A 112,075-nucleotide genomic window follows, 5' to 3' on the forward strand; every position below is an offset into this window, starting at 1 on the left:
TGGAACGTGCGCGCGATGCCTGCGGCGGCGAGCCGCTCCGGCGAGAAACCCGTGATGTCCTGACCTTCGAAGCGAACTATCCCGGCGTCCGGCCGATCAAGCCCGGTCACGAGATTGAACAGCGTCGTCTTGCCGGCCCCGTTCGGGCCGATGATGCTGATCAGCTCGCCCCTGGCGAGATCGAGATCGATGGCATCGACGGCGGTGAGGCCGCCGAAGCGCCGCGTCAGCCCGCGCAGGGACAGCATGGTCGTATGCTGCTCCGCCATCAGATCGTCCCCAACAGGCCCTGCGGCCTGAACCGCACGAGCAGCAGCAGCACGATGCCGTAGATCAGGATGCGATACTCCGCCGCGATCCGGAAGACTTCCGGCAGGCCGACCAGCGCGACTGCCCCAAGAATCGCGCCGACGACATTGCCGAGCCCGCCGAGGATCACGACCGTCAGCGCCAAAATGGATTGCTGCGTGTTGAAGGTCTCATGGTTGATGTAGGAATAGAGATGCGCGGCGATGCCGCCGCTGACGCCAGCCGCAAAGCCGCCGAAGATGAAAGCCAGCGATTTGTAGCGGTTCAAGCTAAGTCCATAGGCGCGCGCGGCGACATCGTCGTCGCGGATGGCGCGAAAGCTGCGGCCGAGATGCGAGCCGAGCAGGCGTCCCTGCAGCAGCGCCAGCACGACCATCACGATGAAGCTGAACCAGTAGATCGAGATCGGGCTGATCAATTCATAGCCAAACAGCGATAGCGGCGGGATGCCGGAGATGCCGATCGGCCCTCGCGTGACGCTCTCCCAATTCAGGATCACCAGCGAGACGATCTCGCCGATCGCCAGCGTTGCGATCGACACGTAGTGCCCGCGTAGCCGGAACGACGGTGAGATCAGCGCCGTGCCGAGCGCGGCGCTCATCAGGCCGCCGCCGATGATGGCCAAGCCAACCGGGGCGGAGAAGGTCAGCGACAGCAGCGCGGAGGTGTAGGCGCCGATCGCGAGCAGCGCTGCGTGTCCGAGCGAGACCTGGCCGATTGTACCTGCAACCAGCGTGAGGCTCAGCGCGAGCATGCCGAGCAGCCAGGCGTTGATCAGGGTCTGGAGCACGTAGAAGGACACCGGGAAAAACGGCAAGACCGCGAAGAGGCCCGCAGCGACAAGCAGTGCCCAGCGCGGGATGCGAACAGGGCGGCTCGGCGCAATGAATGTGCCGGTGAGCGGCTCGGGCGGCGCCTGCCGTGCGCTCGCGAACAGGCCGTTCGGGCGCAGCACGAGCACCACGACCAGCAGCAGGAACGCGAACAGATTACGATAGCTGGTGCCGAACACGGCGACGCCGTAGCTCTCGACCAGTCCGAGCAGCAGGCTGCCGATCACCGCGCCGGGCACATTGCCGGCGCCGCCCACGACTTCGGCAACGACGCCCTTGAGCGTCGCCTGCAGGCTCATCGCGGTGTCGATCTGGTTGTAGTACATGCCGACCAGCAGGCCGGAGACGCCGCCGAGCGCAGCCGCAATGCCGAACACGGCCTGATTGACGCGGTTGACGTCGACGCCCATCTGCATCGCGGCGTCGCGGTCCTGCGCGGTGGCACGCACCGCCCAGCCCAGCTTGCTGTAGCGCAGAAACACGAACAGCAGCAGCGCGCTGGCGAGACCGACACCGGCGATGAGCAGATCGAGCGGACCGATCGTGCCGCCGCCGATCTGGAAACGGATATCCGGCAACTGGCTCGGCAGCGCGCGCGGATTGGGCGAGACGGTCAGCATCACGAGCTGATCGAGCACGAAGCTGATCCCGATCGTCGCCAGCAGCGGCGCGATGCGCACCGAGTTCTGCAGCGGGCGCAGGCCGAACCGCTCGATGATCAAGCCGACCAGCGCCGAGGCCACGGCGACGACGATGATGGTGACCGGCAGCGGCGTATGCAGCTGCACCACCGCGACCCAGCCGATATAGGCGCCGACGAGGTAGATCGAGCCTTGGGCAAAGTTGATCAGTCGGCTGACGCCGAAGATCAGCGCGAGCCCGACCGCAACCAAGGCGTAGACGTTACCGACGATCAGCCCGTTGATCGTGTAGTCGAGCCAGGAAGACACGCAGGAGATCCCTTCAGGTCGGTTTGCCGTCCCACAGCGCGAACTGGCCCTTGCGCACCACGAGTTCGGCGTTCATGGCGCCCTTGACGCGGCGGCTCTCGACGTCGAACGTCGCCTGCCCGAAGATCACGCTCGAGACGTCCTTCACTTTCGCGAAGGCGTCGCGAATGGCGCGCCGGTCGGTGCCGCCGATTCTCACGACGGCCGCTGCCATGTTCATCGCGTCATAGGAATAGGCGTTGAACGCGTCGGGCTCCTGCCCGTTGTATTTCTTCTTGAAGCCGGCGATGAATTTCTGCACCTCGGGGCGCGGGTCTTCGGGGAAGTAGCGCGTGCCGAGATGCACGTCCTCGACCGCTTCGCCGCCCAGTTCCAGGAATTTTGGCGAGTAGACCGAGCTTGCGGCGCAGATCGTCTGTTTCAAGCCGACCTGGCGCGCCTGGCGCGCGATCAGCGCACCGTCGGAATAGTATGAGATCAGGATCAGCCCGTCCGGACTGGCGTCACGCACGCGCACCAGGGTAGAGCGGAAATCACGCTCCTCGGCGATGTAGCCCTCGGTCACCGCGACCTCGGCGCCGTACTCCTTCGCGGCCTTGACGAAATGATCGCGGCTGGTGCGGCCCCAATCGGTGTTGAGGTGCAGCACCGCGAGCTTCTTCAGGCCGAGACGCTTCACGGCATAGGCCGCCAGCAGCGGCTGCTCGTCCGCCTGGCTGACCGAGGTGCTCCACATGAAGTCGCCGCCCTTGGTGAAGTCGGGATGCGAATTGGTGAAGCCGAACTGCACCAGCCCGCCGCGCTGATAGATCGGCGAGGCCGCCATCGAGGCGGGACTCGAGAAGTCGCCGAGCTCCATGACGATCCGGGGATCGGAGACGAATTTCTGTGCGATCGCCACCGACTGGCGCGGGTCGCTCTGGCTGTCTTCGAATTGGTAGGCGAGCTTGCGGCCGTTGATGCCGCCCGCGGCCTGGATCTCGTCGAGCGCGAGATCAAAGCCCTGCTTCCACTGCGTGCCATATTGCGCGTTCGGCCCGGTCAGCGGACCGCTGACGCCAAGCAGGATCGGCTCTGATGATTGCGCAAACGCAGCGCGCGAGAAGGCTGCTCCCGCCATCATGGCGGAAAGCGAGGCCTTGACCAGGGTGCGACGATCGATGTTGCTCATGCACGGCTCCATCCACTTAATGTTGAAAAAACCAGCAATTTCCATGCCGGTGAGATTGCCTATTTCGAGGGCTCGCCGAGCGACAGCATCAGCCGGTTCGCCCAGTTGAAGAACGACGCGCCGTTGATGACGTCGACGATCTCGGCGTCGTCGAGACCGGCACGGCGCAGCTCATCAATATTGTCAGGGCCGAACGCGATCGGCGTCGCGGCGAGTGCCACCGAGGCCTTGACGACCGCATTCCAGCGCTCGCCGAGATCGGCGCCAACGCCTTCATCGAGCAGGCGCTGCACGTCGTCGCGGCGCTTGGAATAGGTGCTGGCGAAACGCGCGTGTACGGAGGCGCAGTAAATACAGCCGTTGTAGCGTGAGGTCGCAGCCGCCGCGAGTTCGCGCTCGGCGCGCGGCAGGCCGTCGGCGACGTTGTAGAAGATGTCCTTGTCGGTCTTGGTGCGGGCTTCCAGCACCTCGGGGTCGCGCACCAGCAGGCGGAAATATTCGGACTTGGAACGGGAACGATCGACGAGGCCGGCGAAATGCCGCTCGGTCAGCTCGGCTTCGGGCAGCGGATCGATCCAGGACACCCAGCCCAGTTCGTCCTGGGTGAAGACGACGGGCGGATTGACATTGCTTGCAGCGCTCATGATGCAGCCCTCCTTACGTGCCGGCCGCGGCGTTCGCGGTGCGCCCGAGCGAGGCTCCGAGCACGCGCAGTCCGGTGACGGTGCGCACCTGGAACGACAGGAACGCGACGAGCTGAGAGAACGTGACGATGCCGGTGTTCGACCAGCCTGCGGCCAGCAGCGCCTTCATGTCGGCCGCTGCCGCATCGCGCGGGCGGAAGACAAGCAGATGCGCATGCTCGAGCGCCGCCACGAGCCGGTCCCCGAGATCGGGCTTGCGCTCCGCGCTGACGCGATAGATCAGGCCGGCCTTGTTCTCGACCGACAGGGGGCCGGCTGGAAAGGCACCGTAGGGGCCTGAGGTCTCGCCGCGCGCGATCTCGGCATCGACCGCTTCGACCAGGCGCGCGCCGTCGGCGGTCGCCGCGAGCTTCGCCCGATAGAAGCCCGCCATTGTGGGCTCGCGGTGAAGACCGATCACGAAGAGCGCGACGGCCGCGCGCTCCGCCAGCGCGAAATCACCGGCGTCGATCGGCTCGAACAGCGAGAGATAGCTCTTCTGCGCGTTGTCGCGCGCCTGCAGGCGGCGCCCGCGAATGGCGTCCAAGGATGAGCCCGGTTCGATCCCGGCCAGCGTGTCGATGATATCCTTCGTATCCATCATTTAGCCTCTTGCAGCCTCGTGCAACGCGATTCCGTTCGTTCCGATTAGCCCGCCAGCGCCACATCGGGCGCCGTCCGCGTCCAGCCCAGCGCCGGCGCCACCTTCTCCGCGACCAGCTCGATCGAACGCAGGATATGGGGATGCGGGGCATCGACCGAATGCGCCTGGAAAACGAGATCCGTCACCCGCTCCAGCGTGGCGTCGCTGCGCAGTGAAGCGATGACGTCATCGGCCGCGCCGACATGGGTATCGAACGCCGCAATCATCGCCTCGAGCGTCTCCCCCGGCTTGGCATGGCCGCCCTTGAGGAATTGCGGCAGCGCGCGCCGCAGCCCGATATCGGCGAGGCGCATCGCTTCAGCCCTGTCGTCGGCGACGAAGACGGTGCGCGAGGCCATGATGCGGGGCTCGCGTCCCGGCGGCAGCGCTTCGAGATAGGCATCGATGACCGGATTCTGAATCTCGGCCAGCGTTGCCTTCGGGGCTTCCTTGGTCCGAGGCTGGGTGCGCGACAGCAACAGGCCATCGCCCGCCTTGCCGGCACGCGCGCCGCCCGCGACAGAGAACGTCGCCTGCCAGATCCGGTTGTCCAATTGGGGGCGCTGCGGATAGAGCGTATCGCCGCCGTCAAGCGGCTTGCCGACCAGCGCCGTGCGGACGACGGCCAGATTGCGCGCAAAGATCTCGTTGCGCTGGGCGCTGTCGAGGCCGAAGGCGGCAAAGGCCGAGGGATTGCCGCCGGTGCCGACACCGAGCTCGAAGCGGCCGTTGCAGAGCAGATCGAGCACCGCAGCGTCCTCCGCCACCCGCACCGCGTTCTCCAGCGGCAAGGTGACGATGCCGGTGCCGAGCCTGATGCGCGAGGTTTGGGCTGCGACGTAACCGAGGAAGGTGAAGGGCGACGGCAGGCCGCCTTCACGCTCGTGGAAATGATGCTGCGCGATCCACGCGGAGTCGAGGCCCGCCTTCTCGGCGCGCACGATCTGCTCGGCCGCGAAGCGATATCGATCGGCGGGCGGCGCCTCGTCGAGAAGCCGCGTGAAAAACCCCAGGCGTTTCAGGTTTGCTAAGCGTTTCATACGACCCCTGTCGGGCGAGGATGGGCCCCGATGATGTCGATTGGCGCAGCTCCAGACAAGCGGCCATTGCGCAAGGCTGCTCGCCGGGATCGCCCCGGAGCTGGACTTTGGCTGGGCTCTGGCGGGGCAGACTGCCTACCAGCTCGGCAGCACCGCGCCCTTGAACTTGGTCAGGACGAAATCCTTGACCTCCGCGGCGTGGTAGCTGTCCACAAGGATCTTGACCCAGGGCTTGTCCTTGTCGGCCGTGCGGACGGCGATCAGGTTGACGTAGGGGCCCTTCGGGTCCTCGCGCAGGATCGGATCCTTGACCGGATCGAGGCCCGCCTGGGTTGCATAATTGGTGTTGATCGCGGCCGCATCGACATCGTCGAGTGCGCGCGGCGCCTGTGCCGCGTCGACCTCGATGAACTTCAGCTTCTTGGGATTCTCGGTGATATCAAGCACCGTCGGCTTGAAGCCCGTGCCGTCCTTCAGCTTGATCACGCCCTTGTCGCGCAGCAGCAGCAACACGCGACCGCCATTGGTTGGATCGTTCGGAATCGAGACCTTGCCGCCCTCGGGGATGTCGGCGAAGGCCTTGTGCTTCTTGGAATAGACGCCGATCGGGAAATTCACGGTCAGCCCGACCGCCTCGATCTTGTAGCCACGGTCGGCCTTCTGGTTGTCCAGATAAGGCTGGTTCTGGAACGAATTCGCCTGGATCTCGCCGGCATCGAGCGCGGCGTTCGGCACGACGTAATCGGAGAATTCGATGAGCTGGATGTCGAGGCCCTGCTTGGCGGCGATCGGCTTCACGGCCTCGAAGATCTGGGCGTGCGGCCCCGGCGTCACGCCGATCTTGATGGTCTCGCCTGAAGCGGCGGCCGACCAGGCGGCGAGCACGGTCGCGAGGATCAGGGTAGAAGGAAACGACATCTTGGTCTCCATACTCGGCGGCAATGACTGGAACCGTATTCGCTTCTCTGCGGGGCGAAATCAATGAAATGGAAATCCATATTGGCCGGCTAACGCGGACGACGCTTCTCCGTTCGACCTCAGGGGAGAAACGAATGCACCTGCGCAAGCGTGAGGCGCATCACGGCAAAACGACACGCATCGTTGCCCGTAGCCCGATGGAGCGACGCGCAATCCGGGGGCGCTGCCTGCGCGCCAGGACTTATGCGGTTGCGCTCCGCGCCATCCGGGCTCAAACCGCTCCTGGAACGTTCGTTATTTCGCCGCAGGGTTTTCTGACCCTGCCGGCATTGCCGCCTCGCCCTTGATGAAACATGATGGGTGTTGGCCGGCGACGACTTGTTTTGAAGTGGGGATCATCCGATGAACGAAAACGAAATCCGCAAGTCCATCGCGGAAGTGAAGCAAGGCACACTGTCGCGACGCTCGTTCATGCAGACGATGGCTGCGATGGGGATCGCAGCGCCGGTCGCGAGCCAAATCCTGGTCTGGAACGGCGTGGCAATGGCGGACGCCACCCTACAATACAAGCCGACCAAGGCCGGCGGCGGCGGCCCGCTCAAGATCCTGCTCTGGCAGGCCCCGACGCTGCTCAATCCGCATTTCGCGCTAGGCACCAAGGACCAGATCGCCTCGCGCGTCTTCTTCGAGCCGCTCGCCGGCTGGGACAGGGACGGGAACCTCGTCCCCTGCCTCGCGGCCGAGGCACCGTCCAAGCAGAACGGCGGCCTTTCGCCGGACGGCCTCAGCGTGACCTGGAAACTGAAGCAGGGTGTGAGATGGCACGACGGCAAGCCCTTCACCGCCGACGACGTCGTTTTCACTTGGCAATACGCCTCGGATCTCGCCACAGCGGCGTACACCACGGGTTCCTACAAGGACATCACGGTCGAGAAGATCGACGACCACACCGTCAGAGTAATCTTCAAGGCCCCGACCCCATTCTGGGCCGACCCCTTCGTCGGCTCGGTCGGCCCGATCCTGCCGAAACATCATTTCGGCGACTATGTCGGCGCGAAGTCGCGCGAAGCGCCCGGTAATCTGCAGCCAGTCGGCACCGGACCCTACAAATTCGTTGAGTTCAAGCCCGGTGACCTGATCCGGGCCGAACGCAATCCCGACTATCACGTCAAGAACCAGCCGCATTTCGATACGCTCGAAATCAAAGGCGGCGGCGATGCGGTGTCCGCGGCGCGCGCCGTGCTCCAGACTGGCGAATACGACTATGCTTGGAACATGCAGGTGGAGGAGGAGGTCCTCAAACGCATGGAGGCCAGCGGCAAGGGCAAGCTCGACGTGACGCCCTCCGGCAACGTCGAGTTCATCATCCTCAACACGACGGATCCGTGGACCGAGGTGGACGGCGAGCGCTCCAGCCCCAAGACCAAGCACCCGACGCTGTCCGATCCCGCCGTTCGCCGCGCGATCAACCTGCTGATCGACCGTGAGTCGATCCAAAAGTTCATTTACGGGCGCGGCGGCGTCGCCACGGCGAGCTTCGTCAACGCACCCAAACAGTTCAAGTCGACCAAGCTGAAATACGAATTCGACGTCGACAAGGCCAACAAGGTTCTCGATGAGGCCGGGTGGGTGAAGGGCACGGACGGCATCCGCGAGAAGGACGGCAAGAAGCTCAAATACGTCTTCCAGACCTCGACCAACGCCCCGCGCCAGAAGACCCAGGCCATCATCAAGCAGGCCTGCCAGAAGGCCGGGATCGAGATCGAGCTCAAGTCGGTCACCCCCTCGGTGTTCTTCTCGTCGGACGTCGGCAACCCCGACACCTACTCGAAGTTCTATGCCGACATGGAGATGTACAACACCACGCAGCCACAGCCCGACCCGGAGCGATTCCTGAACCAGTGCGTCTCCTGGGAGATCTCGAACAAGGACAACAAATGGCTGGGCCGCAACGTCTCGCGCTGGTCCGATCCGGAGGCCGACAAGGCCTACAAGGCCGCCCAGAACGAACTCGACCCGGTCAAGCGCGCCGCGCTGCTGATCAAGGTCGACGAGACCTTCTGCGAAGCCAACGTGTTCCTGCCGCTGCTGTCGCGCAACATCGTCAATGCCGGCGTTAGCAATTTGATGGTGGATATGTCCGGGTGGGATGTCACGACTTGGAATCTGGCGAGTTGGTACCGCGTCTGACGCCGGACAGGCTGAAGGCTCATCCCATATCGGCCCCGCCAGCTCAATCCCTGCCGGCAAATTGACGGTCGAGGCTTGACGCTGTGTCGGCGCTTCTCAGCCGTTTCAAGAGTTCATCCCTCTCCTTGCCTTCCGGCAAAGATTCCGCCTTTTGGCGGATTGCCCTGGTGAACTCTGCAAGTCGCTCCTGAAGACTCGTGGTTTGCTGAACGCGACGCCGCCTGAGCACGATCGACTCTCCCTGTCGTGGCACTCCACGAACGTGGTTCGTGGAGGGACGACGATAGGGATAAGCGCGGAGGTGTCTTTATCAAATGATAGAGCATCAAATGATAGAGCGCGCGACGTTCGCAGCCGGCATGTCGCGACACTTCTGTTCACGAGTGAACAGATCCGGCATGCTTTCGCGTTGAGGCAAAAGTGACCCATCGGCGTGGCATCAACCACCTGCGCAGCAATCGACCAACAGGTCCCAGATCCGCTGTACCTCACCCGTCTTGCGGGTGTCGAGCCCCTTCTCCGCGTCCGCGCCGCGCTGCGAAGAGGCTTCCACCGGAGGCGCTTCGCGAGGCACGATCCATCGCTGCGAGATCGGGTCGTACCATTTTCCGATAATCAGCTCAGTCACGCCAGTCGACTCACAATTTGATCCAAGGCGGGCGCTACAGCTCGCAGGCTCCTCCGAATCCGCTCGCCGCCCAATTGACCAATCGGCTTCTCGCGCGATCGTTCCCGCCGCGGCGTCAGCCCGGTCGAGCCGGATGAAGCGTACGGGGATGCCGCTCGTGCAGCAGCCGCGCGAGTTCTTCCCGCTCCGCGGGCCGTCCCTTCATAGCGGTCTCGAACAGCGCTTCCTGGATATCGCGAGGCATGTCGCCCCACACGTCCATCGCCGCTCGTCCGAGCAGGCCCGCAAGATGATCCGCTCCATCGCTCATTCGGCTCTCCTGATCTGGTTATGGGAGTGGAACAGTCGTGGCTTTGTAGCGTTCCAGTTCCATCATTGTGAAAGGAGACGTCGTTTATGGGTTTCTTCACCAAGGACATCAAATCGATGGAAGACCTGCTGCTGCACGGGCTGCAGGATATCTATTACGCGGAACAACAGATCCTGAAGGCGCTGCCGAAGATGATCGACAAGGCCACCAACAGGGATCTCGTCGCCGGGCTGAAGGCCCATCTGGAGGAGACCAACAAGCAGGTCGACAGGCTAGGCAAGGTGTTCGCCAAGCTCGGCAAGGAGCCCAGCGGAACACAATGTCCTGCCATCGACGGCATCATCAAGGAGGCCGACGAGACCGCCGGCGAGATCGAAGACAAGGCCGTGCTCGACGCCGCGATCGTGGCCAACGCACAGGCGGTCGAGCATTATGAAATGTGCCGCTACGGTACGCTCATCGCCTGGGCGGAGGAACTCGGGCACGACGACATCGTGCGCTTCCTCACGACCAATTTGAACGAAGAGAAGGCTGCCAATACCAAGCTGAACACGGTGGCGCTTCGCAAGGGCGTCAACGCAAAGGCGTCCACCGCCGCGTGATCGATACGGCGCCGTCCTAGAACGTGCTAATCAAGGACGTGGCGACCCGGCTCGCGGCCGCCACGTCCTCATTGCGCGCTCTCATGGCTCTTCGGTCAGATGAACGGTTTCCCACCGGTGACAGCCAGGGTCGCTCCCGATGTGTAGCTTGAGAGCGGATCGGCAAGCATGACATAGGCTGTCGCAAGCTCGGCCGGCTGGCCGGCCCGCTGCATCGGCACCTGCTTGCCAAAGTTCTTGACCTTGTCCTCCGGCATGGTCGACGGAATGAGCGGCGTCCAGATCGGACCCGGGGCGACCGCGTTGACGCGAATGCCCTTCGTCGCCAGCATCTGGGCGAGTCCTCCAGTAAAGTTCTGGATGGCGCCCTTGGTCGTGGCATAAGCCAGCAGGGTCGGATTCGGCATGTCGGAGTTCACCGACGCGGTGTTGATGATTGCCGCTCCCGGGCGCATGTGGGGGACCGCAGCCTTGGTGAGATAGAACATGGCGTGGATGTTGGTCTCGAACGTCAGCTGCCATTCCTGGTCGCTGATATCGGCGATCTCCTTGAACGTGTCCTGATGGGCCGCGTTGTTGACGAGGACGTCTATTGCGCCGAACTCTTCGACTGTGCGGGCGATGATTGCGCGGCAATGATTGGGATTGCGGACGTCGCCGGGGATCAGGACGATCTTGCGTCCCTCGCGCTCCACCAGCGCCTTGACCTCGGCGGCATCCTCGTCCTCGCTCAAATAGGATATGACGATATCGGCGCCTTCCCGGGCATAGGCGATCGCGACCGCGCGGCCAATGCCACTATCGCCTCCCGTGATGATCGCCTTCTTTCCGGCCAGGCGCCCGGCGCCCCGGTAACTCTCCTCGCCGTGATCCGGTCGGGGATTCATCGCGCGCGTCGAACCGGGCGTCGATTGCTGCTGCGCAGGATAAGGCGGCTTGGGATATTCGGTCATGAAGCGGCTCCAGGGATTTGCTCCGCTAACGGAAAGCCGTCAGAAGCGTTCCTCGCCGTCCCATCACGTCTCCTGACCGAGCCGCACGATGATCTCGCCCGGCAACAGGGCTTGCGTCTCGGCCGGGCGCAATCGCCATAGGCACTCGCCGGCAACCAGCGCCGGCAGGGGCAGCTCGCGGTCGGCGAAATTGGCGACGATCTGTAACATGTCGCCTTTCTCCGTCCGCCAACGGGCATCCAGGCCGCCCGTCCGAGGGTCCTCGCCCAGCAATCTGTATTGAGCCGAAACGAAACCCAGTTTGATCAGCGGTACGATCTTCTCGCGGCGTATCTGCAGCAATTGGGCTGTCAGGCCGCGAAACCTGACGCTGGCGGGAGAGCGCTCGATGGCGGTCCAGTCGAGCTTCGATGCCACGAAGGTTTTTTCGTCGCACGGGTCCGGAATCCTGGCGCGCATGTCGGGCGTCGAGAACGCCTTGAAGTGCGCGAACTCCCTGCGTCGCCCTTCCCGGGTCAGTTCGGCAGCTTGGCCCGACCAGTCTGCGAAGAACAGGAACGGCGTGTCGGCCCCGGCTTCCTCACCCATGAACAGCATCGGAATGTGCGGATTCAAGAGAACCAGCGCCAGGGCCTGGTCAAGTTTCTCCGGACTGACCAGCCTGGAAAGCCGCTCGCCGAGGGCGCGATTGCCGATCTGGTCGTGGTTCTGGGCGAAGAAGATGGTGGCCTCAGGCGGCAGATGCGCGCTCGGCTCGCCGCGCGGTGCGTCGTGCAGGGGAAAGACTTCGCCTTGATAGGCGAAGCCCTCGGTGAGCGATCGCGCGAGGTGTTCAAGCGGCCGGTCCGCGAAGGCGCGATAATAGCCTTCGTCTTCGCCCGTCAGCAGGACGTGGAGCGCGTTGTGAAAATCATCGCCCCATTGCGCGTCATAGAGTTTGGCTTCTCCTTGCGCACGTTCGAGCAGGTGGGCCTGATTGGCCTCGTTCTCCAGCATCAGATGCACGCGCCGGCCCGCCAACTGACTGCGCACGGTCTCGGCAAGCTCGATCAGGAAATGGCGTTCGGAATCGTCCTTCAGGGCATGGACCGCGTCGAACCGCAAGCCGTCGAACCCGTAGTCGCGCAGCCACATCAACGAGTTCTCGATCAGGAACTCGCGTACGAACGCGCCGTCTTGTCCCTCGAGATTGACGGCAGGCCCCCAGCCGGTGCTGTGGCGCGTGGTGAAGAAACTTTCCGCGTAGAGATGCAGGTAGTTCAGCTGCGGCCCGAAATGGTTATAGACGACGTCGAGATAAACCATGATGTCGAGCGCATGGGCGGCCCGTAACAGCCGCTTGAGATCCTCCGGCCTGCCGTAGCGAGCATTTGGCGCGTTCAGCAAGACGCCGTCATAGCCCCAATTGTGCCGGCCGGGGACGTCGTTGAGCGGCATCAGCTCGATCGCGGTGATGCCGAGATCGCGGAGATAAGGCAGCTTCTTCTCGAGGCCGGCATAGGTGCCTTCCTCGCTGAAGGTGCCGACATGCAGCTCGTAGATCACGGCCTCCGCCCAGGGACGGCCGGGATAGAGCACCGGGTCCCGGAACGCCGCGGTGTCGATCACCTCGCTCGGCGCGCCGACGTCGTCCGGCTGGAAGAACGAGGCGGGATCGGGGACGACCAGATCTTCGTTGATCCTGAACTGATAGCGCGTGCCGACATGCGCGGTCGGGCTCAACCATTGGTACCAGCCATCATCGTCGCCGATCATCCGCTGTGGCGGCCGGCCGGCCTCGAGCAATTCGACCGATTGCGCCGTCGGCGCCCAAAGATTGAAGCAGACCCCGTGATCGACGCGTCGATCACCGTGTTGTCGAGCTTGCCCAGCCGTTCCCAATCTGTGACCCAAAACCTAGTCGCCTTTGCCTGAATGGCTGGAAGTTTCGACATGCTTCGCTAGGCTCGATCCGACGGCCCGCCCAAGCACGCTTCAGGACGAGAGAAGCTGAGATGAAGGCATTCGTTCCTCAGACCGGCGTCACACCCGATGCGCATGCGCGTTGTGTGCACTTTTGGGCCAAGGTGCGGCGCGGGATTCCGGATTTGCGCTCCAATGGCGAAGCATTTGGCATTTCGAAGGTGGTTGGTGAAGATCCCTGTTGCAGGCAGGGAACGGAATCGCCTGAGGGACGGTTGCAATTCTTCACAGGAGTTGTTTGCCATGCGCCGCTCGAAGCCACCGCCGATCCGCAACAAACTCGACTTGGCCGACCGTACTCAGGTGCGCCTCGTCAGAAAGCGTCTCGGACTGTCCGACGCGGAGCTGACCAGTATCGTCGAGCGGATCGGCAACTCGATTGCGGCCATCAGCAAGGAGGCGGCGCTGCAAAGGGCAACCACGCTGCCCAAGCCGGACGATGTGCCTCCTGCCCCCGTGATCGCTTCGGCCGCCGTCGGCGAGCAGGCGACCGCCGAAGTGACAGCGGCTGCACCAGTTTCTTGAAGGGCTGTTCGGGGACAATGATGGATCAACCAATCCATTTCGACGACGCCCTGACGCGGGCTGCCTCGCGCCTGCGCCGCTCGCGGGTCGCCGAAGGCAAGCCATTTCCGCTCGGCGCCACCTGGGACGGGCTCGGCGTCAATTTCGCGCTGTTCTCGGCCCACGCGACCAAGGTCGAACTCTGCCTGTTCGACGACAGCGGCGAAACCGAACTGGAGCGGATCGAGCTTCCCGAATATACCGACGAAGTCTGGCACGGCTATTTGCCCTCGGCCCGCCCCGGCACCGTCTACGGCTATCGCGTCCACGGCCCCTACGAACCCGACGCGGGACACCGCTTCAATCCCAACAAGCTCGTGCTCGATCCCTACGCCAAGCAGCTGGTCGGCCGGTTGCGGTGGGGACCGGAGCTGTTTGGTTACCGGCTCAACCACTCCGACAAGGATCTCTCCTACGACGAACGCGACAGCGCGCCCTTGATGCAGAAGTGCCGCGTCATCGACCCGGCCTTCACCTGGGGCGCCGCGCGCAAGCCGGAAGTGGCGTGGGAGCGGACGATCGTCTACGAGATGCACGTCAAGGGCTTTACCCAGCAGCATCCGCTGGTGCCTGACGCAGACCGCGGCACGTTCTCGGGCCTCGCGCATTCGGAGGTCCCGGCCTATTTGCGATCGCTCGGCATCACCAGTGCGGAGCTGCTGCCGATCCATGCCTTCGTCGACGACAGCTATCTGGTCGAGAAAGGCTTGCGCAATTACTGGGGCTACAACTCGCTCGCCTTCTTCGCGCCGGAGCCGCGTTACCTCAAGACGCCGTTCGCGAACGAATTCAAAGCCATGGTCAACCAGTTTCACGCCCATGGCATCGAGGTGATCCTCGACGTCGTCTACAATCACACCGCGGAAGGAAACGAGCTCGGCCCTACCCTGTCGTTCAAGGGCATCGACAATGCGAGCTATTACCGCCTGCTGCCGGACCAGCAACGCTATTACATCAACGACACCGGCACCGGGAACACGGTGAACCTGTCTCATCCGCGCGTGCTCCAACTCGTCGCGGATTCCCTGCGCTACTGGGCGACCGAGATGCGGGTCGACGGCTTCCGTTTCGATCTCGCCACCATCCTGGCACGGGAGCCCTACGGTTTCGACGAAGGCGGCGGCTTCCTCGATGCCTGCCGCCAGGACCCCGTGCTCTCCAGCGTCAAGCTGATCGCCGAGCCCTGGGACATCGGCCCGGGCGGCTATCAGGTCGGCCAGTTTCCGCCGGGATGGGCGGAGTGGAACGACAAGTTCAGGGACACCGTGCGCGCCTTCTGGAAGGGCGACGAGGGATCGATCGCGGACTTTGCCAAGCGCGTCTCTGGATCCGGCGATCTCTTCAACAAGCGCGGACGCCGGCCATGGGCCAGCGTCAACTTCGTCACCGCCCATGACGGTTTCAATCTCAATGATCTGGTCTCGTACAACGACAAGCACAACGAAGCCAATGGCGAGGACAATCGCGACGGCCACAGCAACAATCACTCCTGGAACTGCGGCGCCGAGGGACCGACGGACGATCCGGAAATCACGGCGTTGCGCGAGCGCCAGAAGCGCAATCTGCTGGCCACCATGCTGTTGTCTCACGGCACGCCCATGCTGCTTGCCGGCGACGAATTCGGACACACCCAGTACGGCAACAACAACGCGTACGCCCAGGACAACGAGACCACATGGCTGGACTGGCTCCGCATCACCGCGAACGGCCGGAGCCTTCGCGAGTTTGCGCGCAAGCTGATCGCCACGCGCAAGGCGTTTCCGATCCTCTATCGCAGCCGCTTCCTGGTCGGCTCCCACAACGAAGAGCTGGACGTGAAGGACGTGACGTGGCTCGCGCCGTCCGGAGAGGAGATGACGACGGAGCAGTGGCAGGACGGCAACGCCAAATGTTTCGGTTTGCTGCTCGACGGCCGCGCCCAGGAGACCGGGATCAAGCGCCGCGGCTCGGACGCAACCATGCTGCTGATCTACAACGCCCATTATGACGTCGTGAATTTCACCTTGCCCGCCGTCGCCGAGGGACGCAGCTGGCTCGGCTTGATCGACACCAATCAACCGGAGGGGCAGATGCCCGCGTTCGACTTCGGGCACGCTTATGCGATGACCGGACACTCCCTCGTGGTGTTCGGTCTCGCCACCGAGACGATCGCCACGCGCCGCCTGCGGCAAGGTCTCGGAGCGCTGCTGGACGTCGTGGAAGCGCCGCTGCCGGGATAGTTCGCGATGATGCGCTGAGAGCCTAGCTTTGAGTTGACGACAACAAGGAACGCACGCAGGTCGCCGGCGTTCGAGTAGATGGGGCATCAGTCGGAGAACACCGAGATGAAGTTCACAGGTGCCGTTATCCTGGCTGCCCTCGTGCTGCCTGGAGCAGCTTTGGCGCAGGCCAGCAAACCTGACGTTTCGTCCGCGCCGAGCGCGCAGAATTCGGGAGCCGGCATTGCCGGACAGCCCGGCAACAAGAACGGTCCGGCCGCCAAGCCCGGTGAAACCGTCGGATCGAGTTCGACGAACGCCTCCGGCAACACCGCCGTGCAATCGCAGGACCCGGCGAATATTCAGGGCGCACCGGGCAATAAGAGCGGGCCGCCCGCCAAGCGTCCGGACCAACGCTGAGCGGACACGCACGCAGTCCTGCCGGACGACATTAGATGATCTGCGCAGGCCATGCTTGGCGCAGATCATCTCGTTAGGAACAAACCATTAGCGCGGCCTGTTCGACACGCATCTTCCTCCTCATTCCTCCAAACCGAGAGTCCCGCCATGTATCACCACGTCAAGAAGCTGATGTTCACCGTCCGCGTCGATGAGCCGGATCCTCGCTTTGGCAACATGCTGCTGGAGCAGTTCGGCGGCGCTAATGGCGAACTCGCGGCCGCGATGCAGTACTCGATACAGGGGTTGAACTGCGAGGATCCCGATCGCAAGGACCTCCTGATGGACATCGGCACCGAAGAGCTCAGCCACCTGGAAGTGGTCGGGACACTGGCGCGGATGCACCTCAAGCCGTCGAAGTTCGACCGCCAGGCGGCCGAAGCCGATCCCCTCATCGCGATCGCCGGCGGCGGCGGGGTCAATCTCTTCAACTCCCAGGGAAATGCCTGGACCGCCGACTACCTCAAGATCACCGGCGAGCTCGACGTCGATCTGCGCAGCAACATCGCCGCCGAGGCGCGGGCCAAGATCGTCTATGAGCGGCTGATCAATTTCTGCGACGACGCCGGCAGCAAGGACGCGCTGCAATTCCTGATGACCCGCGAGATCACGCACATGAAGGCGTTCGCTCTCGCGCTCGAGAGCATGAGCAAGCCGGCGTTCAGCGTCGGACGCATCGCCCCGACGCCCGGCCTGGTCGACCAGTTCTTCAACGATTCCACCGGCACCGGCGACCATGGCGAGATCGACACGCGTGGCCCCTGGAACGAGGGCGGCGACTGGGTCTTCACAGAGTCGCCGGCGATCCAGGCAGGCGAACCGGGGCCGGCCACAGCCATCGTCACGGAGAGTTCGCCGCCGGCGGACGAAGCGGGTCTCGGCGATCTGCTCATCAACGAGCTGCGCGACATCCTGCATGCCGAGAAGCAATTGACCAAGGCTCTTCCCAAGATGGCCGAGGCCGCCCGTTTCGACCAACTGCGCGAGCTGTTCGAGCAGCACCTGGCGGAGACGGAAGCGCAGGTCGAGCGCATCAACGAATGCTTCGAGATGCTCGGCAAATCCGCCCGCGCCAAGCCCTGCAAGGGCATGATGGGCCTCGTCGAGGAAGGCCAGGAGATCATGGCCGAGGGCGAGGACAAGGAGGACGCCGCGGCCGATCTCGCTCTGATCGGCGCGGCACAGCGCGTCGAGCATTACGAGATCGCGGGCTACACCACGGCGCGCAACCTCGCCCAGCAGCTTCGGCACAGTGCCATCGTCAGCCTCTTGTCGAAATCGCTCGCCGAGGAGGAGAACGCCGATCAGCTCCTCAACCAGGTCGCCCGCTCGCTGATGTCGGTGGCGAAAATGCCGGCAGCGGTCGAGCAGACCGAATGATCGCTAGGCGTCCAGCAGGTCGAGGAACTCCTCGACCCGGCTGAACGGATCCGCGTCACGGCGGCCGGCGTAAACGACGCGGTCGCCGTCCCGCTGCAGCGATCGCGCCTCGGATTTTGCCCTGAATTTCCGCAGCCGCCCCGGCAGGAATGTCGCGGCGACGGCCTCGGGCCCGACATCGAGCCGGACGATGCCGCGCCGCTTGCAGTCGATCCGGAGCCTGGCGGATGCGAAGAAGTCGCGCGCCTCCGGCGGCAGCCTGCCGAACCGACGCGAGATCTCCTCCTCCAGATCTTCCAGATCGTCGTCGCTTCGGCACCTGGCAGCACGCCCGTAGATTTCAAGTCGGACCGCCTCGGATTGCACATAGCCTTCGGGCAGCATGTCGGCCAGCGGCATGTTGAGATCGGGCACCCACAGATCGGCGCCGGTGTCGCTGGTGCGCTCGGAGGCGCGCTTGAGAAGGTGACTGTAGAGCACGGGTCCGAACACCTGGACGTGCCCAGACTGCTGCTCCGAGAACAGATCACCGGCGCCCCTGAGGTCGAGGTCGCGCTCGCTGATCGCAAAGCCGGCACCCGGCTTGCTGAACTCCTCCAGCACCGCGAGACGCTTCTCGGACTGCTCCGAGGTCGATTCCGTCAGCAGATGGGCAAACGCGCGCGTGCCGCCGCGTCCGACCCGACCTCTGAGCTGATGCAGCTGCGCAAGTCCGAATTTTTCCGGCCAGCACACCACGATGGTGTTGGCGCGCGGAATATCGAGGCCGCTTTCCACAATGTTGGTCGCCAGCAGCACATCCGCCTCGCCATCGACGAAACTCATCATGCGGTCGTCGATCTCGTCCACGGGCAATCTGCCGTGAAGGCAGACGATGCGCAGCTCCGGCGCGACCGATTGCACACGGGCCAGCATCGGTTCCAGATCCTGGATGCGCGGACAGATCAGGAAGCTCTGACCGTGCCGCCTGCGCTCACGCAGCAGCGCTGCGGCAATGGCAGCGTCGGACAGCGGCGCGATCCTGGTCACGATGGGAAGGCGATGAACCGGCGGCGAAGCGATCACGCTGAGATCCCTGAATCCTGCAAGACCCGCCGCGAGCGTGCGCGGGATCGGCGTGGCGCTCATCCACAGCGAATGGGCCCCCTTGGCGAGACCCGAAAGCTTCGCTTTCTCCGCCGCCCCGAAATGCTGCTCTTCGTCGATGATGACGAGGCCGAGGTCGGCGAACTTCACGTCCTTTGCCGCAAGAGCCTGCGTGCCGACCACGACTTTCAGCGTGCCGCGCCGCAGCCCCTCCTTGGTCTCTCGCGTCTCCGGGCCTGAACTGGCCCGCGACAGGCTTCCCACCTCGATCCCGAGGGGGCCGAACCGTTTGCGGAAGGTTTCGACATGCTGCCGCGCCAGGACGGTCGTCGGCGCCGCGATCGCCACCTGCTTGCCGGACAGCGCCGCCGCGGCCGCCGCCCGCAGCGCGACCTCGGTCTTGCCGAAACCGACGTCACCGCAGATCACCCTGTCCATGGGATGGCCCGACGCCAGATCGTCGAGCACGTCCTGGATCGCCTGGGCCTGGTCGACGGTCGTGAAATAGGGGAAGCGCGCCACGAATTTCTCGTAAGCAGGCCCCGGCGGCACCAATTTGGGTGCACGGCGGCGGCGACGCTGGCTGATGTGTTTGGCGAGCGCCTTGGCGGCCATCTGGATTTCCGCTTCCGCCGCGGTGCGCCGCGCCCACCAGCTGCTGCCGTCCGCCTTGTCCAGCGTCAGCTTGCCGGGCTCGCCGGCATAGGGCCAGATCACCGCAAGATCGGCCGGCGGAACGAGCACGGCATTGTCGCCCGCGAATTTGAGCCTGATCATCTCGCGTCGCGATCCCCTGCCCATGTCGAGGGTCTGCAAGCCGTCGAGCACGGCGAGCCCGCGTTGCAGATGGACGATGGCGGCGCCCTTTTCCGGCACGTCGGGATGGTCGAAAGCCGGATTCCAGGCGCGCGCCATGGGCTGGGGATGATGGGCCCGGCTGCCGAGCACGTCGGACGCGGTCACGACGACGAGCGGCTTGCGGCCGGCGGCAATGAACCCCGCGTCGAAATCGGCCAGCAGCGCGGCTTCGCGGCTCCGTCCCTTCGTCACCTCGCTCCAATCGGCCAGGCGATCCGCCTTGATGCCGCTCATGCGCTCCATCGCGCGAAGGTCGTCCTCGACGGCCGCGACAAACAGCAGCCGCGATCCGCCGCGCTGCATGTCGGCGATGAAGGCGCGAAGCGCCTTGCGCGGCGAGGCCAGCTTCGAGAACTCCGGCGTCGAGAGGAAGGCGGCCTTGCGCGGCAGCACGCTGATGCGCTTCTTCAGCTGCTTCCAGTCCGCCTGCCCCATATACTCACGCGCCGCATCCCTGCGGCCTGCGGCGTCCTCGATCGTACCCAGCCAGCTTTCGGCGTGGGCCGACACCCCGGCATCCGCGATCCATCGCGCGCCGCTGCAATAATCCGGCAGCGTCGCCCGCTGTCCACGCGTAGCTCCCAGCGCGACCCGCTCCGACATGGGGTCGATGATCAATTCCCTGGTCTCGTAGACGACCTCGTGCTCGATCGGATCGACCGCGACGATCTTGCGGATCGTGTCGCCGGAATGCTCGATCCGGAATGGAGCGAGCGCACCGGCGGGAAATACTTCGAACGTCTTGCCGTGGAACAGGACGCCGCCGGGATACTCCGCCTCTTCGTCGAGATCGTAGCCGAGAGCTTCCAGCCGCGTCTCCAGCTCGGGCTCGGAATAGGCCGCGCCCACCTTCAGCGTCAGGCTCGATCGCGACCAGCTCGCTGGCAGCGGCAGCCGTTCCATGATGGCTTCCGCGGTCGACACCAGGAAGACGGGCTTCTTTGCCTTGGCGAGACGTCGCAGCACCGAGCTGCGCCGGCCCGCGATCTCGCGGGATGGCTCGAGGCCGTCGAAGGGCAGCGTGTTCAGGCGCGGAAACACCAGCACCTCGACGGAGGGATCGAGGGCGTGGATCACGCCGCCCAGCCGCTCCGCCCTGCTCTCGTCGTCGCAGAGAAACACGAGGCCGTCGTGCCCGGACTTCTCCCACTGCTCCAGCAGATGCAGCGCCAGCATGCCGAGCGGCGATGAGGACGCGACCGCGGAACGCGAGGGGCTCTGGTTCGCGTGCTTGCTCTTGGAGCTCGTGCGTCTCGAGACGCGGCTTTTTGAGCTCCTGGTTGTTGAGCTCTTGCTTTTTGTCTTTATCGCGCCGGTCGTGGCCCGGGCTTTCCTGGTGGGCGCCAATGTGTATCCAACTTTGTTTCGCAAATAGAGACGAGCGACGACGAGCCCTGCCGTCGAGCTCCGTCGATAACGCGCCTCGGGCCTGAGCGCCCAATGACGTCATTACAATTTTGCAATTGCGATGAAAAGCAGAGACACGGGGCCAAGGCAAGCGCCCTGAACGGGCTATTGCAGGACCTTCGGCAGCACCACGACCACGTCCACGCTCTGCGCGAGGATATGCGTTGCGACCACCGCAAGCTGGTGCGAGAACTCGTCCTCGATCTCGGCCGCGCAGTCTTCGTTGCAGGCGATGGCAAACAGCAGATTGCCGTCGATCTCGTCAAACCGGATGCCGGCGAAGAGGCGATCGAAAATCTCGGCGCCCGCGATGTACGCGATTCGCGCCTGGATGGCCTGGTCCTCGACGAGTGACAACTTCCTCATGAACGCAACATATGGCCGCAGCACCCGAATGCAAGAGCAGGACAGCGCTGGCGCGGCGTGCCCCGCGAACTATATTGGTGGCATCATCCCGCCCGATCACCGTTCGCCCTTGAGAAAATTCTTGATCCTGTTCCTGCTGCTGATCTTCCTGCCGCTCGGCGTGTCGGCCGGCCGCTATTATCTGCGCGGCGACGGCCGCGGCAATTGGCAGACGGCGGATCGCTCCAGCGCCGGCCTGCTGCCGCCCGCGTCCAGCAATCCGGACGCGCTGATCCGCGTGTTCGCCGCGCGCACGGTGCGCTGGCGGAGCATTTTTGCCGTCCACACCTGGATCGTCGTCAAGGACAAGGGCGCCGCCACCTACAGCCGCTACGACTACACGGCGTGGGGCGACCCGATTCGCAGCAACGGCTTTGCGCCCGACGGCCGCTGGTTCGGCGCCCTGCCTGAAACGGTCGTCGCGGTCGACGGCGCGCGGGCTGAAGCGTTGATTCCGAAGATCCGTGACGTCATCGAGAATTACAGGTTCCGCGCCTATGGCGACTACAGCGCATGGCCGGGACCGAATTCCAACACTTTCGTGCAGGCGGCGCTGGACGCCGTTCCCGAGCTGCGCGCCGTGCTGCCACCGACCGCGATCGGCAAGGACTTTCCCTACAGCGGACGCTGGGCCGGCATCACGGCCTCCGGCACCGGGCTCTACGCCTCGCTGTCGGGCTATCTCGGCATGACCATCGGCTGGGTCGAGGGAGTCGAGATCAATTTCCTCGGCGCGGTGCTCGGCCTCGATATCCGCCGCCCGGCGCTGAAGCTTCCTGGCATTGGCCGCCTGGGTGTCGCCGCCGGCGCGTAGCGACATTGTCCTTCCAATGTGTGCTTCAGATCACAGCGGAATTGTGCGCCTTGGCCTAGGATGAACTTGCATGGCCGCAAACAAGGTAACGGCGGTACGCACGAGGCTGGAGAGACCACCAACAGCTACGGACTGTTGAAGCCGCTGGGGTGAAGAACTCGGCGGCTTTTTCTCCGCGTATCGCTTCGCTTCTATCGTCTTTCTTCTATTGCTTCTCTTGGGGATCGGACAGCCTCCGCTGCTCGCGTTCTTCTTCGATCTGCCGTTCCGCTTCGAGCCAGAACTCCACGTCGCGATCGGCCGGGCGACCGGCCTCCTCCCAGAGTTCATAGGCGCGCGCGCGCACCTTGCCGCGCCGCATCATGCGAAGCAGCTTTTGCTTCAGCTCCTCCGCGAAGCTCCTGAATCGCTGGACCGTGCTTTCGTCTTTGACAAGCGAAGCCGCTCGCGTTGCGAGTTCGATCTGGTGCTCTATCTTTTGCTGCTCGTCCACCGCAAATACCGCCGTCGCCACGGGCCTGCGTCGCAGCCCGTGCTGCCCAAAACCTCAATTCCCGCTGGAAGGCTCTGTTCCGCCCTCAATGCCACGTCGTGTCCGCTTCGACGATCACCACTCTTGTTTCGGGATCTTCCGTGGTGTTGCAGGTGCAGGGCATGCCCTCACCGCAGCGGCAGCCGCCCAATTTCTCACTCCAGGCGCGGAGCGGATGGTTTTCGCAGACCCATCCCAGACCGTAGCAGAATGGGCATCTCTTGTCGGTCACAGCGTATCCGGCGTCCGCATGGGGTTCGACTTGTCCTCGTTGCGCAACTCCTGCTCGGCCGCCTGCCAGAATTCTTGCTCGCGACCTTCCGGCTTGCCGGCTTGCTCCCACAAGCGGTGCGCGCGTTCTCTGATGTCCTGCTCGGTCGGCTCGGCCATGGCATCTCCTGGCGATGAGCACGGCCCCACCTTGGGGGGTATGGGGGCTTGGAGGCGGGGCCGTGCAGGCCAGCAATCGGCGGCGACGCTGGCCCGCTGAGTCAAGCCTCGATGGTGCGCAAGAGTTCCTATGTCGCAGGGCGATCACGCCAGTTCGAACGAAGCGTAGTCGTTCAAAATGCCGGTGACGTGTCCGGCGCGGACCGCTTAGATCTGGGCAACGATGCTGCCGCATTCGTGGCGGCCGGACATCGGCCGGCCGAGAACGGTGGCATAGTCGAGCGCCCGGCTGTAGGCGAAATCCTCGATATGCACGATCAACGCGGCGAGCGAGAACGCTGCGATCAGCTGAAATCCGCGATGCGGGCGTCGAGCGCAAACATGCTTTGATAAACTTCCGGCTCGCTCGCCCCGGCCATGACGTCGGGCGCAATTTCCGCGGCGTTCCGCAAGGCCGCTTGCAGCGAGGCGATGTCGAGCGCCTCGATCAGCAAAAGCCCCGCGAAAAAGCCCTCGTTCTTCCGCATGCCCTTCTCAGCGGTCCGCACCGATGTCCGCGCCTCGTCGGTCGCGCCGATCTGCATGGCGGCAATCCCGTCGCACGCAACGAGCGCCCGAGCCAAACCTTGGGGATCTCTCGGCAACGTCTCGATCCGCAGCGCCACGATCGATGCGCCCTCGCCCCGGCCTTCCCGCGCGATCATGACACCGCCGCCCCGCATGAAATTGCCGAGCTTCGGCATGATGCGCTGTGACCACGGCGTCGGTGCGTTGAGGCGCGCCAGATAGGCCTCGCCGTCGAGGACCTCCGGCGTTTCCAGCTCATAGAGAATGAAGAAGCGGTCGATGTCGTCCCTTGCCGCACGGAATATACGCGATGCCAGGAAGCCCTTCGTCGTCACGCGCTCGGTCGTGTGCTCACGCGTCAGCCAGTGCCGGTAGTCGGTCAGGTCGTGAGCCTCGACGTCGCTCCAGATCGCGAGAAATCCCGTGCCGCGCATTCCGCCCTCCATGCCTACGCTTTGCCGCCGGCCGCAAGCCCGCGCAGAGCCGGCGCAATGGTCTCGGGCAATTCCCCCAGCCGTTGGACGGCCGCGAGCATCGCGGCGAGATAGCCATATGGACCCAGGCCGCAAATGACCGCCGTGCAGGCACTCGAGGTGATCGAGTGGCGGTGCAGTTCGTCCCGCGCGTGAATGTTCGAGATATGCACCTCGATCTTCACGCCCTCGAATATCTTCAGCGCGTCGATCAGCGCGATCGAGGTGAATGAATAGGCTGCGGGATTCATGATGATGGCATCCGTGGTGCCATGGGCGGACTGGATCAGGCCGACGAGTTCGCCCTCCATGTTCGATTGATGGAACGACACCGAAACACCGAGCTGATCGGCCATCGCCCGGCAGCTCGCCTCGATCTGCTTCAGCGTCGTCGAGCCGTAGATGTGGGGCTCGCGGATGCCGAGGAAATTGAGATTGGGTCCGTTGAGGATCATGATCCTTGCGGCCATTTTCGCTTCCTTCGTTTGTTGCCGACGCGTCTAGCCGGCGAACCATTTGGCAGGGACTGTTACGAGCCCCGGGAACAGAACCATCAGTAACAGGACCACGAGCTGCGCGATCAAGAAGGGCCAGACGCCCTTGATGATGTCCTCCATGCTGATCCTGGAAACACCGCAAACCACATTGAGCACGATACCGACCGGCGGCGTGATCAGGCCGATCGCATTATTGATGATGAAGAGGACGCCAAAGTAAACGGGATCGATGCCCGCCGCCTTGACGATCGGCATCAGGATCGGCGTGAGGATGAGGATGGTCGGCGTCATGTCGAGCGCCGTTCCCACGATCACCACCACGACCATGATCGCCAGCATCAGGAGCGTGTTGTTGCCCATGAAAGGCTTCAGCAGGGTGACGATCTGTGCCGAAATCTCGGACACCGTAATCAGCCAGGACGACACCAGAGCTGCGGCCACCAGAAACATCACGATGCTCGTCGTCAGGCCCGAGGAGACGAACACCTCGTAAAGCTGCGACAGCTTCAATTCCCGATAGATGCAGGTCGCAACCAACAGGGAATAGACGGCGACGACCACCGCGGCTTCCGTCGGCGTGAAGATGCCGAAGCGCAGGCCGACCACGATGATGACCGGCAGCATCAGCGCCCAGAAGCCGTCGACCACCGCTTTCACCATTTCCGAGAACGATGCTCTCGGCGGGGGCGTCAGGTTCTCCTGGCGCACCACCCACCACCAGGCCAGGCAGAGTCCTGCCCCGAGCAACAGCCCGGGGACGATCCCGGCCAGAAACAGTTTTGAGATCGACACGCCCGCGGCAACACCGAAGATGACGAACCCGATGCTGGGCGGAATGACGGGCGCGATGATGCCGCCGGCCGCCACCAGACCCGCCGCATAGGACTTCTTGTGGCCCGCCGCCACCATCATCGGCACCAGCAAGGCGGCCAGCGCCGCGGCATCGGCCGCCGCAGAGCCCGAAAGCGACGCCAAGATGCAGGACGCGAGGATCGTGACATAACCAAGTCCGCCGCGAAAATGACCGACTGCGACGAGCGCAACGTTGACGATTCGCTTGGCGAGACCGCCCTTGTTCATGACTTCGCCGGCCAGCATGAAGAAGGGAATGGCCATCAGCGGAAAGCTGTCCGCGCCGTTGATGACGTTCTGCGCCACGATCTGGGCGTCGAACATGTCGATCGTGCTCATCAGGGCCACGCCGCAGACGATCAGCGCAAAGGCGATCGGCATGCCCAGCGCCATGGCGCCGAGCAGCGAGAAGGTGAACACGGCAATCGTCATGGCGTGATCCCGGTGATTTTCAGGATGTGAGCGCCGGGCGCCACCATACGGGGAGACGACATCAGTGCTCCTCCGATTCCCTGACGGCCACCATGTCGGCTTCGCTCGCCTGTCCGGAGATGACGCGGAACAGGTCGTAGAGAAGGATCACTCCGGCCGAAACGCCGAAGATCACGCCCACGCCATAGAAGATGCCAAGCGACAGGCCGGTCGCCGGCGCGCGGTCGTCGATATTGATGATGGTCTGACGCCAGCTTCCCGAGAGCAGAAGCCAGTCGGCGAACAGCATCAGGCAGTAATTGACGATGAAGCAGACGCGCTTGCCGACGGCCGGCAGCATCCGCACGATGGTATCGACGCCGAGATGGGCGTGCTCGCGCATCGCCACGATCGCACCGAGAAAGGTCAGCCAGACCAGAAACCAGCGCGACAGCTCCTCCGAGATCGCGATGCCGGAGTTGAAGCCGTAGCGCAGCACCACGTTGCCGAACACCAGCACCACCATCACCGCGAGAAATGCGGCAATGATGCCCTTCAGCAGGGTGCAATAGAGGTCGAGAATCCGTGCCATGCGGGCCGTCCGGGCAAAGTCAGGTTCAGAGCCGGCCGACCGGCCGGCTCCGCCGCTTGCATGCTGACGAGGTCGACTATTTCACGTCCTTGCGGATCCGGTCGAGCTCGTCGTTGAACAGCTTGACCGCGTCCGGCTTGAGATTGGCCGCAATCTTGTCGACGACCGGCTGCGCCGTCTTGCGCATGCGATCGAGCTCTTCCGGCGCGACGGTGTTGTACTGCATGCCCTTGGCCTGCAATTCCGACAGCGCCTTTTCGGTCTGAATCCGCGTCTGGTCCTTCTGATAGCCTCGGCTTTCCTCATACGCCTCGCGCATCAGGCGCTGCTCGGTCGGGGAGAGCTTGTCCCAGAACGCCTTGCTCACCAGGATGATGTTCAGGGTGAAGGTGTGGTTGGTGGCGGAGACGTATTTCTGCACTTCGTAGAACTTGTTGGAGAGAATGACCGTGAACGGGTTCTCCTCGCCGTCGACGGTGCGGGTCTCGAGCGCCGAATAGAGTTCGCCGAAAGCCATCGGAACGGGATTGGCCTTGAAGGACCCGAAGGTCTCGAGGTAGACCGGGTTCGGAATGACGCGAAGCTTGAGGCCGTTGAAATCCTCGACCTTGGTGATCGGCCGCGTGCTGTTGGTGACGTTGCGGAAGCCAAGGCCCCAATATCCGAGACCGATCAGCCCCTTCGACGGCAGCGTATCGAGCATTGACGTGCCGAACTTTCCGGTCCCGAGAGCGTCGGCCTGCTCGACGGTCTTCACGATGAACGGGAAGTCGATGAGGCCGAACTCCGGCACGACCGTCGCGAGCGACGTGGTCGAGGCCGACAGCATTTCCTGCGTGCCGCCGCGCAGCGCCGATTGCTGCTGCAGCTCGTTGCCGAGCTGCGAGGCCGCGAACTCGCGGATCTTCATCTTGCCCCCGCTCTTCGCCAGCAGGATCTCGGCAAATTTCTGCACCCCCGCGCTGACGGGGTGATCGGTGTTGTTCAGATGTCCCCACCTGATCGTCCGCTCCTGAATCTCCTGAGCGGATGCGCCGACCGTCAGCGCCACGCAAATCGCCGTCGCAGACAGCGCCCGGACCAACAAGCTCATTTTGACCTCCCTGTTCGATCGGGGCACGACGGCGGCTTGAGCCATTCTTTTCTGCACCCTCAGGTCGATCAACAAACATAAGTATATTTGGCGGTCAAATGATAAATCGATGTTCATCTGACGTTTTTGAATATCTCCGTCGTTAGGCGTCTGCTATATTGCTGGTAACATTGATGGTTCGGCCGCCCGCCACGGGGCGCCGCGCGCATATTTGCGGGATCGGAGAGCATGACGTCACTCGAGGGGCGCCCTTTGTCGGCGGGCGACAGCGGATATCAGCGGATACGATCCGACATCATTTTCGGCGTGCTGACGCCGTCCGGGCGTCTGAAGCTCGACGCCATGAAGGAGGACTACGGCGTCAGCATCTCCACGCTGCGCGAGATCCTCAACCGGCTGACGTCCGAGGGTTTTGTGGTTGCCGAGGGCCAGCGCGGCTTCGAGGTGGCGCCGATCTCGATCCAGAACCTGCGTGAGCTCGCTGGTCTGCGTATCCTGCTGGAGCATCATGCGATGGCCGAGTCGTTCCGCGCCGGCGACGTCGAGTGGGAAGGCCGGGTGGTGTCGGCGCATCACAAGCTGGCGGCGACCGAACGCACCGTGCTCAAGGAGGGCGACGATCCCGAGCTGCGCAAACGCTACGACGGCGAATTCCACCAGGCGCTGATCTCGAGTTGCGGTTCGCGCGAGCTGATGCAGACCCACGCGGTCGTGTTCGACAAATATTTCCGCTATGCGCTGCGCTACCGCGGCGCGGAGACGATCAATCAGCACAAGGCGCTGCTGGAATGCGCCCTCAAGCGCGACATCAAGAGCGCGAAAACCGTGCTCACCGAGCACATCAACGGCTGCGTCGCGCACGCCCTCGCCTCCTGGAACGAGGGCTGATCGCCCGCGGCCTGATGTCTTTTGGAGACAGCGCTCGTGGCTGGGATCGGATTTTGAGATGGCTCCCCACATGATCGGCGCGCATCGGGTCGAGACCGCGGTCGCTGCCGGCGATATCCTCGGCGAGACGCCGTTGTGGTGCGACCGCTCCCGCAAGCTGTGGTGGGTCGACATCGACCGTCGGCTGCATCAATCGTTCGATCCGGCGAGCGGCGCTCATGAGGTCTTTCCGTACGCGTGCAACTTCCTCGGCAGTCAGGCCTTGACGGCGGATGGCTCCCACCTGCTCGCGCAGGATCTGGGCCTTTATCGCCGCTCGGCCAGTGACGATCCTCCAAGCCAGCTTTGCGAGGTCGATCGCGGCCCCGACAACCGCCTGAACGACGGGCGCGTCGACGCGCGGGGCCGGCTATGGATCGGCACCATGGACAACCAGCTGCATCGGCCGAACGGAGCACTGTATCGTGTGGACCCGGACGGCCGGACAACGCACATGTTCGGCGATGTCATCGTGACCAACGGAATCGCGTTCTCGCCCGACAATCGCACGCACTATTTCACGGATACGAGGCGATACCGCACCTGGCAGTTCGACTTCGATCTCGATGACGGCGCGATCCGCAACAGACGGCTGTTCGCGGACTACAGCGCCTCCGGGGACAGACCTGACGGCGCGTGCGTCGACGTCGCCGGCGGACTGTGGACCGCATTCTTCTCCGGCGGCCGGGTGGTGCGCTATCGACCGGACGGCCGGATCGACACCGTCATTGCGCTGCCGGCGACCAATCCGACCTGCGTGTGCTTCGGAGGCACCGATCTGAAGACGCTGTTCGTGACGACGGCGCGCAAGTTTCTTGATCGTCAGCAATTGAGCCGAGAACCCCAGGCGGGTCATGTTCTGGCCATTGACGGGATCGCACAGGGGCTTCCGGAGCACCGCTTCGGCAGATCATCCTGAACGCTTGCCGTCGATTCATTCCCGGTGACGCGGCGATCTCGCCTTTCAAACAGCGGACATGAGCTCTCGTTCTCGCGACCGCTTTCGCCCGAGCTTTGCCTGGTCGCTTCGCCCTCTTTTCCAAGAGGGTGCAGGGAAGGCCGGGTGCCGGCTGGCACCCGCGGTCCGCTGCGCGAATGGAGCGCAAAGGAGACCGCACAGCAGCATACAGGTGTAGCCAATCACTCGGCCTTCCCTGCGCAGTGGTTGGACGGCTTATGCCGTGCTCTCCCGGGAGCCGAGTTCCTTCTGGCCTCCCTCGCCCCGGCGAAAGTCGCCGACACCGCGCCGGTTGACGCAAATGCCGCATTCGCCAAGGCTTGACCGTAGCAACGACGGCCAGGACCACACGGTTTTGCCGTACGCACGGCCCGCCATTTCACCACCGGTTTCGACGACTTTGTGCACGTTGCCGTCGACCTGGTGACGAGACGAACCTGACAGCATCGCTCGTCGGCACGAAGCCTTGGGCTCACGGAGAGCAATCCGCCCTGCCCACGCCTCTCGCGCCCAACGCTGCCGCGTCCACCGCAAGCCCGGCTCGCGAACAAGACGACACGAGATCGCCCCTCTTGGTTGAGCCGGGATGGCCGACACATACGACAAAACCGAATTTCGGTAAAGTGGAATATCTTTGTGGGGAGGGGTTGACTGGTGTTTTGCCCGACGGGCAATCCAGCGCCCTAGAAACTCTAACTGCCAAACGGTCCCAATAGGCAGAAGACCTGTTTACGCGGAGAGCCGCAGCATGATCATTTCCTGTTCGGCCGCTTAGACTTATAGAGATCACCTTGGCGCTCTCCTCCATCCCGATCTAACATCATTCGCCGAGCGCGACTCGCTAGATAAGACAGCTCGTCCAACGTTCGCAGCAAAGCCTCGCGCTGTTCTGCGCTGCCAACCGAATCGTCACCTTGATTCGAAAGCATTCGAGTAACAACGTTGGGCAGGATCTCTACTTCGATAGAATTTCGTGCATACGCTCCCAGTTGACCCATGTCCGCGTTACCGCCTCCGATAAATCGCAGTTCGGTCGAGGCAATATCTGCTCGTGGCACGTCGAAAGGATCATCCTCTCGCAACAGATCGCGAACGATCCGCCTGCCGACGGAATTAGCATACGCGAGTACATTGCTTTCCTCGAACAGTGAAGCGCAAATTCCAAACCACGTTGCTGCACCATCCAACCAGCCGCCAAACTCTCGTGCGGATCGAATAAGTTCAAATGAGCCATTACCAGCGATCGCCAACATCAGACCTGCCAAAAATTGTGATCGGAAGTCAGTTTCGCCACGACGTTTGAGATCAGCAAGTGCTGCATTAAAGCGATTAATTCGCTCCTCCCTAGAGGCAGCAAGCATCTTCTCCAAATCGAGCTCGGGGCCCGCAATCTCGGAAAGCGAGCGAAGCATTTCCGGCCGAATTGCTCCTGCCTCAACCGCATCCCTGATGAACGACGCAATTGGACCGCCGTACTCCTGAAGAGACCGCCGCGGGAGAATCCTTGTTGTCGCGATATTGACCAGCCGCCATGCAATGCTAGTGCCCTCGACACTCCTACCGGTCGCCGCATCGCTCTGACTCGCGCGTGTCATCATCCATTCCTGCAGAACCCATTGGAATGCTGCCTCGCTGTAACCTGCAAGAACGCTTTGACCAAGCACCACGGACAGCGAAGACTGCAGCAGCGGAAGCACGTTACTTGGCCTCTCTGCTTGTCGCGCGGCCGCCATCCAAACGTCCGCGATACTTGCTCCAGCGACCATTCTCGCGATCTGCATCTGATTGCCACGTTCGCGATCTGCATTTTCCAGAATTTCAATCAGCTCGAGTGGCATTACCCTGAAGTACGCCGTGAACGGACGAACGGTCGTGCTGTAGGTAGAAACAAATGCGAAGAATTCTTGGAGGTCGCGCTCCGCGACGCAAACAATCGGGCGTGCATTAGATTTAAGATCCGGCCACGCCAAGGTTACCTCGTTAGGCTTCCGTCCGTGAGCACCTGCATCGCGCGGTAGCGTAGGATCTCCTGCGACAGCTTGAGCCATCCAGTTGACAAAATTCTCCCGACTTAAGCGGCGCGCCGTAATAGCGATCATAGGAAAAGGTCCTTTAGATTTGGCTCTCCCGGCTTCGTGATTTCGCAGGCATTAAGTCCCTTTTCAAAGTAGCCCGCCAAATCCTCCTCATGATACACTACCAGGGTGGTCTTGGCTCTCGTCACTGCCGTGTAAGTCAAGTTTCGCTGTGTAGCGAATTTTTTCAGCTTATCGGCCGCCATCAGGTGAACGGCTCTAAATTCGAGACCCTTTGCACCTTGTACCGTGGTCACAACCACCGGTCGACCGGAGATAATAGCGGTATACGCACCAGCACGCTGGACCTGTACTTCTGCCTCGATTTCGCTTGCAGAGATCTGCTCCGCTACGGCCTTTAGGTCCTCCCCTCGTGGGCACAGCACGCCGATCATCTCTCCTGGATAGGCCTGCAGCTGCGTCTTTATCCGCTTCACGGCTTCTACCACCTGAGTCTCAATTTTAAGCTGTCCAAGCACTTCGACTGTCGAGGGGTATGCGGCCTCGTCGTAGTTCGAGGTCGCCTCCATGCTGCTAGAGTGGTCTATAACGTTCTTAATCCCGTCCGCCACCCTGCAAATCTTAATGCCGTTGCGATAGTGGTGATGAAGCGTTGCGGTCTCTGAACCAAGCTCCGCCAACTTCTCTAACGCTCCGGTTTTCTTAGTGATGCGCTGGTTGTTGTCACCGACGGCAAAAACTCGCTCGCCGAACGAGCGAATTATGCTGACTTCGTCGGCGGAATAATCTTGCGCCTCATCGAGAAGGATCACGTCGTAGACGTCTTCTGCCTTTTGTATAGCGGCGATTTCACCGAGTCTCGCAAACATCTGGTCGCGGATCTTGTCGAAATCATCGTCTTCATCGATTGAAACCCCGTTGGCGCCCAAAATCTCGTAAGCCCAACGCATAAATGTCTGCACTTTGTCAGCTGAAAACGGATAATGCGCCGTGCCTGACGCAATGAATTCTTTAAGTACACGCCCAAAGGCTAGCACCTTGATGTTCGTTGTGCCTTTCTTGTGAAGATAACTTGCGCGCAAGAGCAGAAGGTTCGTTTTACCGCAACCTGGCGGGCCCACCACAAGGTGATCAACATCATCGCTAAGCGAAATCACCTTCTTCTGCTCGTCGTCAAGCTGACTAAGATCCTTCCACCAAGAAGACTCCATCAAACAACTCCCAAGCCTTCAAGGTTTAGCGGGCCTTCCCCGCCCTGCTGCACTTGATCCAAGCACAAAAAAAGCGCAGCCCCGATCCGGTCGCCGATCGCATTCGAACTATACGGACCCTTGAATACCTCGACCAAATTATCGGAATCGATCAACGTCCCGGAACTCGAAGAAGAAGCTGCGAGCATCACCGCGATAGCCTGCGCATCAACGTCGATCACATCAACCGCAATCTTTAACTGTATCTCTCTTGAAAGCTGAAGGCTTTCAGACGGTTTAAGGCGGATCGAGAGCATTGGAGAATTCCGACCGAGCCTTGTAACTTCGACAGGGGGAATCATCGAGGCGTTGGCCTGCCTAATTCTTCGGACTTCGATCTTCAATCCATCAATAACAGTATCAAGAAGTTCACCGGCAGCAGCAGCATCTTGCGCTGGCACTGCCGTCTCAGCCGTCGCAAGAAGAATTCGTTGACCAACACGTTTGCGAGCTTCTTCGGCCGCTGGCATCGTTTGTGGCGGCCGAAATGAATCCCACCTCACGAGGTCGAGCCGTTTGGCCGGATCCTTAACCAACGACATGCGACAGGCATCAACAAGATACGATGGCGCAGTTTCGCTCGCGACGTTGGGGAGTTCGTGCTGAACGGCGTTCACCAGAGCCGCATATGGGTTGATGAACTCTTCAAATATTGGCCGCCGCATAATCAAATCATGCAGTACCGCGCCAACCTGATAGATCGCTAGCGCGCGCCAGCCGTCAACGTCATTCGCTTCATCTCGCAGCAGAAACTCCGGCGAGCTGTACTGCAAAGTTCCGACGAACAGACGTTGACCATCAACGTCGGTGACGCCGGCTTCTCCGATCGGCTTTAAGACCCCGAAATCTAGCAGTACCAGTCTACTCAGGTTTTCAAGGAGAACTATATTGGCGGGCTTGATGTCTCGATGAGCTAGATTCAAAGACTCTAAAAACTCGCACGCCGAAACAAGCTGTTCTATCAGGCTCGGAATGTTAGCATCCGGCACCTGCGTTAAGCACTTACTGAGGCTGGGACCAGCCAAAAATTCCATAACGATAAAATGGTTCTTACTTTCCTTGTCCACCCCGCCACCAAGAAGGCGAACCAAATTCGGATGCTCCTTTCCGAGAAGCGTCAACTCGCGTTTGATGCGACCGAGTTGGGTTTCATCTCCATACCGTTGAATGATCTCATCATCGAATATCTTCAGAGCGACCAAGCCGTCCTTCCCAGCTGCTCGAAAGACTGCTGCCGACTTTCCGTGGTCGATTAAAGATTCGATAGTCCAAGATTCTATTGTCTTCCCTCGAAATCGATCTTCCCATTCTCTTGCTTTGGCAGAATCCACGCCCCCGACCTCCAGTGAACACCAACGCATTGCTCTAGCAAAATAGAAACATGGTATCTCCACTACCTTAGGTCAATAAGGCGGTTGCGCAAGCTTTGTTGCAGCGGCTCCCAGCGAACATCCAGTTCGCTAATTAACCGGTGCACTTGCAGCGAGAACAAGGACTCAATATTGCAAAGCTGCGAGCTCGGATTAGCAAGAATGCAGCGTAAGCGCATTCGCGTTGTCCTCATGATACCGTCGCCGACCGTGCGCGCTCGGTCACAATCTACCAACGCGGGAAAGATTAGCCCGGCATTCCATTCTCCTGCTCTAGCTCACCTGCGCTACCCGTCCACGGGACCATAGCGGGCGCAACGGCCGATCTCCCGGGGTTCGGAGCCCCGCCTCATCATAAAAACCGTTTATCTTTCCAATCTGAACTATAAATTTTGCAAAATAGTGCAGTGCACCTAGACTGGCCTTGCCGGACTGCCGCAGCAAGGACACCCATGTACTCCACATCTCGCCGAGGCCTCCTGCGCCTCGCGGCTTCCGCGGTCGCGCTGTCCAGCACCAGCCTGAACGCCATGGCCGCCGACCGCACCATCAAGGTCGGAACGCTGAAGCTGATCCACGGCATCACGCCTTATTTCTACGAGAAATTCGTGCCCGCCGGCCTCACGATCGAGGTGGTGCCGTTCGAAAGCCCGACCGACGGCAAGAACGCCGTTGTCACCGGCACCGTCGATTTCGGCATCTACGGCCTGGCTGCCGCCACTCTGGGCGGCGCCAACGGCGAGCCGGTTGTGGTCGTCGCCGCCGCCTGCAATCGCGGCATGGCCGTGGTGTCCGGCATCAACTCCGACATCAACGGGATCAAGGATCTCAGGGGCAAGCGGGTCGCGATCTGGCCCGGCTCGACCCAGGAGGTCGTGATCCTCGACCGCCTCACCGCCGAAGGCATGACCATCAACGACGTCACCGCCGTGCGCGTGCCGTTCTCCGACATGGCGCCGGCGCTCGAGCGCGGCGATATCGACGCCTATGTCGGAGCCGAACCCGCCGCCGGCATCAGTCTTGCCAAGGGGATCGGCAAGATCGTCGAATATCCCTATTCGACGCCGACCGGCTCGCTCAACATGGTGCTGACGACCCGCCGCGAACTGACGCAAAAGGAGCCGGACTTCATCAAGACGTTCCTCAAGGTGCACCGCGCCGCAAGCGAATTTGCCATGAGCGACCAGAACGCGTTCACGGACATGGCGATGAAGAAGCTCGGCCAGTTGCGGCCATCGATCGAGAAAGCCGCGCCGAACGTCGAACTGACCTGGAATATCGACGACACCTTCATGAAGCAGGCGAACTATTACGGCACCCAGATGCTGGCGAAGAAGCAAATCCGTCAATTGCCTGACTACGCCAGCTTCATCGACGCCAGCTTCGTGAAAGCGATCGCGGCCTCCTGAGAGGCTGGCGAAACATGCAGCCGATGACATGGCGCTTCCGCAAGGGCTCGTCATGTGGCGTTGCGCCAACCGTCCACGCCTGCGGCGGAACGGCCGGCGCGTTCAAATCCGTTCGACACATCTGGGACACATGAGCGTATTCCGGTCAGGCTCTGAGGACAGCATGAGCAGAGACACCTCGGTCGCGGCGCCCACAACAGGCGCGGCGACCGGCAGCATTGCAACAGTCGCAGCCGGGACTTCGGTGCAGCTCTGGCGGCGACGCCTGCAAGCCGTCGCACTCGCCGCGATCGTGCCACTGTGCCTGTTGGCTCTCTGGCACGTGATGGTGCGCTGGAGCGGCACGCGCTTGATCCCGACGCCCTACGGCGTCGCCGTCATGATGTGGGATTTCGCCTTTGGCGGCATCTATGACGACGCCTATAGCGGTTCGCTGCCGATCCATTTCTGGAAATCGGTGCAGCGGGTCTATGGCGGATTCTTTCTCGCCGCTGCGACCGGCATTCCGCTCGGCCTGATGCTCGGGCGCATTCCGCTGTTGCGCGCCATGCTCGATCCGATGCTGTCGCTGCTGCGTCCGGTGCCGGTCACGGCATGGCTGCCGCTGTCCATGATCTTTTTCGGACTGGGGCCGAAATCGGCGATCTTCCTGGTGTTTCTCGGCGCGTTCTTTCCGATCATGTTGAACACCGTGTTCGGCGTCAAATCGGTGGATGCCCGCCTGTTCGAAGCCGCCGAAATGCTCGGCTGTTCCGGCTCGCAAATGTTTCGCGCCGTGGTCCTGCCGGCTGCCCTGCCCAGCATCTTCAACGGCCTGCGGCTCGGCGCCGGCTTTGCCTGGATCCTGATCGTGGTCGGCGAAATGACCGGCGTGCCGGAAGGCCTCGGCGCCGTCATCATGGACGGCCGCACGCTTTCGCGCACCGACCTGATCATCACAGGCATGATCATCATCGGCATCACCGGCTATCTCTCCGACCGGATCCTGGTCGTCATCTCCAAACATTTCCTCCGGTGGAGCCCGCAGCACAATGCTTGATACGCCCGGTCAAAAAACAGCGGCGGTCCCCATATTGCGCGTCTCCGGCCTGCACAAGGAATTCGCCGCCCTCAATGGCACGGTCGAGGCGCTGCGCGATGTCGAGATCACCATCAACAAAGGGGAATTCATCTGCTTGCTGGGCGCATCCGGCTGCGGAAAATCGACCCTGCTGCGGATCATCGCCGGCTTTGAAAAAGCCACGCGCGGTTCGGTCACGGTCTACGGCACCGAGGTCACCGGACCCGGTGCCGACCGCGGCATGGTGTTCCAGGACTATGCGTTGTTTCCCTGGCTCACGGTGCTCGACAATATCAGCTTCGGCCCGCGCCAGCGCGGCGTACCGAAACCGACAATCGTCAAGGAGACCAAACGGTTTCTCGACATGGTCGGCCTGACTGCTTTCGCCGACCGCTTTCCGCATCAATTGTCCGGGGGCATGAAGCAGCGGGTCGCGATCGCCCGCGTGCTCGCCAACGACACCGACATCTTGCTGATGGACGAACCGTTCGGCGCGCTCGATGCGCTGACCCGCAGCAAGCTGCAGGAAGAATTGATCGAGATCTGGAAGGCCACCAAGCTGACGGTGATCTTCGTCACCCATTCGGTCGAGGAAGCGGTGGTGCTGGCCGACCGGATCGTCGTCATGACTGCCGGTCCCGGCCGCATCGACTGCCAGATGAACATCGACCTGCCGCGCCCGCGCGACGTTTCCTCGCCGGAATTCAACGCGCTCCGCCGCGATGTGACGCGCCGCCTGACCAGCCACATCGGCAGCGCCGGGCCTGTGACCGCGACGGCGGATTCCTGAGCAATGACCGATACCGCCAAGCGCGCGCCGCGCGCCACGCCGATCTATCTGGACATGGACCGCGCCGCGCTCGACGCCGCCTACAACAACAGCGCCGCCGTCACCGACAGCAGCGAGTGGCTGGCCGAGTGGCGCGCGCGCAGCGCTACTTCGCGTGCCATACGCGGCGCCCAACTCGACGTGCCCTATGGCGACGGCCAGCGTGCCCGCCTCGACTATTTCCCTTGCGGCGAGATCGATGCGCCGCTGTTCGTGTTCATTCACGGCGGCTATTGGCAGCGCAACGCCAAGGAAATATTTTCCTTCATCTCGGAAGGCCCCCGCGCCCATGGCATCGACGTCGCCGTGCTCGGCTATACGCTGGCGCCCGCGGCAAGGCTGTCCGGCATCGTCGAAGAGGTCCGCGAAGCCATCGCCCTCCTGGGTGCTCAGGCTGGTCGGTTTGGCTACGATCCGAACCGGATCTATGTCGGCGGCTGGTCCGCCGGCGGCCATCTGGCTGCCGTCGCCAGCGGCTGGCCGAACGTGCGTGGTGCGCTGGTGATCAGCGGCATTTTCGATCTCGAGCCGATCGCGCTGACCTACATCAACGACCCGCTTCAACTCGATCGGCACGAGATCGAAAGGTTCAGCCCGCTGCGCCTGTTGCGCCAAGGCGCCTCGCCGCAATGCCTGAGCGTCGGCGGCAACGAACTGAGCGAATTGCAGCGGCAGTCGCGCGCCTATGCGGAGGCGGCCGACAAACTCGGCCTGCCCGTCACGTTACGAATTCTTCCCGGCCACCACCATTTCTCGATCCTCGACGAGCTTGGAAAGGCCGACGGCGAACTGACCCTCGCCCTGTCGCGGCTCATTCGCGACGCGGAATTCTTCGGCCGTTGAATCCGGGCCGGTGCGGCTGTGGCCAGCTCAAGCAACGGCGCGCGCGGTCGTAGTCGCGACGGCGCCGTCAAGGAAGCCCGTCAGCCGCTGCCGGATGATCTGCTCGGCCTCATTCATGATGCGATCGATCAGTTCCTTCACCGTCGGGATGTCCTTGATCAGCCCAACCACCATGCCGCAGCTCCAAGCGCCGGCGTCCATCTCGCCATCGACCATCACCCTCGGATAGACACCCGCCACCTGCTCGTGGATGTCCTCGATCTTGAGGCTCGCGCCCTTCTCGCGCTCGACTTCGAGCAACTGAGTGACGCCCTTGTTCTTCAGCACGCGCTCGGTGTTGCGCAGCGCGCGCATCACCAGCACCGTGTCGAGCTCGGTGGCCTCGACCAGGGCCCGCTTCACGTTGGCGTGGACCGGCGCTTCCTTGGTCGCGACGAAGCGGGTCCCCATGTTCATGCCGGCGGCGCCCATCGACAACGCGGCAACGAGGCTGCGCGCATCCGCCATGCCGCCCGAGGCCACGAACGGGATCTTGAGCTCATCCGCCGCGCGCGGCAGCAGGATCATGTTCGGGATATCGTCCTCACCGGGATGGCCGCCGCATTCGAAGCCGTCGACGCTGACGGCGTCGCAGCCGATTCTCTCGGCCTTGAGCGAATGCCGCACCGAGGTGCATTTGTGGATCACCTTGATGCCCGCCGCCTTCAGCGCAGGCATGTACGCTTCCGGGCTGCGGCCGGCGGTCTCCACCGCCTTGACGCCGCCTTCCTTGATGGCGGCGATGTATTCCGGATAGGGCGGCGAAGTGAAGCTCGGCAGGAACGTCAGGTTCACACCGATCGGCTTGTCGGTCATGTCGCGGCAGCGCACGATTTCCTTTGCCAGCAACTCCGGCGTCCTCTGCGTGAGGCCGGTGATGATGCCGAGACCGCCGGCGTTCGACACCGCAGCTGCCAGCTCGGCGAAGCCGACATAGTGCATGCCGCCCTGGATGATCGGATGCTGGATCCCGAACAGTTCAGTAATCGCTGTCTTCACGTGTGCTTCTCCGCTTTCCGATCAGTTGACGATTTCAAACAGGCCGGCCGCGCCCATGCCGCCGCCGATGCACATGGTCACCACGCCGTACTTCGCCTTGCGCCGCCGCCCCTCGATCAGGATGTGCCCCGCAAGCCGCGCGCCGGTCATGCCATAGGGATGGCCGATCGCAATCGAGCCGCCGTTGACGTTGAGCTTGTCCGGATCGATGCCGAGCTTGTCGCGGCAGTAGATCACCTGGACGGCATAGGCTTCGTTCAGCTCCCAGAGATCGATGTCGTCGATCTTCAGACCGTGCCGCTTCAGCAGGCGCGGGATCGCAGCCACCGGGCCGATACCCATTTCGTCCGGCTCGACACCGGCCGCGACGAAGCCGCGGAAGATGCCGAGCGGCTTCAGGCCCTTCTTCGCGGCGATCCTGTCGCTCATGATCACGCAGGCCGATGCGCCGTCGGAAAGCTGGCTTGCATTGCCCGCCGTGATGGTCTTGCCTTCGAACACCGGCTTGATCTTCGCAAGGCCCTCCGCCGTGGTCTCGGGGCGCGGCCCTTCGTCCTTCGACAAGGTCACCTGCTGATAGGTGACTTCCTTGGTGTCCTTGTTGACGACGGCCATCCTGGTCGTGATCGGGACGATCTCGTCATTGAAGCGGCCGGCCTGCACCGCGGCACCGATACGGCGCTGGCATTCGAGACTGTATTCGTCCTGCCGGTCGCGGCCGATCTTGTAACGCTCGGCGACAATCTCGGCCGTGTCGAGCATCGACATGTACATGCCCGGCTTCATCGCCATCAACTCGTCGTCGACGGCGTGGAATCTGTTCATGTGCTCGTTCTGCACCAGGCTGATCGACTCGATACCGCCTCCGATCGCGATCTCGACCCCGTCCAGCATGATCGAGCGTGCCGCGACCGCTATCGCCTGCAAGCCGGACGCGCACTGCCGATCGATCGTGGTCCCGGCAACGGTGACCGGCAGGCCGGCGCGGATCGCGCCCTTGCGTGCGACGTTCATCACCATGGTGCCTTGTTGCATCGCGCAACCCATCACCACGTCCTCGACCTCGCCGGGCTCGATGCCCGCGCGCCTGACCGCTTCGGCCATCACATGGCCGGCCATGGTCGGACCTTCGGTGTTGTTCAGCGCACCGCGATAGGCCTTACCGACGCCGGTACGCGCGGTGGAAACGATAACTGCCTCTGTCGTCATATTGGCCTCTTTGTCACGCGGCCGCATCGAGCTGCACATAGCGCAGCAGATGGTGGGCGGGATCGCCGAACTGGATGTTGATGGAAGAGATTCGCTTGAAGTAATGGCCGACATTCAATTCGTCGGTCATGCCCATGCCGCCATGGAGTTGCACCGCCTGATCGGCGATGAATTTTCCGGCATAGCCGATCTTCGACTTGGCGCCGGAAGCGAGGCGCGAGATACCGGCCTCGCTAGCGCCGAGGCTCAGATTGAGATGCTGCATCAGCGAGAGCGCCTCCTGATGGGCGATGAACATGTCGACCATCCGGTGTTGCAGCACCTGGAAGCTGCCGATCGTGACGCCGAACTGCTTTCGGGTCTTGGAGAATTCCAGCGTCGCGGAGTTCAATTCGGCCATCGCTCCGACTGCTTCGGCGCAGAGCGCGCCGATGGCCCGGTCGCGGCAGGTTTCCAGCAGCGCGACGCCCTCGCCTTCGCTGCCGAGCAACTCGCCGCGCACTTCCCGAAACGTAACCTCCGCGGCGCGGCGGCCGTCGATGGTCTTGAAGCTCCGCAGATCGAGATTGGCCGCCCGGGCATCGACGACGAACAGGCTGATGCCGCTGCGATCATCGCGCTTGCCGGCGGTACGCGCGGAGACGATGAGAGAGTCCGCCCAGGGCGCCGCGATGACGGCGGTCTTCTCACCACTGAGGATGTAGTCCTTGCCATCGGCCCGCGCCGTGGTCGCGACATCAGCAAGGTCGAAGCGCGAGCCTCTTTCGGTCCAGGCCAGCGCCCAGATCTTCTGTCCGGCCACGATATCGGGAATGAAGGCCTGCTTCTGCTCGTCCGTCCCTGCATGCTCGATCAGGCTCCCAGCCAGCACGACGGTCTCCATGAACGGCTCCACGACGAGATGACGGCCGAACTCCTGGGCGATGATCATGGTCGATAGCGGACCGCCACCGAGTCCGCCGCTCTCCTCCGAGAACGGCGCGGCCAGCAGGCCGAGCTCGGCAAAGGCCGCCCACTGCTTGCGGCTCCAGCCCTCTTCACTGGAAACACTCTTGCGCCGCGCCTCGAAACTGTACTGGTCGCGGAGCATGCGCTGTACGCTGGAGCGCAACAATTCCTGCTCTTCCGTGAACTGGATATCCATCCGATCCTCTTGTGCGCTGTTGCTAGAGACCGAGCACCGCTTTGGCGATGATGTTGCGCTGGATCTCGTTCGATCCGCCGTAGATGCTGAGCTTGCGCGAATTCAGGTACTTTTCCGACGCGGTGTGGCCGTAGTCGGGGCCCGGCATGAAGCGGTTTGCGCTCAACGGCTGCTCGCGAAGTGCAAGTCCGTCATTGCCGATTGCGCGATGTGTCAGTTCGGTGATTCCCTGGAATATCTCGGTGCCGCGAATCTTGAACAGCGAGGCCGCAGGACCCGGATCGATGCCGCGGGCCATCTGGGCAATGACGCGCAACTCGGTGGCCTCGAGCGCAAGCACGTCGAGCTCGATCCGGCCGATCTCCTTGCTGAAATCGAGACGCGCCGGATCGTCCGCTGCGATCTCCGCCTTAACGATCTTCTTCAACCGGTCGAGATAGCGCGTCGACCGGCCGATCCCGGCCATGCTGGTGCGCTCATTGCCCAGCAGAAATTTGGCGTAGGTCCAGCCCTTGTTCTCCTCGCCGATCAGGTTCTCGACGGGGACGCGGACGTCCTCGAGGAAGACATCGTTGACCTCGTGCGATCCGTCGATCGTGACGATCGGACGCACGGTGACGCCGGGCGATTTCATGTCTATCAGGAGGAACGAGATGCCGGCCTGAGGCTTGGCGCCCGGATCCGTACGCACCAGGCAGAAGATCCAATCGGCGTGCTGCGCCAACGTCGTCCAGGTCTTGTGGCCGTTGACGATGTAGTGGTCGCCGTCGCGCACCGCCTTGGTCCGAACGGTCGCCAGGTCCGACCCTGAGCCCGGCTCGGAATAGCCCTGGCACCACCAATCGTCACCCGAGAGGATCCGCGGCAAGAACTTCTGTTTTTGCGCGTCGTTGCCGAACGTGTAGATGACGGGACCAACCATGGTGACGCTGAACGCCAGCGGCGGCAGCGTCCCGGCCCGGCTTGTTTCCTGCTCGAAGATGAAACGCCGGGTGATCGACCAGCCGGGGCCGCCATATTCCTTGGGCCAGAGCGGCGCGACCCAGCCCTTCCTGTAGAGGATGCGGTGCCAGAGCAACGATTGCTCTTTCGTCAGGTCGGTCTCCGGATTGGGGACGCGCATTTCCTGCGGATAGTTTTCGGCGATGAAGGCGCGCACCTCATCACGGAAGGCCGCGTCTTCGGGAGACAGTGCGAGCTCCATCGGGCGTTTCCTACCACTTCTCACCGAAGGGGCGGATTTCCAGCTCGAAGGTCCAGGCGCTCCTCGGCTGCTGATAGAGCTGCCAATAGGACGTCGCGACCGAGGCCGGCGGCATGAGCAAATCCGGATCGTCGAGCGCATTGGGGCCGAGCGCCTCCAGGCGTCGCTGCCTGACCCATTCGGTATCGACACCGGAATCGATAACGAGGTGGGCGACGTGGATATTCTTCGGGCCGAGCTCGCGTGCCATCGCCTGCGCCACCGCGCGCAGCCCGAATTTGGCGCTGGCAAAGGCTGCATAGCCGCTGCCGCCGCGCAAAGACGCGGTCGCGCCGGTGAAGAAAATGTTGCCCTGGCCGCGCGGCAGCATCAGCCTGGCTGCCTCGCGCCCGGCGAGGAAGCCGGAGTAGCAGGCCATTTCCCAGACCTTGCGGAACACGCGCTCGGTCGTGTCGAGGATCGGGAAGTTGACGTTTGCACCGATGTTGAAAATGCAGACCTCCAGAGGCGCGTGCTTGTCTGCGTCATTCAGGAAGGAGATGATCTCGTCCTCCTTGCGCGCATCGAGCGAACGTGCCTGGATCTCGCCGCCGGCGGCCTCGATCTCCTTGACCAGCGGCGCGAGCTTGTCGCCGTTGCGGCGGCCAGCGAAGACGGTAAAGCCTTCAGACGCAAACTTCTTGGCAATCTCTCCGCCGATGAAATCGCCCGCGCCGATCACGGCGACGGTTGCATTTCTCGTTTTCAAGGGTCTTCTCCCGGTTATGTTAGGCCCGCTATGCGCGAAGCTGTTCTGTCGCCCTGGAACGTGGAGCGCAATTTTCGCGATCGATGACGGGGCGCTCGTCCGCTCTCACCCCGCCCATACGCTGCCCGAGGTTACCACGGTCGGAGTCGCAGTCCTCAACGGGCGTGGTTCGCCCCAAGGCTCTGGAAGACTGACGGCGGGTCGATTGATCGATATGGCTCGGCAACCCGGCAGCAGTCTCGTCTCGACCGAGCGCTTGGGACAGCTTCGCCACGACCAACCGCCTCCCGCCTGAAGAACATCGACGCTTTTCATCATTGCGCCTGCGACGAAACATGCGTTCTTTTTTAGAACTCGTCAATCGGTATTTTGCTGGGACGACCGGATCAGAAAGTGGCAGGCTCGCTGCCATACTCGCGGACTTGCGAAAACTCCATTTACAACGCGGCTAGCAGCCGATAACGATAAGTATCAAATAAGAACTTGCGAGGAGGCGAGCGTGGGAGAAAGTCGGGGAGTCGCGATGTTGGTCGGCGCGGGTGATGCCATCGGCGCAGCCGTTGCGCGCCGGTTTGCCAGCGGCGGCTACACAGTTTGCATCTGCAGACGCGATGCGGCCAAATCCCAGGCGCTTGTCGATGAGCTCAGGGCGAAAGGCCACGGCATCCACGCCTTCAGCGTCGACGCCCGCCAGGAAGCGGAGGTCCAGAAGCTCTTCGCGGATGTCGAACGCCAGATCGGACCGATCGAGATATGCCTGTTCAATGCCGGATCGAACGTCAACAAGCCTCTGTTGGAGACCACCGACAAGCTCTTCTTCAAGGCCTGGGAGCTGGCCTGCTACGCCGGATTCCTGGTCGGGCGCGAAGCCGCGCGCGTCATGCTGACGCGCGGGCGCGGCACCATCTTTTTTACCGGTGCAACCGCAAGCATCCGCGGCGGCAAGGGCTTTGCCGCGTTCTCATCGGCAAAATTCGGTCTTCGCGCGCTGGCCCAGGCCATGGCGCGCGAGCTCGGGCCCAAGAACATTCATGTCGTCCATCTGATCATCGATGCCGGCGTCGATAGCGAAGCCATTCATCAGCGTATGAAAGCGGCGAAGGGGATCGATGCAAGCGAGATCCCGCCCGACAGCCTGACCAAGACCTCCTCGATTGCCGAAGCGTATTGGTTTGCCCATCAGCAAAGCCGCGACGGCTGGACCCACGAACTCGATCTTCGCCCCGCCGCAGAGAAATGGTGACATGACCGACGATCCAGACCTCACCCTGTGGGGAGTCGGGACAAGCCGCACCGTTCGACCACACTGGGCGATGCACGAGCTGGCCTTGACCTACAAGATCAAACCGATCGGCCCGCGGACGGGTGAGACCAAGACCGCCGAATATACCAGGCTCAATCCGCGCCAGAAGATTCCGCTGCTGCAGGATGGTGACTTCCGCATCGGCGAAAGTGCCGCGATCATCGCATATTTGTCGCGCATGTATTCCACGCCGGAGCGTGCGTTGATTCCGGAATCGACCCGCGACTATGCAGCGTGGCTGGAATGGTGCTTCTTTATCGTCACCGAGCTCGACTCCACCAGCCTGTATGTAATGCGTCGTCACAGCGCCGATGCTCTCGGCCCGATTTACGGGGTTGCGCCGGAGGTCGTCGCTCAAGCCGCGGAATATTTTCGGGCGCAATTGCGCCATGTGGAGGTCGCGCTGGCGGACGGCCGACAATTCCTCATGGGGGACTGCTTCAGCAGCGCCGATATTCTGCTGACGACGTGCCTGGACTGGGCGGTCGCATACGGGGTCGGCATCTGCGACAACGCACAGCCCTATCTCGCGCGTATGCGAAGTCGGGACGCCTACCAGCGCGCGGCTGCGGCGAATGTTCCGCTAGCGCCAATTGTACCGACGCCTGCCAACGCTTGAGAGCCGGTGGCGAGAGCCGGTGGCGCGAGCGCTTCGGCCTACACGGCCACGCGCAATGTGCGCGCGGCGACCATGCTGTCTATCGCGTCATCGTCGTAACCCAGCTCGCGCAGCACCTCGCGCGAGTGCTCGCCGACGCGAGGGGCCGGGCCGCCGATCGCAGACTGGTTGACCTCGAAGCGGGCTGCGGGCTTCGGCTGCCGCACCTGGCCGACCTTCGGCTGATCGAATTCCGCGATGATCCCGCGCGCCACCACCTGTTCATTGTGAATGATTTCGCCGCGCCGCAGGATTGGCGCACAGGGGACGTCCGCAGCGTCCAGCCGCTCCAGCCATTCGGCGGTCGTGTGCTGGCCGATATACTCCGCCATCTTGTTGATGCGTGCCGTGGCATTGACCGAACGCGCCGACGGGGTCGCGAACCGGGGATCATTGGCAAGCTCGGGATCGCCGGATGCCCGGCAAAATCCCTGCCATTCGGAATCGGAGATAGTGCCGGCCGTGATGTAGCCGTCGCTGGTCTTGAACACGAGGTCCGGCCGGTCGTTGGGATCGGCGGCGCCGGCCTCGGCTCCGACCACCGTGTATTGCATCATGCCTTCCGGCCAGAGATAGGAAATCATGGCATCCAGCATCGCGACCTGGATATGATCTCCGTGCCCGGTCTTCTCACGCGCATAGAGAGCCGCAGCCACGGCCTGGGCCGTAAACACGGCAGTCGTCTTGTCACACACGATCGTGCGGATCATCTGCGGGCGATTGGTGACCGGCTGCGACTGGATGTCGGCGAAACCCGACAAGCCCTGAATGATCGGATCGTAAACGCGCTTCTTGACATACGGTCCGGTCTCGCCGACGCCGCTGATCGAGACGTAGATCAGGCGCGGATGCCGCCTGCGCAGTTCTTCGACACCGAGACCGAGGCGCTCCATGGTGCCGGGCCGGAAGTTCTGCACCAGGACATCGGCCTGCGCGACCAGCTTGGCCAGCACCTCGTGACCGTCCGTGCTCTTGACGTCGATCGAGAGCGAACGCTTGCCGCGGTTTGACGAGATGAACAGCGCGGAGAATTCGCCATCCTTGTCGATTGTGGCACGGCTGCGACGGGTGATATCGCCGCCGATCGGCTCGATCTTGAGCACGTCGGCGCCCTGATCCGCCAGAAACATGGTCGCAAACGGGCCAGACACCACGCCGGTCAGATCGAGGACGCGAACGCCGTTAAGCGGACCAGCCATTGCACTCTCCCTGGAACTTCTTCTGGCAACGGGCCGCGGACAGAAGTACATCTGCGCGCATGCCCTCTTCGCGACACTCCCGGACCGCAATTCCGGATCAAGCGGTTTTTGGAACGGGCTGCCGGGTCTGTTCGACGATCGATTCCTCGACGTCCCTGAGTTGATCCTTGCCGAAGAACATCTCCTTGCCGACGAAGAAGGTCGGTGAACCGAAGGCGCCGCGGCTGACAGCATCATTAGTCAGGTCGATGAGCTTCTTCTTGACGTCATCCTGCTGTGCGCGCGCGACCAGCCTGTCGATGTCGATTCCCGAGGAGGCAAATGCGCTCCGGAACACTTCGGGATCGTCCATCTTCTTGGGGTCTTCCCACATGTGATGATAGGCCGCGCGGAAATAGGGTTCGAACACGCCTTCGAACTGGGCTGCCACGGCGCCACGCATCAGCATCAGCGTGTTGACCGGAAAGAAGGAATTCTGGCGAAATTTCGTGATGTTGTGGCGCCGGATAAACCGCTGGGTCTCGAGCGCCTGGTATTCCGGTTTGTTCTTGATCCCGCGCAGCGAGTCGAACGGCGACATGTTGCCCGTCGCCTTGTAGATTCCGCCAAGCAGGACCGGGACATACTCGACTTTCACGCCGGTCCGGCGCTCGATCCCGGGAATGGCGACTTCCGCGAGATAAGCGTTCGGGCTGCCGAAATCGAACTGGAATTCAACCTTGGGGGTCATGACCGCTTCTCCGGGAGAGCGCATTGGATGGTCAGGGACCGATGATCCAATCGCATGCTTTGGCTGGGTGTATTCTTACAGTTCTAAAATTGAACTGTCAAATTGCGCCGGTTTTGTGCTGATTTGGCCTACTCGACCGGGTATTGTTTGGAATTCAGTACCTATCTAGAATGCAAGGGAATGCGGCGGCCTCGGTACGATTCGAGACGACCATGCCGGGATGATTGGAGAGTATGGATGAAATGGAAGGAACTTGAGGAAGAGCCGTGTTCAATGGCTCGAACCATTGGCGTGATCGGCGACCGTTGGACCCTTCTGATCCTGCGCGAATGTTTTCTGCGCACGCGACGCTTCGAAGGCTTTCAGTCGGCGCTCGGAATTACACGCCATCTGCTCGCCGAGCGGCTGAAGAAGCTGGTCCGGCAGGGCATCCTGCGCCGCATTCCATACCAGGACGCGCCCAAGCGTCACGAATATATCCTGACCCAGAAGGGACTCGATCTTTATCCGATCATGATGGCGCTCGTGCATTGGGGCGATACTCACATGGTCGACGAGCGCGGCCGGCCGCTGCTGCACGAGCACCGCAAGTGCGGAAAGAACTTCGACCCGGTCATGGTGTGCTCCGAATGCGGCGAGCCGCTCCTGGCCAGGGAGGTTCATACCCATCCGGGCCCGGGTGCCCGAAGCCCGCTGGCGATCAAGGCGCCCGACAAGCCAAAGGCAAAGGTGCGCCGCAGCGCCGCTTGAGCCGGCCATGATTACTACCAACTGAACGCGTCGTCAGACCCGAACCACGGCGGCGTCGGGCTCGTTCAGGTAGAGACGTTCCGCTTGTTCGGCCCGGTGTTTGAGCACGGCACGTTGATTGACGTAGGCCTTGTCCGTGATTTCTCCTGCGGCCAGTGAGGGCGGATCCCTCAGCAGGGTAAACGAGCAGATTTTTTCGCTGCTTCCCACAGCCTCATTGTATTCCCGCAAACGATGTCTCAGGAATTCGATGACCTGGGAGTCGCAGGTCAAATCCGAGGCCGGCGCGTTCGCAATCCGCGCCGCCTCGGTCGGATTGAGCCAGCACAGCAGCGCGCAGGCTTCGCGGTTTTCTCCGGCAACGACGATGTCCAGCAAGACGCCGCGTGTTGCAGCCAGAATGGCGGCGCGCATATTGCCGATCGCAACCCAGGTGCCGTTCGCGAGCTTGAAGTTCTCGGAAATTCTGCCGGTGAAACGAAGGCCGAGCTCCGGCTTCTCGGGATCGAGAAACGACACGGTATCGCCGATGCGGTAGAAACCCTCCTCGTCGAAGGCCTTCTCCGTCAAATCGGCCCTTCCGAGGTAACCCGGGGTAACGTTGGGGCCCTTGACCCTCGCCTCGTACGTATCGGAAACAGGGATCAGCTTCAGCTGTACGCCCGGCGCGGGCAGACCGATCTCCCCCGGCCGATCCGTTGCCCAGTGGGTCGTACTGATCGTCGGCGCCGTTTCGGTCGTCCCATAGCCCGACATCACCGGAATTCGCCGGCCGGTGATCGATGATGTCAACCGGTAGAGCTTCTCGAGCGTGCCCTGCGAGATTGCGGCTCCAGCATAGCTCAATCTATCCATCCGCTCGAAGATGCGAGCGCCAGCGGAGGCGTCATTCTCGATGGCGTCACACAACAGATTATAACCGGCAGGAACGTTGAACATGGCCGTCGGCGAAATCTCTTTGAGGTTCGCGACCGACTTATGGAAGAGCTGAGGCAGCGGCCGGCCGTCATCGATATAGAGCGTTCCGCCGTTCTTGAGGATGCCGTGAAGAATGACGTTGCTGCCCATCGTATGGTGCCAGGGCAGCCACTCCACCTGGATCGGCGCATCCGGAGGCGACACGAGCAGACTTCCCATTTGCAGGGAGCTCGCCATCATGCGGTGCGTGTTCAGCACGCCCTTCGGTAGACCGGTCGAACCGGACGTGAAGAGAACTTTCGCAACGGCGTCGCAGGGGACCGCACCCGAAGCCTGCGCGAATCCTTCGCACTCCGTTCGATCCGTCAGGACACGGAAAGGCGTCGTGTCCGGCGCACCATCGACGCTGATCCAGACAGCGTCTGCCAACTCGGGAATGGAGCGAGCCGCGGAAAAGTCGCGTCCACTCTGAACGAAAACGAAATTGGGCCGCAGCACCCGCGCGATGTCCTTGAGGCGCGCAAGACCGCCGGGCATCAGTGTATAGTTCGGCGATATGGGCGCCAGAATGACCCCGATCGACATCGCCGCAAAGGAGATCACCGCGTTCTCGATGGAGTTGCCAGAAAGCACGGCCAGCCTGTCAGCCGGCTTTGCACCCATATCGATCAGGCTCTGGCCGACCGCCTGGACCTGCGACCATGTCTCGCTATAGGTGATCTCGTCCCAACCCCCTTTGGCATTGCGTTGCGCGAGGAATATTCTATCCGGGGCCGCACTTGCCCAGCGCGGGAGAAAGTCGGTGACGCGCCAGTCGCATGGCCCCAATTCAAGCGGCGACCTCAATATGAGCGTACCGTCCGTCCGGCGTTCGACAGAGAGCTCTCTTGGCGCAAACGTCAGTGGCTTCGTCGACATCGAAAACGGTCTCCTGAATGATCGCGTGTGGATCGAGCGAGCGCGTTACGCCAGGTCACTCGGACCTGGCGTCCAGGACTTCTCCGAAGGCTTGCCACGTCGTGCCGCTCCAGCGCTGCAGCCGCATCTGGGTCCAGATCATGTTCTCGGTCTCGCTGGTATTGACCTTGATTCCAGGCAGTGCAGTCGGAACGACGACGTTTTTCAGGTTCTTTGCCTGCGCGAGAATATTCTTCCGCGACAGATCATCACCGCATTGCTTGAGGATCTGCTCGAGCAGCACGCCTTGCTGATAGCCGGTCAGATAGCTGCCGTTGGTGATATCGGCACCCGTCAGATACTTGTCGAAAAACGCCCGGTAGGCCTGCATGCCCGGGTCGTCTTTCCATGTCTCGTCGAGGATATCCTTGTTGGTTGTCCCGACCATCACACCGATGGATTTGTCGAGGCCAGCGGGCGCAAGCGTGCCTCCGACCGAGGCGGAGGGGAAATTGATGATCACGGTGGCCTTCCAGCCGATCACCGAGGCTTGCCTGATGGCTTGGGCTGCGAATTTCGGCGTCCCGGCGATCACCAGGGCTTCCGCACCCGAACTCCTCAGATTGGTAATCTGCGAATCGATCGTCGGTTCGGTGACCTCGTAGGACGCGCTGACGACCTTCCGGTCGAAATCCTTGCCGAGAAACGCCTTGAAGGCACCGACGTAATCTTTGCCGAGATCGTCGTTCTGATAGAGGATGGCATATTTGGCGTTCGGCAAGGTCTTCGTTAGGTATTTGGCGTAGATTTTTCCTTCGGTGTCATAGCTGACAAGTCCCGTGGTCGTCAGCGGGTGGTTGGCGACGTCGGTGAACTTGGACGAGCCGCTGACAATCGCGACACTCGGGACCCCCTTGGCCTTCAGGTATTTTGCAGTGGCCGAGATGCCGGGTGTGCCGAGCTGGCCGAACATGAATGACACCTCGTCGCTTTCAACGAGCTTGCGGACGTGCTCCACTGCCTTTGGAGGACTATATCCGTCGTCATAGGCGATGTAGTTGATCTTGCGTCCGTTGATGCCGCCGCGATCGTTCAAGGCCTGAATGTAGGCCATGAGTCCCTTGCCAACGAGGCCGATCGATGACGCCGGTCCGCTGAAGGGAAACACCCCGCCGATCTTGATCTCGGTGGCAGAGATTCCCGGCTCCTCGGCACCGAATGCGGAGCCGCTCAAGAACAGAGTCAGGGCCGCAACGATCTTCCATCTCACCAACATTGCTCGTCCTCCCAAACGTGCACCCTTTGCGGGTACGTGGCTTTGTTTTGCTGCGCCGGCGGCTGCTCGGCGCGCGTCGTCGCGAAGACGCATCGCGCTGAACGGGTCCAGCCGTAATCCGACACTTAGCGGCCGTTGCGCCCGGCCATCTTATCCCTGCAGCCTACAGTTCTTTTTTTGAACTCGTCAAGCGATTAGATGGTCCTGTGCCAGACAGGGAGCGGCTGGCCTGCTCTGGCGCGGCAAGTCACGGAATCTAGATCCTGCGCACGAGAAAGATCTCAAAGGCATTCTCGCGCGGGGCCGTTGGAGCCCCTGCGCGCAAGGAAGAGACGCTTTAGTTAATTCTATTTTTGAACTCTTAATTGCTCAAACGCAAGCGGGTGAGCGACGCATCGCCGCACTCAAGCAGACGTTTGCCACAAGTCAGTGAGAGGATCCTGGACGCCGTGGCTCAAGCGGCAGATCGCGCAGCCGGTCCACGGCTAAGGACGTACCGAGCGGGCGAAAACTTCAAACGTCCTCTCCTCCAAGAGGGCCTTACTCGGCAGCCAATGCTGGTCGCAATTCCGGCTTCTCGCGCGAAACCTCATGCATGTCATCTGCGGTCGGCTTGATCCGAAACCACGCGGCATAAAGCGCGGGAAGGAACAGCAGAATCAGAACCGTTCCGACCGCGGTGCCGCCGATCAACGTATACGCCATCGATCCCCAGAAAACGGAATGCGTAAGAGGGATGAAGGCCAGCACGGCAGCAAGCGCAGTCAGGATCACGGGCCTCGTGCGTTGCACCGTGGCCTCGATGACTGCGTGATATTCATCGAGGCCGGCGGCAAGGTTCTCCTTGATTTGGTCGGTCAAGATAAGTGTGTTGCGCATCAGGATGCCCGCCAGGCCTATCAGGCCGAGAATGGCGTTGAATCCGAAGGGCTGGTGAAAGATCAGCAACATCGGCACGACGCCGGCGAGGCCAAGTGGTCCGGTCAGCACGACCATGGCCATCATCGAGAACGATCGCACTTGCAGCATGATAACGATCAGCATTGCGGCAATCATGACCGGAAAGATTGTCGCCAACGCGTCGTTGGCTTTGGTTGCCTCCTCGATCGATCCGCCCAACTCGATGCGATAACCGGCCGGAAGGGATGCGATCAGCGGCTGAAGGGCCATCTTGATATCCTTGGAGACCTCCGGAGGCTGAGTCGCCTCATTGATGTCCGACCGGATCATGACGACGGGGGTGCGATCGCGACGCTTCATGATTGGTTCTTCGAGCTGGACTTCCGAATGGCCGACCTGGTCTAGCGGAACGGCGCGGCCGTCTCGGCTCATCAATGAGAAATCCGCCAGTCGCGTCGGATCCAGCCGCTCGCCGCCGGCGCTGCGCGCCACGATGGGGACATTGCGAATGTCCTCGCGGACTTGTGTCACGGCGATGCCAGTGAGAAGGAACTGGAGTTGCCGGCCCACCTCCGCGGGGGAAAGGCCGATGAGGTTCAGCCGATCCTGATCCGGGATGAAGCGGAGCACGGGCGTGCGATCACCCCAATCGCGATTCGCCTGGCGCACATCAGGAACGCCACGCATGATACCGAGCGCCTTTTCAGAGATCGCGTATAGTTGCGCGGGGTCAGGCCCCATGATCCGAAACTCGACGGGGAATGGCGTATAGGGTCCGAACACAAGCTGCGTGACGCGCACATTCGCCTCAGGCGCAAGCCCATCCGACACCGCCTGTCGGAGCCGATGCTTCAAGACCTCGCGGGCTTCCGCGTCCGGTGTCAGCACGACGATCTTTGCGAAGGCCGGATCGGGCAGCTCCGGCGCCATGGCGAAGAAGAAGCGCGGCGCACCCTGACCGACATAGCTCGTGACGATCTTGGCCTCCGACTGGCCTTCCAGCCAGCGCTCAAGCTTTGCGACGGTGGCGGTCGTCGTCCCGATGCTGGTGCCTTCCGGCAGACGAACTTCCACCAGCACTTCAGGGCGGTCGGACGTCGGGAAGAACTGCTGTTTGAGGCCACCCATGCCGGCGACGGAAAGCGCGAAAGCGACGGCGACGATGCCGCAGGTCACGAACTTGTGGCGCACGACGAAGGTAATGAGAGCGCGCAAGCGCCGATAGTTGGGCGTACCGTAAATAGCGTGGTGACCGCCTTCGATCGGTTTGATCGCGGGCAGCATCTTGACGCCGAGATAGGGCGTGAAGACCACCGCGACGATCCAGGAGACGATGAGAGCGAACCCCACGACCCAGAAAATGTTGCCGGCGTATTCCCCGGCCGTCGAGCGGGCGAAGCCCACCGGCAGGAAGCCTGCGATCGTCACGAGTGTTCCGGACAGCATCGGTGCCGCAGTGTGGCTCCAGGCATAGGCTGCCGCCGAGATGCGGTCCATGCCCTCTTCCATTTTCACCACCATCACCTCGATGGCGATGATGGCGTCGTCCACGAGAAGGCCAAGCGCCAGGATGAGGGCGCCGAGCGTGATGCGGTCGAAGAACCGGCCGGTCTCGAGCATGATGAGGAACACGACAGCAAGCGTCAAAGGGACGGCAGCCGCAACCACGATGCCGACGCGCCAGCCGAGACTGAGCAGGCTCACGAGGAGCACCACGCCGAGCGCCATCGCGAACTTCATCATGAATTCGTCGACCGATGAGGAGATGTTGACGGCCTGGTCGCTGACCTTGGCCAGCGTCATCCCGAGTGGCAGTGTCCGGGAGATCGCTGCGGACCTCTCCTCCAGCGCCTTGCCGAGCGCGAGACCATTCCAGCCCTCCTGCATGACCGCCGCGAGCATGATGGTGGGCTCGCCCTGGTGCCGGATGAGGTAGGTGGGAGGATCCTCGTAACCGCGACGGACTTCGGCGATGTCGGAAAGCTTCAGCGTTCGCCCGGCAGCGACGATCGGAGTGTCGGCGATCGCCTGGACGCTGTCATAGGCCCCCTCGACCCGGATGAACACCTGCGGCCCCTTGGTGTCGATCGAGCCTGCCGGTGTAACCGTGTTCTGCCGCTGCAAGGCGGCAACGATATCCGTTGCCGATACGCCGAGAGTCGCCAGCTTGGCATAGGAGAACTCGACGAATATCTGCTCGGGGCGTTCACCGAGGATGTTGATCTTCTTGACGCCGGGCACGTGCAGGAGATCCTGGCGAATGGTCTCGGCCTGCCTGGCGAGCTCCCGCATCGGCATGCCCTTGGCCTTGAGGGCATAAAGGGCGAAGCTGACGTCCGAATATTCGTCATTGATGAAGGGGCCGAGCACACCGGGGGGCAGCTTGCGCGCTTCATCGCCCAGCTTCTTGCGGGCCTGATAGAATTCCTCTTGCACGCTCGATGGCGGTGTGTTGTCCTTCAGCGTCACGGTCATGTACGCATAACCCGGCCGTGTGGTCGTCTCCACCCGGTCGTACCAAGTCAGCTCCTGGATCCGCTTTTCCAGCGGTTCGGCGACCTGGTCCTGCATCTCGCGTGCGGTCGCACCCGGCCACACGGTCGTGACCGTCAGGGTCTTGATGGTGAAGGAGGGATCCTCGGCCCGTCCGAGCATGAAGAAGGCGTAGGCGCCCGCGGCTGCCAGCAAAAGCAAGAAGAACAGCGTTGCGGCCCGTTCACGGACTGCGATCGCCGAAAGATTGAAGCTCATCAGTTGCTCCTGTCTTGAGAGGCTGTCCTGACGTGAGCGTCCTCCTGCAGGAGGTGTGCGCCCAGAGAGACAACCCGATCACCGGAGCTCAGACCGGAGATAACGGCATTTTCGCTGGTCACACGCACAAGCTTGATGGTCTGAAAGCGGACCGTCGAGGTGCCGCCGTCGAACACCCAAACGCCGGTCTTTCTGCCGTCGTCGAGCACGGCTCCCAGCGGCACCTGAACTTCCGGCTGGCTCCCATGGCTTGCAAGCCGAATGGTGATCGTCGCGCCAAGCGGTGCCGCCGCGGCCTCACCGCCGAGCACGTAGCGGGCCTCATAGGTGCGGGTCTGAGGATCGGCGGAATCCGACAACTGCCGCAGATGCGCAGTAAAGCGCCCATCGCTCCCATACAGGCTCGCCTCAGCGAGCGACCCGATCGCCGGCCGGATCGTTTCGGGAAGCGCCACCACAGCTTCGCGAGGACCGGACTGTGCCAGCCGAACGACCGCTTGGCCGGCGGAGACAACTTGTCCCGGCTCGCCCAGCGTCTGGGTGACCGTTCCGTCCGCGTCGGCCACCAGGACGGAATAGGTCGCCTGGTTCTCGGCAACCCCGGCGTCCGCTTCCGCCGCGGCAAGCTGCGCTTTGGCTGTATCCGAGGCGGCCTTTGCCTGCTCGTAGCGCTGTTTGGAAGTCCATCCGTCGCTGACCAGATTGGCGTATCGCCGCTCATCGGCGTCGGTCTGAACGACAGCTGCACGCGCAGCGGCGACGGCATTGCGCTTCGCTGCGAGCGCCAGGCGGAGGTCGGTTTCGTCGATCCGCATCAGCGGCTGCCCGGATTTGACCTGCTCACCGACACTGACGAGCCGCTCGACGATCTTACCGGCGACGCGAAAACCGAGATTGCTTTCCACCCTCGCGCCGATGGTGCCGGTGAAGCCGCGGTCGGATCCGCTGACCGGCGCGGCCATCACGAGACGGACCATTGGGGGCTCTTGCCTGGGGTCACCGACCGCGGAGGCCTCCCGGGGCGGGATCCCGAGGGCAACGAAGGTCGCCACCCCGGCCGAGATCAAAATACCAGCCAAAACCGCAAAGCCCCGCATCCTCATGTCAATCTCCCAATTTTAGATTTCGTCCGAACTCTGTATTCCGTTTAGCTTTCGAACGCAATCTAAAAAAGAAGGGAGGCGGCGAAAACGTGATTTGGGCCCCTCACAAGGGTTTAGGGCGGCGGGCAGAAGCGCTCCCACCCTAGAGAACTGGCTTTGGGCCTCTTGATAGATTGCGTTCGGCCTCTATTTGTCGTAATAGAGTTCGAGTGAAATCTAATTTGGGAGACTGCCGATGCGCGTAAGTCGCGTTCAGGCCGCGGAGAACCGCCAAACCGTGATCAATGTGGCAAGTCGCCTCTTCAGGGAGCGCGGCTTCGATGGCATCGGGCTCAAGGATCTGATGGAGGGAGCAGGGCTAACCCAAGGCGCCTTCTACAAGCAATTCGCGTCAAAAGAGGATTTGGCTGTCGCGGCGTCCAAGCGAGCATTGGAGAGCGCGTCGGGCCGATGGTCGGACGCGGCCGCTCAGAATCCCGATGATCCGCTTGGCACGGTGATCGCGTTTTACCTCAGTGACGACCATCGCGGAGAAAAGATGGACGGCTGCCCGATTGTGGCACTCGGCGCAGACGCCGCCCGACAGGGCCCCGGCGTGAAGGCGGAATTCGAAGCGGGAATCAAAGCGCATCTTGACGTGCTCGGCCGGTTCGTCGCCGGGACCGGCGACGAGGCCTCCCGCGGCAAGGCCATGGCCATTCTCGCGACGATGGTCGGCGCGGTGACGCTGTCGCGCGTCGTCAACGACCCTGATCTGGCGCAGGCGCTTTTGGATGCCGCGGCCGAACAGGTTCGCGACACCGCTGCCGCTTGAAAGCGCGCCCCCTCGAACACGGAGAGATCGAATGCTCAGCCTGACCGACGCCAAACCAAGTCTGCTGAAGATATCGGATAAGCTGAGCGTACGATTTCAAAAGACCGGCAGCGGGCCTCCGCTGCTGCTCATACATACGATCCGGACGCAGCTCGAATATTTCCGCGCTCTTGCGCCCCTCCTCGCCCGATCGCACACGGTGTACGCCATTGACCTTCCGGGCCACGGCCACTCGCCAATCGACCCAAGCGCGAGCTTCGACGAACGCTACTTCAGGCAGGCCGTCATCCGCTTCATCGAGGAGCTCAATCTCTCGGACCTCACGATCGTCGGCGAGTCGATCGGCGGCGCATTGGCGCTCACAGTGGCGGCGTCGCTCCCACAGACCGCGAAGCGGGTCTACGCGATCAATCCCTACGACTACGAGACCCGCTATGGAGATGGTATTCGACGCGGCAATTGGTTTGCCAATCTCATCATCGGAAGCTTGCAGATCCCGGTACTCGGCGCGATCAATGCATCGCTCGAAAACAAGACCATTCTCGGCAAGATCATGGGTGGCGGATATCACGATCCGCGCAAGCTGCCGGCGGATTTGCTTGCCGAGTTCGACGAAGTTGCCCACCGCCCGGGATACAAGCGGGTCGCACGCAAGGTGCTGGCAGGTTGGCGCTCATGGAGCAAGGCTCGCGACTATTATCGGCAGATCTCGGCACCGGTGACGCTCATTTACGGCGACAGCGATTGGTCTCGGCCAAGTGAGCGCGAACGTACAAGCTCGCTGATTCCTGCCGCGCAGAACGTGACACTCAAGAACACTGGTCACTTCTCGGCAGTCGAGAATCCGTCGGAGCTGGCTCGCATTATATTGCCGGCGGATCCGGCCAAGGCGACTGTCGCGATTTAAGTTTCAGCATTCCAAGGAGCACCAACGTGCCGAGATGCTGAGCCGAACCTGCATGATGATCACCATATAACGCCCGATAATCGGGCTTCTCGTGGGAGGAAGAAATGCGCAACGCTGGTGTACATAACTTTCCGGCAATTGATCGTGTTATCTATGGCAAAGCCGCCTCGGAAGCTGTCCGGGAAGAAGCGGAGCGACTTAACGCAAAGCGCGTCTTCCTGATCGCCAGTCGAACCCTAAACTCGAAGACCGACGAGATCGAGAAGATCAGGCATTCCCTTGCCGACAAGCATGCAGCGACCTTCGATGGAATTGCACAGCATACGACGCGCAAGCAGGCGGCCGAGGTTGCCCTTCATGCAAAAGAGGCGCGAGCCGATCTCGTCGTGGCTGTCGGCGGAGGTTCCGCGGTCGATCTCGCCAAGATCGTCATCATGGCGATGGAGCACGACATTCGCGATGAAGCGGGCTTCGATCCCTTTCCGATGGGGCCGGGCGTGAGTCATTCTCCCTTCCGCTCGCCGAAAGTTCGGCAGATCGCCGTGCCGTCGACGCTGAATGGCGGCGAATACAATGCCGCAGCACTCGTCACCGACGAGCGCCAGAAGCTGAAGCAGATTTTCTTTCACCCCCAAATGATGCCGGTGGCGATCATTCTAGACCCGGCCCTCACGCTTCATACGCCAACAAAGCTGTGGATGGGATCGGGCACACGCTCGATGGATCACGGCATCGAAGCATTGTGCTCGCCGGCCGGCACTCCCTTGGCCGACGAAGTCGTTCTGGCCGGCATCCGCACGTTGCGGGAGGGAATGCTCCAGACTTTGCAACAACCTGGCGATCTCGAGGCGCGCAGATTGTCACAGTATGGCTCATGGCTCGCGTCGTTTGGGTTGCAGGCCCGCGTCCCCATGGGCGCAAGTCACGGCATCGGCCATGTGCTTGGCGGGACGTTCGACGTCCCTCACTACTATTGCACGCCTGTCATCATGCCGAGCCTTCTTCGCTACAACAAGCCGTTCACCGAAGATGCCCAGAAGCGTTTGGCGCTGGCCCTTGGCGAGCCGGGTATGGAAGCCGCTGCCGCCTTTGCCGCGTTCACCACGCGACTCGGATTACCTGGCCGCCTTGCCGATGTCGGTATCGGCGAAGACAAGTTTGATCAGATCAGCAAGATTGCGATCAATCATCGCTTCGTCCAGGCCAATCCGCGGCCTTTCAAAAGCGAGGCTGACATCGTCGATCTGCTGCGAATGGCCGCTTAGCCGAATTCGAATGATAGCGATACTTATCACCCAAGCCGCGTGACCATATCCGCAAGCGGACGCACAAAATCGTAGTTCGGCGTGCAAAATCGCGGTCTTGGTAGCGGGAGAGGGACTCGAACCCCCGACCCCAGGATTATGATTCCCGTGCTCTAACCAGCTGAGCTACCCCGCCACAGGGTCGCGAGGGCCCGACAAGGCCGATCTCGCGAACGCGCGGCATATAAGGAAGGGGGCGGCGGGCTGTCAAGCAAAGTGCTCCGCCTTCGTTGTGGCCGGGCTTGTCCCGGCCATCCACGCCTTGCTCCGGTACCCTAGAGACGTGGATGCCCGGGACAAGCCCGGGCATGACGACAATCTGGGATTCGGAACGGCGCCTATTTCGGCCTTACCGTCGGGTCGCCGCCGGGGCTGCCGGGGGGCGGAATCACCGGGGTGTTGACGCCGGTGTCGGGGGCCGGCGCGTGCATCTCAGGATCGACGCCGGAGGGCGGGCAGAGCACGCCGTCCGATTTGGCGAGCTTGTCGCCGAGCGGTTCCCGGGACTGGCCGGTGGTGGTGCCGTCGGCCTGGCGGTTCGGGCGATCCTGCGGCGTGCAACTGGTGGCGTGCTGCGGGGATGGCGGCGCGGTCGCTTGCGGCGGCGTCGCCGGGGCGGGCGGGGCCTGCGCGATCGCGCTGCCGGAGGCGGCGATCAGGAGGCTGGCCAGAATGATGTTTGATGTCGTGCGCATGGGAGGGAAACGCGCGGGGCGTGCGCACTGTTCCCACCCCCGAACATTACGATTTGAGATAGCGGATCAGCGAAAAGTGCCCCATCGGCGGCATCGGGCGGCGCTCCGCCAGCGTGACGCCGCCGTGTTTTGCGGCCCAGTCGACGAGGCGGGCCCACGGGAATTCCGGGCGCCAGCCGAGGCGGCGGGCCAGGGGCGCAAACGCAAGCTCGGAGAGTTTGCGAAAACCCGTTTCCGCGCCGATGTGGTTGACGAGGATCAGCTCGCCGCCGGGCTTCAGGACGCGCACGAACTCGTCGAGTGTGCCCTCGGGATCGGGCACAGCGGTGATGACATATTGCGCGACCACCGCATCGAAGAAGTTTTCGGGGAAGGCGAGGTTTTTCGCGTCCATCACCGAGAGCACCTCGACATTGCTCAAGCGCAGCGCACGCACGCGCGATTGCGCCTTGCGCAGCATCGGCTCGGAAATGTCCACGCCGCAGATCTTGGTCGTGCGCGCATAGTCCGAGAGCGAAAGCCCGGTGCCGACGCCGACGTCGAGGATGCGGCCGCCGATCCGGTCGGCCTCGATGATGGTCGACTGGCGGCCGGCGTCAAACACCTTGCCGAACACGAGATCATAGACCGGCGCCCAGCGGCCATAGGCCTTCTCGACCCCGGCCCGCGAGATGTCTGCTGCCATGCCCCTGCCCCGTATATTTTTTAGCCGCGGACCGCTTCTGCGAGCGGCCTCGCCGTGCTGCTTGCGGCCTTCGCGGCGGCGCTTTGAATGAAGCCACCGCCGAGCACGCGGGCCTGGCCGGACGGCGCGTCGTAGAACACGCAGGCTTGTCCCGGAGAGACACCCTCTTCGCCGGCGACGAGCTCGACCTCGTAATGGCCGTTCGCGCCGCGCAGCCACGCGTGCTGGGGGCTGCGGGTCGAGCGCACGCGCACGAACATCTCGAGGCCGGCGCCGATGGCGCGGTCGATGTCGCCGTCGCCGATCCAGTTGACGTCGCGCAGCACGATGCGGTGCATCTTCAACGCCTCGCGCGGGCCGACGACGACGCGGCGATTGGCGGCCTCCAGCCGCACCACGAACAGCGGCGCGGCGGCTGCGATGCCGAGGCCGCGGCGCTGACCGATGGTGAAATTGGCGATGCCGTTGTGCCGGCCAAGCACGCGGCCGTGGAGATCGACGATCTCGCCGGGGTCCATCGCGTTCGGCCGCAGGCGGGTGATGATGTCGGTGTAGCGCCCCGTGGGCACGAAGCAGATGTCCTGGCTGTCGTGCTTGTCGGCCACCGCGAGACCGAAGCGCCGCGCCAGCTCGCGCGTCTCGGGCTTGGTCATGTCGCCGAGCGGAAAGCGCAGGAAGTCGAGCTGCTCGCGCGTGGTCGCGAACAGGAAATAGCTCTGGTCGCGATCGCTGTCGGCCGCGCACACCAGCGCGCGCGAGCCATCATTGAGGCGGCGCGAGGCGACGTAATGGCCGGTGGCGAGCGCGGTCGCACCGAGCTCGCGCGCGGTCTTCAGCAGGTCGCGGAACTTGACCGAGCGGTTGCACTCGATGCACGGCACCGGCGTCTCGCCGAGCGCGTAGCTGTCGGCGAAATTGTCGATGACGGACTCGCGAAAACGGTCCTCGTAGTCGAGCACGTAATGGGGAATGCCAAGCTTCGCCGCGACGTCGCGGGCGTCGTGGATGTCCTGGCCGGCGCAGCAGGCGCCCTTGCGATGGGTCGCGGCGCCGTGGTCGTAGAGCTGTAGCGTAATGCCGACGACGTCGTAGCCTTCCGCCTTGAGCAGCGCAGCCGTCGTCGATGAATCGACGCCGCCCGACATGGCAACGACGACCCTGGTATCCTCAGGACGGCCTTCGAGATCCAGACTGTTGAGCATGGGCCTTAAAGCATTGTGGCGGCGGCGTTGGGCGATCCGCTGGGTGCTTCCGGCGGGACACCGACGATCCCCGGGGGAACTGAGAGTTCCCGAAGGGCGCGGCCTGCCCGGTCGAAAGCGGCTGAGAGCTGTCTCTTTAATATAGGCGGCCTTCGGGTGAAGCAATCACGGGGGCGGCCAGGTTAGGGCAATTCTTGCCGGGGAGGCAGAAATGGCGGGGCTTCGAATTGCGTCGCGGAGGGAGCGCGAATTGACCAAGTAGCTGATTTTATTCGATAATATGAGAATGCGCGGGGCTGGCCCGCTCCTTGCTACCTCTTATGCCGAAGATGTTCCGAGGGGTCGCCTGTGGTTGGTCGTACGTCAGATGTAGCGGCAAGCGCGCAAGTCCAGAGCGCGCAGCAAAAGCCTGCCCGGTCGCAGGCGCCGAAAGACACGTCCAACGACTCCTTCGGTTCGCTGGTCGACAGCAACACCCAGGCGATCAGCGACAGCACGGCGTCCTCCGTGCAGGACACCCCGCGCCGGACCGATTCGTCGTCGTCCTCGGACAAGAGCCCGCGCGATCATTCGGCGACCGACCAACCCTCGCAGAGCAAGGCCAGCGACGACCCCGACAATTCCGCGCCGGCCAAGAACGAGACCAAGAACGACGCCAAGAATAACGCCAAGAGCGACACCACGGCCGATCCGGCCAAGGCGGACGGCAAGACCAAGGACAAGCCGGAGACCTCCGACGCCAGATCGGCGGACAAGTCCGACGAGACCAAGGGGGACAAGGCTGACAGCACCGATGGCCTCGCCGCCGCCGTCGATGCCGCCGCAACCGCGCAAATTGACGCGACGCGGGCCGCCGTGCCCGATCCCAACGCGATCGTGGTGGCCGCGCCGGTCGTACCGCTCGATCCGAACGCGGCCGCGAACCAGGCCGCCAGCTCCGCCTCCTCGCCGCTGACGATCGCCGCCGCCGGCATCGCCGCCAGCGCGTCCACCGCGGCGCAGATCACCGGCGCCAAGACCGATACCGCGACGCCGGGCGACAAGAGCGCCAAGACCGCGGCAGCCAAGGTCGATGCCGACACCACGGCGACGCTGGCCGATGCCGCGACCGGGACGACTGATTCGAGCGCGACCGATGCGAAAACCAGTGGCGGCCTGATCGCCGCCGTGGAGCAGGGCACGCCAAAAACCTCCTTCAAGGCCGTCGCGACCGCGCAAGGCGCGAGCGACGTCTCCAATATCGGCCAGGACACCGGCAAGGCGAACGCCGCGCAGACCTCGGCGACGACCACGTCCGCCAATGCGGCGCATCCGCAAGCCGACAAGCCAGCAACCGACGCGAACGTGGCCGACGCCAAGGCTGCTGCCGCCGATCGCACGGCCGATGCGACACAAGGCGCGCCGGCCGCTCACGTTCACGCGGGCGCGCAGGCCGTCGCGGCCCAAACCGACACCAGCACGCAGGCGGCCTCCGCCGTGCAGGCGCCGATGACCAATACGACCTCGACCGCGACCGCATCGACCGCGACGCTCACCGCGACCGCGGCCACCAATACGGCCATTCCGATCAGCGGCGTCCCGATCGAGATCGCGGCGGCCGCGCGTGCTGGCAAGACCCGGTTCGATATCAGCCTCGATCCGCTCGACCTCGGCCGCATCGACGTCCGCATCAATGTCGACCGCAACGGCCAGGTCACCTCGCATCTCACGGTTGAGAAACCGGAGACGCTGCAGATGCTGCGGCAGGACGCGCCGCAATTGCAGCGCGCACTCGACGATGCCGGCCTCAAGACCGGCAGCAACGGATTGTCCTTCAGCCTGCGCGACCAGAATTCGTCGGGCCAGAACTCCGGCCAGAACAACGACAATGGCGGCAATGCCCGCCGGCTGATCATCAGCGACGAGGAAGCAGTTTCCACAGCCCCGGTCGGGCGCAGCTACGGCCGCATGCTCGGATCGAGCAGCGGCGTCGACATCAGAGTGTGAGGAGTATCGAGACATGACCACCACGACTGGCGCCACCGCTCCCTCGGTCGTCTCGGGCACGACCGACCTCCCGAAATCCTCGTCGAGCTCGAGCCTGGGCTCGACCACCGGCGCGACGCTGGCCGGCAACTTCCAGACCTTCCTGACGCTGCTGACGACGCAGCTGCAGAACCAGAACCCGCTCGATCCGCTCGACACCAACCAGTTCACCCAGCAGCTGGTGCAGTTCGCCGGCGTCGAGCAGCAGCTCAAGACCAACGACTCGCTGTCGCAGCTCGTCACCCTGCAACAGACCACGCAGGCGACCCAGGCGCTCGGCTTCGTCGGCAAGACCGCCCTGGTCGACGGCACGACCGCAAGCATGACGAGTTCGTCGGCAACCTGGCATCTCAACGTGCCCAGCGACGCGACCGTCGACATTACCGTCGCCAATGCCAGCGGCCAGACGGTCTTTACCGGCAAATATACCGCCGGCGCCGGCACCGACGTTCCGTTCACCTGGAACGGCCAGGGCAATGACGGCACGCAATGGCCTGACGGCAAGTACACGATCTCGGCCACTGGCAAAGATGTTTCGGGCAAGAATGTCGGCATCGCCGCGCAGGTGCAGGGCACGGTGTCGTCCGTCGACCTGACCCAGTCGCCGCCGCTGCTGACCATCGACGGCGCCAGCTACACCCTGAGCCAAGTCAAGAGCATCATCGCCACAGCCAGCAATTGATAATGGATCCCGGCCCCACGTGCGCAATTGCGCACCGGGCCGGGACGACAATTCGAGGCCTTGCGACACCCGCGCAGGCCTTTTTTCGTTCGTAAAGTATTTACGAACACCCCCTCGGCCCGCCTGGACACACCGTCCCGCCGGTCAAGACGGCTGCGTTCCAGCCATTTTCAACGAGAATTGTATTGAAGCCTTAGGCTTAGCGGATTTTTAAGCCGGCATGCGTACGGTTACTGAGTGAGTTCAGTGGTTGAGAGTTTGTGAGTACGCCATGACAGAACCCCATCGCCCGAGGGTAAAATACGTCATCGGGCCGGACGGTAGTCCGTTGACGATTGCGGATCTGCCTGCACCCGGCACCAAACGCTGGGTCATCCGCCGCAAGGCCGAGGTCGTCGCCGCAGTCCGTGGCGGTCTTCTCTCCCTCGAGGAGGCCTGTAGCCGTTATACCCTGACGGTTGACGAATTCCTCTCCTGGCAGTTTTCGATCGACCAGCACGGTCTGGCGGGACTTCGCACCACCCGTATCCAGCAATATCGCCAGTAGGCAATCCGGAAATCTGCGGCTTTTGACGAAAATCGGCCTCGCCTTGCGAGGCCGATTTTTTTCATGACGCGACTTTTGTCGCAGCTCTTAACCTTCGTTAACCATATCGAAACCATCACCTAGGCAATAATTGCCCAGTCGGCCTTTCCTGTGAAAGCAGCCGAATCTGTCGGGGCGGTTGCTTGCAAGGTCTTGCGGACTTTCTGAAGGGTATCGGAGCCGCCCGGTTCGGGGCGATGATCGCGGTCACCGCCGCGCTCGTCGGCTTTTTCGCGTTCGTCATCATGCGCGTCACCACGCCGCAGATGACGACGCTGTTCACGGACCTCAGCGTCGAGGATTCCTCGGGCATCATCAAGGACCTGGAGCGCCAGGGCATCCAGTTCGAGCTGCGCAACGAAGGCAGCATCATCATGGTGCCCAAGGATAAGGTCACCCGCCTGCGGATGAAGCTCGCCGAGGGTGGCCTGCCCAAGGGCGGCGGCATCGGCTACGAGGTGTTCGACAAGTCGGATGCGCTCGGCACCACCTCTTTCGTCCAGAACATCAACCACCTGCGTGCGCTGGAAGGCGAACTCGCCCGCACCATCCGGGCCATCGATCGCATCCAGGCCGCCCGCGTCCATCTGGTGCTGCCCGAGCGCCCGCTGTTCTCGCGCGAGGCGCCGGAGCCGTCGGCCTCGATCGTGGTGCGGGTCCGCGGCGCGCTCGAAGCCCAGCAGATCCGCGCCGTCCGCCACCTCGTTGCCTCCGCCGTGAACGGGCTGAAGCCGCAGCGGGTCTCGATCGTCGACGAGACCGGCCAGCTGCTGGCCGACGGCGCCCAGACCGATCCGGACCAGCAGATCGGCGACGAGCGCCGCACCGCCTTCGAGAAACGGATGCGCAAGCAGGTCGAGGACATCGTCTCCTCCGTGGTGGGGACGGGACGCGCCCGGGTCCAGCTCTCCGCCGATTTCGACTTCAACAAGATCACCCAGACCTCCGACAAGTTCGATCCCGAAGGCCGCGTGCTGCGCTCGAGCCAGACCCGCGAAGAGCAGAGCATGACCGCCGACAACAACGGCCAGGTCACCGTCAACAACGAATTGCCGGGCAACCAGCAGAACAGCGCCGTCGCGGCCAAGGACCAGAGCAAGAAGAGCGAAGAGACCAACAATTACGAGATCTCCCGCACCACCAAGACCGAGGTGACCGAGGCCGGCCGGGTCAACCGCATCTCGGTCGCGGTGCTGGTCGACGGCATCTATTCCAAGAACGAGAAGGGCGATCTGGCCTACCAGGACCGCACCAAGGAGCAGCTCGACCGCATCGCCACGCTGGTTCGCTCGGCGATCGGCTTCGACCAGAAGCGCGGCGACCAGGTCGAGGTCGTCAATCTGCGCTTTGCCGATGCCCCCTCCACCACCCCGATCGCCGAGCCCTCCGGCTTGCTCGGCATGCTCCAGTTCACCAAGGACGACGTCATGTACTTCGTCGAGCTCGGCATGATGATGCTGCTCGGCCTGGTCGTGCTGTTCCTGGTGATCCGGCCGCTGGTCAAGCGCATCCTGGCATCCGACGAAGTCGCAGCCGCCATCTCCGGCGTCCTCACCGGCCCCGCCGCCTCGGAAGATGCCGCTCCGGCCGGCCAGCCGCTTCTGCCGAGCGGCGCTGCCAGCGCGATCGACGTCGCCACTGTCCAGGGCCAGGTCCATGCCCAATCCGTCCACCGCGTCGGCGAGCTCGCCGAGCGCAATCCCAACGAGACCGTCGCCATCATCCGTCAATGGCTGACCGAACCCGCGAAATAATCGAGAAGTGACCTGACATGGCCGCCGCCCTGCAAAACGCCAATTCCAACGACATCACCAGCGTGATCTCCACGCTCGGTCAGCGTGCCGGCAGCCGCGGGGGCGCGAAGGTCGAAGCGGTGGCGGGGCCGAAGCGCGCCGCAATCCTGATGCTCGCGCTCGGCGAGCAATATGGCGGCAAGATCTGGGGCCTGCTCGATGACGACGAGGTGCGCCAGCTCTCGCTGGAGATGTCGACGCTCGGCACCGTCGAGGTCGACACCGTGGAGGACATGCTGCTCGAATTCGTCTCGCGCATGTCGGCCTCCGGCGCGCTGATGGGCAATTTCGACGCCACCGAGCGGCTGCTCCAGCAATATCTGGCCCCCGAGCGCGTCAACGGCATCATGGACGAAATCCGCGGCCCGGCCGGCCGCAACATGTGGGAGAAGCTCTCCAACGTGCAGGAAGAGGTGCTCGCCAACTATCTCAAGAACGAATACCCGCAGACCATCGCGGTCGTGCTCTCGAAACTGAAGCCGGAACACGCCGCGCGCGTGCTCGGCATCTTTCCCGAGGATCTGGCGCTCGACGTCGTCAACCGCATGCTGAAGATGGAGGCGGTGCAGAAGGAGGTGATCGAGAGCGTGGAGAAGACGCTTCGCACCGAATTCATGTCCAACCTGTCCCAGACCCGCCGCCGCGACGCCCACGAGGTGATGGCGGAAATCTTCAACAATTTCGACCGCCAGACCGAAACCCGCTTCATCACCTCGCTGGAAGAGGACAACCGCGAATCGGCCGAGCGCATTAAGGCGCTGATGTTCACCTTCGACGATCTCGTCAAGCTGGATTCCGGCTCCGCCCAGACCTTGATGCGCAACGTCGACAAGGACAAGCTCGGCGTCGCGCTCAAGAGCGCCAACGAGGACGTCCGCAACTTCTTCTTCGGCAACATGTCCTCGCGTGCGGCCAAGATGCTTCAGGACGACATGGCGGCGATGGGCCCGGTCCGCCTGCGCGACGTCGACGAGGCCCAGGCGCTGCTGGTCAACCTGGCCAAGGACCTCGCCGCCAAGGGCGAGATCATGCTGACCAAGAACCGCGCCGACGACGAGCTGGTGTATTGATGGCCGCTCCGGCAAAATTCCTGTTCGACAACGACTTCGCCGCGCCCGACCGGACGCGCGAGAAGGCCGCGACTGCGGCCGAGATCGCCCACAAGGTCGCGGACGCCGAGGCGCGCGCCTATCAGGACGGCTTTGCCGCTGGCCAGCGCGAGGCCAAGGCCGAGAGCGACCGCCGCGTCGCGCTCGCCATGGAAGAGATCAACATCGGAATCCGGGGCATCGCCTCGGGCATCGGCAACATCGAATCCAAGATGGAAACCGAGGCGGTCGATGTCGCGGTGGCGGTGGCGCGCAAGCTGTGCGCCGATCTGGTCGCCGCCGAGCCGCTCGGCGAGATCGTCGCGCTGGTCAAGGACTGCTTCTCGCATCTGGTCGCGACGCCGCATCTCGTCGTCCGCATCAACGACGCGCTCTACGACGCCGCGCGCGAGAACATCGAGCGGCTGGCCAGGCAGAACGGCTTCGAAGGCCGGCTGGTGATTCTGGCCGAGCCGGAGATTGCCACCGGCGACTGCCGGATCGAATGGGCCGATGGCGGCGTCGTGCTGGAGCGCGGCGCCATCGCGGCCAAGATCGACGAAATGGTGGGACGCTATGTTGCGTCCCGCAGGGGAGCTAAGCCATGAGCGACACCGACGGACAGGTCCCGCTGCCCGATCTCAACGGCCCGATGCCGCCCGCCGGCACCGACGTCGGCTATAGCGAGGACGAATACGCGACGCGCGCCGCCGCCGACCTCGAGGCCGTGTTCGACGTACCGGTGCAGGTCTCGGCCGTGCTCGGCCGCTCCAAGATGGACGTCAGCGAGCTGTTGAAGCTCGGGCCCGGGACCGTGCTCGAGCTCGACCGGCGCGTCGGCGAGGCCATCGACATCTACGTCAACAACAAGCTGGTCGCCCGCGGGGAAGTCGTCCTGGTCGAGGACAAGCTCGGCGTGACCATGACCGAAATCATCAAGACCGAACGCGCTTAAAGCGATGACGCGCGGCAGCGCGACCAGACGGACAGGAGACTGATATGCGGCTTCTCATCGTTGGCACATTGAAAGGCCAGCTCACCACCGCCACCAAGATCGCGATGGCGAACGGCGCCACCGTGACCCACGCCGAGGATCACGATCAGGCGATGCGCGTGCTGCGCGGCGGCAAGGGCGCCGACCTGCTGCTGGTCGACGTCGCCCTCGACATCCGCGATCTTGTGATGCGGCTGGAGGCCGAGCACATCCACGCTCCGATCGTCGCCTGCGGCATCACCAACGACGCCCGCGCCGCGGTCGCCGCGATCCATGCCGGCGCCAAGGAATACATCCCGCTGCCGCCGGACCCGGAGCTGATCGCAGCGGTGCTGGCCGCGGTCGCCAACGATTCCCGCGAGCTGGTCTATCGCGACGAGGCGATGGCCAGGGTGATCAAGCTCGCCCAGCAGATCGCGGGGTCGGATGCTTCCGTGATGATCACCGGCGAATCCGGTACGGGCAAGGAAGTGCTGGCCCGCTACGTCCACACCCGCTCAGGCCGCGCCAAGCGCCCGTTCATCTCGATCAACTGCGCCGCGATCCCCGAGCATCTGCTGGAGTCCGAGCTGTTCGGTCACGAGAAGGGCGCCTTCACCGGCGCGATCGCCCGCCGCATCGGCAAGTTCGAGGAGGCAACCGGCGGCACACTGCTGCTCGACGAAATCTCGGAGATGGACGTCCGCCTGCAATCGAAACTGCTCCGCGCCATCCAGGAGCGCGTGATCGACCGTGTCGGCGGCACCAAGCCTGTCCCGGTGGACATCCGCATCATCGCGACCTCGAACCGCAATCTGGTCGACGCCGTGCGCGAAGGCACGTTCCGCGAAGATCTCTTGTTCCGGCTCAACGTCGTGAACTTGAAGATCCCGCCGCTGCGCGAGCGCCCCGCCGACATTCTCGAGCTCGCCCAGCACTTCGTGAAGAAATACGCCGAAGCCAACGGCGTGCCGATGCGGCCGATCTCGGCGGAAGCGCGGCGCGTGCTTTCCACCAACCGCTGGCAGGGCAACGTACGCGAACTCGAAAACACCATGCACCGTTCGGTTCTGATGGCGCAGGGCGACGAGATCGGGGCCGATGCGATCCTGACGCCCGACGGCGACCGCCTCGACCTCGCCAAGACCGCGCCGGCCGTGGCGCATGCCACCATGGCCGCCGAGCAGGTGACACGGGCGCTGGTCGGCCGCACCGTCGCCGATGTCGAGCGCGACCTGATCCTGGAGACGCTGAAGCACTGCCTCGGCAACCGTACCCATGCCGCCAACATCCTGGGCATCTCGATCCGCACGCTGCGCAACAAGCTCAACGAATATTCCGACGGCGGCATTCCGATCACCCCCGCCGGCACGCCCGGCGAATATCCGCGGATGCCAATGGTGGGAGCGTAGACGGCTAAAGCCAACATCGAGAAATGCCCGGTCCCGGGCATTTTCTTTGAGAAGAACGCAAAACAGTCACCACAATCGGTGTCGTCCGGCGAAAGTCAGGACCCATCACTCAGTGCGAACGGTCAGCCACGCCGACCCATTCGGGGCTACTCTTCCGCCACGTGAAGCAGTTCACAATCAAACCACAACAAGATGGTTAGAGTCCTCGAGCCGCGCGACGTGATGTCGGGCAGAGCCGCATCGGTCCCGCGAAACGTCCTTCACATCGAAAGGGCATCCCATGAAGAGCTCGTCGTGGACCATCTTCCGCCTCTCTCTGATTGTAACGCTGATCGCAGCCTCGGCGCCGCTTGCACGCGCCGACGTGATCATGGATTGGAATGCAAAGGCCGACGCGATCGCCACCGAGAAGCAAATCCTTCCAGCGCCCCACAGCCGTGCCTTGTCCATGATGCACGTCGCGATGTTCGAGGCGGTCAACGCGATCGATCGCCGGTACGCGCCCTACAAACTCGCCTTGTCCGCGGACCGTTCGACCTCGCGGGAAGCGGCGGCCGCAGTTGCGGCTCACGACGTGCTGCTGTCTCTCTATCCGGACCTCAAGCCGGAGCTGGATGCGGCGCTGACGAATTCTCTGGTGCCGATCGCCGACGGCGAGTCCAAGATCGCGGGCATCGGCCTCGGCAAGGATGCCGCGATGCAGATCATCGCACTTCGTGCGGACGATGGCAGCGCCGCCCCGGAAACCTATCGGCCCCTGACGACGCCGGGTGCTTACGTTCCGACCACCGTCCCACTGTTCTCGACTGGGGGCGCGACGACGCCCTGGGTCATGACGTCCGGATCGCAGTATCGCCCCGGCCCGCCGCCGGCGCTTGGTTCAGAGGTGTGGACCCGGGACGTCAGCGAAATCCGCGAGATCGGCAGCCGAAGCAGTCGGAGCCGGACGCCCGAGCAAACCACAATCGGTCGATTCTGGTTCTTTGTCGGTGCCCGCACCTACAATCCAATGGTGAGGCAGGCGGCAACGGCCAAGGGTATGGATCTCGTCGACTGCGCCCGACTGTACGCATTGACGTCAATTGCCGGCAACGACGCCTTCGTCGCCGTGTTCGACGCGAAGTACCATTACAATTTCTGGCGGCCGATTACGGCCATACGCAATGCCGACCTGACGTCGAACGCAGCCACGCCTCGCGACGCATCCTGGCTGCCGCTGGGGGACACGCCGATGCATCCGGAATATCCCTGTGCTCACTGCATCACGTCGGCAGCGATTTCGACCGTGCTCCAGACCGTCGTTGGAGATTTCGGCGAGTTCTCTGTGACCAGCCCCACGGCACCAGGCGTCACTCGCAAATGGACGCGACTCCAGGACTATAGCGACGAAGTCTCCAATGCCCGCATGTGGGCTGGCTTTCACTATCGGTTCTCGACCGAGATCGGCAAAGATATGGGCCGGAAGATCGGCGCGCTGACCGTCGCCACGCAGCTCCGCGGCGTAGAAGCGATGGCGGAACCGAGGCGTTAACCGGTTGCCACACCGTCAAATTCATTCTGGCGAAAGCCGGGGTGACGATGGGGAGGCACGGTGCGTCCAATCCCGTGGACCCGCGACATGGCCGCACCGCATTCTCCGACTAGGTCACACCCGCACCAGGCCCTATAACCCCGCGTGAGAACCACGCGAGGGTAAACATGTCTCAAGCTCAAATCACGGACTGGCTGGCGACGCAGGGGCAGGCGATGATCGACCTGCTGCGCGATGTCGTGAATATCGATTCCGGATCCTATGACAAGGAAGGCGTCGATGCGGTCGGGGCGCGGTTCGAGCGGCATTTTGCCGAGCACGGCATTCCGTTCCGGCGCGAAAACAACGCCACATTCGGCGATGCGATCCATGCCGAAGTCACAAAGCCCGGCAGCAACGAGAAGCCGGTGCTGTTGATGGGGCATCGCGACACCGTATTCGGCAAGGGCGAGGCCGGGCGGCGTCCGTTCACGATCCAGGGCACGCGTGCCTACGGTCCGGGCGTCGCCGACATGAAGTCCGGCGTCGTCATGAACATATTCGTGGCAACCGCCTTCCACAAATTCGGCGGCAGCCCGCATCCGATCAAGGTGCTGATCACCTCGGACGAGGAGATCGGCTCGCCCTCCTCGCGGCCGGTGATCGAGCGTGAAGGACGCGCCGCGCGCGCCGTGTTCAATTCCGAGCCGGGCCGCCCGACCGGCAATATCGTCACCGGGCGCAAGGGCGGCATCTTCATGCATGTCGCCATCACCGGCAAAGCCGCGCATTCCGGCGCCAATTTCGCCGCGGGCGTCAGCGCGATCGGCGAGCTCGCGCACAAGATCGTGCATATCCACGCGCTGACCGATCTGGATAAGGGCATCACGCTCAATGTCGGCCTCGTCTCGGGCGGGCAGTCCGTCAACACGACGGCGCCTTACGCGGAAGGGCAGATCGACCTACGCTACGTCGATCCGGCGGATCGCGCGAGGGTGATGGCCGCGATCGAGACAATCATCGCGACGTCCTATGTGCCTGGCACCAGCGCGACGCTGACGATCAAGGGCGAGTTCGTCCCGGTGGTGCAGAGTGCCGACTCAAAGGCGCTGTTCGAAAATTATCAGGCCGCCGCAAAGCAGGCCGGCCTCACCACGCTCCAGGGCGAGTTCTCCGGCGGCTGCGCCGATTCCGGCTTCACCGCCGCGGTCGGAACGCCGACCATCTGCGGCCTCGGCCCCGTCGGCGGGCTCGCGCACACGACAGAGGAATATCTCGAGCTCGACAGCATCGTACCGCGCGCGCAGGCGCTGGCGCTGGCGATTTTGCGGGCGTAGTCGCCACGCGCTCTGTCGTCCTGCCCGGGCTTGACCCGGGCATCCACGTCTTCCCAAATTCGCGGTGACACGTGGATGGCCGGGTCAAGCCCGGCCATGACGAGTTGAGAGAGCGGCGCGTCACGTTAACCGCGTACGCATTCGCCCTACGAATAACTCGGCGCATCCGGCTTACGAAAGATGCGGATGGGGTCGCCGGGCACGATCGGATGACCACTGAACATCGCATAGGCATAGAGCGCGAGATAGGCGATCGCGAGCGCGCCGACCGCGTAGAAGGTCCACGTCGCGACCCGTTTCATCATTGCGCTCCATAGCCGTCCCGGCGGGGGGCTCAGGCAGCGCTTCTAGAGCGATGACGGGAAAAAGGCCAGCCTGTGCGCCCCTCGGCCGGTGGCGATCAAATGCCGCGCCGGAGGTGGGTGGGGACGCTGACATCCGCGAGCCTGGCCGCGTCTTCGTCCTGATCGACCGCTACGTACTGGCCGTGCCAATAGGCCAGCGCAGCGTTGCGGGTCGAATTCTTGACGTCTCGCACCCGACCGATGACGATGGCGTGCGAATGGCGCTCGACGATCTCCTCGACCTCGCAATCGACGGCGGACAATGCGCCAACCAGCAGCGGAACACCCGAGACCGCCGTCACCCATCTGGCGCCCGCAAAACGATCGGCACCCTTGAGCCCGCCCTTGCCGGCAAAGCGCTCGGCGATTTCGAGCTGATCGGCTGCGAGGATGTTCACGCCGAAGGCACCGTGGCGGCGGATCAGCGGGAAGGACGAGGCGTCGCGGTTGATGCTGACGATCAGCGTCGGCGGATCGACCGAGAGCGAGGCGACGGAGGTGACCGTCATGCCGGTGATGTCCTTGCCCCGTCCGGCGGTGATGACGCTGACCCCGCCGGTGAGGTGGCGCATGGCGCCGCGAAAATCGGCGGAGGAGACGGCATTTTCGGTCATGAGATCGCGGGGCACTACATTCATGGCATCGTCCCCAAGCCGGGGTCCCTCTCTATTTAGGTACGATCATCCGCCGACAAAAGGTGGCTCAGGATCGAGCCTTCGAGACCCGCGAGCTCGGCCGAGCCGCGTTCGCGGGGCCGGGCCGTGTTAACCACGACGTCGTGGGCGATCCGCCCTTCCTCGATCACCAGCACCCGGTCCGCCAGCGCGACCGCCTCGGCGACATCGTGGGTCACCAGGATCGCGGTGAAGCCCTGGTCGCGCCAGACGCGCTCCAGCAGCCGCTGCATCGAGATGCGGGTCAGCGCGTCCAGCGCGCCGAGCGGCTCGTCGAAGGCGAGCACCCGCGGCCGCGAGACCAGCGCGCGGGCGAGCGCAACGCGCTGCTTCTGGCCGCCCGACAGCACCGAGGGCCACTGGTCGCGCTTGTCGGTCAGCCCGACCTCGGTCAGCGCCTTCTCCGCGCGTGAATGCGCGTCGGAGGAAGCACGATCGCGACCGAGACCGACCTCGACATTGGAGAGAACGCTCGCCCAGGGCAACAATCGAGGCTCCTGGAACATCACGCGGATATCCTCGGGCTTCACGGCTTCGCCGAGCGAAATGGTACCGGCGTCGATTTTCTCCAGGCCGGCGATGAGGCGCAGCAGCGTGCTCTTGCCGCAGCCGCTCTTGCCCACGATGGCGACGAACTGGCCAGCGGGGATGTGCAAATCGATGCCGCGCAGCACCTCGTTATCGCCGTAGGATTTGCGCAAGCCGCGGATGCTGAGCGGCAGGCCGCTCGTTTGCACCGGTCGCTCCTCGCGCAGCACACGGGCGTGCGGCGCGAAATTGGCGCGGCTGGCGAGTTCAGTTTCCGGAAGGGAGGTACGAAGGGCTGTCTGCATGTGATCCCTGTATTTCTGCTCAACGTTTCTGGAAGGCGGGGTGCCAGGAGAGCGTCAGGCGCTCCAGCATACGGGAGGCGCTGTCGGCGAGCTTGCCGAGCAGCGCGTAGATCAGGATCGAGAGCACGACGACGTCGATCAGCATGAACTCGCGTGCCTGCATCGCCATGTAGCCGAGGCCCGAGGATGCTGCGATGGTCTCCGCCACAATCAGCGTCAGCCACATGATGCCAAGCGCGAAGCGGATGCCGACGAAGATCGAGGGTAGCGCGCCCGGAAAGATCACCCGGCGGAACAGCTCGCCGTCGGTCATGCCGTAGATCCGGCCCATCTCGATCAGCTGCGGGTCGACGGTGCGGATGCCGTGCAGCGTGTTGAGGTAGATCGGGAAAAACACCCCGAGCGCTACCAGGAACAGCTTTGCGCTCTCGTCGATGCCGAACCACAAGATGACCAGTGGGATCAGCGCCAGATGCGGCACGTTGCGCACCATCTGCAGCGTTGTGTCGGTGAGCTTTGCCGACAACTGCGACAGGCCGTTGGCGAGACCGAAGGCAAAGCCGATGCTGCCGCCGATCAGGAAACCGATCGAGGCGCGCCAGAACGAGACCCAGATGTTGCGGACGAGCTCGCCGGAGAGCAGCAGCTTCCAGCCTGCAAGCACGACGTCGCTCGGTGCCGGCAACACCCTCGTCGGCACGAAACCGGTGACGCTGGCGACCTGCCAGATCGCGATGATGGCGAGCGGCACGATCCACTGGATCAGGCCGTCGACGCGCGGCAGACGCAAGCCGCGCGGAAGCGAAACGCTGTCGATCAGGCTCATGACTGCGACACCTTGTGCTGCGGACGGAAGTCGCTGCCGACCGTCTCACCAAAAGGACCGCCGTTGAAGTGCAGCTTGGTCACGTTGCTGGACTGCTCCAGCGAGAGGAGCGGAAACACCAGCTCGGCGAAACGATAGGCTTCCTCCAGATGCGGGTAGCCCGACATGATGAAGGTATCGATGCCGATGTCCTGGTACTCCTTGATGCGGGCCGCGACCGTCTGGGCGTCGCCGACCAGTGCCGTGCCGGCGCCGCCACGCACGAGGCCGACGCCGGCCCACAGGTTCGGGGCGATCTCGAGCTTGTCGCGCTTGCCGCCATGGAGCTGCGCCATGCGCTGCTGGCCGACCGAATCCATCCGCGCAAAGTTCTTCTGCGCGGTCGCGATGGTCTCGTCGCTGACATGCTTGATCAGCTCATTGGCCGCACGCCAGGCCGCGTCATTGGTCTCGCGGACAATCACGTGGAGCCGGATGCCGAAGGAAAGCTTTCGTCCGCGGGCGCTCGCGACCTCCCTCACCTTCGCGATCTTCTCCGCGACCAGCGCCGGCGGCTCGCCCCAGGTGAGATATTTGTCGACGGTGTCGACGGCGACGTCGATGCCGGCATCGGACGAGCCGCCGAAATAGAGCGGCGGACGCGGCGACTGAACCGGAGGAAACAGCAGCTTGCCGCCCTCGACGTGGATGTGCTTGCCCTCGACACTGACGGTCTTGCCGGCGAGCAGCTCGCCATAGACGCTGAGGAATTCGCGGGTGACCTCGTATCGCTCGTCATGGGCGAGGAAGATGCCGTCACCCTTGTTCTCGACGGGATCGCCGCCGGTGACGACGTTGACCAGGAGCCGGCCGCTGGTGATGCGGTCGAGCGTCGCGGTCATGCGCGCGGCCACGCTCGGCGATTGCAGGCCGGGCCTGACGGCCACGAGATAGCGCAGCCGCTCGGTGAACGGCGCGACCGAGGAGGCGACGATCCAGGAATCCTCACAACTCCGCCCGGTCGGCAGCAGCACGCCGAAATAGCCGAGCTGATCGGCGGCTTGCGCGATCTGGCGCAGATAGTTGAAATTGACCTCGCGGCCGCCGATGCCGGTGCCGAGATAGCGGCCGTCACCATGGGTCGGCAGGAACCAGAGGATGTGGGCGTTCGCTTGCTTGCTCATATGCTTGCTCATGATCCTGGCTTGCGCGCCACGTCGGAAATATTGATGGATTTGGGAATCAGGTTGAGCGCGAGGAACGCGTCGGCAACCCGCTGCTGATCGGCGATGACGGCATCGGTCAGCGGCTTGATGCCGTAGGACTGCCGCTTCAGCGCTACCTCGACCACGGGGACCGAAAGGCCGATCGACGGCGCCAGCTGCTCGGCAACCGCGTGGATATCGCCCTTGGCCCAATCGTCGACCGCGCTCAGCTCAGCCAGCACGGCGTCGATGACCGCGGGATTGGCTTCGACGAATTTCTTCGAGGAGAAATAGAACTGGTAGTTGGCCACGATGTCGGTGCCATCGGCGAGCGTGCGTGCTTCGGTGGCGGCTTCCGCGGCGGCCTGGAACGGATCCCAGATCACCCAGGCATCGACCGCGCCGCGCTCGAAGGCGGCACGCGCGTCGGCCGGCGCCAGGAACACCGGCTCGATCTCGGAATATTTGACGCCGGCTTTCTCGAGCGCCTTGACCAGGAGATAATGGACATTGGAGCCCTTGTTGAGTGCGACCTTCTTGCCCTTGAGATCGGCGACCGATTTCAGCGGGCTGTCTTTCGGCACCAGGATCGCCTCGCCCTTCGGGGCCGGCGGCTCGTAGGCGACATACTGGATCGGGGCGCCCGCGGCCTGCGCGAAGATCGGCGGGGCTTCGCCGGTGTTGCCGAAATCGATCGCGCCGACATTGAGCGCTTCGAGCAGCGGCGGGCCGGAGGGGAATTCGGTCCACACCACCTTGTAGCCGACGGCGGCGAGCTTCGGCTCCAGCGTGCCCTTGCTCTTGAGCAGCACCAGCTTGCCGTATTTCTGATAGCCGATGCGGACCACCTTGTCCTGACCGTAGGAGGTGCCGACCGCGGCGGCGACGATGCCGATCGACAGCACGATGGCCGCGATCAGACGCTGGATGATACGCCTCATGTTCAAACCTTTTGAAATGGGGAGATTGGTGGGCACGATCACGCTGCCGGGTTGCGCCAGACGATGTCGCGGATGACGACCGGCTTCGGGATCAGCCCGAGCTTGTGGAAGCGGTCGGCGACGCCCTGCTGGGTCGTGACGATGTCGTCGGTGACGGGACCGACCACGAAATTCGCGCGATTGGCGGCGACGGTCTGGATGTCCAGCGGGACACCAGTGACCGCGGCGAGCGATTTGGCGACCTCGTCGCGGTGCTGTTCGGCCCATTTGCCAGCCGCGGTCGTCACATCGACGATCTGCTGCAGGATCGCGCCGTGATTCCTGGCGAACTCGCGGTTGGCGATGTAGAAGGAATTGGTCTTGGTGACTTCGCGCGCATTGATCAGGATGCGCCCGCCCTGCTTGGTCTCGCCGATCGCAAAATACGGATCCCAGATCGCCCAAGCCTCGATGCTGCCATTGGCAAAGGCAGGCCCGGCATCCGGCGGCGTCAGGTAGACCGGCGTGATGTCGGCATAGGTGAGGCCCGCTTTCTCCAGCGTCTGCACCACGATATTGTGCGCGCTGGAGCCCTTGGTGAAGCCGATGCGCTTGCCCTTCAAGTCAGCGATGGCGCGGATCGGCGAATCCTTGGGCACCAGGATGCCCTGACCGTTGGTGATCGGCTGGCCGGCGGCATAGACGATCGCGGCACCCGCGGCCTGGGCGAACACGGGCGGGGAATCGCCGACCGAGCCGAAATCGACGCTGCCGACATTCATCGCCTCCATCATCGGAGGCCCCGAGGAAAACTCGACCCATTTCACCTCGATACCCAAAGGAGCGAAATGTTTTTCCAGGGCAGACTGCTGGCTCGCGATAACCAGCACGCCGGTCTTTTGGTAGCCGATACGAATTTCCTTCAGCGCGGCTTGCGCTGTGGCGCGTGTGGCAAACGCTGCAGCGATTGCGCTTCCAGCGGACAATTTCAGAAAGTTCCGACGCTGCATTCCACTCTCCCGGCCAGACGCGGCCGTCATCATTCAGGTCTCGTGAATGATGGTGCGGGTTGGCGGAGGTGTCGAGACAGGCGGAGAAATAGCGATGCGAGCACTGCGCTTGCGACAAGCGCATGATTAATCTTTCAATCCACAGAGTGAATGAGGATGGAATTTTTCCGCACGCGGATGTGAATGCCGGCCGCGTGGGTCTCAAGACTCGCGGCCGGAACCAAAACCCGCGAAAACAACCCCATGCACAGTAGCCGGGGCGTGCAAAAACAATGGCTTACGTATTATCCGAAGCGAATTTGACTCGTCGGGCAAAACAGGGGCATGATGGTATCGTTGCGGCGTTCGGGTGGAGCAGCCTGCAGCGGGCTAATGCTGCCACCTCACGGGCAGATTCTGCAGCCCGCGGAACGCCCAGCCGCCGATCCGCACCGGCTCGTCGTCGGCAAGCTCGAGCTTCTGGGCGCGCGCGAACAATGTCGGCAGCGCGACGTCAGCGATCATGGCGCGCGAGGCCCAGGCGCCGGCGCAGAAATGCGGACCGGCGCCGAACGCGACGCTCTTGGCCGTATCGCGCCGCACGTCGAACTGGTCGGCGCGCTCAAAATGCTTTTCGTCGCGGTTGGCCGAGCCGAACATCAGGAACACCCGCTCGTCCGTCTCGAACGAAACGTCGCGGATCGACCAGGGCTTTGCGATGCGCCGCGGCGACATGCCGATCGGCGAGATCCAGCGGGCATATTCCTCGAAGGCCTGAAGCCAGGTCACCTTGCCGCTGCGCACGAGATCGAGCTGCTCGGGATGGCTCAGCAGCGCCCACACCGTGCCGGCGATCGCCTTGCGCGGTTCGTTCTGGCCGCCGGATATCGCGAGTTTGACATTCGCGCGCATGCCCTCCATCGACATGCCCGAAGCGAGGAGCACGCCGAGGATGCTCTGGTCGGGATGCTTGCGCATCACCGGCAGGATGTCGTCGATCGCCGCATCGATGCCTGATGTCGCCGCATGGCAACGCGCCTCGACCTCGGGGTCGCCGCTGTAGTTGGCGATACCCTCGATCATGCCCTGCGACCAGGCATCCATATCCCCAAAGCCGATATTGGTGAGGCCGGTGATCGACTTCAGGCATTCGCCGGAGAACGGCAGCGCGAAGTCGCGCATGAAATCGATCCGCCCCGGCGCGATCGCGTCGATGATGCGGTCGGCGTGGGCCTGGAACAGCGCGGTCCAGTGCGCCTTCACCGTCTTCGGCGACACCGTCGGAAACATCGCGCGGCGCTCGAGCTGGTGCGCCTCGCCGTCCTTGCGCATCATGTTGTGGCCCATCAGCCGGTTCATCAGGCCGGCAGGCTGGTGCGAGGAGAACACGTCGATCTGCTTCTCGGAGATCGAGATGTCGTCGCGGCTCGTCAGCAGGGTCGAGCCGAGCTGCGGCACGAAGGCGATCGGCGCCTCCTTGCGCATTGTCGCGAGCATCGGGTAGGGGTCGGCCCAGAATGCAACCGGGTCGATGTCGATGCGCGGCGCGGTGCTCAAGCTTCGCTCCCTTGCTGTTCACCGCCAAGGCTAGCGGCTTCAGGAGGCGCCGTCTGTCCCCAGCGATTGGGACAGCTTCAGTTCAGGCGGCCCGGCCCCGCGAGCAGACCCAACACAATTCCAAACAATTCGTTCTGCGCGGAGATGCCGAGCCGCTCATAGGCGCGCTTGCGGTAGGTCAGTGTCGAATGCAGGCTGATGCCGAGGGCCTGCGAGATCGCCTCGGAACTGAATCCAGAGAGAATACGACGACAAACGTCCCGCTCGCGCGGCGTCAGATCGGCGAGCGGCGCGCGCGTCGCAAACAGCGCGGCGAGAGTCTGGTCGGTCGTCGCCGCCGGGCCGTGCTGGAAATGGCGTGCCACGCTTGCACTGATGGCGGGTGCGATGGCCTGAAGCCGCGCACGCTGGGAATCGCCGAAGCGGCCCTGCGCGGCGACGCGATAGAAATTGACGTAGAAGCAGGTGTCGTCGACCCAGATCGCGGTCGCGCATTTGTCGACGATGCCGGAATCGACAAAGAACATCTTGCGGTAGCGTGCGCCGTACATGTGGGGCGCGAAGGCCGGCAGCAGTAGCGGCGCGCGGCCCTCGCCTTCGAACAGCGCATCGCGGTTGGGGTCGGACTCGTGGAACTGCCCGGCATAGGCCGCACCGAGATCGCCGCCGATCGGGATGTTGCCGGCATCGAGCAGGCAGCGCGCCGCGCCCGCGCGGCTTAGTGCGAAAACCATGCAATGGCCGACGCCGGCCTGCCGGCGCAGCGTATCGATCAGGATATCAGGGAAATCCGGGCGACCGATGGCGAGCACCGCTGGCGTGACATCGCCAGCTGCCGGATTTGCGGGCCTCCCGTGAGGGCGCATCCTGTTCTCCCTATCGCCTTTTGACGAAATTTATCAGCAATGGCCGCGCGGTGGAAGGAGGGTATCGCCGGATATCTCCCGCAACGTCGCCGAGCCGGGCGGACGAGGGTGGCGGCTCAAGAAGCAGCTTTCCGCAAAATCTTGTCCATTGCTTTTCCCTTGGCCAGCTCATCGATCAGCTTATCCAGGTAGCGGATCTCCCGCATCGTCGGGTCTTTGACATCCTCCACCCGGACACCGCAAACCACGCCTTTGATCAGGTCGCGCGAAGGATTGATTGCAGGGGCTTTCGCAAAGAAGGTCTCAAAGTCCGTCCCCTGTTCCAGTTGAGTTTCCAGCTCCTTCTCACCATAGCCTGTCAACCATGAGATGACCTGGTCGACCTCTGCCTTGGTGCGTCCTTTCTTCTCCGCCTTCGCAACGTAGAGCGGGTAAACGCTTGCGAAGCTCGTCGTATAGATGCGGTGTTTTGGCATGACCACTCCAGGGGATCACTCGTTAGGGGCGGGGAGAGTTGAGAGTTGAAACTATACCGCAAATTCTCGCACCGGTCCGTCCGGTTTCCGAAGCGCTCGTTAGTCAAGAGCATCGGGTTCGTGAGCTCAGGATCGATCGACGTTTGCGTCGCAATGGTCAAAAACCACGCGGATAACCAAACGAGACATCCGAGTAGTCGCCGCCCTTCTTAAGCTGCAATTTGCCCAATTCATACGTTGCGGCATCTTGTGCATATGCCGGGGTGAGGTCGGCAGGTCATTGCATCGAGGTAGACATGAGCAATCCGATCTTCACTAGAAGCGACGGTGTGTGGCTGAATGAACCGGAACAATGGACCGCGCAGGGCGACACGCTTCAGATCGTGACCGACAAGGCCACCGATTTCTGGCGGGAAACTCATTACGGCTTTACCCGAGACAGCGGGCATTTCCTGGGCTTTCCGACCGCCGAGGCATTCACCGCCGAGTTGCGCGTCCACGGCGATTTCCAGGCGCTCTACGATCAGGCAGGCATCATGGTCCGCGTTGACGCGCAACATTGGGTCAAGGCCGGGATCGAGCTCTCGGACGGACGCGCCATGCTTTCGAGCGTCCTCACCAGTGAGCGGTCGGACTGGGCGACTGCTCCGTACGAGCACAATGCCGGCGACTTCCGGATGCGTGCGACGGTCGCAAACGGCGTCCTTCGTCTGCAGACCTCGGCTGATGGCAAGCTCTGGCCGCTGGTGCGACTTGCGCCATTCCCTGAGGCAGACCGTTACCTCGTGGGGCCAATGGCCTGCACGCCCGAACGGGCCGGATTGAAAGTCGAGTTCTCGAGCTTTCGGCTGACGCCGCCGCTCGGCAAGGGTCTGCACGATCTCGGCTGACGGCAGACTGTCGCGGGCCGCGACTGGTCGCTCTGGCCCGGGGTCCATGACCCGCAACGCAATGCGCTGCACCGGCGACAGCAAATCCGCGTCAACTCCAATTGCAGTGCCCGTGACGGGCCTCACTGAAGCTGCCCAGCACTTGCGGCACTCTGCATCGTGGCTGCAACCCGCCGCCCAAACAGGAGGACCTCACATGAAAACCGCTCGCCTTGCTCTCTTCGCTGGCCTCATTGGGCTCGGCTCTCTCCTCGGATCCGGACACTATTCACCTGCCGCAGCAGGCTTCGGTTCGCAATATGGGTGGATGGGAAACAAGCCCTACATGGACTGCCTGAAATACGTGGGGGCCTTCGGTGCCGACTACCCGAACCGAAGCAAGAACATTGAAACTTGCAAGCACAATTACCTTCCGGGCGGCCGCTGAAGTGACTAGCGTCCGCTGCTGGTGCGTCGAATCCGCCCCCGGCATCCGCACTCGCTCAGGTTTCAAGCGTATTGGAAGGCAAAGGAGCAGTTATGCTCAAGGCAGAACCGACGTTTGAAGCTCTGGCATCGCATATCCAGCGCCAGGACCGATCCCTGAAGGCCATGGGATGGAGCGTTCTGGGCGCTACAATCATGGCGGCTACGGCGATCCTTGCCTCGCAGTGGCACTCGACCGTCAGTGCCGGCACAGTCAAAGCCAAGACCTTGTCCGTGGAAACCATCGCCTTGCGTAATGACACCGGCAAAATCGTCGCCTTGATCTCGTCCACGTCCGACGGAATGCCGCATATTTCGCTATTCGATAGCCGCCAGAAGGTGCGACTCAGTATCGGGCTTCGCCAGGACGGCGCACCTTCGGTGTCGCTGTTGGATACAGAGCAGGGCTCCCGGGCCGTGCTGTCCTTGAATGATCATCAGAACGCGTCCTTGACGATGTTCAATGCTGCAAAAGTTCCTCGTGCCACGCTCGCCGTCGACGCCGTCAGCTCGGGTCACGTCGTTCTCTACGGGACCGGCGGTGGCCTAAACCTGTCCGCTTCCGATGGTCGGATGCAGTGGAATCCGGTGGACGGAGCCGTTCAGAACGTCCAAACGCGAAATAAGACCCAGTAAATTCCAGCCATAAAGTTCATGTCGGCTTCAGCCAAAGCTCTGGTCCGATTCGAGGCTGATGTTGTCGGGTGACGTAGGTGGGAAAGTTGGACCAGCGCATGTCCTCATCTAGCGGCTGGCCGCCTGATGTCCGGTTTACTGCCAACAGCGGCCGAAGTCGCAGATGGGCCAACAGGCGACATGGGATCATATCGGCAAATGAAAGAGGCTGCCAACTGAGCTGGTCTCTTCGAGAGCTAAGAGGCACTGGTCTTTCTAATAAGCCGAATAGCGTTGATGCCTATCGTGACGAGAAAGATGATGGTAACGCCAGCCAAAATCATCCACTCACCGTCCTTGCGCAGGGCTCTCTCAAACGCCACAATGGCGAGCGCACCGGAGGCGAACGACATAAAGAGCAGCGCAAAGAGCTGTGTGCCTGGTCCGTTCAAAATGCTTTTCATCTCCAGCGTTCCCCGTCCCTTTTCAACTCGAAATAAGGGCCGCCAACTGAGGCAGCCTCTAGCGAACTAAGCTGGATCTTGTGCGGTGGCCCCTTCTGTTAGACCGGAACGGGGCAGTCATGGCTATTGCTTCCACTGGGGGCGCGAACGGTCGTGCAGGTCATCGGCCCTTTGGGCGCGTCCGTTGTGGTGGCTGATGCTAAACCCGCAGATCTTGAAATGAACCCTCCTATCTTGGCCGCCCGAAACAGCTACAAGATCGTTTTCCGTCAGCATGGAGCGTTGCTCATTGAAGGTCTCCTGATCGTTTTCCGCGGCGAGACCATTCCCGCCAGCCGTGATCAGGGGATACGCGGTCCTGTTGTGAGACGCTGTGCTGCACGTCACACAGACATCACGCTCAAATCAGACCACAGCATTTTTCAAGCTACGCCACTTTGGTCGAATAGGCCAGCACCCCTCCACTGGCCGCAAGCCCGCTATGGGTCTTGGCTGTGTGAAAATGCGAAGACGCTCAATGACGATAGAAGAAATACTCGTCCAAGATAATTTTAGACTTCGAACTCGCAGTCCCATTCGACTTAAGAATTGAACTAAAGAATGCCATTCTCGTCGCGTTTCGATGTTGTGCGTTTTTACGCAGCAGGGGCCAGCAGCGGACGCTAGGGGCGTTGAGGCTGCTCGGAGTCAGCGCTCGCGCCGATAGTGCATAGCAACCGCGCCGCTGCGGAGCGGCTTCGCCGAGACCAGCTTGAGCCGCCGTGCACTGGGCAGCCCACCCTGGTACAGAGTCGGGCCGTGGCCGGCAATCCTGGGGTGGACGAGGAGCTGATATTCGTCGATCAGATCCAGCCGGTCCAACTCGGTTGCGAGTTTGCCGCTACCGAGGAGCACGCCGGCCGGAGTCGCGTCCTTGAGCCTCTGTACGCCTGTTCGCAGGTCGTCGGCGATGTGGTGGCTGTTGGCCCACGGGAAGTCCGTTCGCATCGACGACACCACGTACTTCGGTTTGGCGTCCAGCTTGACCGCCCACTCGCGTATCGCCGGCGGCGCCTCCACGTCGCCGCGAACGACCGCCGGCCAGTAGCTCTCCATCATCTCGTAGGTGATGCGGCCCCACAGCATCGCCCCGCCCTCGTCCATAAGGCGGGTGAAGAACGCGTGGGTCTCGTTGTCAGCGATTCCCTCCTCATGGTCGACGCAGCCGTCCAGGGTGACGTTTATGCTGAAGGTCAATAGTCCCATGCGACCAGCCTAGGCCATCCGCTCGAAAAAAGATGCAGGGCTAATACTCGCGGTTCATGTTCAGCTTCCGCTGTGGGGTCACAACCCGCCGAACTGGGGGCCCGCTGCGAACTTCCGGTCTGCCCTTGTGAGCTGATATGCAGCGACGCCGCTCAAACGGAAGCGATGGGCCACAAGCAGTTGTCGTGTGAACGGATCAACCTGACAGCAATCATAACAAATTGCGCGAGCGGCACCGTTTAGACAAGCATAGATTGCCTCTTCGCCTCGCGATATGTTTGGCCGGTTTCTTGGAAGGCGCAAAGCATGCTACCCGCAGATTACGTCTTTGGCTTCGCTGTTGCGTTAGTCCTCGCATTCAACCTTTATTTTGGTCCTCGGATCGAACGCGACCGCGTTGCAATTCAATGGGGACCAAATGGCGAGCCAACATGGTACGCTCCAAAATGGTTGGCCATGTGGGGAATTATTATCTTCATGGCGGCCGTGCGGCTCTTTATTTGGTTGGCTTCGACATACGCGCCGCAGCATGTGCACGGTGCTGAATTGGGAATAGTTATTTTCTCAATGATCGCCGCTGGCTCTCACCTATTTGTTTTGATGAAGGCAAGAGCGAACGTCTGACTTATTGGCGCAGGTCAGCTATGGGTCAATCGCGTCGGTGCAGACCTCTACCTGTCACTTCCAGTCCAGCCTCAACAGCGGACATAATGGAACCGGCCCAGTTGGTCCGAGACGGGCCAGAAGCGGGCATGGTACGTAGCCAACTTCTTGCATTCGAGAAGTATCAAACAACCAGACGATTTCAGAGCCAAGGCAGACTTCACGTCAAGTCAGGCCAGCTCGCCTCTAGGATGCGAGTAGCACCGGCACACCCCTTGATTTTGCAATCTCCGTGGTAACTACGCTTCATGATCAAAACGTCGTGCGCATCGTCGTCCCGTAAAAACGTAACCCGCTCTCGCTGGGCCGTGGAAGGAGTCGTGCGCTAGGAATTTGACGACGCGATCCTTTCACCAGGCCCCGCCCGCATCGGACGGGGCCTTTTGTTTGGTCACGCTTCCTGCCGGCACAACAGCAGGAGCATCCGATGCCACCCCAACAGACGACATCCGAGACCGGGCGCGATGCCGCAGGGCTCCGCCTCGACCTCGCCATTGCTTTGGTGAAAGACTCCCTGGGCAATGCTTTGGCCGAGGCGGGCCCCGATGCCTCCATGGCGCCGCTGAGAGACGCTTCCTCTGAAAAGGAAGCGGCTGGACCACCAGTCGCATCGACCCGGAGCGTCTTGAGTTTGCTCCAGGGATATTGGCGTGCGTTCAGAAAACGGCGCCGAGCCGAGAGTTTGCACAACCTGAGTGACAGAGAGTTGGCGGATATCGGCCTGACACCCAGTGACATCGACCACCTCGTCGCTCGCCGAGATATTGAAAGGCTCAGAGATGGCACGACGTATCTATGGCTGTCTCGTGGTGTGTGATGGTAAGTCACCGCCTGTTCTGCACTTTTATTGGCAGGCAGTCTGGCGGATCAGCGAAGCGTGATCCGCCACCTTTCTTCGATCGCCGTGACATGGTGGATTACACTAACGCCGATCCGCCATCGAGCTGCGATCGCGACCAACACCAGTTGCAGATAGTGCCATCTTCTTCGTCCGCTAAGGGTCTTGGCTGTGTGAAAACGCGAAGAGGCTCAATCGCGATAGAAGAACTAAAATTATTTTGGTCGTCAAACGCGCAAGCGGCTTCAGCTTAGAGATCAACGGAAGAATATCATTCTTCGTCGCCGTTCGCTTTTGGAGTTTTTACACAGCCACGGTCACAAGCCGACGACTGGCGCTCGGCTGCAAACTTCCGGTCTGCTCCTGTGAGCCGACATGCAGCGACACCCCTCGAACGGAAGCGATGGGCCAGGAGCGGACGTCGCCCGCCTCTCTCGATCAGCTCCTCGCCTCTGAGCTAACCTTGTTGATGGCTGTGGCATTTGAGGCCGATTCTTGCTAACATTTCAAAAGGTGCCAGTTCAGACCGGTGATGCTTCACGGCGGGAGAATCCCTTGAGCCGCGAACACCTCTTGCGACGGCTAACAGCCATATTCGCGGCCGATGTCGCCGGTTATAGTCGTTTAACGGGCATGGACGAGGAAGGCACGCACGTCCGGCTGAGGGAGCATTTGCGGCTCTTGATTGATCCGACGATTGCCGCCTATCGCGGGCACATCGTCAAGAACACCGGCGATGGCCTTTTGGCCGAGTTCAATAGCGTTGTGGACGCAATGCGCTGTGCGGTCGATGTTCAGCGTGGCATGGCGGAACGCAATTCAGACGTACCAGCGAACAATCGAATTGAGTTCCGGATCGGTATCAATGTTGGCGATGTTATCCAGGATAATGGGGACATATTCGGCGACGGTGTCAACGTGGCAGCGCGTCTCGAAGCGATTGCGGAGCCCGGTGGCATTTGTGTGTCGGATGATGCCCACCGACAACTCCGCGATAAACTTGATGTTGTGTTTGATGATGCCGGCGAGCAGAACCTCAAGAATATTGGACGTCCGGTCCGCGTTTTCAGAGTGAGAGATCGTGGCGCGGCAGCAAACCAAAGGCCCACGTTGGCGCTCCCTGACAAACCCTCGATCGCCGTACTATCTTTCCAGAACCTGAGTGCAGATCCAGAGCAGGAGTATTTCGCAGATGGCGTCGTGGAGGATATCACGATGGCGCTCTCTGCCCTTCGTTGGCTGTTTGTGATCGCGCGCAATTCGAGTTTCACGTACAAGGGCCGGCATGTGGACGTGAAGCAGGTCGGGAGGGAGCTAGGAGTGCGCTACGTGCTCGAAGGCAGCGTGCGCAAAGCTGGAAACCGCATTCGTATCGCGGGTCAGCTGATCGATGCCGAAAATGGAGCACATCTCTGGACGGACCGTTTCGAGGGTGCGCTCGAAGATATGTTCGATCTACAGGACCATGTAACGGCCAGCGTCATTAGCGCTATCGCCCCGAAGCTGCAGGTTGAGGAGATCAGACGTGCCAACCGCAAACCAACCGAAAATCTGACTGCGTACGACTATTACCTGCGCGGACTGGTGCAACTTCGCCGCACGACAATGGAAGCGAACCGCGAGGCGCTTGCGCTGTTTTGCAGGGCGATCGAGCTCGACCATGGCTTGGCGTGCGCCTATGGCATGGCCGCGTGGTGCTACGTGCAGCGCAAGGCGCGTGGCTGGATGATCGAGCCTGAGCAAGAGAGTGCCGAAGCTACGCGGCTGGCCCGGAAAGCCGTGCGCCTCGGTGGAGATGACCCTGTCGCGCTGTCTAGGGGTGGGTATGCACTCGCCTTTGTAGCCCAGGAGTTCGACGACGCCGCGGCGCTCATGGATCGGGGACTGGCGGTCAGTCCTAACTTAGCCGAAGCTTGGACGCTTAGTGCTTGGCTGAGAGTTTGGAGAGGTGAGTCGGACCTGGCACTTGAGCATGTTGCGCGTGCCATGCGCCTGAGTCCGCTCGATCCGTCCATGTATGGCATGCAGGGAGCCATGGCATATGCTCATTTTCTCGCGAGCCGATGTGACGTGGCATCGTTATGCGCCGAACAGGCAATGCGCGACAATCCCAAATTTCTGCTGACGATCTGCATTTCCGCTGCCAGCAAGGCGCTTGCCGGACAGCTTGAGCCAGCACAGAAAGCCATGGCACGGGCGCTCGAACTTAACCCTGACTTGCGAGCCTCCACTCTCAGAGATCTAGCGCCATTCCGCCGAGCAGAGGACTTCGCCATGTTCGCCAAGGGTCTTCGCAAAGCAGGCCTTCCGGAATGATGTTGCTGCCTCGACTGCGAACGAAACGGCCACCGAAACGGATCACAAGCCGCCGAATTGGCGCCGGGCTGCAAACTTCCGATCTGCCCTTGTGAGCTGACATGCAGCGACACCGCTCAAACGGAAGCGATGGGCCAGCAGCGGACGCTAGGGACGTTGAGGCTGCTCGGAGTCAGCGCTCGCGCCGATAGTGCATAGCAACCGCGCCGCTGCGGAGCGGCTTCGCCGAGACCAGCTTGAGCCGCCGTGCACTGGGCAGCCCACCCTGGTACAGAGTCGGGCCGTGGCCGGCAATCCTGGGGTGGACGAGGAGCTGATATTCGTCGATTAGATCCAGCCGGTCCAACTCGGTTGCGAGTTTGCCGCTACCGAGGAGCACGCCGGCCGGAGTCGCGTCCTTGAGCCTCTGTACGCCTGTTCGCAGGTCGTCGGCGATATGGTGGCTGTTGGCCCACGGGAAGTCCGTTCGCGTCGACGACACCACGTACTTCGGTTTGGCGTCCAGCTTGACCGCCCACTCGCGTATCGCCGGCGGCGCCTCCACGTCGCCGCGAGCGACCGCCGGCCAGTAGCTCTCCATCATCTCGTAGGTGATGCGGCCCCACAGCATCGCCCCGCCCTCGTCCATAAGGCGGGTGAAGAACGCGTGGGTCTCGTTGTCAGCGATTCCCTCCTCATGGTCGACGCAGCCGTCCAGGGTGACGTTTATGCTGAAGGTCAATAGTCCCATGCGACCAGCCTAGGCCATCCGCTCGAAAAAAGATGTAGGGCTAATGCTCGCGGTTCATGTTCAACTTCCGCTGTGGGGTCACAAGCCGCCGATCACGCCCAAGATGAGAGACTTCCGGTTTGCGTTGGTAAGCCGACGTTTTATGAGTACACGTCCTGGCGCTCCGTTTGTAGAAGCAAGTCAAACCGCCCAAAGCTTTGGGATTCCCGACCGCACCGGCGGATGATGTCCTACCCCGCCGCTTTCACCGGCGCGACGCTGACCGCGAGCTTGCCGTAACGGTCGGTGAAGGCTTCCGTGTCGATCTCCTCGAGCTTGATCTCGCCGCTCATGACGCCTTGCTTCCAGGCCGCCTGCGCCGGATCGTTCTGGAATTCCGGCATCACCTCGCGGCCGAACAGCTCGAGCGATTCGCAGATTTGCTCATGGCTGTTCTTGCCCGCTTGGTTCAGGAGGATGACCTGGTCGATGTGCGAACCCTGGAAACGCTTCAGCTTCCTGCGGATCGTCTCCGGAGAACCGATCAGGCCGCCGCGCAGCGCGGCCTCCTGCGCCTCGGGATTGTCGCGCTTCCACTTGTTGTACTCGTCCCACATGTTGACGGTGTAGGGCGCGGGCCGCTGGCGATTCTGCGACGCGCCGTAGAACCGCAGCGCGAACTGGAAGAAGGTGGCGCCGTCGGCGCGGGCGCGGGCCTCCTCGTCCGTCTTCGCGCACATGAAGAACGACACCAGCGCCATGTTCGGGTTGATCTCGTAGTCGGCGAGCTTGGCGAGACGCTTGGTCATGGCGTTGTAATAGGCGTGCACCCAGGCATGGGCGGCGTCGGCGCTGACGAACTGGAAACCGAGCGCGCCGAAGCCGTGGCGGCCGGCGCGTTCGATGGTCGGCAGTTGCGAGCAAGCCATCCACAGCGGCGGATGCGGCTTCTGCACCGGTTTCGGCACGACATTGCGCAGCGGGATGTCGAAATATTTGCCGTGATGCTCGCTCCCTGCGTCCTTGAACATCGGGAAGATCGCGGCGACGGCTTCCTCGAACACTTCCTTCTTGGTCTCCATGTCGCGGCCGAACGGCGTGAGCTCGGTGATGGACGCGCTCTCGCCCATGCCGAATTCGCAGCGGCCATTGGAGAGCAGGTCGAGCACCGCGACGCGCTCGGCGACACGCGCGGGGTGGTTGGTGGTGAGCTGGAGGATGCCGTGGCCGAGCCGGATGTTCCTGGTGCGCTGGCTCGCCGCCGCGAGGAACGATTCCGGCGAGGGCGAATGCGAGTATTCTTCGAGGAAGTGATGCTCGACAACCCAGGCATGGTCGTAGCCGAGCCCGTCGGCGAGCTCCATCTGCGAGAGCGCATTCTGGTAGAGGCTGAGCTCGTCACCGGCCACCCAGGGACGTGGCAGTTGCAGCTCATAGAAGATGCCGAACTTCATGACGCCTCTCTCCCAAGTTTTCTCGCCCGCTTATTTTTGTTGCGCTCATCTTAATGCGCGAGGCGGCGCTGTCCACGGAGCAGCAATTCCGCCTTGCGGGAGATCGAACCTTCAGTCGCGCGGGGCAGTCGCTGCCAGCGCTGAATCGCAGGCGCCGATGGTCTCGATCACCCACTTCATGGACCGCGACGGCCACTTCCTGGCTTTGATCTCGCCGCGCCGCTTCTTCTGTACGGGATGCCACGTGCCGCAGAATACCGCCAATCCGCCCGTCAGCAACGACTTCATCAATATCGACACGCTGCTGTCGCGCGCAAGCCCGGTGGCCGCCGATGACGGCGACCGCTGACGAGCCCGGCGAAGGGATGAAGGCCAGGCGCGGCTTCGTCGCGCAAGGCTGGGACTTCGCGCGCGAACTCTGGCAGGTGCTGATCCGGCCGAGTTCGGTGTTCGGGCTCGGCGCGCTGGTGCTGGCGACGACCGCTTCGCGGTCTCCTCAGGATGAGGCTCAGCAACATCTTTGCCTGCGGAAATTGCGGCTGCGCATTCCGTCCTCATCCTGAGGGCCCGCCAAAGGCGGGCGTCTCGAAGGATGGTCGCTGAGAAACGGCCTTACATGCGATTACCCTGCGCTTGAACCGGCGGTGCGAATGGTTAGTTTTGGGGATGGCGAATCGCTTCGTTTCGCCCTTTCTCAAAGCAGACATGGCCACATTCACCCCGCATCAGGACGCCGCACTCAAAGCCGTTGGCGATTGGCTCAAGGCAAAACCCGGCCGCAACGGCACGCCGCCGGTGTTCCGCCTGTTCGGCTTTGCCGGCACCGGCAAGACCACGCTGGCGCGGCACATCGCAGACGGCGTCGACGGCGAGGTGAAGTTCGCCGCCTTCACCGGCAAGGCGGCGCTGGTCATGCGCAACAAGGGTTGCGACGAGGCCTCCACCATCCATTCGCTGATCTACCGCACCCGCGAATCCGGCGACGAGCAGCCCAGCTTCGAGCTGTGGGACGACGCCCCGGCCTCCAAAGCCAAGCTGATCGTGATCGACGAATGCTCGATGGTCGATGCCGAATTGGGTCGCGACCTGATGTCGTTCGACTGCCCGCTGCTCGTGCTCGGCGATCCTGCCCAGTTGCCCCCGATCCAGGGCGGCGGCTTCTTCACCAATACCGAGCCGGACGCGATGCTGACCGAGGTGCACCGCCAGGCCCAGGACGACCCGATCGTGCGGATGTCGATGGACGTCCGCGAGGGACGCGAGCTCGACATCGGCCGCTACGGCGAGAGCGAGGTGGTGTCGCGCAAGGAGCTCGATCCCGATCGCGTCATGGCCGCCGATCAGGTCCTGGTCGGCCGCAACAACACGCGGCGCGCGTACAATATGCGGGTGCGCCAGCGCCAGAACATCGAGGACACCTTTCCGGTCGCCGGCGACAAGCTGGTCTGCCTGCGCAACAATCGCAAGAAGGGCCTGTTCAACGGCGGGCTGTGGCGCGTGAAGTCGCGCAACACCACGCGCTCGAAATCGCGCATCCTCAGCATGAGGCTGTCGCCGGACGAGGATCTTGGCCACAAGGTGACGAAGGTCTCGGTGCGCGCCGATTGCTTCGAGGGCGGCGTCGAGGCGATCGCCTGGGAGCAGCGCAAGCCCTATGACGAGTTCGACTACGGCTATGTGCTGACGGTGCACAAGTCGCAGGGCTCGCAATGGGACGACGTCGTGCTGTTCGACGAGAGTTTTGCGTTCCAGGAGAGCCGCGCGCGGTGGCTCTATACGGGAATTACGCGGGCGGCGAAGCGGCTGAGCATTGTGGTCTAACCGTCGTCCCGGCGAAGGCCGAGACCCATGCGTCGCGTCACATTGGCAGCCCTTACTTCCCCGCGACGAAATAGAAATCCTCGCGGCCCGGCGGCGAGCCGTAGGAAAACGGCTGCTGCGCGTGCTTGGTCACAAGCCAGACGTCGTCGCGGACGATGTCGAACAGCTTTCGGATCTCGACGCGTGGCGTCTTGATTTCGCGGGCGAGCGCGGCGGCGAAGGGGCTGTCGGCGTCGCCGTCCATCGCGGTCTCGCCGTGCTTGGCGGCGTAGACCACCATGAAGCCGGCGCCGGGCTCGATGTTGGAAAAGCCCTTGTCCACCAGCTTGAGCGACAGCGTGCGCTGCATGGTCGGCGCGAACGGATTGTCGCGGCAGGCATCCAGCATGACCAGACGCACCTTTCGCGCGGCGCCGGCGGCGGCGATCACCTGCTCCAGTGCAACCGCCTGGGTCTCGGCGTCCCTGTCCGCGGCGAGCTTGGCGTCGACGGGAACGAGATAGTTGACGCCGCCGATCTCGAAACCGTGGCCGGCGTAATAGACCACCGCCCAATCCGCCTTCTCCGCCTCGGCAGCAAACGTCTGCAACGCTTCGAAGAACTTGTCGCGGGTCAGGTCGCTGACGGATATCACGGTCTGGAAGCCGACATCGCGCAGCACGCCTGCGATCATTTTCGAGTCGCGGGGCGGGTTAGGCAAGGCGTGGACGTTCTTGTAGGCGCCGTTGCCGATCACAAGCGCCACACGGCGCCCCGTTGATCCGGCCGGCGCCTGCGGTGTCAGCGCGACCAATCGCTCCTGCGCGATCGCGCGGGCGCGCGCGACGTCGAGATCGTCGAACTTCGTCAGCGAATAGGCTGCCGCACGATAGTCGGCACGAGCCTGCGCGCGGTCTTTCCTGCGCTCGTAGATCTGGCCGCGGCCCGAATGTGCCCGCACATTGTTCGGGTTGATCTGGATCGCCGCGTTATAATCCTTCAGCGCGGCGTCGAGGTCGCCCTTCATCATGTTGACGTCCGCGCGATTGTTGATCGCGAACAGGTTTTTCGGCTGCTTCTCGATCAAACCGTCGCAGTCGGCGAAGGCCTGATCGTACTTGCCCATCATGCCGTAGGTGATGCAGCGATGCCGGCGATCTGCTGTGCATTCGGATCGATCTTCCCGGCTTCGGTGAAATCGGCAATCGCGCCGTCAAAATCCTTCATCAGCGTGCGCACCCGGGCGCGGTTGGTGTAGCCGAGCAGGAACTTCGGCGCGTATTTGATCGACAGGTTGAAATCGTCGAGCGCACTTTGCAGCGCACCCCGGCGCAACTGGATGATGCCGCGGTTGTTGTAGGGGACACCGTAGGTCGGGCGCTTCTGGAGCGCGAGGTTGTAGTCTGCCATCGCATGATCGTCCTCGCCCGTCCGCTCATAGGCGAGGCCGCGCAAATTGAGCGCGACGACGTTGTCGGGATCGAGGTCGACGGCCATGGACAAGGTCTCGATCGCGTGGACGTAGTCACGCTTGTTGATCAGCGTATTGCCGCGCACCGAGAGCGCGATGGCCTTGTCCCTGCCGGTGACACGGTCGGCGTTGAGCAAATTGTCGCAGGCCTGCGCCCTCGCCTGCGCATCCGCCTGGCGGTCGCGGCAAATGGCGAGGTCGTCGCCGGATTGCGGATCGGCCGCCGCAATCGAACACCACGCAGCCAGGACGGCGAGCACGGCGAAGGGGGTCAGGGATACGACGCGCAGCATGTTGTCAGGTCAGCTCCAGCCGCCATTCTCTAAGTCGATCACCGATCGCGCCGGTTCATCTAGCGCGGAGTTCCGGTCCTCGCCAAGCCGGGCTGCTTCAGGCCGCGTGTTTCACAGACTCGTGTCCGTCCGGCCGTAACAATCGCCCGGCCGGCCCGTATCTGGAATGTCTGAAAATGCCGGGCAGGCTGTTCGCCCGGCTCCAACCGCCCTAGACTGTGAGACCTTCCGAAAGAGGATCGCCATGCGCCGCCCCGCCCTCGCCTCGCTGCTCGCCGCAACCACCGCCCTGACGCTGGCTTTTGCCGCGCCGACCCGGGCCGCAGAGGACGCGGTCGTGATCCCCGCTCCCGCCGTTGATGCGGCACCCGCAAGCGGGATCCAGACCGCCGTGATCGCCGGCGGCTGCTTCTGGGGCGTGCAGGGCGTATTCCAGCACACCGCGGGCGTCGTCAACGCGGTCTCCGGCTATGCCGGCGGCACCAAGGCGACGGCGGACTATCAGTCCGTCTCGAGCGGTCGGACCGGCCACGCGGAATCGGTCGAGATCAAATACGACCCGAAGAAGATCTCCTACGGCAAGATCCTCCAGATCTACTTCTCGGTGGCGCACGACCCGACCCAGCTCAACCGGCAGGGCCCCGACACCGGCACGCAATATCGCTCGGCGATCTTCACCACCTCCGACGAGCAGAAGAAGGTGGCCGAGGCCTATATCGCCCAACTCAACGGCGCGAAGGTGTTCAGCAAGCCGATCGCGACCAAGGTCGGCGCGCTGGAGGCGTTCTATCCGGCGGAGGCCTATCATCAGGACTATCTGACGCTGCACCCGAACCAGCCCTATATCGCCTACAACGACCTCCCGAAGGTCGAGAACCTGAAAAAGCTGTTCGCGGATAACTATATTGAGAAGCCGACGCTGGTGAGCACCAGCAAGGCCACCAACTGATCGCGAGATCACAAAAAACGGGAGACCCATGCCCGACACCAAGACGAAAACCACGGACGACAAGGTCATCAAGAGCGAAGAGCAATGGCGCAGCGAGTTGTCGCCGATGCAATACGCGGTGCTGCGCGAGAAGGCGACCGAGCGTCCCTTCTCCGGCGAATATGAACACGACCACCGCGCCGGCACCTACACCTGCGCGGGCTGCGGCAATGTGCTGTTCGAGTCCGACGCCAAGTTCGATTCCGGCTGCGGCTGGCCGAGCTTCACCCAGCCCGCCGTCGAAGGCCATATCGAGGAGGAGCGGGACGTCAGCCACGGCATGATCCGCACCGAGGTGCTGTGCGCCAAATGCAGCGGCCATCTCGGCCATGTCTTCCCCGACGGCCCTGGGCCGACGGGTCTGCGCTACTGCATCAATTCCGCAGCGCTGAAGCTCGAGCCCAAATAAACCTTGCGCGTCGCCGGGTTCCGTCATGGAACCCGGCGACGCGATGTGCTTTTCTACCCTGGTGGTGCGGCCGACCATGGCATTGCGGCGGCCGCCAGGGAGGATGCCATGACGCTTGGGACCATCCTGATCATCCTGGTGATCATTTATCTGGTCGGCGGCCTGTCGGGCCGCATCGGTGGCTACGGCTACGGAATGGGCCATTCCGGCATGGGGATCGGCGGCCTCGTCCTCGTGGTGCTGCTGGTGCTACTGCTCCTCGGCAAGCTTTAAATCATTCAAGGCACTGATATTATTACGGCTTTCCAAGTTGCGGAGCTGCCATGCGCGGATTCATCATCTCGCATCGCGGGGGTCGCAATTTTGTCAAAACGGGCTATATTAGAGGACGAAAATGACATGTGCGGCGCGCCACTCAATCGTGGCCTCTGCCCGTCCAAACCCCACGCGCTTAAAGCCCCAGAGAGATCACGAGGTCTTTGACCATGCGTCCACTGCGTCCGTTCAACTTCAACACCTCCGCCGAACTCTTCCCCGCCGCGATCCGCAAGAAGAAGCGCGCGGGCTTCACCTATCGGCGGTTCGGTACTGCGGCCGAAGCCGTCCAGTTCGCGATGGAGCAGTTGCCGACGGATTCGCTGAACGGCGCCTATCTTCAGGTCGAGGAAGCGCGCTTCGACCAGAACGGCATCCGCTCGCTCTACGAGAGCGAAGCCTTCCCGCTGCCTCGTCACCGCAAGCCGGTGGAGGCCAGCGCCGACGCCGCCGACGCGGCCTAAGTTTTCGTAAAGCACTGCGATGTGCGCCGAAAGCGCGATGGCCGAAAGGCCGTCGCGCTTTTTGCGTTTGGGGGAGCGTCAGATGCGCGGCTGCTTGTCGAGCCAGCGGCGGAGCAGGCGCATGTTGCGCATGTTGGCACGGAACATGACGTCGAAGGCGTCGCCCGCGAACGGCACCATGCCGACGACGCCGTCGACCGCGACATTGCCGAGCATGCGCGCGGTGATGTACCAGGGCGCCCCGAGCGCCCTCGCCTCGCGCACCAGCCAGAGCGAGATCGCGGTGGTGATGATGTCGCCGACGACGGGGATCAGTCCGATCAACCCGTCGATGCCGTAGCGGATATTGGTGCCGGGGAGGACGAAGGCGACGTCGAGCAGCTTTGCGATGGCCTCGATCCGCGCGATCCGCTGCTCGCGCGTCAGATTGCCAAACGGATTATCTTTGCCGAACTCGAAGCGAAACTCGCGAAAGCCTTGCTCCAGCGTTTCGGGCCGGATCTCGTGACCCTCCTGGTCGATGATCGGGCCACGCGCCTCGGCGCTCGAAGAGGCCGCGCCCGGGCGGCTTCCGGGGCGGGATGGACGCGGAGCAAGAATATCGTCATCGGACATGGTCATGGCCTGTAGGGAACGCGCCAGCGCGGCGGAGGTTGCTGCGGCGTGATCGAAGGTCGCGCCCTCAGGTCGATGCTGTCGCCGGCTGCGGCTCCGCAACATATCTATGCACGAGCCATGACGAAATCACCGCCGGCACGAAGCCGACGAGGCCGTACAGGATGAACTGCACTGCGCCCGAATCTGGCCCGCGCGAGCTGTAGGTCAGCGAGGCCAGGATGAAGGCGAACACGCCGACCAGAAGCATCCGCAGCACCGGGCCGATCCGGCGGACGTGGACCAGGATGTCGTCGACCGCGCCGATCATCAGTGAGGGCAGGAAGCCGAACAGATAGCTGTATTGCAGGGTCTTGAAGAACACCGCGAACAGCTTGCCGACCTCGCCGAGACTGGTCTGGGTCCAGTAGCCGGACTGATAGGTTGTCGTCAGCAGCAACAGAAACCCGCCCACGAACGGGCCAACCAGCGCGAACACGAAATAGCGTTTCATCAAGCACCCTCATCCTTCGCCCCGTTATAGCAGCGCCGCGGGAACCTTGAATAGCCGGGTGCCGGCTCTGCCTTTGGGAACAAGCGGCATAGCGACGAGTTCAGACAGGACTCGCAATTCACTTGTCAAATTTGGAGCCGCCGATGTCCCGCAAACTGTTCTTTCTGGCGACGATCGCGCTGACGGCCCTGACCGGCCTGTCGAGCCTGCCGGCTCGCGCACAAGGTCATGGCGGCACCTCGCAGGAACAGCAGGCCTGCTCGCGCGATGCCTCGCGCCTGTGCCGCAAGGACCTCGGCAATGACGGTGCGGTGCAGGGTTGCCTGCAAGCCAACCGGGCCAAGCTGTCGCGGTCTTGCAGCAAGGTCTTTCAGAGCCACGGCATGTGAGGGCCGGAACATCCCCGGCGAACGGAGAGTGAAGCCATGTTGCGCGACGAACAGCTCTCGATCCTGAGGGACATCAGCCAATCGGTCGCCTTTGCCGACGACCGGCACGGCAAGATCGGCGAGCTGATCGCCGACGGTTACGTGATGAAGGACGGCGACCTGTTCGAGCTCACGGCAAAGGGCGTGACGGCCGTGGAGGAGCACGCAGCGGTTGGCGCAAGCGACGCGGAACAAGCGAGCGCATCCTCCGATCGATTGAGCTGATCGCACGCCGGTCGCATTGTGCGTGACGTGCGCGCAACAATTGCGAATTCCTTTTTGCCTGCCATTGCGGCCGCGCGACAATGGCGCATACTTCGCTCGGGCGGCGCAGCACTTTTCGATTCGAACATCACCAGAGATCGAGCAACCACATGCGGGATGAGTTCCGCGTGAAGGCTGCGACATGCGGCAAAGCAAGCCGCGTGCGGTGCCCCAAAACCAAGCGGCTCATAGCCGCGGAACTCAGGGACGCATCGCATGACACGCTACCAGACCATCGCAACTCTCTTCGCCGTCGCAACCGCAGCCGTCGCATTCCAGACATCACCCGGCCTCGCCTTCTCGTCCGAAGCACAACAGATGTGCTCCGGCGATGCAATGCGGCTGTGTTCGAGTGAGATCCCCGACATCCCGCGCGTCAGGGCCTGCATGGTGCAGAAAAAGGCTCAGGTCAGCCCGGGCTGCCGCGCCGTGATGGACCGCGAGCACGCAGCCGCGGGCGCATCGCGCAAGCGGGAAGCTACTGCGCAATAGACGCCGGTTCAATTTCGGTTGGATCGTTGAAAGCTCGGTTCACCTCTCCGGAGAGAGGTGAACAACAGTCAGGCACCTTAGTCGCCCCACTGGGCGAAGGCGTCGTTGAAGGCGCGCTCGCCGGGAGCGCCCTTCTCGATGGCGATGATGGCGCGGCGCTGGTTGGCGTAGACCAGGGGCACGTCGAACCAGGAGCGCTCCTTCAGGAGCTGGACGTTGCGGCTGCGATCGGCATCGACGTTGGAGAGGCCGACCAGGAAGAAGCCGTCGGTGACCTTGACCGCGAGACCTGCGAGCGGCGTGCCGCGGGCCTGTTCGTTCGACTTCATCAAGATGCCGGGCACGTTGGAGACGCCGCCGCCCGAGAAATCCTGCGGCAGGACGAAGGTCAATTCCGCGGTGTGGCTCGCCGGCAGCGACGAGTCGGTGTTGCGGCGGAACGACATCGTCATCTTGAACTTGCGGTCGGGGATCTCGATGTCGGCGCGCACGGCGACGTCGGCCTTCTGGTTGCCGGACGCCTTGATCGGCTCGAGCCGCCACACCACCGAGCCGACATATTGCTTGCCCTTCGGATCGGATGGATCCTCGTCGTAGAGCACGACCTTCTGCGCCACCGGCGCGACCGGCTGGTCGCTGGCCGAAGGCTGACCGACGCGATCCGGAATCTTGGGCTTGCTCTGCGGCTGAGACGAATCCTTCGGCGCCTCCACCACCTGCGTCGGCGAAGACTTGAACAGGTTGCTCGCAGTCTGGACCAGCTGCTTGCCCCAGAGGATGCCGGCACCGACCAGGATCAGCACGATGCCGACGGCGATGGCGCTCTTGAACGGAAAAACGGAGCCGGTGCGGGCGCGCTTCTTCTTGGTGTCGCGGTCGAGAACGGGGATGTGCGGACGCGACGGCGGCTGCTGCTGCGGGGTATAGCGCTCGGCTTCCTCGATCGATTCGTCGTAGGAGTAGGGCGCGTCCGCCCCGGCGGCGCGATTCTCCAGGCTCGGCTCGAGCCGATCGAATTCCGGCGAGGGCGAGGGAACGTTGGCGTAGGTGCGGCGCGCGGCACGGTTGGCCTGCGCGGCGGCCCCGCCGAGATCATTGGCGTCGGCCGTGATGTCGCGGAAGCCGCGCACGCCCGGTGCCGGCGGCAGCGGCGGCGGAGGTCCCATGTCCGGCGGACGGCGTCCACTGGCGCGATCTCGTCCGGCCGGAGGCTCCGGCATCGACGGCGGTGCCGACGGACCCGGCTGGCGCGGCGCGTCGAAACGCGGGGCCCGCGGCGCACGCGGGGCGTCGCCCTGGTCATCGACGTTGAAGGAGGGCCGGTCGGCGCGTGGCGGCGGCGGCGCCGGACGGGTGCGCGGCGGGGCAGAAGTTTGAGGCGCGGGCGAGTTGCCCTCGGTGGCGCGGGTGCTGGCGCGGCGGAAGGCATCGCCACTGCCGCTGCTGCGGGCGCCGCCACCGGGACGCGAGGCCTCGCGGGCACGCTGGGCCGCCTCTGATTCGACCTTGCGGACGGCCTCTTCCAGCGAGAGCCGCTCGCGGGTGATCTCTGATTCGGAGAGCGGCGGCTGCACGCTGCGGAGCTGCGCGATCAGCGCCGTGCGCGCCCGCTCGTAGAGCGCGCGACGGCTCTCGCCGGGAGCGTTGGGGTCCAGGGCGGCAATAGCGCGGGCGATCAGCGGATAGTAATCAGCCATTTCTACTCAATATACGCGCGTCCCGGTAAGAGATCGTTAAGCCTCGAACGGATTTTGCACCAGGATAGTATCCTCGCGTTCGGGGCTGGTGGAAAGCAGCGCGACCGGGCACCCCACCAATTCCTCGATCCGGCGGACATATTTGATCGCCTGGGCCGGCAGCTGGGCCCAGGACCGCGCATTAGCGGTCGGCTCCTTCCAGCCCTCGATGGTCTCGTAGATCGGCTCGACCCGGGCCTGGGCGCCCTCGCCCGCCGGGAAGTGGTCGATCTCCTTGCCGTCGAGCTTGTAGCCGGTGCAGACCTCGATCGTGTCGAAGCCGTCAAGAATGTCGAGCTTGGTCAGCGCCAAGCCGTTGATGCCGCAGGTGCGGACCGCCTGCCGGACCAGCACGGCGTCGAACCAGCCGCAGCGGCGGGGACGGCCGGTGTTGGTGCCGAACTCGCGGCCGCGCTCGCCGATCTTGCGGCCGGTCTCGTTGTCCTGCTCGGTCGGGAACGGGCCTTGGCCGACGCGGGTGGTGTAGGCCTTGCACAGGCCGAGCACATACCCGACCGCGGCGGGGCCGAGGCCCGAGCCGGTTGCCGCCTGCGCCGCCACCGTGTTGGACGACGTCACATAGGGATAGGTGCCGTGATCGACATCGAGCAGCGCACCTTGCGCGCCTTCGAACAACATGCGCTTGCCTTCGCGCCGCTTGATGTCGAGCAGCCGCCACACCGTCTCGGCATAGGGCAAGAGCTGCGGTGCCAGCGCGGTCAATTCCTTCACGATCTCCTTGCCGTCGAACTCCGGCAGGCCGAGGCCGCGGCGCAATGCATTGTGATGCGCCAGCAGCCGGTCGATCTTGTGCGGCAAGGTATCGAGATCGGCGAGGTCCATCAGGCGGATGGCGCGGCGGCCGACCTTGTCCTCGTACGCGGGACCGATACCGCGGCGGGTGGTGCCGATCGCGGTCGCCGCATTGGCAGATTCCCGGTGCGCATCGAGCTCGCGGTGCAGCGGCAGAATCAGGGTGACGTTCTCGGCAACGCGCAAGTTTTCCGGGCTGATCGCGACACCCTGCGCACGCAGCTTGCTCACCTCGTCGAGGAAGGCGGCGGGATCGAACACCACGCCATTGCCGATCACCGACAATTTCTGCTCGCGCAGCACGCCCGAGGGCAGCAACGCCAGCTTGTAGGTCTTGCCGTTGATCACCAGCGTATGGCCGGCGTTATGGCCGCCCTGGAAGCGAACGACGATGTCCGCCTGCTCCGACAACCAGTCGACGATCTTGCCCTTTCCTTCGTCGCCCCACTGGGCGCCGACGACGACAACATTGGCCATTCGCGGGTAATCCCTATGCAATCTGTTAGATGCGCCCAGCCCAATCACGGCCGGGGCCGCTCGAACGCGAGGCAGCCAACCGGATAAAGGATGCAGCCTCTGTAAGCAAGCAAGAACGGGGCTTTTTCGGGGCCGCGAGCGCACTCCAAGCCTTTGATATCCCCGGAAAATTCAGAACCCATCGCGACAAGCGCAATGCTTCGACCAAAGCGTGAGAGGCTGCTTCGACCGCTGCATGGTCGCGATGCATCCGGCCCCCGTTGATGCAACCTCGATTTCCGTGTCTTTGAGGGGAGCCGGGCTACGAGCCGGCCCGGACACCCCCGGGCCCGGAGGTCTCGGCGCATGACGCGGGGCCACAACAATCACAATGTCCGCCACCGGCCAGCCCACAAGCGCGGAAACATCCGGTCACAACTGGATCGCCAACCAGCCTTATCTGCTGCTCAGCATCACCGCGCTGTGCTGGGCCGGCAATGCCATCGTCGGGCGGCTCGCCGCCGGCCATATCCCGCCGGTGACGCTGTCGTTCCTGCGCTGGTTCTTCGCCTTCCTGCTGGTGCTGCCGTTCGCCCGCAAACACCTTGCGCAGGACTGGCCCGCGATCCGCAGCAAGCTCGGCCTGATGGTCACGCTCTCGATCACCGGCATCGGCGCCTTCAACACGCTGCAATATTGGGCGCTCGAGCATACGCAGGCGCTCAACACTCTCCTTTTGCAATCTGCCGCGCCGCTCGTCGTGGCGCTGTGGTCGCTCGCCATCCTTGGCGTGCGCCTCACCACGGCGCAGGCCTTCGGCGTGCTGCTGTCGATGTGCGGCGTGCTGATCATCCTGCTGCATGGAGACTTCACCACGCTGTCGAACATCGATTTCAACAAGGGCGATCTCATCTTCGTCGTCGCGCTTGTTATCTTCGCGCTCTATTCGGTGCTGACCTTGAAGCGGCCGCCGATGCACGGCTTGTCATTCCTCGCCTTCACTTTCGGCTGCGGTGCTGCGTGTCTCATTCCGCTTGAGATCTGGGAGCTGTCCGCGCGTCCCGTGATGAAGCTCGACGGGCCGAACCTCCTGACCCTGTTCTATGTCGCGGTGTTCCCGTCGACGCTGGCCTATCTCTGCTTCAATCGCGGTGTCCGGCTGATCGGCGCCAACCGCGCCGCGCCGTTCTTCCATGTCGTGCCGGTGTTCGGCTCGATCATGGCGATGGCGTTTTTAGGCGAGCACCCGCAGGCGTTCCACTTCCTCGGGTTCGCGCTGGTGCTGGCCGGCGTGTTCGTGGCGTCACGGAAGCAGGCGAGCTAACTCATCTTGAACTTGCTGTACGCTTCGCTAGTCGCAATGATGACGTGCTCGGCGCTAGCATTGACGCGATGCGGATCGGCCTCGGTCTCGTAGGCCTCCGACGTCATCATGTCGACGAAAGCCGCAACCGTGGGATAATAGACCAGCGCCACGAAATCCCAGTCGTTGCCTTGCTGCGGGCCCAGCGCGACCGCCCTGGCGTCGCCGGTCCAGAGCAGCGTGCCGCCACGCGCCTTGATCATCGGCACTGTCACCGCACTGTAGCGCAAATAGGCGTCCCAGCCGGAACCGTCGCCGTCGCCCGAGCGCGCGTTGAAGCGCATCAGGTTCAGCATCACCACCGGTGCATGCTGATCGAGCCGCTCCAGGCCGTCGATGTTCAACATATTAACCGCCAATGCCGCCTCCTCTGGTCATGCCTGCATTGTAGCATTGCGGCCGCGTGACTTGTGTCGCGACGCCAATCCGGCGCAAGCTTCTATCCAACGCCAATGACGATCGCTCCGCCCGCGCCAAAGCCCCCCAATCCAGCCAGTTGGCTCAACAACCAGCCTTATCTGCTGCTCAGCCTGAGCTCGCTGTTCTGGGCCGGCAACATCGTGCTCGCGCGCCACGTCGGCGCGCACGTGCCGCCGCTGACGGTGACCACGATCCGCTGGTTCGGCGTGTTCCTGATCCTGCTGCCGTTCGCCTGGCCGCATCTGAAGCGCGACTGGCCGAATCTGCGCAAGAGCCTGCCGCTGATGCTGTTCCTGTCGCTGGTGGGCTTTGCCTTCAACAACGCGATCTCGTACTGGGCGATGCAATACACGGAGGCGCTGAACGCGCTGCTGATCCAGTCGGCCGGACCGCTGTTCGTGGCGCTGTGGTCGCTGGTGCTGTTCGGCGTGCGGCTCACCGCTGCGCAGCTCGCCGGCATCGGGATCTCGCTTCTTGGGGTGCTGATCATCATTCTGCGCGGCGATCTCGCCGCGCTCGCGAGCATCAGCTTCAACAGGGGCGACATCATGTTCGCCTCCTCGCTGGTGGCGTTCGGGATCTATTCCGCCTTCATCCCGCGGCGGCCGAAGATCCACCAGCTCTCGTTTCTCTCCTTTACCACCTGCTGCGGCGCGACGATGCTGCTGCCGACCGCGATCTGGGAGACCTGGAGCGGCCGCGTCCTGCAACTCGACGGGGTGACGCTGGCGACGCTGGGCTACATCCTGATCTTTCCCTCGACGCTGGCCTATCTGTTCTTCAACCGCGGCGTGGCGCTGATCGGCCCGAACCGGGCCGCACCGTTCTTCCATCTGGTGCCGGTGTTCGGCTCGGCGATGGCGATCCTGCTGCTCGGCGAAAAGATCCAGCCGTTCCACCTGGTCGGCTACCTGCTGGTGCTCGCCGGCGTCGTGATCGCCTCACGCCAAGGCTCCGCGGTGAAAGGTTCTGCGGTGAAGTAATTCCGCGGGGCGGAGACAAGGCGACAAACTCGCGCCTTCCGATTCCAACGAGGAGACGCTAGGTTCCCCGCCAACGAAAAAAGAGGGAACGACCAGACATGCTTTCAGCGTTGATCCGAATCCTGCGTGCCATCGGCACCGCCGCCCTTTGTCTCGCCGCCGCATCGGCCGCGCAGGCCGACAATTATCCGAGCCGCAACATCACGCTGGTGCTGCCGTTCGCGGCCGGCAGCGGCACCGACACCACGACGCGGCTGATCTCGCAGCATTTGTCGCAGGCGCTCGGCGTTGGCATCGTCATCGAGAACAAGGCGGGCGCCAACGGCATGATCGCGGCGACCTATGTCGCGCGCGCCGCGCCCGACGGCTACACGCTGCTGGTGACCACCAATACCACGCATTCGGCCAATCCCTATCTGCTCAAAAACCTGACCTACGATCCGGTCAAGGACTTCACCCCGATCGCGCGCACCGGCGACCTGCCCTTCATGCTGGTGATCCATCCGGAGGTGCCGGCCAAGAGCGTCGGCGAGCTCGTCGCCTACGGCAAGGCCAATCCGGGCAAGCTGAGCTACGCCTCGGGCTCGTCCTCGGCGATCGTGTCGGGTGCGACCTTTGCGCACAATGCCGGGCTCGACCTCCTGCACGTGCCCTACAAGAGCTCGCCGCCGGCGCTCAACGACGTCATGGGCGGCCGCGTCTCGATGATGTTCGTGGACATTCTGACCGGCCTGCCCCACGTCCAGGGCAACGCGCTACGTGCGCTCGCCGTCACCACCAAGGACCGCTCGTCGCTGGTGCCGAACCTGCCCTCGATGCAGGAGGCCGGCGTGCCGGACTTCGACATCTCGTCGTGGCAGGGCTATTTCGGTCCCGCCGGCATGCCCAAGGAGATCGTGACGCGACTCAACGCCGAGATCCGGAAGATCGTCGAGAAGCCGGAGATCAAGGCCCAGCTCGCCACCCTCGGCATGGACGCGTTCTCCGGCACGCCGGAACAGCTCGCCACGTTCGTGAACGAACAGCTCGTGTTGTGGGAGAAGCTGATCAGGGAGGCGGGGATCGAGAAGCAGTAGGGGCTCGCGAAACCTGCGCGCTCCGCATTCTCCGTCATGGCCGGGCTTGTCCCGGCCATCCACGCCTATCGACGCGTAACGTGTCCGAGAACGTGGATGCCCGGGACAAGCCCGGGCATGACGATGGAGTAGATGGTGTCGCTTTGATGTGACGACTCTACGCCGCGCGCACCTTGGCGAGGAAGCCGTCGACTGCGCTCCGCAGCGCGCCGGACTGGTTGTCGAGTTCGCGGGCGTTGGTGAGCACGTCGGAGGCGGCCGTGCCGGTGGCTTCCGCGGCCGAGGCGACGCTGCCGATATGGGTGTTGATCTCGTGCGAGCCGGCCGCGACCGACTGGATGTTGCGGGCGATCTCGCGGGTCGCCTCGCCCTGTTGCTCGATCGACACGGAAATGCCCGCCGTGATCTCGCTCATCTCGGCGATGGTCTGGCTGATGCCGCCGATGGCCGCGACCGCATCGCTGGTCGAGGTCTGCATCGCCGCGACCTGGGCGGAGATTTCCTCGGTCGCCTTGGCAGTCTGGTTGGCAAGCGCCTTGACCTCGGAGGCGACGACGGCGAAGCCGCGGCCGGATTCACCGGCACGCGCCGCCTCGATGGTGGCATTGAGGGCGAGCAAATTGGTCTGCGCCGCAATCGAGTGGATCAGCTTGACCACCTCGCCGATCTTCTCGGCGCCGGTGGAGAGCTCCTGCACCGTGGCGTTGGTACGCTCGGCGTCGTTGACGGCGCGACTCGCCACTTCGGTCGAGCGGGTGACCTGGCGGGAGATTTCGGTGACGGAGCTCGACAACTCTTCGGCGGCAGCCGCGACCGTGCCGACGTTGCCGGAAGCTCTCTGCGAGGCGGCGCCGACGGTCGCCGCACGCGAAGAGGCGTCGCTGGCGGTGGCGGTCATCGATTGGGCCGTGGCTTGCATGCCCTTCGCGGCCGAGGAGACCGAGCGAACGATGCCGTTGACGCTGCGTTCGAAGTCGCTGGCGATGCCCTCCATCGCGCTGCGACGTTCCGCCGCGACGCGATCCTTGGCATCGGCTTCGCTCTTCTCGATGTCGCGAATGCGCAGTGCGTTGTCCTTGAAGATCTGGACGGTCGACGCCATTGCGCCGACCTCGTCGCCACGGCCGACGCCGGGAATCTCGCCCTCGAGCTTGCCGTCGGCGAGGTCCTTCATGCGGGCTCCGAGCAGCGCGAGCGGGCGGCTGATGCTGCGGCCGATCAGCCAGGCAACGCTGCCGGCGACGATGACGATGCCGAGCATGGCGAAGCCGAGCAGCCAGTAGACCGGACCCATCTTGGCGTCGATGTCGTCGAGATAAGCGCCGGTGCCGAGATACATGTCGAAGCCGGGGACTGCGACCGCGTAGCCGAGCTTGCGGATCGGCTTCTCCTGGCCGGGCTTCACATATTCATAATACAGCAGGATCGAACCATTGGCCTTGACGCCGTCCATCAGCTCGGCAGACAGCTTGCGGCCATTGGTCACGACATCCATGCGGTTGCTGCCGATCTGCTTCGGATCGGGCGCAAGCTGCGTAATGCCGTCATAGGACGTGCCGAACAAATAGCCCGCACCGTTGTCATACGTCATTGCATTGCCGTAGCGACGAATCTCGGCCATCGCCGCGTCCTTCGTCAGCTCGCCGGCATCGACGCGCTTCTTGAGCGCGGCGGCGTAGTTGCGCCCCAATTCCACGATCGCCTTGGCCTGATCGATGCGCGCGTTCACCATCTCCTGCTTCATCAGGTATCCGGCGAGGACCCCCGAAATGCAGAGACCGAACAAGGTGACGCCGACGAGAATGCCGAGCTTGGGGGCGATCTTCAGATTGCTCAATTTCACGGGGTGGCTCCGGCAACAAAGGGATAAGGACGCGCGAGTGAATCGATCGCAATTGAATCAACTTTTAGGGGGGACCCATTAGCAACCTGTTACGGGACGCCCCGTAGAAGCCCCGAGAAAACCTGGGACCAGTCGCACAAATCGATGCAACGGCAACCGACGATTGTACGCGAGTGCCCCGATTTCGCGTAAAAGACGCAAAGGCCCGCGCGAAGGCGGGTCACAACAAGAAACCAAATCGGGAGCAGGATATGCCGAAATACCGGGTGGTGACGCCGAAGGGCGCGAGTTTCACGGTCGCAAGCAGCGATTATTCCTACGAGCGCGAGGCGCTCGATCCGATCGACGCCGAGATCGTCGAGGCGCCGGCCGACGAGGCCGGGTTCATCGCCGCCGCGACGACAGCGGACGCCATCTACGCCAAGGGCATACCGATCACCAAGGCCATCATCGATGCGCTGGAGACCTGCAAGGTCATCACGCTCGGCTCGGTCGGGGTCGACAGCGTTGACATCAAGGCCGCGACCGCGCGCGGCATTCCCGTCACCAACATCCCCGACACCTTCATCGAGGAGGTCGCCGACCATGCCATGATGCTGCTGCTCGCCGGCTTCCGCCGGCTGGTCGAACAGGACCGGATGGTGCGCAGCGGCCGCTGGGCCGAGGGCCGGCCGGCATTGTCGAAGATCCCGCGGCTGATGGGCCAGACGCTCGGCTTCATCTCGTTCGGCCGCGTGGCGCGTGCAGTTGCGAAACGCGCAGCTCCCTTCGGCCTGCGCATGATGGCCTACGATCCCTTCATCCAGGAAACGCTGATGTCCGACCACGGCGTGATCCCGGCGACGCTGAACGAAGTGCTGTCGCAATCCGACTTCGTCTCGATGCACGCCCCCGCCCGGCCCGAGGTGCATCACATGCTCACCGAGAAGCATTTTCGGCAGATGAAGAAGGGCTCGGTCTTCATCAACACGGGCCGCGGCGCCACCGTGGACGAGGAAAGCCTGATCAAGGCGCTCCAGGAGGGCTGGATCGCCCATGCCGCCCTCGACGTGCTGGAGAAGGAACCGCCCTCGCACAACAATCCGCTGCTCGGCATGGAGAACGTGACCCTGACCGCCCATGTCGCCTCCGCCTCGGCACGGTTCGACGAGGCGCGCAAGCGCCGGGTGGGCTACGAATTGTCACTGGTGCTTCAGGGCATGTGGCCGGTAAGCTGCGTCAATCCGTCGGTGCTGCAAGACACCGCGCTCCGCCGCTGGCAGCCTGTCAGCATGGACCGCGGCCCGAACAGCTAGGCGGCCGGCCGCGAGGCGCGCCGGACACCGGAAAGACCCTTCACCGGCGATCAACGCCGGGAAGGGAAACATATAGGGAGGAACCGATGAGGAACGACATCACACGTCGTGATGCCTTGGCGCTGGGCCTGTCCGCTGCGGCAATCGCGGCAGCCGGTGCTCCGGCGAATGCCCAATCCACGATCAAGGCTGCAGACGTCCCCGCACTGAAACTGCCGATCGAAAAAGGCGCATCCCTGCGCATGCTGCGACCGGTCCGCTTCGTCCAGGCCGACGAAGACGTATTCCGCGCCAATGCGGCAAAATTCACCAAGGAGACCGGCGTCGAGATCAAGGTCGACTTCGTCGGCTGGGAAGACATCAATCAGCAAACCGCGGTGACCTCGAATTCCGGCGCCGGTCCGGACATCATCATCGGCTTTTCCGATGCGCCGCACATCTATGTCGACAAGCTGGTCGAGCTGACCGACGTCGCCGACTATCTCGGCAAGAAATATGGCGGCTGGCTGCCGCTGGCGCAGCGCTACGGCAAGAAGAACAAGAGCCCCACCTGGATCGGGCTGCCGTTCGGAGCCACCGCGGGTCCCCTGATCTACCGCAAGTCGATCCTGCAATCGGTCGGCTTCGACAAGGTGCCGGAAGACCATGCAGGAATCCTCGACCTGTGCCAGAAACTCCAGAAGGCCGGCAAACCGGCGGGCTTCGCGCTCGGCAATGCCAAGGGCGACGGCAACGGCTTCGCAAGCTGGGCGCTATGGTCGCACAACGCCGCTCTGCTCGACGAAGAGGGCAACGTCGTCATCAACAGCAAGGAGACGATCGCCGCACTGAACTGGGTCAAACAGCTTTACCCCACCTTCATCGCCGGCACGACATCCTGGAACGACGTCAGCAACAACCGCGCCTACGCCGCGCAGGAGATCGCGCTGACCGCCAACGGCGTCTCGCTGTATTTTTCGCTGAAGAACGATCCGGCGACCAAGGCGATCGCCGACGACAGCGAGCATCAGCTGTTGCCGAAGGGCTTGGCCAAGGTCTCTCCAATGGCGGGCCTGACGCTGAACGCCATGGTGTTCAAGCACAGCCAGTATCCCAACGCCGCAAAGGCCTTCCTGCAATATATGCTCGAAAAGGACCAGTACGAGCCATGGCTCAACGCCAACTCCGGCTACTGGTCCCAGCCGCTCGCCGCCTATGCCGAGGCCGGCGTGTGGTCGCAGGATCCCAAGGTGAAGCTGTTCAAGGACACCATGAACACCACCTATTATGACGGCTACGCGGGCCCGATCTCGACTGCGACCGGCGCCGTGAGCGCCGACTACGTGCTGATTCAGATGTTCGCGTCCGTCGCGACCGGCGCTGCCACGCCGGAAGCCGCAGCCGCGGAAGCCGAGCAGCGCAGCAAGCGGTACTTCCGGCGCCAGAAGTAGCGCTGAAGATTGAGTGGCTGTCATTGCGAGCGCAGCGAAGCAATCCAGAACGTGTCCGCGGAGGCAGTCCGGATGGCTTCGTCGCTTCGCTCCTCGCAATGACGGTGTGGTGACGATCAACGACAGGACAACATGCTGATGTCCGTGACCACCCTCTCCTCCCCCGTACTCGCTCAGCGGCAGCCGTCGTGGCTGGTACGCCTGTTCGACTACAAGCCGTTCCTGATCGCGATGTGCCTTGCACCCGCGCTCGGGCTGCTCGCGGTGTTCCTGACCTATCCGCTCGGCCTCGGCATCTGGCTCGCCTTCACCGATACCACGATCGGCAGAAAAGGCGTCTTCGTCGGCCTGGAGAATTTCCAATATCTGCTTACCGATCCCCTATGGTGGAACGCGGTGTTCTACAGCGTGGTCTACACTGGGATCGCGACCTTCGGAAAGTTCGCGCTCGGCTTCTGGCTCGCGATGCTGCTCAACAACCACTTTCCCTTCAAGAGCCTGCTGCGCGCCATTATCCTGATGCCCTGGATCGTGCCGACAGTCCTTTCGGCGCTCGCGTTCTGGTGGATCTACGATCCGCAGTTCTCGATCATCTCCTACCTTCTGGTCGACGTGCTGCACTGGCGCACCACCAATATCGACTTCCTCGGATCGCCCTGGCCGGCGCGCTTCTCGCTGATCGCCGCCAACATCTGGCGCGGCATCCCCTTCGTCGCGATCTCGCTGCTGGCGGGCCTGCAGACCATTTCGCCCTCGCTCTACGAGGCCGCGATGCTCGACGGCGCCAGCGCCTGGCAGCGCTTCCGCTACATCACCTTCCCGATGATGATGCCGATCCTCGCCATCGTCATGACCTTCTCGATCATCTTCACCTTCACCGACTTCCAGCTCGTCTACGCCATCACACGTGGCGGCCCCGGCAACTCAACCCATTTGCTGGCCACGCTGGCCTTCCAGCGCGGCATCGCCGGTGGCGAGCTCGGCGAAGGTGCGGCCATCGCGGTATC

General features: G+C 63.0%; 108 protein-coding genes, 1 tRNA gene and 2 pseudogenes (2 of these 111 cut by a window edge). 52 read left to right on the forward strand and 59 right to left on the reverse strand.

The features are described from left to right. From IVA88_RS25240 to IVA88_RS25270, 7 genes are all read right to left on the reverse strand, one after another. Nucleotides 1–269, reverse strand: partial view of an ABC transporter ATP-binding protein gene (locus IVA88_RS25240; protein WP_247499859.1) — the beginning only. The gene continues 574 nt to the left of window position 1, outside the view; 269 of the gene's 843 nt are visible here — the first part of the coding sequence; it begins with the start codon at nt 267–269; the stop codon falls past the left edge of the window. Beyond that, a complete protein-coding gene (locus tag IVA88_RS25245; protein ID WP_247499860.1) occupies nt 269–2,092 on the reverse strand; it encodes an ABC transporter permease in 1,824 nt (607 codons plus the stop codon). Before IVA88_RS25245 ends, IVA88_RS25240 begins: the two co-directional genes overlap by 1 nt. 13 nt (nt 2,093–2,105) lie before the next feature. Beyond that, nucleotides 2,106–3,263, reverse strand: a complete 1,158-nt coding sequence (locus IVA88_RS25250; protein ID WP_247499861.1) for an ABC transporter substrate-binding protein — start codon at nt 3,261–3,263, stop codon at nt 2,106–2,108. A 59-nt stretch (nt 3,264–3,322) separates the two neighbouring features. Beyond that, the gene (locus IVA88_RS25255; RefSeq protein ID WP_247499862.1) at nt 3,323–3,907 is read right to left on the reverse strand and encodes an alkylhydroperoxidase domain protein; all 585 of its coding nucleotides are present in this window, start codon (nt 3,905–3,907) and stop codon (nt 3,323–3,325) included. Nucleotides 3,908–3,920: 13 nt separating this feature from the next. After that, complete coding sequence (locus IVA88_RS25260; RefSeq protein ID WP_247500411.1) at nt 3,921–4,547, reverse strand: CMD domain protein; 627 nt, start codon at nt 4,545–4,547, stop codon at nt 3,921–3,923. Between the two features lie 47 nt (nt 4,548–4,594). Next, on the reverse strand, nt 4,595–5,629 hold the full coding sequence (locus IVA88_RS25265) for a putative FMN-dependent luciferase-like monooxygenase (protein WP_247499863.1): 1,035 nt from the start codon (nt 5,627–5,629) through the stop codon (nt 4,595–4,597). Between the two features lie 135 nt (nt 5,630–5,764). Then, nucleotides 5,765–6,559 (reverse strand): MetQ/NlpA family ABC transporter substrate-binding protein, encoded by a 795-nt coding sequence (locus IVA88_RS25270; RefSeq protein ID WP_247499864.1) that lies wholly within the window; start codon nt 6,557–6,559, stop codon nt 5,765–5,767. A 390-nt stretch (nt 6,560–6,949) separates the two neighbouring features. On the opposite strand from IVA88_RS25270, the gene IVA88_RS25275 reads away from it, so the two are divergent. Then, nucleotides 6,950–8,737, forward strand: a complete 1,788-nt coding sequence (locus tag IVA88_RS25275) for a peptide ABC transporter substrate-binding protein (protein ID WP_247499865.1) — start codon at nt 6,950–6,952, stop codon at nt 8,735–8,737. Nucleotides 8,738–9,176: 439 nt separating this feature from the next. On the opposite strand, the gene IVA88_RS25285 is transcribed toward IVA88_RS25275, so the two are convergent. Together IVA88_RS25285 and IVA88_RS25290 are read right to left on the reverse strand one after the other, a co-directional pair. Next, complete coding sequence (locus IVA88_RS25285) at nt 9,177–9,365, reverse strand: hypothetical protein (RefSeq protein WP_247499867.1); 189 nt, start codon at nt 9,363–9,365, stop codon at nt 9,177–9,179. A gap of 115 nt (nt 9,366–9,480) precedes the next feature. Further along, a complete protein-coding gene (locus tag IVA88_RS25290) occupies nt 9,481–9,675 on the reverse strand; it encodes a hypothetical protein (protein ID WP_007614011.1) in 195 nt (64 codons plus the stop codon). A gap of 86 nt (nt 9,676–9,761) precedes the next feature. On the opposite strand from IVA88_RS25290, the gene IVA88_RS25295 reads away from it, so the two are divergent. Then, nucleotides 9,762–10,277 carry a ferritin-like domain-containing protein gene (locus IVA88_RS25295; protein ID WP_247499868.1) on the forward strand — a complete coding sequence of 172 codons (516 nt, stop codon included), beginning with the start codon at nt 9,762–9,764 and terminating at the stop codon, nt 10,275–10,277. A gap of 95 nt (nt 10,278–10,372) precedes the next feature. Here IVA88_RS25295 and IVA88_RS25300 read toward each other — a convergent pair whose 3' ends face one another. Together IVA88_RS25300 and treZ are read right to left on the reverse strand one after the other, a co-directional pair. Next, a complete protein-coding gene (locus tag IVA88_RS25300; protein WP_247499869.1) occupies nt 10,373–11,230 on the reverse strand; it encodes an SDR family oxidoreductase in 858 nt (285 codons plus the stop codon). Between the two features lie 63 nt (nt 11,231–11,293). After that, complete coding sequence (treZ, locus tag IVA88_RS25305) at nt 11,294–13,123, reverse strand: malto-oligosyltrehalose trehalohydrolase (protein WP_346657630.1); 1,830 nt, start codon at nt 13,121–13,123, stop codon at nt 11,294–11,296. A 312-nt stretch (nt 13,124–13,435) separates the two neighbouring features. On the opposite strand from treZ, the gene IVA88_RS25310 reads away from it, so the two are divergent. From IVA88_RS25310 to IVA88_RS25325, 4 genes are all read left to right on the forward strand, one after another. Next, on the forward strand, nt 13,436–13,717 hold the full coding sequence (locus IVA88_RS25310) for a DUF3606 domain-containing protein (protein ID WP_247499873.1): 282 nt from the start codon (nt 13,436–13,438) through the stop codon (nt 13,715–13,717). 20 nt (nt 13,718–13,737) lie between these two features. Next, nucleotides 13,738–15,975 carry a glycogen debranching protein GlgX gene (gene glgX, locus IVA88_RS25315; protein ID WP_247499874.1) on the forward strand — a complete coding sequence of 746 codons (2,238 nt, stop codon included), beginning with the start codon at nt 13,738–13,740 and terminating at the stop codon, nt 15,973–15,975. A gap of 105 nt (nt 15,976–16,080) precedes the next feature. Then, nucleotides 16,081–16,374: a hypothetical protein gene (locus IVA88_RS25320; protein WP_247499875.1), complete on the forward strand. Its 294-nt coding sequence runs from the start codon at nt 16,081–16,083 to the stop codon at nt 16,372–16,374. A gap of 147 nt (nt 16,375–16,521) precedes the next feature. After that, nucleotides 16,522–17,793 carry a DUF892 family protein gene (locus IVA88_RS25325; RefSeq protein WP_247499876.1) on the forward strand — a complete coding sequence of 424 codons (1,272 nt, stop codon included), beginning with the start codon at nt 16,522–16,524 and terminating at the stop codon, nt 17,791–17,793. 3 nt (nt 17,794–17,796) lie between these two features. Here the strand turns inward: IVA88_RS25325 and IVA88_RS25330 are convergent, their stop codons facing one another. After that, a complete protein-coding gene (locus IVA88_RS25330) occupies nt 17,797–20,913 on the reverse strand; it encodes a DEAD/DEAH box helicase (RefSeq protein WP_247499877.1) in 3,117 nt (1,038 codons plus the stop codon). Between IVA88_RS25330 and IVA88_RS25335 the strand changes: the two genes are divergently transcribed. Beyond that, a complete protein-coding gene (locus tag IVA88_RS25335) occupies nt 20,912–21,112 on the forward strand; it encodes a hypothetical protein (protein WP_247499878.1) in 201 nt (66 codons plus the stop codon). The two genes, IVA88_RS25330 and IVA88_RS25335, sit on opposite strands and share 2 nt — an antisense overlap. A 137-nt stretch (nt 21,113–21,249) precedes the next feature. Here IVA88_RS25335 and IVA88_RS25340 read toward each other — a convergent pair whose 3' ends face one another. Further along, nucleotides 21,250–21,510, reverse strand: a complete 261-nt coding sequence (locus IVA88_RS25340; RefSeq protein WP_247499879.1) for a hypothetical protein — start codon at nt 21,508–21,510, stop codon at nt 21,250–21,252. Nucleotides 21,511–21,631: 121 nt separating this feature from the next. Between IVA88_RS25340 and IVA88_RS25345 the strand changes: the two genes are divergently transcribed. Next, nucleotides 21,632–22,363, forward strand: coding sequence for a DUF3750 domain-containing protein (locus IVA88_RS25345; protein ID WP_247499880.1), 732 nt, complete (start codon nt 21,632–21,634; stop codon nt 22,361–22,363). A gap of 205 nt (nt 22,364–22,568) precedes the next feature. Here IVA88_RS25345 and IVA88_RS32595 read toward each other — a convergent pair whose 3' ends face one another. From IVA88_RS32595 to IVA88_RS25380, 7 genes are all read right to left on the reverse strand, one after another. Next, nucleotides 22,569–22,877 (reverse strand): DUF2934 domain-containing protein, encoded by a 309-nt coding sequence (locus IVA88_RS32595; protein WP_247499881.1) that lies wholly within the window; start codon nt 22,875–22,877, stop codon nt 22,569–22,571. Nucleotides 22,878–23,123: 246 nt separating this feature from the next. Next, complete coding sequence (locus IVA88_RS25355) at nt 23,124–23,285, reverse strand: DUF2934 domain-containing protein (RefSeq protein WP_247499882.1); 162 nt, start codon at nt 23,283–23,285, stop codon at nt 23,124–23,126. Between the two features lie 344 nt (nt 23,286–23,629). Next, on the reverse strand, nt 23,630–24,286 hold the full coding sequence (locus IVA88_RS25360) for a hypothetical protein (RefSeq protein ID WP_247499883.1): 657 nt from the start codon (nt 24,284–24,286) through the stop codon (nt 23,630–23,632). A 14-nt stretch (nt 24,287–24,300) separates the two neighbouring features. Beyond that, nucleotides 24,301–24,795: a type II 3-dehydroquinate dehydratase gene (locus IVA88_RS25365; protein ID WP_247499884.1), complete on the reverse strand. Its 495-nt coding sequence runs from the start codon at nt 24,793–24,795 to the stop codon at nt 24,301–24,303. A gap of 30 nt (nt 24,796–24,825) precedes the next feature. Next, complete coding sequence (locus tag IVA88_RS25370; protein WP_247499885.1) at nt 24,826–26,106, reverse strand: TRAP transporter large permease subunit; 1,281 nt, start codon at nt 26,104–26,106, stop codon at nt 24,826–24,828. A gap of 61 nt (nt 26,107–26,167) precedes the next feature. Continuing rightward, entirely contained in the window at nt 26,168–26,677 is a 510-nt protein-coding gene (locus tag IVA88_RS25375) for a TRAP transporter small permease (protein ID WP_247499886.1), read from the reverse strand. 76 nt (nt 26,678–26,753) lie between these two features. Further along, nucleotides 26,754–27,770: a TRAP transporter substrate-binding protein gene (locus IVA88_RS25380; protein ID WP_247499887.1), complete on the reverse strand. Its 1,017-nt coding sequence runs from the start codon at nt 27,768–27,770 to the stop codon at nt 26,754–26,756. A gap of 228 nt (nt 27,771–27,998) precedes the next feature. On the opposite strand from IVA88_RS25380, the gene IVA88_RS25385 reads away from it, so the two are divergent. After that, nucleotides 27,999–28,658, forward strand: coding sequence for an FCD domain-containing protein (locus IVA88_RS25385; protein ID WP_247499888.1), 660 nt, complete (start codon nt 27,999–28,001; stop codon nt 28,656–28,658). Nucleotides 28,659–28,716: 58 nt separating this feature from the next. After that, nucleotides 28,717–29,616 (forward strand): SMP-30/gluconolactonase/LRE family protein, encoded by a 900-nt coding sequence (locus tag IVA88_RS25390; RefSeq protein ID WP_247499889.1) that lies wholly within the window; start codon nt 28,717–28,719, stop codon nt 29,614–29,616. A gap of 791 nt (nt 29,617–30,407) precedes the next feature. On the opposite strand, the gene IVA88_RS25395 is transcribed toward IVA88_RS25390, so the two are convergent. From IVA88_RS25395 to IVA88_RS25405, 3 genes are read right to left on the reverse strand one after another with little or no spacing between them, the layout of a single operon-like run. Beyond that, a complete protein-coding gene (locus tag IVA88_RS25395) occupies nt 30,408–31,754 on the reverse strand; it encodes a hypothetical protein (protein WP_247499890.1) in 1,347 nt (448 codons plus the stop codon). Continuing rightward, on the reverse strand, nt 31,751–32,902 hold the full coding sequence (locus IVA88_RS25400) for an ATP-binding domain-containing protein (RefSeq protein ID WP_247499891.1): 1,152 nt from the start codon (nt 32,900–32,902) through the stop codon (nt 31,751–31,753). Before IVA88_RS25400 ends, IVA88_RS25395 begins: the two co-directional genes overlap by 4 nt. Next, on the reverse strand, nt 32,902–34,272 hold the full coding sequence (locus IVA88_RS25405; protein WP_247499892.1) for a protein kinase: 1,371 nt from the start codon (nt 34,270–34,272) through the stop codon (nt 32,902–32,904). The genes IVA88_RS25400 and IVA88_RS25405 overlap by 1 nt, the downstream gene beginning before the upstream one ends. A 491-nt stretch (nt 34,273–34,763) precedes the next feature. Here IVA88_RS25405 and IVA88_RS25410 point away from each other — a divergent pair, with 491 nt between their 5' ends. The 4 genes from IVA88_RS25410 to IVA88_RS25425 all read left to right on the forward strand — a co-directional run bounded on the left by IVA88_RS25410 (nt 34,764) and on the right by IVA88_RS25425 (nt 38,452). Next, nucleotides 34,764–35,720, forward strand: a complete 957-nt coding sequence (locus IVA88_RS25410; RefSeq protein ID WP_247499893.1) for an NrtA/SsuA/CpmA family ABC transporter substrate-binding protein — start codon at nt 34,764–34,766, stop codon at nt 35,718–35,720. A 163-nt stretch (nt 35,721–35,883) separates the two neighbouring features. Beyond that, on the forward strand, nt 35,884–36,759 hold the full coding sequence (locus tag IVA88_RS25415; RefSeq protein WP_247499894.1) for an ABC transporter permease: 876 nt from the start codon (nt 35,884–35,886) through the stop codon (nt 36,757–36,759). Further along, nucleotides 36,752–37,570, forward strand: coding sequence for an ABC transporter ATP-binding protein (locus IVA88_RS25420; RefSeq protein ID WP_247499895.1), 819 nt, complete (start codon nt 36,752–36,754; stop codon nt 37,568–37,570). Before IVA88_RS25415 ends, IVA88_RS25420 begins: the two co-directional genes overlap by 8 nt. A 3-nt stretch (nt 37,571–37,573) precedes the next feature. After that, entirely contained in the window at nt 37,574–38,452 is an 879-nt protein-coding gene (locus IVA88_RS25425) for an alpha/beta hydrolase (protein ID WP_247499896.1), read from the forward strand. Nucleotides 38,453–38,479: 27 nt separating this feature from the next. Here IVA88_RS25425 and IVA88_RS25430 read toward each other — a convergent pair whose 3' ends face one another. The 5 genes from IVA88_RS25430 to IVA88_RS25450 are packed head-to-tail and all read right to left on the reverse strand — an operon-like array spanning nt 38,480 to nt 43,795. Beyond that, on the reverse strand, nt 38,480–39,490 hold the full coding sequence (locus IVA88_RS25430; RefSeq protein WP_247499897.1) for a nitronate monooxygenase family protein: 1,011 nt from the start codon (nt 39,488–39,490) through the stop codon (nt 38,480–38,482). A 21-nt stretch (nt 39,491–39,511) separates the two neighbouring features. After that, nucleotides 39,512–40,699: an acetyl-CoA C-acyltransferase gene (locus IVA88_RS25435; RefSeq protein WP_247499898.1), complete on the reverse strand. Its 1,188-nt coding sequence runs from the start codon at nt 40,697–40,699 to the stop codon at nt 39,512–39,514. Nucleotides 40,700–40,712: 13 nt separating this feature from the next. After that, complete coding sequence (locus tag IVA88_RS25440) at nt 40,713–41,843, reverse strand: acyl-CoA dehydrogenase family protein (protein ID WP_247499899.1); 1,131 nt, start codon at nt 41,841–41,843, stop codon at nt 40,713–40,715. Between the two features lie 22 nt (nt 41,844–41,865). After that, nucleotides 41,866–43,047 (reverse strand): acyl-CoA dehydrogenase family protein, encoded by a 1,182-nt coding sequence (locus IVA88_RS25445; RefSeq protein ID WP_247499900.1) that lies wholly within the window; start codon nt 43,045–43,047, stop codon nt 41,866–41,868. 10 nt (nt 43,048–43,057) lie between these two features. Continuing rightward, on the reverse strand, nt 43,058–43,795 hold the full coding sequence (locus IVA88_RS25450) for an SDR family oxidoreductase (RefSeq protein ID WP_247499901.1): 738 nt from the start codon (nt 43,793–43,795) through the stop codon (nt 43,058–43,060). 523 nt (nt 43,796–44,318) lie between these two features. Between IVA88_RS25450 and IVA88_RS25455 the strand changes: the two genes are divergently transcribed. Both IVA88_RS25455 and IVA88_RS25460 read left to right on the forward strand, forming a co-directional pair. Then, the gene (locus IVA88_RS25455) at nt 44,319–45,038 is read left to right on the forward strand and encodes an SDR family NAD(P)-dependent oxidoreductase (protein WP_247499902.1); all 720 of its coding nucleotides are present in this window, start codon (nt 44,319–44,321) and stop codon (nt 45,036–45,038) included. A 1-nt stretch (nt 45,039) separates the two neighbouring features. Next, nucleotides 45,040–45,717, forward strand: a complete 678-nt coding sequence (locus IVA88_RS25460; protein ID WP_247499903.1) for a glutathione S-transferase family protein — start codon at nt 45,040–45,042, stop codon at nt 45,715–45,717. Nucleotides 45,718–45,755: 38 nt separating this feature from the next. Here the strand turns inward: IVA88_RS25460 and IVA88_RS25465 are convergent, their stop codons facing one another. Continuing rightward, complete coding sequence (locus IVA88_RS25465) at nt 45,756–46,955, reverse strand: CaiB/BaiF CoA-transferase family protein (RefSeq protein WP_247499904.1); 1,200 nt, start codon at nt 46,953–46,955, stop codon at nt 45,756–45,758. A gap of 97 nt (nt 46,956–47,052) precedes the next feature. Further along, nucleotides 47,053–47,685, reverse strand: coding sequence for a 2-hydroxychromene-2-carboxylate isomerase (locus IVA88_RS25470; RefSeq protein WP_247499905.1), 633 nt, complete (start codon nt 47,683–47,685; stop codon nt 47,053–47,055). A gap of 237 nt (nt 47,686–47,922) precedes the next feature. Between IVA88_RS25470 and IVA88_RS25475 the strand changes: the two genes are divergently transcribed. Beyond that, nucleotides 47,923–48,435, forward strand: coding sequence for a helix-turn-helix domain-containing protein (locus IVA88_RS25475; protein ID WP_247499906.1), 513 nt, complete (start codon nt 47,923–47,925; stop codon nt 48,433–48,435). Nucleotides 48,436–48,468: 33 nt separating this feature from the next. Here IVA88_RS25475 and IVA88_RS25480 read toward each other — a convergent pair whose 3' ends face one another. From IVA88_RS25480 to IVA88_RS25495, 4 genes are all read right to left on the reverse strand, one after another. Continuing rightward, on the reverse strand, nt 48,469–50,271 hold the full coding sequence (locus IVA88_RS25480; RefSeq protein WP_247499907.1) for an AMP-binding protein: 1,803 nt from the start codon (nt 50,269–50,271) through the stop codon (nt 48,469–48,471). A gap of 55 nt (nt 50,272–50,326) precedes the next feature. Then, entirely contained in the window at nt 50,327–51,526 is a 1,200-nt protein-coding gene (locus IVA88_RS25485; protein WP_247499908.1) for an ABC transporter substrate-binding protein, read from the reverse strand. A 540-nt stretch (nt 51,527–52,066) separates the two neighbouring features. After that, nucleotides 52,067–55,177 carry an efflux RND transporter permease subunit gene (locus tag IVA88_RS25490; protein WP_247499909.1) on the reverse strand — a complete coding sequence of 1,037 codons (3,111 nt, stop codon included), beginning with the start codon at nt 55,175–55,177 and terminating at the stop codon, nt 52,067–52,069. Continuing rightward, a complete protein-coding gene (locus IVA88_RS25495) occupies nt 55,177–56,280 on the reverse strand; it encodes an efflux RND transporter periplasmic adaptor subunit (protein ID WP_247499910.1) in 1,104 nt (367 codons plus the stop codon). Before IVA88_RS25495 ends, IVA88_RS25490 begins: the two co-directional genes overlap by 1 nt. 235 nt (nt 56,281–56,515) lie before the next feature. Between IVA88_RS25495 and IVA88_RS25500 the strand changes: the two genes are divergently transcribed. The 3 genes from IVA88_RS25500 to IVA88_RS25510 all read left to right on the forward strand — a co-directional run bounded on the left by IVA88_RS25500 (nt 56,516) and on the right by IVA88_RS25510 (nt 59,266). Next, nucleotides 56,516–57,094 carry a TetR/AcrR family transcriptional regulator gene (locus IVA88_RS25500; protein ID WP_247499911.1) on the forward strand — a complete coding sequence of 193 codons (579 nt, stop codon included), beginning with the start codon at nt 56,516–56,518 and terminating at the stop codon, nt 57,092–57,094. Between the two features lie 31 nt (nt 57,095–57,125). Next, a complete protein-coding gene (locus IVA88_RS25505) occupies nt 57,126–58,001 on the forward strand; it encodes an alpha/beta hydrolase (RefSeq protein ID WP_247499912.1) in 876 nt (291 codons plus the stop codon). A gap of 104 nt (nt 58,002–58,105) precedes the next feature. Further along, the gene (locus tag IVA88_RS25510) at nt 58,106–59,266 is read left to right on the forward strand and encodes an iron-containing alcohol dehydrogenase (RefSeq protein ID WP_247499913.1); all 1,161 of its coding nucleotides are present in this window, start codon (nt 58,106–58,108) and stop codon (nt 59,264–59,266) included. A gap of 98 nt (nt 59,267–59,364) precedes the next feature. On the opposite strand, the gene IVA88_RS25515 is transcribed toward IVA88_RS25510, so the two are convergent. The 4 genes from IVA88_RS25515 to mnmA form a co-directional block, all read right to left on the reverse strand. After that, nucleotides 59,365–59,441: transfer RNA gene (locus tag IVA88_RS25515), tRNA-Met, on the reverse strand. 202 nt (nt 59,442–59,643) lie between these two features. Next, nucleotides 59,644–60,000: a hypothetical protein gene (locus IVA88_RS25520; RefSeq protein WP_247499914.1), complete on the reverse strand. Its 357-nt coding sequence runs from the start codon at nt 59,998–60,000 to the stop codon at nt 59,644–59,646. 46 nt (nt 60,001–60,046) lie between these two features. Beyond that, entirely contained in the window at nt 60,047–60,685 is a 639-nt protein-coding gene (locus IVA88_RS25525) for a class I SAM-dependent methyltransferase (protein ID WP_247499915.1), read from the reverse strand. 20 nt (nt 60,686–60,705) lie between these two features. Next, the gene (mnmA, locus tag IVA88_RS25530) at nt 60,706–61,887 is read right to left on the reverse strand and encodes a tRNA 2-thiouridine(34) synthase MnmA (protein ID WP_247499916.1); all 1,182 of its coding nucleotides are present in this window, start codon (nt 61,885–61,887) and stop codon (nt 60,706–60,708) included. Between the two features lie 348 nt (nt 61,888–62,235). On the opposite strand from mnmA, the gene IVA88_RS25535 reads away from it, so the two are divergent. The 10 genes from IVA88_RS25535 to IVA88_RS25580 all read left to right on the forward strand — a co-directional run bounded on the left by IVA88_RS25535 (nt 62,236) and on the right by IVA88_RS25580 (nt 73,293). Beyond that, complete coding sequence (locus IVA88_RS25535) at nt 62,236–63,873, forward strand: flagellar hook-length control protein FliK (protein ID WP_247499917.1); 1,638 nt, start codon at nt 62,236–62,238, stop codon at nt 63,871–63,873. A gap of 13 nt (nt 63,874–63,886) precedes the next feature. Next, entirely contained in the window at nt 63,887–64,594 is a 708-nt protein-coding gene (locus IVA88_RS25540; protein ID WP_247499918.1) for a flagellar hook capping FlgD N-terminal domain-containing protein, read from the forward strand. 271 nt (nt 64,595–64,865) lie between these two features. Further along, a complete protein-coding gene (locus tag IVA88_RS25545; protein WP_002714638.1) occupies nt 64,866–65,141 on the forward strand; it encodes a DUF1153 domain-containing protein in 276 nt (91 codons plus the stop codon). Between the two features lie 182 nt (nt 65,142–65,323). Next, nucleotides 65,324–66,934: a flagellar basal-body MS-ring/collar protein FliF gene (fliF, locus tag IVA88_RS25550; protein ID WP_247499919.1), complete on the forward strand. Its 1,611-nt coding sequence runs from the start codon at nt 65,324–65,326 to the stop codon at nt 66,932–66,934. A 17-nt stretch (nt 66,935–66,951) separates the two neighbouring features. Continuing rightward, a complete protein-coding gene (gene fliG / locus IVA88_RS25555) occupies nt 66,952–68,043 on the forward strand; it encodes a flagellar motor switch protein FliG (protein ID WP_247499920.1) in 1,092 nt (363 codons plus the stop codon). Beyond that, nucleotides 68,043–68,669, forward strand: a complete 627-nt coding sequence (locus IVA88_RS25560; RefSeq protein ID WP_247499921.1) for a FliH/SctL family protein — start codon at nt 68,043–68,045, stop codon at nt 68,667–68,669. Before fliG ends, IVA88_RS25560 begins: the two co-directional genes overlap by 1 nt. Next, nucleotides 68,666–69,016 (forward strand): flagellar motor switch protein FliN, encoded by a 351-nt coding sequence (gene fliN, locus IVA88_RS25565; protein ID WP_247499922.1) that lies wholly within the window; start codon nt 68,666–68,668, stop codon nt 69,014–69,016. Before IVA88_RS25560 ends, fliN begins: the two co-directional genes overlap by 4 nt. Before the next feature lie 44 nt (nt 69,017–69,060). Further along, nucleotides 69,061–70,446: a sigma-54 dependent transcriptional regulator gene (locus IVA88_RS25570; RefSeq protein ID WP_247499923.1), complete on the forward strand. Its 1,386-nt coding sequence runs from the start codon at nt 69,061–69,063 to the stop codon at nt 70,444–70,446. A 280-nt stretch (nt 70,447–70,726) separates the two neighbouring features. Then, nucleotides 70,727–71,977: a vanadium-dependent haloperoxidase gene (locus tag IVA88_RS25575; RefSeq protein ID WP_247499924.1), complete on the forward strand. Its 1,251-nt coding sequence runs from the start codon at nt 70,727–70,729 to the stop codon at nt 71,975–71,977. Nucleotides 71,978–72,144: 167 nt separating this feature from the next. Then, nucleotides 72,145–73,293 (forward strand): M20 family metallopeptidase, encoded by a 1,149-nt coding sequence (locus IVA88_RS25580; RefSeq protein ID WP_247499925.1) that lies wholly within the window; start codon nt 72,145–72,147, stop codon nt 73,291–73,293. A 146-nt stretch (nt 73,294–73,439) separates the two neighbouring features. Here the strand turns inward: IVA88_RS25580 and IVA88_RS25585 are convergent, their stop codons facing one another. From IVA88_RS25585 to IVA88_RS25630, 10 genes are all read right to left on the reverse strand, one after another. Then, complete coding sequence (locus IVA88_RS25585) at nt 73,440–73,598, reverse strand: hypothetical protein (protein ID WP_247500430.1); 159 nt, start codon at nt 73,596–73,598, stop codon at nt 73,440–73,442. A 95-nt stretch (nt 73,599–73,693) separates the two neighbouring features. Beyond that, nucleotides 73,694–74,275, reverse strand: a complete 582-nt coding sequence (locus IVA88_RS25590) for a flavin reductase family protein (RefSeq protein WP_247499926.1) — start codon at nt 74,273–74,275, stop codon at nt 73,694–73,696. A gap of 32 nt (nt 74,276–74,307) precedes the next feature. Beyond that, nucleotides 74,308–75,144 (reverse strand): ATP-binding cassette domain-containing protein, encoded by an 837-nt coding sequence (locus IVA88_RS25595; protein WP_247499927.1) that lies wholly within the window; start codon nt 75,142–75,144, stop codon nt 74,308–74,310. 19 nt (nt 75,145–75,163) lie between these two features. After that, a complete protein-coding gene (gene ssuC / locus IVA88_RS25600; protein WP_247499928.1) occupies nt 75,164–75,970 on the reverse strand; it encodes an aliphatic sulfonate ABC transporter permease SsuC in 807 nt (268 codons plus the stop codon). After that, nucleotides 75,967–77,145 carry an FMNH2-dependent alkanesulfonate monooxygenase gene (gene ssuD / locus IVA88_RS25605; protein WP_247499929.1) on the reverse strand — a complete coding sequence of 393 codons (1,179 nt, stop codon included), beginning with the start codon at nt 77,143–77,145 and terminating at the stop codon, nt 75,967–75,969. The genes ssuC and ssuD overlap by 4 nt, the downstream gene beginning before the upstream one ends. After that, entirely contained in the window at nt 77,142–78,095 is a 954-nt protein-coding gene (locus IVA88_RS25610; RefSeq protein WP_247499930.1) for a sulfonate ABC transporter substrate-binding protein, read from the reverse strand. Before IVA88_RS25610 ends, ssuD begins: the two co-directional genes overlap by 4 nt. 38 nt (nt 78,096–78,133) lie before the next feature. Continuing rightward, on the reverse strand, nt 78,134–79,084 hold the full coding sequence (locus IVA88_RS25615; protein ID WP_247499931.1) for a sulfonate ABC transporter substrate-binding protein: 951 nt from the start codon (nt 79,082–79,084) through the stop codon (nt 78,134–78,136). Nucleotides 79,085–79,453: 369 nt separating this feature from the next. Further along, nucleotides 79,454–80,620, reverse strand: coding sequence for a cytochrome P450 (locus tag IVA88_RS25620; RefSeq protein ID WP_247499932.1), 1,167 nt, complete (start codon nt 80,618–80,620; stop codon nt 79,454–79,456). Between the two features lie 77 nt (nt 80,621–80,697). Further along, on the reverse strand, nt 80,698–81,486 hold the full coding sequence (locus IVA88_RS25625) for a helix-turn-helix transcriptional regulator (RefSeq protein ID WP_247499933.1): 789 nt from the start codon (nt 81,484–81,486) through the stop codon (nt 80,698–80,700). Nucleotides 81,487–81,602: 116 nt separating this feature from the next. Then, nucleotides 81,603–81,962: a DUF2200 domain-containing protein gene (locus IVA88_RS25630; RefSeq protein ID WP_247499934.1), complete on the reverse strand. Its 360-nt coding sequence runs from the start codon at nt 81,960–81,962 to the stop codon at nt 81,603–81,605. Nucleotides 81,963–82,258: 296 nt separating this feature from the next. Here IVA88_RS25630 and IVA88_RS25635 point away from each other — a divergent pair, with 296 nt between their 5' ends. From IVA88_RS25635 to IVA88_RS25645, 3 genes are all read left to right on the forward strand, one after another. Then, nucleotides 82,259–82,852 (forward strand): DUF1349 domain-containing protein, encoded by a 594-nt coding sequence (locus tag IVA88_RS25635; RefSeq protein WP_247499935.1) that lies wholly within the window; start codon nt 82,259–82,261, stop codon nt 82,850–82,852. Between the two features lie 196 nt (nt 82,853–83,048). Further along, nucleotides 83,049–83,279, forward strand: a complete 231-nt coding sequence (locus tag IVA88_RS25640; RefSeq protein ID WP_247499936.1) for a hypothetical protein — start codon at nt 83,049–83,051, stop codon at nt 83,277–83,279. Nucleotides 83,280–83,371: 92 nt separating this feature from the next. Beyond that, complete coding sequence (locus tag IVA88_RS25645) at nt 83,372–83,953, forward strand: hypothetical protein (protein ID WP_247499937.1); 582 nt, start codon at nt 83,372–83,374, stop codon at nt 83,951–83,953. Between the two features lie 236 nt (nt 83,954–84,189). Here IVA88_RS25645 and IVA88_RS25650 read toward each other — a convergent pair whose 3' ends face one another. Both IVA88_RS25650 and IVA88_RS25655 read right to left on the reverse strand, forming a co-directional pair. Continuing rightward, nucleotides 84,190–84,396: a hypothetical protein gene (locus IVA88_RS25650; RefSeq protein WP_247499938.1), complete on the reverse strand. Its 207-nt coding sequence runs from the start codon at nt 84,394–84,396 to the stop codon at nt 84,190–84,192. Nucleotides 84,397–85,083: 687 nt separating this feature from the next. Beyond that, nucleotides 85,084–85,641 (reverse strand): dihydrofolate reductase family protein, encoded by a 558-nt coding sequence (locus IVA88_RS25655; RefSeq protein ID WP_247499939.1) that lies wholly within the window; start codon nt 85,639–85,641, stop codon nt 85,084–85,086. A gap of 306 nt (nt 85,642–85,947) precedes the next feature. On the opposite strand from IVA88_RS25655, the gene IVA88_RS25660 reads away from it, so the two are divergent. The 3 genes from IVA88_RS25660 (at nt 85,948) to IVA88_RS25670 (ending at nt 89,458) form a co-directional block, all read left to right on the forward strand. Beyond that, nucleotides 85,948–86,265 carry a DUF1648 domain-containing protein gene (locus IVA88_RS25660; RefSeq protein ID WP_247499940.1) on the forward strand — a complete coding sequence of 106 codons (318 nt, stop codon included), beginning with the start codon at nt 85,948–85,950 and terminating at the stop codon, nt 86,263–86,265. A gap of 466 nt (nt 86,266–86,731) precedes the next feature. Then, entirely contained in the window at nt 86,732–87,121 is a 390-nt protein-coding gene (locus IVA88_RS25665; protein ID WP_247499941.1) for a DUF1127 domain-containing protein, read from the forward strand. A gap of 576 nt (nt 87,122–87,697) precedes the next feature. After that, nucleotides 87,698–89,458 (forward strand): adenylate/guanylate cyclase domain-containing protein, encoded by a 1,761-nt coding sequence (locus IVA88_RS25670; protein WP_256466823.1) that lies wholly within the window; start codon nt 87,698–87,700, stop codon nt 89,456–89,458. 172 nt (nt 89,459–89,630) lie between these two features. Here the strand turns inward: IVA88_RS25670 and IVA88_RS25675 are convergent, their stop codons facing one another. Further along, on the reverse strand, nt 89,631–90,188 hold the full coding sequence (locus tag IVA88_RS25675; protein WP_247499942.1) for a dihydrofolate reductase family protein: 558 nt from the start codon (nt 90,186–90,188) through the stop codon (nt 89,631–89,633). Nucleotides 90,189–90,418: 230 nt separating this feature from the next. Beyond that, nucleotides 90,419–91,621 carry an LLM class flavin-dependent oxidoreductase gene (locus IVA88_RS25680; RefSeq protein ID WP_247499943.1) on the reverse strand — a complete coding sequence of 401 codons (1,203 nt, stop codon included), beginning with the start codon at nt 91,619–91,621 and terminating at the stop codon, nt 90,419–90,421. Between the two features lie 136 nt (nt 91,622–91,757). Between IVA88_RS25680 and IVA88_RS25685 the strand changes: the two are divergent. The 3 genes and pseudogenes from IVA88_RS25685 to IVA88_RS25695 all read left to right on the forward strand — a co-directional run. Then, a pseudogene (locus tag IVA88_RS25685) lies at nt 91,758–91,970 on the forward strand (nitrate reductase cytochrome c-type subunit); the annotation flags it as partial. Then, entirely contained in the window at nt 91,954–92,184 is a 231-nt protein-coding gene (locus tag IVA88_RS25690; protein ID WP_247499944.1) for a hypothetical protein, read from the forward strand. The pseudogene IVA88_RS25685 and the gene IVA88_RS25690, both read left to right, overlap by 17 nt. Nucleotides 92,185–92,326: 142 nt before the next feature. Further along, entirely contained in the window at nt 92,327–93,442 is a 1,116-nt protein-coding gene (locus IVA88_RS25695) for an ATP-dependent RecD-like DNA helicase (RefSeq protein ID WP_247499945.1), read from the forward strand. Between the two features lie 52 nt (nt 93,443–93,494). On the opposite strand, the pseudogene IVA88_RS25700 reads toward IVA88_RS25695, so the two are convergent. Continuing rightward, a pseudogene (locus IVA88_RS25700) lies at nt 93,495–95,185 on the reverse strand (tetratricopeptide repeat protein). Between the two features lie 244 nt (nt 95,186–95,429). On the opposite strand from IVA88_RS25700, the gene msrA reads away from it, so the two are divergent. The 4 genes from msrA to IVA88_RS25720 all read left to right on the forward strand — a co-directional run bounded on the left by msrA (nt 95,430) and on the right by IVA88_RS25720 (nt 97,361). Next, nucleotides 95,430–96,134, forward strand: a complete 705-nt coding sequence (gene msrA / locus IVA88_RS25705) for a peptide-methionine (S)-S-oxide reductase MsrA (RefSeq protein WP_247499946.1) — start codon at nt 95,430–95,432, stop codon at nt 96,132–96,134. Nucleotides 96,135–96,162: 28 nt separating this feature from the next. Continuing rightward, nucleotides 96,163–96,582: a peptide-methionine (R)-S-oxide reductase MsrB gene (gene msrB / locus IVA88_RS25710; protein ID WP_247499947.1), complete on the forward strand. Its 420-nt coding sequence runs from the start codon at nt 96,163–96,165 to the stop codon at nt 96,580–96,582. Between the two features lie 108 nt (nt 96,583–96,690). Next, nucleotides 96,691–96,855 carry a DUF3309 family protein gene (locus IVA88_RS25715; protein ID WP_007596187.1) on the forward strand — a complete coding sequence of 55 codons (165 nt, stop codon included), beginning with the start codon at nt 96,691–96,693 and terminating at the stop codon, nt 96,853–96,855. Between the two features lie 212 nt (nt 96,856–97,067). Then, nucleotides 97,068–97,361, forward strand: a complete 294-nt coding sequence (locus IVA88_RS25720) for a hypothetical protein (RefSeq protein ID WP_247499948.1) — start codon at nt 97,068–97,070, stop codon at nt 97,359–97,361. A 78-nt stretch (nt 97,362–97,439) separates the two neighbouring features. Here IVA88_RS25720 and IVA88_RS25725 read toward each other — a convergent pair whose 3' ends face one another. Together IVA88_RS25725 and IVA88_RS25730 are read right to left on the reverse strand one after the other, a co-directional pair. Next, complete coding sequence (locus IVA88_RS25725; protein WP_247499949.1) at nt 97,440–97,982, reverse strand: DUF4112 domain-containing protein; 543 nt, start codon at nt 97,980–97,982, stop codon at nt 97,440–97,442. A 61-nt stretch (nt 97,983–98,043) separates the two neighbouring features. After that, nucleotides 98,044–98,469 (reverse strand): DUF5413 family protein, encoded by a 426-nt coding sequence (locus IVA88_RS25730; RefSeq protein ID WP_247499950.1) that lies wholly within the window; start codon nt 98,467–98,469, stop codon nt 98,044–98,046. A 143-nt stretch (nt 98,470–98,612) separates the two neighbouring features. Here IVA88_RS25730 and IVA88_RS25735 point away from each other — a divergent pair, with 143 nt between their 5' ends. The 3 genes from IVA88_RS25735 to IVA88_RS25745 all read left to right on the forward strand — a co-directional run bounded on the left by IVA88_RS25735 (nt 98,613) and on the right by IVA88_RS25745 (nt 99,653). Next, nucleotides 98,613–98,858 (forward strand): hypothetical protein, encoded by a 246-nt coding sequence (locus tag IVA88_RS25735; RefSeq protein ID WP_247499951.1) that lies wholly within the window; start codon nt 98,613–98,615, stop codon nt 98,856–98,858. 36 nt (nt 98,859–98,894) lie between these two features. Continuing rightward, nucleotides 98,895–99,122 carry a hypothetical protein gene (locus IVA88_RS25740; RefSeq protein WP_247499952.1) on the forward strand — a complete coding sequence of 76 codons (228 nt, stop codon included), beginning with the start codon at nt 98,895–98,897 and terminating at the stop codon, nt 99,120–99,122. A 255-nt stretch (nt 99,123–99,377) separates the two neighbouring features. Next, on the forward strand, nt 99,378–99,653 hold the full coding sequence (locus IVA88_RS25745; RefSeq protein WP_346657633.1) for a hypothetical protein: 276 nt from the start codon (nt 99,378–99,380) through the stop codon (nt 99,651–99,653). Between the two features lie 77 nt (nt 99,654–99,730). Here IVA88_RS25745 and IVA88_RS25750 read toward each other — a convergent pair whose 3' ends face one another. After that, nucleotides 99,731–101,350, reverse strand: coding sequence for a hypothetical protein (locus IVA88_RS25750; protein WP_247499953.1), 1,620 nt, complete (start codon nt 101,348–101,350; stop codon nt 99,731–99,733). A gap of 36 nt (nt 101,351–101,386) precedes the next feature. Next, on the reverse strand, nt 101,387–102,679 hold the full coding sequence (locus tag IVA88_RS25755) for an adenylosuccinate synthase (protein WP_247499954.1): 1,293 nt from the start codon (nt 102,677–102,679) through the stop codon (nt 101,387–101,389). Nucleotides 102,680–103,049: 370 nt separating this feature from the next. Between IVA88_RS25755 and IVA88_RS25760 the strand changes: the two genes are divergently transcribed. Next, nucleotides 103,050–103,982 (forward strand): DMT family transporter, encoded by a 933-nt coding sequence (locus IVA88_RS25760; protein WP_247499955.1) that lies wholly within the window; start codon nt 103,050–103,052, stop codon nt 103,980–103,982. On the opposite strand, the gene IVA88_RS25765 is transcribed toward IVA88_RS25760, so the two are convergent. Further along, nucleotides 103,979–104,368: a DUF1330 domain-containing protein gene (locus tag IVA88_RS25765; RefSeq protein WP_247499956.1), complete on the reverse strand. Its 390-nt coding sequence runs from the start codon at nt 104,366–104,368 to the stop codon at nt 103,979–103,981. The two genes, IVA88_RS25760 and IVA88_RS25765, sit on opposite strands and share 4 nt — an antisense overlap. Before the next feature lie 105 nt (nt 104,369–104,473). Between IVA88_RS25765 and IVA88_RS25770 the strand changes: the two genes are divergently transcribed. After that, nucleotides 104,474–105,424, forward strand: coding sequence for a DMT family transporter (locus tag IVA88_RS25770; RefSeq protein WP_247499957.1), 951 nt, complete (start codon nt 104,474–104,476; stop codon nt 105,422–105,424). A 98-nt stretch (nt 105,425–105,522) separates the two neighbouring features. Continuing rightward, nucleotides 105,523–106,500, forward strand: coding sequence for a tripartite tricarboxylate transporter substrate binding protein (locus tag IVA88_RS25775; protein ID WP_247499958.1), 978 nt, complete (start codon nt 105,523–105,525; stop codon nt 106,498–106,500). 157 nt (nt 106,501–106,657) lie between these two features. Here IVA88_RS25775 and IVA88_RS25780 read toward each other — a convergent pair whose 3' ends face one another. Next, a complete protein-coding gene (locus IVA88_RS25780; protein WP_247499959.1) occupies nt 106,658–108,343 on the reverse strand; it encodes a methyl-accepting chemotaxis protein in 1,686 nt (561 codons plus the stop codon). Between the two features lie 251 nt (nt 108,344–108,594). On the opposite strand from IVA88_RS25780, the gene IVA88_RS25785 reads away from it, so the two are divergent. From IVA88_RS25785 to IVA88_RS25795, 3 genes are all read left to right on the forward strand, one after another. Then, nucleotides 108,595–109,638, forward strand: coding sequence for a C-terminal binding protein (locus tag IVA88_RS25785; protein WP_247499960.1), 1,044 nt, complete (start codon nt 108,595–108,597; stop codon nt 109,636–109,638). 86 nt (nt 109,639–109,724) lie between these two features. Further along, nucleotides 109,725–111,068 carry an extracellular solute-binding protein gene (locus IVA88_RS25790; RefSeq protein ID WP_247499961.1) on the forward strand — a complete coding sequence of 448 codons (1,344 nt, stop codon included), beginning with the start codon at nt 109,725–109,727 and terminating at the stop codon, nt 111,066–111,068. A gap of 138 nt (nt 111,069–111,206) precedes the next feature. Further along, nucleotides 111,207–112,075, forward strand: the 5' portion of a protein-coding gene (locus IVA88_RS25795; RefSeq protein ID WP_247499962.1) for a sugar ABC transporter permease. It continues 88 nt past the right edge of the window; the window shows 869 of its 957 coding nt (coding positions 1–869); it begins with the start codon at nt 111,207–111,209; its stop codon lies beyond the right edge, outside the window.

Origin of the sequence: Bradyrhizobium sp. 149 (assembly GCF_023073915.1) — a bacterium.
Taxonomy (GTDB): domain Bacteria; phylum Pseudomonadota; class Alphaproteobacteria; order Rhizobiales; family Xanthobacteraceae; genus Bradyrhizobium.

What these genes read in the sequence shown, in the direction of transcription:
- IVA88_RS25250 (WP_247499861.1), bottom strand. Translation starts at nt 3,263, where the DNA reads ATGAGCAACATCGATCGTCGCACCCTGGTCAAGGCCTCGCTTTCCGCC.
- IVA88_RS25255 (WP_247499862.1), bottom strand. Translation starts at nt 3,907, where the DNA reads ATGAGCGCTGCAAGCAATGTCAATCCGCCCGTCGTCTTCACCCAGGAC.
- IVA88_RS25260 (WP_247500411.1), bottom strand. Translation starts at nt 4,547, where the DNA reads ATGGATACGAAGGATATCATCGACACGCTGGCCGGGATCGAACCGGGC.
- IVA88_RS25265 (WP_247499863.1), bottom strand. Translation starts at nt 5,629, where the DNA reads ATGAAACGCTTAGCAAACCTGAAACGCCTGGGGTTTTTCACGCGGCTT.
- IVA88_RS25270 (WP_247499864.1), bottom strand. Translation starts at nt 6,559, where the DNA reads ATGGAGACCAAGATGTCGTTTCCTTCTACCCTGATCCTCGCGACCGTG.
- IVA88_RS25275 (WP_247499865.1), top strand. Translation starts at nt 6,950, where the DNA reads ATGAACGAAAACGAAATCCGCAAGTCCATCGCGGAAGTGAAGCAAGGC.
- IVA88_RS25290 (WP_007614011.1), bottom strand. Translation starts at nt 9,675, where the DNA reads ATGAGCGATGGAGCGGATCATCTTGCGGGCCTGCTCGGACGAGCGGCG.
- IVA88_RS25295 (WP_247499868.1), top strand. Translation starts at nt 9,762, where the DNA reads ATGGGTTTCTTCACCAAGGACATCAAATCGATGGAAGACCTGCTGCTG.
- IVA88_RS25300 (WP_247499869.1), bottom strand. Translation starts at nt 11,230, where the DNA reads ATGACCGAATATCCCAAGCCGCCTTATCCTGCGCAGCAGCAATCGACG.
- IVA88_RS25310 (WP_247499873.1), top strand. Translation starts at nt 13,436, where the DNA reads ATGCGCCGCTCGAAGCCACCGCCGATCCGCAACAAACTCGACTTGGCC.
- glgX (WP_247499874.1), top strand. Translation starts at nt 13,738, where the DNA reads ATGGATCAACCAATCCATTTCGACGACGCCCTGACGCGGGCTGCCTCG.
- IVA88_RS25320 (WP_247499875.1), top strand. Translation starts at nt 16,081, where the DNA reads ATGAAGTTCACAGGTGCCGTTATCCTGGCTGCCCTCGTGCTGCCTGGA.
- IVA88_RS25325 (WP_247499876.1), top strand. Translation starts at nt 16,522, where the DNA reads ATGTATCACCACGTCAAGAAGCTGATGTTCACCGTCCGCGTCGATGAG.
- IVA88_RS25335 (WP_247499878.1), top strand. Translation starts at nt 20,912, where the DNA reads ATGCCGAGCGGCGATGAGGACGCGACCGCGGAACGCGAGGGGCTCTGG.
- IVA88_RS25330 (WP_247499877.1), bottom strand. Translation starts at nt 20,913, where the DNA reads ATGCTGGCGCTGCATCTGCTGGAGCAGTGGGAGAAGTCCGGGCACGAC.
- IVA88_RS25340 (WP_247499879.1), bottom strand. Translation starts at nt 21,510, where the DNA reads ATGAGGAAGTTGTCACTCGTCGAGGACCAGGCCATCCAGGCGCGAATC.
- IVA88_RS25355 (WP_247499882.1), bottom strand. Translation starts at nt 23,285, where the DNA reads ATGGCCGAGCCGACCGAGCAGGACATCAGAGAACGCGCGCACCGCTTG.
- IVA88_RS25360 (WP_247499883.1), bottom strand. Translation starts at nt 24,286, where the DNA reads ATGCGCGGCACGGGATTTCTCGCGATCTGGAGCGACGTCGAGGCTCAC.
- IVA88_RS25365 (WP_247499884.1), bottom strand. Translation starts at nt 24,795, where the DNA reads ATGGCCGCAAGGATCATGATCCTCAACGGACCCAATCTCAATTTCCTC.
- IVA88_RS25370 (WP_247499885.1), bottom strand. Translation starts at nt 26,106, where the DNA reads ATGACGATTGCCGTGTTCACCTTCTCGCTGCTCGGCGCCATGGCGCTG.
- IVA88_RS25375 (WP_247499886.1), bottom strand. Translation starts at nt 26,677, where the DNA reads ATGGCACGGATTCTCGACCTCTATTGCACCCTGCTGAAGGGCATCATT.
- IVA88_RS25380 (WP_247499887.1), bottom strand. Translation starts at nt 27,770, where the DNA reads ATGAGCTTGTTGGTCCGGGCGCTGTCTGCGACGGCGATTTGCGTGGCG.
- IVA88_RS25385 (WP_247499888.1), top strand. Translation starts at nt 27,999, where the DNA reads ATGACGTCACTCGAGGGGCGCCCTTTGTCGGCGGGCGACAGCGGATAT.
- IVA88_RS25390 (WP_247499889.1), top strand. Translation starts at nt 28,717, where the DNA reads ATGGCTCCCCACATGATCGGCGCGCATCGGGTCGAGACCGCGGTCGCT.
- IVA88_RS25395 (WP_247499890.1), bottom strand. Translation starts at nt 31,754, where the DNA reads ATGATCGCTATTACGGCGCGCCGCTTAAGTCGGGAGAATTTTGTCAAC.
- IVA88_RS25400 (WP_247499891.1), bottom strand. Translation starts at nt 32,902, where the DNA reads ATGGAGTCTTCTTGGTGGAAGGATCTTAGTCAGCTTGACGACGAGCAG.
- IVA88_RS25410 (WP_247499893.1), top strand. Translation starts at nt 34,764, where the DNA reads ATGTACTCCACATCTCGCCGAGGCCTCCTGCGCCTCGCGGCTTCCGCG.
- IVA88_RS25415 (WP_247499894.1), top strand. Translation starts at nt 35,884, where the DNA reads ATGAGCAGAGACACCTCGGTCGCGGCGCCCACAACAGGCGCGGCGACC.
- IVA88_RS25420 (WP_247499895.1), top strand. Translation starts at nt 36,752, where the DNA reads ATGCTTGATACGCCCGGTCAAAAAACAGCGGCGGTCCCCATATTGCGC.
- IVA88_RS25425 (WP_247499896.1), top strand. Translation starts at nt 37,574, where the DNA reads ATGACCGATACCGCCAAGCGCGCGCCGCGCGCCACGCCGATCTATCTG.
- IVA88_RS25435 (WP_247499898.1), bottom strand. Translation starts at nt 40,699, where the DNA reads ATGACGACAGAGGCAGTTATCGTTTCCACCGCGCGTACCGGCGTCGGT.
- IVA88_RS25440 (WP_247499899.1), bottom strand. Translation starts at nt 41,843, where the DNA reads ATGGATATCCAGTTCACGGAAGAGCAGGAATTGTTGCGCTCCAGCGTA.
- IVA88_RS25445 (WP_247499900.1), bottom strand. Translation starts at nt 43,047, where the DNA reads ATGGAGCTCGCACTGTCTCCCGAAGACGCGGCCTTCCGTGATGAGGTG.
- IVA88_RS25455 (WP_247499902.1), top strand. Translation starts at nt 44,319, where the DNA reads ATGTTGGTCGGCGCGGGTGATGCCATCGGCGCAGCCGTTGCGCGCCGG.
- IVA88_RS25460 (WP_247499903.1), top strand. Translation starts at nt 45,040, where the DNA reads ATGACCGACGATCCAGACCTCACCCTGTGGGGAGTCGGGACAAGCCGC.
- IVA88_RS25465 (WP_247499904.1), bottom strand. Translation starts at nt 46,955, where the DNA reads ATGGCTGGTCCGCTTAACGGCGTTCGCGTCCTCGATCTGACCGGCGTG.
- IVA88_RS25470 (WP_247499905.1), bottom strand. Translation starts at nt 47,685, where the DNA reads ATGACCCCCAAGGTTGAATTCCAGTTCGATTTCGGCAGCCCGAACGCT.
- IVA88_RS25475 (WP_247499906.1), top strand. Translation starts at nt 47,923, where the DNA reads ATGAAATGGAAGGAACTTGAGGAAGAGCCGTGTTCAATGGCTCGAACC.
- IVA88_RS25480 (WP_247499907.1), bottom strand. Translation starts at nt 50,271, where the DNA reads ATGTCGACGAAGCCACTGACGTTTGCGCCAAGAGAGCTCTCTGTCGAA.
- IVA88_RS25485 (WP_247499908.1), bottom strand. Translation starts at nt 51,526, where the DNA reads ATGTTGGTGAGATGGAAGATCGTTGCGGCCCTGACTCTGTTCTTGAGC.
- IVA88_RS25490 (WP_247499909.1), bottom strand. Translation starts at nt 55,177, where the DNA reads ATGAGCTTCAATCTTTCGGCGATCGCAGTCCGTGAACGGGCCGCAACG.
- IVA88_RS25495 (WP_247499910.1), bottom strand. Translation starts at nt 56,280, where the DNA reads ATGAGGATGCGGGGCTTTGCGGTTTTGGCTGGTATTTTGATCTCGGCC.
- IVA88_RS25500 (WP_247499911.1), top strand. Translation starts at nt 56,516, where the DNA reads ATGCGCGTAAGTCGCGTTCAGGCCGCGGAGAACCGCCAAACCGTGATC.
- IVA88_RS25505 (WP_247499912.1), top strand. Translation starts at nt 57,126, where the DNA reads ATGCTCAGCCTGACCGACGCCAAACCAAGTCTGCTGAAGATATCGGAT.
- IVA88_RS25510 (WP_247499913.1), top strand. Translation starts at nt 58,106, where the DNA reads ATGCGCAACGCTGGTGTACATAACTTTCCGGCAATTGATCGTGTTATC.
- IVA88_RS25520 (WP_247499914.1), bottom strand. Translation starts at nt 60,000, where the DNA reads ATGCGCACGACATCAAACATCATTCTGGCCAGCCTCCTGATCGCCGCC.
- IVA88_RS25525 (WP_247499915.1), bottom strand. Translation starts at nt 60,685, where the DNA reads ATGGCAGCAGACATCTCGCGGGCCGGGGTCGAGAAGGCCTATGGCCGC.
- mnmA (WP_247499916.1), bottom strand. Translation starts at nt 61,887, where the DNA reads ATGCTCAACAGTCTGGATCTCGAAGGCCGTCCTGAGGATACCAGGGTC.
- IVA88_RS25540 (WP_247499918.1), top strand. Translation starts at nt 63,887, where the DNA reads ATGACCACCACGACTGGCGCCACCGCTCCCTCGGTCGTCTCGGGCACG.
- IVA88_RS25545 (WP_002714638.1), top strand. Translation starts at nt 64,866, where the DNA reads ATGACAGAACCCCATCGCCCGAGGGTAAAATACGTCATCGGGCCGGAC.
- fliG (WP_247499920.1), top strand. Translation starts at nt 66,952, where the DNA reads ATGGCCGCCGCCCTGCAAAACGCCAATTCCAACGACATCACCAGCGTG.
- IVA88_RS25560 (WP_247499921.1), top strand. Translation starts at nt 68,043, where the DNA reads ATGGCCGCTCCGGCAAAATTCCTGTTCGACAACGACTTCGCCGCGCCC.
- fliN (WP_247499922.1), top strand. Translation starts at nt 68,666, where the DNA reads ATGAGCGACACCGACGGACAGGTCCCGCTGCCCGATCTCAACGGCCCG.
- IVA88_RS25570 (WP_247499923.1), top strand. Translation starts at nt 69,061, where the DNA reads ATGCGGCTTCTCATCGTTGGCACATTGAAAGGCCAGCTCACCACCGCC.
- IVA88_RS25575 (WP_247499924.1), top strand. Translation starts at nt 70,727, where the DNA reads ATGAAGAGCTCGTCGTGGACCATCTTCCGCCTCTCTCTGATTGTAACG.
- IVA88_RS25580 (WP_247499925.1), top strand. Translation starts at nt 72,145, where the DNA reads ATGTCTCAAGCTCAAATCACGGACTGGCTGGCGACGCAGGGGCAGGCG.
- IVA88_RS25585 (WP_247500430.1), bottom strand. Translation starts at nt 73,598, where the DNA reads ATGATGAAACGGGTCGCGACGTGGACCTTCTACGCGGTCGGCGCGCTC.
- IVA88_RS25590 (WP_247499926.1), bottom strand. Translation starts at nt 74,275, where the DNA reads ATGAATGTAGTGCCCCGCGATCTCATGACCGAAAATGCCGTCTCCTCC.
- IVA88_RS25595 (WP_247499927.1), bottom strand. Translation starts at nt 75,144, where the DNA reads ATGCAGACAGCCCTTCGTACCTCCCTTCCGGAAACTGAACTCGCCAGC.
- ssuC (WP_247499928.1), bottom strand. Translation starts at nt 75,970, where the DNA reads ATGAGCCTGATCGACAGCGTTTCGCTTCCGCGCGGCTTGCGTCTGCCG.
- ssuD (WP_247499929.1), bottom strand. Translation starts at nt 77,145, where the DNA reads ATGAGCAAGCATATGAGCAAGCAAGCGAACGCCCACATCCTCTGGTTC.
- IVA88_RS25610 (WP_247499930.1), bottom strand. Translation starts at nt 78,095, where the DNA reads ATGAGGCGTATCATCCAGCGTCTGATCGCGGCCATCGTGCTGTCGATC.
- IVA88_RS25615 (WP_247499931.1), bottom strand. Translation starts at nt 79,084, where the DNA reads ATGCAGCGTCGGAACTTTCTGAAATTGTCCGCTGGAAGCGCAATCGCT.
- IVA88_RS25625 (WP_247499933.1), bottom strand. Translation starts at nt 81,486, where the DNA reads ATGCGCCCTCACGGGAGGCCCGCAAATCCGGCAGCTGGCGATGTCACG.
- IVA88_RS25630 (WP_247499934.1), bottom strand. Translation starts at nt 81,962, where the DNA reads ATGCCAAAACACCGCATCTATACGACGAGCTTCGCAAGCGTTTACCCG.
- IVA88_RS25635 (WP_247499935.1), top strand. Translation starts at nt 82,259, where the DNA reads ATGAGCAATCCGATCTTCACTAGAAGCGACGGTGTGTGGCTGAATGAA.
- IVA88_RS25640 (WP_247499936.1), top strand. Translation starts at nt 83,049, where the DNA reads ATGAAAACCGCTCGCCTTGCTCTCTTCGCTGGCCTCATTGGGCTCGGC.
- IVA88_RS25645 (WP_247499937.1), top strand. Translation starts at nt 83,372, where the DNA reads ATGCTCAAGGCAGAACCGACGTTTGAAGCTCTGGCATCGCATATCCAG.
- IVA88_RS25650 (WP_247499938.1), bottom strand. Translation starts at nt 84,396, where the DNA reads ATGAAAAGCATTTTGAACGGACCAGGCACACAGCTCTTTGCGCTGCTC.
- IVA88_RS25655 (WP_247499939.1), bottom strand. Translation starts at nt 85,641, where the DNA reads ATGGGACTATTGACCTTCAGCATAAACGTCACCCTGGACGGCTGCGTC.
- IVA88_RS25660 (WP_247499940.1), top strand. Translation starts at nt 85,948, where the DNA reads ATGCTACCCGCAGATTACGTCTTTGGCTTCGCTGTTGCGTTAGTCCTC.
- IVA88_RS25665 (WP_247499941.1), top strand. Translation starts at nt 86,732, where the DNA reads ATGCCACCCCAACAGACGACATCCGAGACCGGGCGCGATGCCGCAGGG.
- IVA88_RS25675 (WP_247499942.1), bottom strand. Translation starts at nt 90,188, where the DNA reads ATGGGACTATTGACCTTCAGCATAAACGTCACCCTGGACGGCTGCGTC.
- IVA88_RS25680 (WP_247499943.1), bottom strand. Translation starts at nt 91,621, where the DNA reads ATGAAGTTCGGCATCTTCTATGAGCTGCAACTGCCACGTCCCTGGGTG.
- IVA88_RS25690 (WP_247499944.1), top strand. Translation starts at nt 91,954, where the DNA reads ATGACGGCGACCGCTGACGAGCCCGGCGAAGGGATGAAGGCCAGGCGC.
- IVA88_RS25695 (WP_247499945.1), top strand. Translation starts at nt 92,327, where the DNA reads ATGGCCACATTCACCCCGCATCAGGACGCCGCACTCAAAGCCGTTGGC.
- msrA (WP_247499946.1), top strand. Translation starts at nt 95,430, where the DNA reads ATGCGCCGCCCCGCCCTCGCCTCGCTGCTCGCCGCAACCACCGCCCTG.
- msrB (WP_247499947.1), top strand. Translation starts at nt 96,163, where the DNA reads ATGCCCGACACCAAGACGAAAACCACGGACGACAAGGTCATCAAGAGC.
- IVA88_RS25715 (WP_007596187.1), top strand. Translation starts at nt 96,691, where the DNA reads ATGACGCTTGGGACCATCCTGATCATCCTGGTGATCATTTATCTGGTC.
- IVA88_RS25720 (WP_247499948.1), top strand. Translation starts at nt 97,068, where the DNA reads ATGCGTCCACTGCGTCCGTTCAACTTCAACACCTCCGCCGAACTCTTC.
- IVA88_RS25725 (WP_247499949.1), bottom strand. Translation starts at nt 97,982, where the DNA reads ATGACCATGTCCGATGACGATATTCTTGCTCCGCGTCCATCCCGCCCC.
- IVA88_RS25730 (WP_247499950.1), bottom strand. Translation starts at nt 98,469, where the DNA reads ATGAAACGCTATTTCGTGTTCGCGCTGGTTGGCCCGTTCGTGGGCGGG.
- IVA88_RS25735 (WP_247499951.1), top strand. Translation starts at nt 98,613, where the DNA reads ATGTCCCGCAAACTGTTCTTTCTGGCGACGATCGCGCTGACGGCCCTG.
- IVA88_RS25740 (WP_247499952.1), top strand. Translation starts at nt 98,895, where the DNA reads ATGTTGCGCGACGAACAGCTCTCGATCCTGAGGGACATCAGCCAATCG.
- IVA88_RS25745 (WP_346657633.1), top strand. Translation starts at nt 99,378, where the DNA reads ATGACACGCTACCAGACCATCGCAACTCTCTTCGCCGTCGCAACCGCA.
- IVA88_RS25750 (WP_247499953.1), bottom strand. Translation starts at nt 101,350, where the DNA reads ATGGCTGATTACTATCCGCTGATCGCCCGCGCTATTGCCGCCCTGGAC.
- IVA88_RS25755 (WP_247499954.1), bottom strand. Translation starts at nt 102,679, where the DNA reads ATGGCCAATGTTGTCGTCGTCGGCGCCCAGTGGGGCGACGAAGGAAAG.
- IVA88_RS25760 (WP_247499955.1), top strand. Translation starts at nt 103,050, where the DNA reads ATGTCCGCCACCGGCCAGCCCACAAGCGCGGAAACATCCGGTCACAAC.
- IVA88_RS25765 (WP_247499956.1), bottom strand. Translation starts at nt 104,368, where the DNA reads ATGTTGAACATCGACGGCCTGGAGCGGCTCGATCAGCATGCACCGGTG.
- IVA88_RS25770 (WP_247499957.1), top strand. Translation starts at nt 104,474, where the DNA reads ATGACGATCGCTCCGCCCGCGCCAAAGCCCCCCAATCCAGCCAGTTGG.
- IVA88_RS25775 (WP_247499958.1), top strand. Translation starts at nt 105,523, where the DNA reads ATGCTTTCAGCGTTGATCCGAATCCTGCGTGCCATCGGCACCGCCGCC.
- IVA88_RS25785 (WP_247499960.1), top strand. Translation starts at nt 108,595, where the DNA reads ATGCCGAAATACCGGGTGGTGACGCCGAAGGGCGCGAGTTTCACGGTC.
- IVA88_RS25790 (WP_247499961.1), top strand. Translation starts at nt 109,725, where the DNA reads ATGAGGAACGACATCACACGTCGTGATGCCTTGGCGCTGGGCCTGTCC.